The following is a 115,343-nucleotide window of genomic DNA, read 5'->3' on the forward strand; positions in this document are numbered from 1 at the left end:
CCCGCGCCGTTCGGGCCGAGGAAGCCGGTGACTTTGCCCGGCTGCACGGTAAAGGAGATGCCCTGCACGGCGGGTTTCTTGCCGTACACCTTGACCAGGCCGTGTGCCTCGATCATGTCTGCCGTCCTTAAAGTTCGGGGTTGCGGGCGGAGAAGATTCCCGCACCAACCACGCTACGGGCCGGCGGCCTCGGCGTAACCGCACTGCAGGATGATCTTGCCGCGGCCCGCGTAGTCCTTGAGGACTACAGGGTCGTCCGCGGGAGGCCTGCCAACGGGTAGGACAGTACCTTGCCTTACCGCCGGACGGGCTCCTGTTCGCGGGCGGCGGGGGCGGTCAGCAGCGAGGCGACCATGAGCACGGCCACCGCGAGCAGGGCGTTGCGGATGCCCACATGTTCGCCGAGGAAGCCGAGGAACGGCGGTCCGGCCAGGAACGCCACATAGCCCAGGGTGGAGACCACCGAAACGCGTTCGGCGGCGAAGGCCCGGTCATCGGCCGCCGCGGACATACCCATCGGGAAGCCGAGCGCGGCGCCCGCGCCCCAGAGGACCGCGCCGAAGACGGCCAGCGGCACGTCGGGGGCGAGGACGAACACCAGCAGGCCCACCAGCGCCGTGCTCATGCTCACCCGCAGCACCAGGACCCGGCCCCAGCGGTCGATGAACCGTCCGCCGACCAGCCGCAGCAGCGTCATCGAGGCCACGAAGATGCCGAACAGCACGGCCCCGATGGCCTCCGATGCGCCGAGCCCCACCACCGTGGCCTGGGCGATCCAGTCATTGGCCGCGCCCTCGGTCAGTGCCGCGCCGAGGACCAGCACGCCGATCAGCACGGTGCGCGGTTCGCGCCAGGCGGCGAATTTGCCGCGGCGGGGAGCGCCGTCGTCGTCGTTAGGTTGTTCCGGCGCATGCGGCAGAAAGTACTTGGGCACGGTGAGGACGGCGACGGCCACCAGCACGGCCATGAACAGCAGATGCACGGCGAGCTGGACCTGGAGGACTGAGAGCGCCGCGCCGATCATCGCGCCGACGAAGGCGCCCAGGCTGAAGGCGGCATGGAACTGCGGCATGATGGTGCGCAGCAGGCGGCGCTCGACGTCGGCGCCCTCGATGTTCTGGGCCACATCCCACCAGGCGACGCCGATCCCGTAGACGAACAACGCCGCCGCGGCTCCGGGAACGGAGCCCGCGAAGAGCGCCATCGCCAGCCCGACGGCGGCGAGTGCCGCCACGGTGCCGCCCGCGCGCACGGTGTTGGCCGTGCCGATGCGCGCCGAAATCGGGCCAGCCAGCGGCAGCGAGACCACCGAGCCGAGCCCGAGTGCCAGCAGCAGGGCGCCGATCTGCCCGGCGGAAATCTGCAGCGCGGAGGCCGCCGCGGGGATGCGGGCCGCCCAGCTGGCGAAGACCAGTCCGTTCAGCCCAAAGATGATGAAGGTGGCGTACTTGGCGCCGGCAACGGAACCGGGCGGCGTCATCGCTGGCGGACCACGCGCTCTTCGTCCCAGACCGGCGCGTCGCTCTCGTAGACCCTGCCGTCGGAGCCGAAGACTAAAAAGCGGTCGAAGCTGCGGGCGAACCAGCGGTCGTGGGTGACCGCGAGGACCGTGCCCTCGAACGCATCGATGGCGCGCTCCAGTGCCTCGGCCGAGTGCAGGTCCAGGTTGTCGGTGGGCTCGTCGAGCAGCAGCAAGGTGGCGCCGGAGAGTTCCAGCAGCAGGATCTGCAGCCGGGCCTGCTGGCCGCCGGAGAGCGAGTCATATTTTTGCTCCGCCTGCTGCGCCAGTCCGTAGCGGTCCAGCACTGCGGCCGCGGCTTCCCGGCCCAGGCCGGAGCGGTGTTCGTCGCCGCGGTGCAGGATGTCCACCAGGGTGCGGCCGAGCAGATCGGGGCGGACGTGGGTCTGCGCGAAGAAACCCGGGCGGATGCGTGCGCCGAGCTTGACCGTCCCGGTGTGCGGAACCTCGGCAATCTCGACCTCGGAGACCGGCAGGTGCTCCTTCTCCGGATCCGTGCCGCCGCTGGCCAGCAGCCGCAGGAAGTGCGACTTGCCCGAGCCGTTGGAGCCCAGCACGCCCACGCGGTCGCCGAACCAGATCTCGGTGCTGAACGGCTTCATCAGGCCGGTCAGCTCCAGCTTGCTGGCGACGATGGCACGCTTGGCGGTGCGGCCGCCCTTGAGCCGCATGTGCACGTTCTGCTCGATCGGCACGGCCTCTGGGGGCCCGGCCTCGAGGAACTTCGCCAGCCGGGTCTGCGCCGCGTGGTAGCGGTTGGCCATGTCGGAGCGGAAGGCCGCCTTGTTCTTGTACATGTTGACGAGTTCCTTGAGCTTCACGTGCTCCTCGTCCCAGCGCTTGCGCAGCTCCTCGAAGCGGGCGTTGCGGTCCGCGCGTGCCTGCAGGTAGCTTTCGAAACCGCCGCCGTGCACCCAGGCTGTGGCGCCGAGGGCACCCGGTTCCAGCGTGACGATCCGGTTGGCGGCGTTGGCCAGCAGCTCCCGGTCGTGGCTGACGAAAAGCACGGACTTTTTGGAGTCGTTCAGCTTCCCTTCCAGCCAGCGTTTGCCGGGCACGTCCAGGTAGTTGTCCGGCTCGTCGAGCAGCAGCAGCTCGTCCGGGCCGGAGAACAGTGCCTCGAGGACCAGGCGCTTCTGCTCGCCGCCGGAGAGGGTCGACGCCGCACGGTGCTGGGCGCGGTCGAAGGGGATGCCGAGCGCGGCCATGGTGACTTCGTCCCAGACGGTTTCCAGCTCGTAGCCGCCGGCGTCGCCCCAGTCCGCGATCGCTTGGGCGTAGCGCATCTGGGTGGGCTCGTCGTCGTGCTCCATCATGGCCAGTTCGGCCGCATCCACCGCCTTGGCGGCGGCTGCGAGGGCAGGCGGCGCGGCGCTCACCAGCAGGTCCCGCACCGTGGTGTCGTCCCGGACCTGGCCGACGAACTGGCGCATGATGCCCATGTTGCCGGAGCGGCTGACCGCGCCCTCGTCCGGGGTCAGGCCACCGGCGATGATGCGCAGCAGCGTGGTCTTGCCGGTGCCGTTCGGTCCGATCAGAGCGGTTTTGGCGCCGTCGCCGACCTTGAAGCCGACGCCGTTGAGCAGCTGGCGTCCGTCGGAGAGGAAGAAATCAATATTGGTCACGTCAAGATGGGCCACCGTTATAGTGTGTCACTTCCGGCGGTCGAGGCAGACATTGCCCGGGTTCGGCCGAGGTGACCCGCGGCGCGCGGCTGAAACGGCCCCGGACAGACGAAATGGCTCAAAGTCAGGCCTCCCCAAGAGCCAACTCACTTCGAGCCATTTCGTATCTGCAGCCGCGAATATCCGGTGCTAATGCACCACAGCCGGGTCTCCCCAGCCGCCCCCAACGGACTAAGCTGCTGCCGGATCCGGGCCGGTTTCCCGTTCCGCTTCCAACACAATCAATTCTGCTCGGCCATGGAGCGTTTGACCAGCGTTAACCACCCCAGTTAGGAAAAGCTAGGGTGGCTGTGGTTCGGCCCGATACTGCAGTCTGCCGGAAGCGCCGAGGCTTGAAGCGCCACGGCTGCCGACGGCAGGGGCGTGCACGTACACCGCGCGGCAGTTTATCGTTACATATAAGACAGCCGCTTCGCTCCAGCCCAGCGAGCGCCACCCAGTCCAGGAGGAGCCATGGAACCGATCGCCATCGAAGGAGACAAAGCCACCCTGGAGCTCACCGGGGATGGAATCCTGAACCTGCGGTGGACGGAAGGGGTGCGGATCGAAGCCGAGGACGCCCGCGCCGCGATGCGGGAGGTCAACAACCTCTCCGGCACCGATGAGCATCCGATGCTGGTTGACATGGCGACCACGCAGTCCGTGAGCCGGGGTGCCCGCGCGGTCTTCTCGATTCCCTGCGCCGCGAACCGGATAGCGCTGCTGGGCAAATCCGCCGTGGACCGGGTCATCGCCAACTTTTTCCTCGGCGTGCACACCCCGCCGTGCCCCACGCGGTTCTTCAACTCGCGGTCCGAAGCCATGGCGTGGCTGGTGCAGGAGCAGGACGCGAACCACGACGACGGCGGGGCCGGCTGAATCCGCTGCTCCACCGGCTGAACGCGTGCCCCCGTCAGCGCTTAATCGCGGGCGTCGACGAGGCCGGCGAGCGCCTTGCGCGAGGAGATGCCCAGCTTGGAGAAGGACCGGGACAGATGCCACTCCACGGCCTTGATGGTGATGAACAGTTCCGCGGCGATCTGCCGGTTGGTCATGCCCTTGGCCGCCAGCGAGCAGACACGGCTCTCCGCGGCCGTCAACCGGTCCGCCTTGTTCTCCGCGATCAGCGGCAGCCGCGCATCATGGGCGGCCAGCAGCTCGGTCATCCGCCGCGCCACGGAGGCCGCGCCGATGCGATTGCCCAGCACCAAGGCCTTGCGGCCCGCCGCCAAGGCCTCCTGCCGGTGCGCTGACAGCGTGTCCGCGTCCTCCCCCGCGAGGCAGATCTCGGCCAGATCCGCCAAGGCGAGGGCCTGGTCGTAGCGCCCCTCGTTCGCTTCCAGCAGGCCGATGGCCTCGCGCAGCATCAGCACGGCGGTTTCCGGTGGCTGCGCGAGCGCCGCTACCCGCAGCGTCATGCCGGTCAGCCGGGGCGCACCGAAGGCACGGACCTTGTCCAACGCCTCTTCGGCTACCGCCGCTGCGTACTCCTTCTGGCCCAGGCGCACCGCGCTTTCCACCGCGCTCCTGGTCCAGGCGCTCAAGGTCGGCCCGAGCCCCACGGCCAGATCCATCGCGGCCGTGAAGTGTTCCAATGCGGACTTGTGGTCGCCGTGCGCGGCCAGCACGGTCCCGTGCAGCTGCAGCGCCATCGCCTGGACCAGCGGAACCCGTTTTTCCTCCAGCGGGACCTTGGCCAGCAGGGCATCCGCCGCCTCCAGGTCGTCCCGCGCGACGTAAACACTGGCGAGCACAAACGCGGCCACTTCAATGTAGGTGCGCCAGCCCGCATCCGCCGCGCGCATGCTGGCCTCCAGGTCCACCTGTGCCAGCCGCAGCCGGCCCCGGTTCAGGTGGATGGCCCCGCGGCAGTAGGCCAGGGTGGCGTGCGCCATCAGTGACGATTTGGCTCGCGCTTCGGCAATGGCCGCGTCCAGCAGCGCGAGTGCTTCCGCGTCCCGCTCTGCACCGTTGAGGGCGCCGGTCAAGAAGTTGATGATGCTGGACTCGGCCCCGTTTTCAGCCAGGATGAGGCCGCCGGCGTAGCTCCGGACCGCCAGTTTCCCGCTGAGCGCGGCGTCCGCGCCGCTGATGGTCAGTCGCAGCGCCTCCTGCGCCAGCAGCAACCGGTCCCCCGGCCCGTCCTCAGACGGATCCCGGCTCAGGATCCCGGCGAGCTCTGTCGAATACTGCGCGGCGATCTGCAGTTGCTGGAAGCCAGCACCCGATGCCAGCGCAATCACCCGCCGTCGTAAATCGACATGGTCACCCGGGTCGTTTTCCAGCTCCTTCAGCGCCTTGCCGAAGCAGTCCGCGGCTCGTTCCACCTCGTTCATGTCGTAGAGCACTTCCGCGTGGCCGACCAGCAACTCCACCCGGCGGACCGTTCCTTCGGTCAGTTCCAACGCGTCCTCGGCGAGCCGCACTGCGGTTTGCGAATCGCCTGCGCCCTGATGCGCGTAGGTGGCCTCGATCAGGAGCTCCTGCCGCAGGCGGTCCGGGAGGGTGGACTCCTGCAGGGCCCGGTCGGCCAGCTGGGCGGCGAGAGCGTAGGCGCCCTGGCGTCTTGCCTGCGCCGCAGCGGCCAGCAGAATCCGGGCGCCGTCCTCGTCACCGTCCGGCAACGTCTCCAGCAGGTAGTTGGCGATCAGGGCCGGCTGTGCACTTTCGGCCATCAGGACGCCGGCCGCATTCCGGTGCAGGGCCGAAACCTCTTCAACGCCCAGGTCAGCCAGCAACGCCTCCGCCACGAGCGCATGCTGGATGGCCGGCCGCGGCTTCACCGAGGCCAGGAACCGTTCTTCCTCCAGCCTGGCCAGCGACTCGTTCAGTTCCGCGGTACGCAGCTCCAGCATCGCCTTCAGCCGTGCCGCGCTTGCGTCTTCGCCGAGAACGACGACGGCGCCGAGCACGTTTCGGTCCAGCGCGTCCAGCCGGTGCAGCCGGCCGCGCAGCACGGCCGCCTCATTGGGCGAGGCTTCGGCGGGCCGCGCCAGTGGCTGGTCCCGTTCGAGCAATTCGTGGATGAAGAACGGCACTCCGCCGCTGGCGGCCTGGACGCGGGCCGCGTTGACCTGGACGTTGCTTTCCTGCCGCTCCAGAATCCAGTTCTCGATGGCCTTCTGGCTCAGCGGCTCCAGCTGCCAGTGCAAGGGGACACTGGAGGGAACATGAGGCTCGCGGTCCGAAGTCCTGTCCCCCTCCAGCAACGCGCTTGTGTCGATGCCTTCGGGGTGTTCGGCGCCGGGACCGGTCCGAACGCCTCGCAGCAGGAGTACGGGGACGTCGATCAGCAGGCTGCCGATATCCAGAAGCGCGCCCAGGGAAAGTTCGTCGAGCCACTGGGCATCATCGACCACGGCGATCACGGGCCGGTCCTGGCTTCGCGAGCGCAGCACCCACGAGGCCGAATAGCTCAGGGCGTCGCTCTGGGCCGGACCGCCGGTGGTGGTCAGGAACTTGTGCAGCAGCGCGCCCTGGCCGTCAAAGGGCGGCGCATCCGCGGGCAGCCGCTGAGCCAGCGGGGCGAACCACTGCCACAGCATGGCACCGGGCAACTGCCGCCGGGCGTCCCCGCGGGCGCGCAGGACCTTCCAGTCACGGGCCTGGGCATCGCGGCAGATTTCGTCCAGCAGCGAGGTCTTGCCGATGCCCGCCGGGCCGCTGACCGTCAGCTCTGTATTGCGGCCGGACGCGACGGTGTCCGCGAGCGTCTGCCACTGAGCAAGTTCGCGGTCCCGACCGAATAACCGTGTCTGCCCCATCATTCGATCCTACGGCGGCGCTAGGACATTTACGACGGGGCGGCCGAAAGTGACATTCCGGGGTCCGTATTAACCTGCCGCCGGCTCCGCGACGCACTTGTTGCGTAGCTCGCCGATTCCCTCGATCCGGGTGACGAGTTCCGCGCCTACCGGTATCCACTCACGGGGCTTGCGGGCCAGGCCGACGCCCGCCGGAGTGCCGGTGGCGATGATGTCGCCCGGTTCCAAGGTCATGAACTCGCTGATGTAGGAGACCAGCTTGGCGCAGGAGAAGATCAGATCCGACGTCGTGCCGGACTGCTTGACGACGCCGTCCAGCTCGCACTCCACGGCCAGGCCGTCCTCCGGGTCGATTTCGTCAGCCGTCACGACGACGGGGCCCACCGGCGTCATCCGGTCCCAGTTCTTGCCCTGGAACCACTCGGACGTCCGGCCCTGCCAGTCGCGCACGGAGACATCGTTCATCACCGTGTAGCCCAGGATGGCGTCCTTGGCTGCGGCCTCGTCCACTTTGCGGATGGTCTTGCCGATCACGATGGTCAGCTCGGCCTCCCAGTCGATCTTGCGGCTGGCTTCGGGCATCTGCACGTCGTCGCTGGGACCGACCAGCGCGTTGTGCATCTTGGTGAAGATCGTGGGGTGCTTCGGCACGTCCTGGCCGACTTCTTCGGCGTGGGCGTAGTAGTTCAGTCCGGCGCAGAGGATCTTGCCGGGACGCAGGATGGGAGTGTCCAGGTCTGCGGCAGCCGGTTCCTGCCCTGCTTCGCCGGCAAGCGTGCGCCAGTCCTCGCGCAGCAGGAGCTCGCCGACATCCTTGGCCGGCAGGAAGGTGGTTGCACCGTTCTCCTGCCGAAACGCCTGCGTTGTCCCGTTGCGCCGTACCGTGCCGAGTCGCATCCAAACCTCCTGCGGGCAGCTGCACACCGCCGTCGTCCGTTGTTTTCTGCGGTGATGCCCGCTCCTCCGCACAATATATCGCTTTCGCGGGGAGGCCCTGCCGCGAACTGGCCGCGGCCGAACGATAACGGGTCGACACAATTTTGCGCCGGGCGGGTCCAAACCGGGCCGGGAGGGTTCATAATGGTCCAACTCGGTGACAGGAGGGCCGTTATGTTATTCCTTTCGACCTCAGAAGCCCTGCTCTGGCCGCAGCTGAGGAAACTGGAACCGGGACAGCGCATGCGTCTTCGCCGTGGCGTCGTGATCGGGCGGACGAAGGATGGCAGGGCCTACCTCGACGGCGCCTTCCGGATGCTCGTCACCGGCCCGTCCGCCGAGCCCTGCGGTCCCTGGTGCCGGCTCGGCTCGGTGGCCGAAGCCGGCATTCAGGAAGATGATGCGCAGGACGCGAGGGCGTCCTAGGTCGTGGCTCTGAAGCGGCTGATGGTGGTTCATAAATGCGAAATCTAGTCGAGGGAAGATGATCGTTCCGGCTAGAGTTGTTGCCGCTGCCTCAGCGACGAGGCGGGAAGTCAATCAAGGAAAGCAACGACGCATGAACTTTGAATCGCACTCCGTGACGCTTAAGCTCTGGGACCGCTCGACCACGAACGAATCGCTGGATGCCGCAGTCGCCGACGTTGCCCTGAGGGCAAACGTCTCGAAGGATCAGGTCAGAGTCACACGGAGCGGACCCAAAGTCTTTACGATCGGTGTCGCCAGCGACCTGTCGTAGGACGCCTTAACCGGCTGACCCTGTGAGAATCAGGCCGGGCGGATGATGCGGCGCTTGGTGGCTTCGGCGATGGCAGCCGTGCGGTTGTCAACGCCGAGCTTGGCGTAAATGTGCACCAGGTGGGTCTTGACCGTGGCCTCGGAGATGAAGAGCTTGCGGGCGATCTCCTTGTTCGGCATGCCGGTAGCCAGCAGTTCCACCAGCTGGACTTCGCGGGCGCTGAGCGCGGGTTCGGGGTTGCGGATCCGGCCCATCAGGCGAGCCGCGACTTCCGGGGCCAGCGCGGTGCGGCCGGCTGCGGCGGCCAGGACGGCCTCGCGGATCTGCTCCGGCGGGGCGTCCTTGAGCATGTAGCCGGCGGCTCCGGCCTCCACAGCGGCGAGGATGTCCGCATCCGTGTCGTACGTGGTCAGGATGAGCACAGGCGGGGCTGCTTTGCCGGCGTCACTGTTGGCCTTGATCCGCGCCGTCGCGGTCACCCCGTCCATCCCGGCGCCCATCTGCAGGTCCATCAGCACCACATCCGCGGGCTCGCCGAGGGCAGCCAGACGGTCAAGTTCCCTCAACGCGGCAGCCCCGTCCGCGGCTTCGGCTGCCACCGTCATGCCTTCGAAGTCGGAGAGCATGGCGCGAAGCCCGGCGCGCACCACGGGATGGTCGTCGACCAGCAGAATCCTGATCCCGCTCACTCCTGCTCCTCCCCCACACCGGTGCGCAACGGCAGCCGGATGGCCACCACGGTCCCCTCACCTGGCGCGGATTCCAGGTCCAGCCGGCCGTTCAGCGCGGCAACCCGTTCCCGCAGCGACAGCAGGCCGAAGCCACCGCCGTCGTCGTCACGGTCCCTCTCCCCGCGCGTAGCCGCCGCCGGGAGACCAAAGTCCGTGCCGCCGTCGTACTTTGAAGGATCAAACCCTACGCCGTCGTCGTAAATATCCAGTGTCACGTCCTCGTCAAGAAACCCCAGACTAACGACGGCGGTGCGCGCCTTCGCGTGCGCCAGGACGTTCGCGAGGCTCGCCTGCGCCGCGCGGAGCAGCGTGACCTCGTACGGTGCGGGCAGCCGCACGGTGTCGCCGTCGAGGTTGAAACGGCAGCGCAGCTGGTCCCCGCGCGCCGCGGCCTGCCGTTCGGTGGCCGCACACAGCCGGGCCAGACTGTCGGCCAGGGCGCTGGCGCCGTCCTCGCGCGGTTCCAGTTGCGGGGAGGACAAGCCGCGGATGAAGCTGCGCGCCTCGGCCAGGTTCTCCGAGGCCGTGGACTGGGCCAGGCGGATACGCTCGGCCGCCGTCGCGGTGTCGCCGGCGTCCAGTGCTGTGGCGGCACCGCGCGCGACCAACACGATGCTGGACAGGCCCTGGGCGAGGGTGTCGTGGATTTCGCGGGCGAGCCGCCCGCGTTCGGCGAGCACTCCGGCGTCGTGCTGGGATTGGGCCAGTTCGGCGCGGGTGCGGCGCAGTTCGGCGAGCGCGCGGCGCTGGTTTTCGCCGTCGAGATACAGCGCGCGGTACGCCATGGCCATGAACACGGCGAACACCGCCCCCACCATCGGCCCGATCAGCATCGCCGGCTCCAGTCGGCCGTTGTGCCACCACTGCGACAGAATCACGACGCCGGTGAGCATGGCGACGGCGAACACGGCATGGGCGGTTTTGAGCACATGCAGGTGGAGGAAGAACAGCGGGAAGGCCAGCCAGACGAAGTTGCCGCTGACCGCCGCGAGCGCCACCCAGATCACGGTCACCAGCGCCAGCCAGGCTGCTCCGTAGCGGCGCGGATCCGGGCCGGTGCCGGTGGTGCTGTGCCGTTTCTCGACGATCGTGCCGGCGAGGTAGACGCCAGCCAGCAGGATCCCGAGCAGCAGGGCGAGCCAGCTCAGCGGAGCGTGCGGGGCGTTGATCAGCGTCAGAACGACGGCGAAGGCGAGCAGGCCCGCGAAGCCCGTGTGCAGCCCGATGCGCAGCACGCGCAGCACCAATGCACCTGCCGACGGCTGGACGGGCCCGGATGCTGCAGGCTTACGGCCGGGCTGTCCCGCTTCGGCGAGGCCAGGCCCGGACTCGGGCTCAAACCAGGCCCCGGTCTCGGCGGGCTCGGTCGGGACAGACATGCTCCCAGCGTAGCCACCGCCGGAGCAGCGGGCATCAACCATTCGGTTGACTGTGGAATCAACGGTCTGTCCGCTGCGGATCAACCGTTTCCGCGATGTGCCCGCGCGGCTTCCGCGAAAGGCTGGATACAGCGGCCGAACGCGGCCCAGTACTCCACGGAAAGAAGGAAACATCGTGTTTTTGGCACTGCGGGATATCCGGTTCGCGAAGGGCCGTTTCGCCCTGATGGGAACGGTGGTGGCCCTGATTACACTGCTGCTGGTCATGCTTTCCGGCCTCACGGCAGGCCTGGGCAACCAGTCCATTTCCGCCGTTGCCGGGCTGGCGCCGGCGGTCAACACCGTGGCGTTCGGCGCGCCGGCAGGAAACGAGGCGAAGGCTTCCTACACAGAGTCGCAGATCTCGCGCGACCAGCTGGACGCGTGGCAGCAGGCGGACGGGGTGGTGCATGCCGAGGCGTTCGGCATCGCGCAGACCCGTTTCTCCGCCGGCGGCACTACCAACGTGGCGGTCTTCGGCGTCGAGCCCGGCGGCCGGCTGGCCCCCGCTCCCGTCGCGGACGGCACGGTGGTCCTCAGCCAGACCATTGCGGACGACTTGAGCGTGGCAGCCGGTGATCCGGCGGAAGTGGGCGGCCGGCAACTGCTGGTCTCCGCCGTCGTCGATGACCAGTGGTACTCCCACACGCCGGTGGTCTGGACCTCGCTGGCGCAGTGGCAGAAGGTAGCCCATATTAACGACGGCGGGGCCGCCGACGGCCCGATCGCCACCTCCGTTGCGGTGCAACTGGCGGACGGGGATCCTGCCGGAGCGGCCGCCACGGCAGCAAATGCAGCCGCGGAAACGGTGACCACTTCCGTCACCGGTTCCTTCCAGGCACTGGGGTCCTACAAGAGCGAGAACGGCTCGCTGCTGATGATGCAGGGCTTCCTCTACGGGATCTCGGCGCTGGTGATAGTCGCCTTCCTGACCGTCTGGACCATCCAGCGGACGCGGGACATCGCGGTGCTCAAGGCGATGGGCAGCTCGGACGGCTATCTGCTGCGCGACGCGCTGACCCAGGCCGCGATCGTCCTGGTCGCCGGGGCCGCCGTCGGTGGTGGTGTGGGCGTTGTGGGCGGCTACTTCGCCGCCCAGGCCGCACCGTTCCTGCTCACCGCGGCCAGCACTCTGCTGCCGATCGCGGGCATCGTGCTCCTGGGCATGGCCGGCGCCGTCGTCGCGGTCCGCCGCGTGACCAAGGTGGATCCGCTGACCGCCCTCGGCGGCAACTGAGCATCCGCGCCAGCTGAACCCCGCGATCTCCCGACATCTCCACCCTCCAACCAAGGACAACACCGATGACTGCAGTACTGAACCTCGTCAACACCACCCTCGAGTACCCTGACGGCGACGCCACGGTCACCGCCCTGGACAGCGTCAACCTGTCCGCGCGGCCCGGCACCATCACCTCGCTGGCCGGTCCGTCCGGTTCCGGCAAGTCCTCCTTGCTCGCCGTCGCCGCCACCCTGATCCGGCCGACGTCGGGAATCGTCCTCCTCGACGGAATGGATGCGACGGCCCTCTCCGCGCGGGAAACGGCAGTCCTGAGGCGTGAAACCATCGGCATCATCTTCCAACAGCCCAACCTGCTCGCCTCGCTGACCGCCGTCGAGCAGCTGCAGATCGCGGAGCACCTGCGCGGCGGATCGCCGAAGAAGTCGAAGGCCCGGGCCCTCGAACTGCTGGACGTCGTGGGCCTCGCCGGCTCCGCAGGACGGCGGCCGCATCAGCTCTCCGGCGGGCAGCGCCAGCGGGTCAACATTGCCCGCGCGCTGATGGGCGAGCCGAAGCTGCTGCTGGTGGACGAGCCGACGGCGGCGCTGGACCACGAACGCTCCGAGGCGATTGTCCGGCTGCTGGTCCGCGTAACCCGGGAGTTCAAGGTAGCCACGGTGATGGTCACCCACGACACGGAGTACATCCCGCTGACCGACGCCGTCGCCACCATGCGCGACGGCAGGCTGACGGCGCTGGAACAAGTCGCCGTTTAGCATCTGACGCTCTACTGTCGAGGTGAGTCGGTCCTTTCCGATGTGCCGATCCGAAGAACAGTGAGGCCCATGCGCACCGTCATCCATTCCGCCCGCCGCATCTCCGGCGGCGAGATCGTCGCCGACGCCTGGATGCTCCTAGAGAGCGGTCGGATTACCGACGCCGGCACCGGCAGCTGGTCCGGAACCGTTACCGGCCAAGAGATTGCAGACGTTCGGGAGGTCGACGCCGCCGGCGCCTACCTGGTGCCAGGGTTCGTGGACATGCACTGCCATGGCGGCGGCGGCGCTTCGATTGACGACGGCGACACGTCCCTCGGCCCGCTCACTCACCTAGCGCACGGAACTACCAGTCTCCTCGGCTCGCTGGTCACCAATCCGCTCGGAGTCCTGGAGGCCACACTCCGCAGGCTGGCGGCGGAAGCTCCAGCCCACGGGACGGTGAAGGGCTTCCACCTCGAGGGGCCCTTCCTCGCGGCCAGCCACTGCGGTGCCCACAATCCTGGCTTTCTCGTGCCGCCCAAGGTTGAAGCCGTGGACCGGCTCGTCGAAGCCGGCGGCGGCCTTTTGCGCCAGGTAACCATCGCCCCGGAACTGGACCCCGGTTTTGCCGCCGTCCGCAGGCTGGTCGACCACAAGGTGGCGGTCGCCGTCGGACATACGGACGCGGACTATGACACTGCCCGCGCTGCATTCGACGCCGGCGCCAGCATCCTCACCCATGCCTTCAACGCCATGAACGGGCTGCACCACCGCGCGCCCGGACCCATCGCCGCGGCATTCGACTCACCCCACGTCACGCTGGAAGTGATCGCCGATGGGCACCACGTCCATGACTCGATGCTGCGGCTGGCGTTTCAAGCCGCTCCGGGCCGGGTTGCCCTGATCACCGACGCCATGGCGGCGGCAGGCTGCGGGGACGGCACCTACCACCTTGGTTCGCTCCCGGTCGAAGTGCACGACGGCGTTGCCCGGTTGCCCCACGGCGGTCCCATCGCCGGCAGCATGCTCACCATGGACGCAGCGCTGCGGCGTGCCGTTGCGGTCGGCATCCCGTTGCCGGAGGCCGTGGCCGCAGCCACCTCGGTGCCCGCCCGAGCCGCCGGTCTGGACGGCGACGGTGCAGGAAGCCTTGCCGTCGGTTCGCCGGCGGACCTCATCCTGCTGGACCAAGACCTTAGGCCGCACCGGATCTGGCGGGCCGGAGAAGAGCTGCCAGCAGCGCAACGTATGGGCCAGCCGGACTAACCGTTCCGGCCCTGCTGCATTCCGCCGGACAGCTCGGCGCCCGACCTACGCAGTCGCAGCTACGGCCCCAGCGCGGGCATCGGCAGCCCGAAGTCCTCCTTCAACGCCAGGCGGGCGGCGTGGTAACCGGCCATGCCATGCACGCCGGGACCAGGCGGCGTTGCCGCCGAGCACAGGTACACCCCGTCCAGCGGCGTCTTCCACGGCTTGGTGCCGAGCACGGGCCGGGCCAGCAACTGCGCGACGTCCACCGCGCCGGTGCCGAAGTCCCCGCCGACGTAGTTCGGGTTGTACTGCTCATATTCCGCGGCGGACATACTCTTTGAGGCAACAACGACGTCGGAAAACCCGGGCGCGGCCGCCTCCAGCTGCGCGGTGATCACGTCCGTCATGTCGCGGGTGGAGCCCTGCGGCACGTGGCAGTAGGTCCACAGAATATGCCGTCCGGCGGGGGCCCGCGTGGCATCGAAGACGCTCGGCTGGGAGACCAGGACAAAGGGCTTTTCGGAGTGGCGCCCGCGGGCAATGTCCTTCTCCGATGCCGCAACCTGCTCGCGGGTTCCGCCCAGATGGACAGTCCCGGCCCGGGCCAGTTCGGCGTTGGCCCATGGGACGGGTTCGGACAGAATAAAGTCCACCTTGCCGGCGCCGGGGCCGTACCGGTAGGAGATCAATGACTTGGCGTAGCCGCGCGGCAGGCGTCCGCCGGCCAGCCGGACCAGTTCCTGCGGCGAGGTGTCCAGCAGCACGGTGCGGGCGTCGGTCAGTTCAGCCAGCGAGTTCACCTTGTGCCCGGTGACCAGCTTGCCGCCGTGGTTCTTCAGGTCGCGGACCAGCTCGTCGATGATGGCCTGCGAACCGCCCACGGGCAGCGGGTACCCCACGGCGTGCGCCAGCGAGCCGAGCATCAGCCCCGCTCCGGCAGCCACCGGCCGCTGCAGGCCGCCGGGTGTATGGGCCATCACCCCCGAAAGCAGCGCCGGAGCGAGGTATTCCTTGAAGCGCATATTCCAGGCGGCGCTCCCCTGCTCCAGCGAACGCAGTCCGTACCGCAGCGCCGAAACCGGATGGCGGGGTAGCCGCAGCAGCTGGTTCATGGTCAGGTCCAGCACGTCGCGCGAATGCGTAACCAGTGGTTTCATCAGCGACCGGAAAGCCGCCCCGTCGGCACCCAGAGAAGCAGCGGTGCGGTCCAGGTCCCGGTAGGCAAAGGCGGCCTTCGCACCGTCGATAACGTGCGAATAGGAGATGTCCGGCGTGATGAGTTCGATCCGCTCGGCCAGCCCGAAGTCCCGGAAGAACGGGGCCGCCACTGCCATGGGATGGACCGCGGAGCAAACGTCATGCCAGTGCCCCGGTTCCATCAACTCCGACGTGCGGGCTCCGCCGCCCGGCGTGGCACCGATCTCGAACACGGTGACCTTCAGTCCGGCCCGCGCCAGGATGACCGCCGCCGCCAGGCCGTTCGGTCCGGCTCCCACCACGGCCGCATCGGGAAGTGACATGTACGCTCCGCCTTCCTGCCGGACTACCGGCTGCCGATCCGTGAACGCCATCTGTGAACAGCGTAGCTGTCCAGCACCAGCACGTCGTCGGAACGGTCGAAGGGACCGCCCTGCGGATCGTCGGTCTCCAGCCGGCGTACCGGATCGTGCTCGGGGTGCAGGATGGAGCGGACAACCTTGTAGGCGATGTATGCCGTCGCTGCTATATGCGCGAGTACGGCCAGCACGTAGTAGGCGCCGTCGATATTATGCTCCGGCGCGCCGCCGCTGGTGAATTGGCCCAGATACATCCAGACGGCCCACCAGTGCAGCAGTTCGACGAACTGCCAGATGAGGAAGTCCCGCCAGCGCGGGTAGGCGAGCGCCGCCAGCGGAACCAGCCACACCACGAACTGGGGCGAGTACACCTTGTTTGTCAGCACCAGGGCCGCCACGATCAGGAACACGATGGACGCCAGCCGCGGCCGCCGCGGCGCGGACAGCACCAGCAGCGCGATCGCGATACAGGCCAGCAGGAACAACACCAGCGACGCCCGGTTGATGAACTCCGGGCCCAGCTGCGGCAGCCCTTGCCCCTGCACCGTGGTGTTGTAGGCGTACCAGATAGAGGAGTACCCGGCCTCCCGGTCGCGGCTGAACCCCAGGAAATAGGCCCAGCCGGCAAAGTCCGCCAGCATGAAGGGCAGGTTGACGGCCAGCCAGGTTCCTCCCGCGGCGGCAGCAGTGACCGCCAGCGGGCGGTACTTCCCGGCCCGGATGGCCAGCAGTAGCACGGCGCCCAGGATCAACAGCGGATAGATCTTCATGGCGGTGCCCAGCCCGATGAAAACCCCGGCCAGCACCAGCCGCCCGCGCGCGAAGGACAGCATGGCCAGCGCCGCCAGCATGGCCGCCCAGAGATCCCAGTTAATGCTCCCGGCCACCACGATCCCCGGGGCCAGCGCCACCATCGCGGCATCCCAGGGCCTGCGGTGGCTCATCCTCGCCGTCGTAATCACCGTGATGATCCAGACCACGGCGACCAGCGTCGCATTCACATCGAAGTAGGCCAGCGAGCGTTCCGCCGACACTCCGGAACCGGGAACCAGCAGCGCCGTGAATCCGGCCAGCAATCCCATCAGCACGGGGTACTCGAAGACACCGCCCGGGGTCAGGAACGGAAACATGCCCTCCGCCAGTCCGCGGGTTTCGAACAGGACGGGCCAGTCCGAGTAGCAGCCCATGTAGAAGTAGTCCGGCAGCACCCAGCCGGCAACCCGGCACGGCGTCTTGACCAGCACGGAGAGCAGCGCGGCCAGCGTGGTCAGCACAATCAGCACGCGTTCCACCGTGAAGAAGCCCGGCTCCACAATCCCGGGGGCGGTCCGGTGTCCCAGGGGCCCGCCGATCAGCTCGGTGAACCGGCGCAGCAGCGGATCGTTGCGGCTGGGCACCACGATGCGCAGCGGCAATCTGCGGCGCGATGGGCGGAACCGGGGCATGGCACAACAGTACTGGTCGGCCTTGGTTAACAAAACGTTGGCTATCGATAACCTCCGCTTAACCTTAGGCACCCCGTCCGGCCACCCGGGCTCCCTACGGTGGCTTCAATGAGCACCACCGATCCCCAAGAAGTTCTGGTTGTGATCCCTGCCCGCGGCGGTTCAAAAGGGATTCCGTTCAAGAACCTGAAGCCAGTTTCCGGCCGTTCCCTCGTGACCCGCGCCGTGGAAGCCGCCCGCAACACACCCCTGGTCACCGACGTCGTCGTCAGCACGGACTCGGCCGACATCCGGTTCGAGGCCGAGCGGTTCGGCGCCCGCGTTGTTGAACGCCCCGCCGAACTCTCCGGCGACACCGCCACCAGCGAATCCGCCGTCCTGCACGCCCTGGACGCCCTCGATCAGGAGTTCGGCACCCGGCCGGTCGTCACCGTGCTGCTGCAGTGCACCTCCCCCTTCATCGATCCCGCGGACCTCAACGAAGCGGTCCGCAAGGTTCTCGACGGCGAGGCGGACGTGGCGTTTTCGGTCGCCGAGAACCACAACTTCCTCTGGACCAAGAACGACGACGGCGCCGTCACCGCCGTGGGCCACAGCGCGGACTTCCGTCCCCGCCGGCAGGACCGCGAACCGCAGTACCGCGAGACCGGCGCGTTCTACGCCATGCTCACCGGAGGCTTCACCGAGCGCAAACACCGCTTCTTCGGCCGGCTGGACCTGCAGGTAGTGCCCGAAGAGCACGCCATCGAGATCGACTCGCTCGAAGACCTGGCGCTCGTCCAGGCGATGGCCGCCCCCGCCGAAACCACCGCCGTCGACGTCGACGCTTTGGTGATGGATTTCGACGGCGTCCACACCGACGACCACGCCTTCGTCAACTCCGAAGGCGAAGAGTTCGTCCGCGTCAGCCGCGGCGACGGCATGGGCATTGCCCGCCTGCGCAGGGCCGGAGTGCCCCAACTGATCCTCTCCACCGAGACAAACCAGGTGGTGACCGCCCGGGCCAACAAGCTCGGCGTCGACGTCGTCCAGGACGTCAAAGACAAGGCCGAAGCAGTCTCCGAATGGATGGCTGTGCGCGGACTTGATCCGGAACGCGTTGCCTTTGTCGGCAACGACGTCAACGACCTGCCCGCCATGGGCAGGGTCGGTTGGCCCGTGGCCGTGGCGGATGCCCGGTCAGAGGTCAAGGCGGCAGCGCGCATCGTGCTGTCGCACAACGGGGGTGAAGGGGCGGTCCGCGAAATCTGCGAACTCGTCCTCGCCGCCCACACGGCCGCCGCCACCGGTAGCCGGAACGCAATTGCAGAAATGACAGAAAGAGCCTCCTGATGACTACCGAAACAACTCTCCCCACCGGCGCTCCGGCACCCGTCGCTATCGGTGACGTTCAGGTCGGCGCAGGCCAGCCCGTCTACGTGATCGGCGAAATCGGCATCAACCACAACGGCGACATCGAGATCGCCAAGCAGCTGATCGACGTCGCTGCCGCCGCCGGTGCCAACGCCGTGAAGTTCCAGAAGCGCACCCCGGAAATCTCCACCCCGGCCGATATGCGCGACAAGATGCGTTCCACCCCGTGGGGCGAAATGACCTACCTGGACTACCGCTACCGCGTCGAGTTCGACATGCCCATCTACCAGAAGCTGATCCAGCACGCCGCCGACAAGGGCCTGCACTGCTTCGCTTCGCCGTGGGATGTTCCCTCCGTGGCCTTCATGGAAGAGGCCGGCGCGCTGACCCACAAGGTTGCCTCCGCTTCGGTCACCGACCTCGAGCTGCTCACCGCCCTGCGCGAAACCGGCAAGCCGATCATCCTCTCCACCGGCATGTCCACCATCGAGCAGATCGACAAGGCCGTGGAAACCCTCGGGACCGATAACCTGATCCTGATGCACGCCACCTCCACCTACCCGCTGCCGCCCGAAGAGGCCAACCTGCGCATGATCACCACGCTGCAGGAGCGCTACCAGGTGCCGGTGGGCTACTCGGGCCACGAGCGCGGCCTGCAGATCTCCCTGGCCGCCGTCGCCCTCGGCGCGGTCACCGTGGAACGCCACATCACCCTGGACCGCACCATGTGGGGCTCGGATCAGGCATCCTCGCTGGAGCCGAAGGGCCTCGAAGCGCTGGTCCGCGACATCCGCATCCTCGAAGATGCCATGGGCGACGGCGTCAAGAAGGTCTTCCCGGGCGAGCTGGCCCCTCTGTCCCGCCTGCGCCGAGTGGATGCATAAGTACCTATGAACAAGCCATTACTGAGTGTCATCGTTCCTGCGAAAGATCAGGCCCCTTTCATCCGCGATTCGATGACCAGCCTGATGCGCCAGTTCGATGACCCCTCGGTAATGGAGATCATCGTCATCGACGATGGTTCCACCGACGGGACCGGGGAGCTGGCAGCAGCCTTCACCAGCCAGCTCCCCGGCCTGAAGATCCTCCGGAACGAGACCGCCCACGGGGTGGCCACCGCCCGGAACCATGGCCTGGACGAGGCCACCGGCCGCTACATCACCTTCCTGGATCCGGATGACTGGTACGCCCCCGGCCACCTGGCCAAGATCACCGCGGAGATCGAGCAGCTCGGCGTGGACTTCCTCCGCGTGGACCACATCCGCCACACCAACGGGATCCGCACTATCCACAAGGCCCCGCAGGCCCGCCGCGGCGTCCGGCTGAACCCCCGCGACGATATTGCCCCGTACAACCTCTCCACGATGGTCGACTACTGCTTCCCGCCGTTCGGGATTTTCGACGGCGGACTCAAGGACGCGGGCATGCTCCACTTCCTCGACGGCCGGCACACCGCCGAAGACCGCCCCTGGGTCTGGCGGCTGCACCTGAAGGCTCAGTCCTATGCAATAAGCACCCAGCTGGGCGCCTTCTACCGCCGCGGCGTGTCCAGTTCGTTGACCCAGGTCTTCGACCGCCGGCAGCTGGACTTCATTCCGTGCTTCCAGGAGGTCTTCCGCCTGGTCGCCGAAGACCAGGAGCCGGAGCGCTTCTGGCCCAAGGCTGCCCGCCAGTTCCTGGCCATCGCCTGCCACCAGCTCAAACGCGCCGAACAGATGGACAAGCACTATCTGGGCGAGCTGCACGCCGGCATCCGGGCTACGCTGGACACCTTGCCGGAACATGTGTCCGAGGAGAGCTTGGCGCTGCTCGACCACAAGCGCCGCCAGCTGATCAAACCTGCACTTCGGAGCGCCGCATGAAAGAGCTTTTTGTCGTCTCAACGCTGTACCAGTGCATCTCGCTGGCAGCGGCCATCGATAGCGGCCGCATCCCGGAGCGCGGCGCCGAACGTATCCTCGTCCTGACCAACAGCGCCCTGATACCGGAAGCTTCCGTGCCGTTCCACGAGTCCGCCGGTTTTGCCGAAGCGGCCTCCCGCTTCGACCGGACCGTGGATCTGAGCGAGCTGCTCTGGCCCCGCCGGCCCGGCCAGTTCAACCCCCGCGGCGAGGAACTCGATATCTGGGAGCGCCTGCTGCGCGGGAAATGGGAGCTCGACGACGGCCCGCTGCACCTTTATGTCGAGTCCATCCAGGTCAATCCCGCCGTCGCGCTGTGCCGTGTTTTTGCCAGCGCCACGATTTCCGTCCACTCCGACGGCCTGATGAGCTACGGCCCCACCCGGAACCGGCTGCCGCGGGACCTGGCCCAGCGCCTGGACTCGCTGCTGTACGTCGATCTGGTGCCCGGCCTGGTCCCCCAGCTGCTGCGCGAGCACAACCCGCAGCTGGTTCCGATCGACGCCGCCGCCCTGCGCCGCGGGATGGAAGAACTCGCCGCCGCCCTGCCCGAGGAAACCGAGGGGCCGGCCGCACTGGCAGGAACCCCGGAAGCCGGCACGCACGACGGCGAACCAGCCGCTGGCGGCACGGCGCTGATCCTGGGCCAGTACCTCTCCGAGCTCGGCATCCTCTCCACCGAGGAGGAAATCGAGCTGCACCGGGACATGCTGCAGAAGGCAACGGACAGGGGCATCCGGCACTGCATTTTCAAACCCCACCCGAGCGCAGGCCCCGGCGCGGTGACCTCGATCCAAGCCGCCGCCGTCGAACTTGGCCTGGACCTGAAAGTCATGACCTCCACCAGCCCGGCCGAAGTGGTCATGCAACGGCTGCGGCCCGAGCTCGTGGTCAGCTGCTTCTCCACCGCCTTGATGACGGCCAAGTACCTGTTCAAGATCGACGCCGCAGCCGTGGGCACCGAGATCCTGCTGGAGCGGCTCACCCCGTACCAGAACAGCAACCGCATCCCCGTGACGATCATCGACGCGCTCCTCGAGCAGGGCTACACGGCGCCGGCCGAGGAGGCCCCGGGCGAGAGTGCTGCGCCGCTGCAGCAGCTGGTGGAAGCCGTGTCCTACTGCATGCAGGCCGAGACCCTGGAAGTCGCCCGTGACAGCGCCGTTGCCTTCCTGCACCAGGCCCAGCACACGTCCGACATGCGCTACTTCAAGCGTCGCCGATTGACCAAGCTGGACCTGCCCGGCGCCCTGCCCGGACGCCAAGTCCTGCTGCCGCTGGGCCGGGTCCGCCGCGTGGGACGGCGGGCCGCCAAGCGCGTCCTGACCGTACTGGGCAAATGACGCAGGCCATGCTTCCCTCGCAGCAAGTGGCCCGGCCGCGCTTTGGCCGGGCTGCGGTCTGGGCAGAGTCCCCGCTACAGCTGCTCAGTGCAGTCGAAGCCCACGGCGCCGGGCTGCTGGGCCGCGAAACGACCATCCATCCCCGCGGGGACGCTATCGGCATGAACGCCACCCTGTCCTCCCTGATGGAACAGGTTCCGGCCGGCGTGCATTTCGCCGCGCCGACCTCCACCATCCCGCCGCTGCGGGAGCCGGGCCTGGACCGCTGGGTGATCGGCGACGCCTACTCGGGCAAAGTGCAGACCGAACTGCTGCGCGGCGCCGGCGGCAAGGAGGTTGTCATTCTCGACGACGGCCTCGCCACCCTGAAGCTGCTGGCGACGTTGGTGCGGGACCGGCCGACTCCGTTGATCCGGCCGCGTGCCGCAGCCCGGGCCTCGCGGAAGGCCCTGGGCCTGGCAAGCTGGTGGGCACTCCGCCGGCTAGTCGGCCAGGGCAGGCTGCTCGTCTTCACCGCGTTGCCCGTCCCCGCGGCGCTGGACACAAAGTTCCGGGCTCTGGGCGGACACCTGGAGCGGCACAAGTTTGAGTGGCTCGGCACCCAGCCTGTCATCGAGACGATCTACGAACCCACGGTAGTGGTCGGCTCCGCGATGCCGGCGGACGGACTGATCCGGGCCGAGCCCTACATGGACTGGGTCCGGTCCCTGACCGAAGACGGCCCCGTGGGCTACTTCCCGCATCGCCGGGAAACTCCCGAGGTGCTGGACGCCCTCGCCGAACACCCGCTGATAACGGTGAACGAGCACACCATCCCGGTGGAAATGCGCCTGCGCGGACTGCGCTCCAACCAGACCGTGCGCGCCCTGCCATCCACGGTGCTCGCATCGCTGCGGCTCATCCTGGCTCCCAACTCGGTCCCGCTCAAGGGCCAGCCGGTGCCGGCCGACTGGTGGATGCCGGGCACCACGCAGGAACTGCGCCGACACCTGAGCAGCTCCCTCGATGACGGTTTGGGTGCGGCATGAGCGGCATCCAGCGCGGTGCCAAGAGCAGCAACCTGCCCGACGGCATGGCCTACACCGCACCCGGCGCCGTACCCGGGCAGCTACGCGGGGCCCGGCACAAGATCGTGGCCGTGGCGGACAGCGATTCCTACCTGAAATTTGCCTGCGCCACGCTCGATGCCCTCGGCCCGGAATGGGACCGCGAGGTCCTGCTGGTCCGCTCGCCCATCGCCCCGACACGGGAGCAAACCACCGCGGCGGTGGCCGGCACCTTCTGCGCCGGAATGACGACGCCGGTGATTCCCGCCTCAGGCTTGCGCACCGCCTTGGCAGGTGCCGACGTCGTACTTGCTGCTGCCACCGGCCCCGTGGCCGAAGAGGTCTACCTGCACGCCAGCCGGCTCACGCCCCGGCCGGCTCTGGTGTCCGGCCTGCCCGGCGTGGCCTTCCCCGCCACCGAGAAGGCGCTGCAGTTCCGCTCGCTGGGCGATGCGTTCATCACGCACAGCCATGCCGAATGCCGCGCCTTCAGCGACCTGGTTGATCATCTGGGCCTCGAACAGCGCGTCCTCGTGTCCCGGCTCCCCTTCCTGAAATCGCCCGCGCGGCCGGAGCCGGTGGACGCACCGCTGACCCAGGTGGTCTTCGCCCCGCAGGCAAAAGTCCCTGTTCTAAAGGACGAGCGCATCGCCATCCTGCAGTCGCTGGCGGCCTTGTCGCGCCGCAGCGGCTACCGCGTGCGGGTGAAACTGCGCGCCTGGGCCGGCGAACCACAGACGCATCTCGAGCAGTACCCGTTCGATACGTTGTGGGGCGAACTGGTCGCCTCCCGCGCTGTCGCCGGCCACGAACTGGAATTCTGCACCGGCTCCATGGCCGAGCAGCTGGTGCCCGGCACCGCCATGGTCACAGTCAGCTCCACGGCCGCCCTGGAAGCGATCGACGCCGGCCTGCCGGTGCTGATCCTGTCCGATTTCGGCGTCAACGAAGACATGCTGAACCGGGTGTTCGTCGGCTCCGGGCTGCTGGGCACGCTGTCCGATCTGAAGGCCGGACACTTCTTCCACCCGGAGGCCACCTGGCTGCGGGACAACTACTTCCACTCCCAGACCGTTCCGCTGGCGGATCTGCTGGCAACCTACGCCGGGCGGGCCCGCACGGGGAAACTGACCGTGGACGCGGGCCGGCTCGCAGCCGCCAAAAAACGTCGCTGGCGGCTGCGGATCCGCACCGCTCTGCCCATGCCGGCGCTCAAGCTGATCCGCAAACTGCGCAATGTCCAGTCGGAACAGGCTGTGGGAAACTCGGCCCACGCTTCCGGCCAGCAGCCCGCCTGAGACCGGCAAACTCCCGCCGGTGCAGCCGAAGCCGCCCCGGCGGGAGTTCCTCCGAAATTAAGCAGAGACCGGGAAGCGCTCCCAGACCCGGTGCTTCGCGAGCAGTTCGGCAATGCCTTCCAGCACCGCCGGACCATCCCCAATAACGACGCCGGGTGCTTCCTCGGGGATGCCGGCTGCGGCAAGGGCGTGGGCAACGTGGTTCCAGCCGCCGATCACCTTGGCATGGCGGTACGCCTCGGCCAGCATCATGCTGACCCGCGGATCCACTGCCGAATGGCCGGTCGGGTCGCCCGCCTTCGCATCCCGTCCGGCGGCTGCATCCGCACCGGGCGCCGCCGAGCCGGCCACGAGAATAGCGTCGAACTCCACCGAGCGTGCCGTCAGGTAGGTCCGCTGCACGGTCAGTCCACCGGACAGCTTGCCGCCCTTGGGTGCAATGATCAGCGGAACCATGCCGCTGGCGTGGATGGCTTCCCGCGCAGTCGCCACGGCGTCCTGGTCGCTGTTGTCGTCGGCGATGATGCCCACCACCCTGCCGGCAAGCGGCCAGGACTTGCCCAGCTGGGACAGCGCGGGGCTCGGCTGCACGTCGTCTTCCCGCGTGCTGGTAGGCGCGGGCGCCGGCAGTCCCAGGCCCTCGGCCACCTTGGCGCAGAGTTCGCCGTCGATATTTGCCAGTGCCTGCAACTGCCGGATCCGGACGTTCTCCTCGTAGCACTTGCCGAGCTCAAAGGTGTACGCCTGGGCCACGTGCTCCTGCTCCACCGGCGTCAGGGACCTGAAGAACAGCCGCGCCTGGCTGAAGTGGTCATCGAAGGACGCCGGGGATTCACGCAGTTTCATCGACGCCGGGAGTTCCTGCGGCACCTCGATGTAGGCGCTCATGTCCTCGCCGGCCAGGAAGGGACAGCCGCCGTCGAGCGAATTCGGCCGGTAGGGGGCCACTCCCCCGTGCACCGCGCTCTGGTGCATGCCGTCGCGGAACATGTCATTCACCGGAGCATGCGGGCGGTTGATCGGGATCTGCGCGAAGTTCGGCCCGCCAAGCCGGCTGAGCTGCGTGTCCAGGTAGGAGAACAGCCTCGCCTGCAGCAACGGGTCATTGGTGACGTCGATGCCGGGCACCAGGTGGCCCGGGTGGAAGGCGACCTGCTCGGTTTCGGCGAAGAAGTTGGTGGGATTGGCGTTCAGGGTCAGTGTGCCGATGGTCTGCACCGGGGCCAGCTCCTCGGGCACAATCTTGGTCGGATCCAGCAGATCGATGCCCTCGAACATCTCGTCCGGGGTGTCCGGGAAGGTCTGGATGCCCAGCTCCCACTCCGGGAAGGCGCCCGCCTCGATGGCATCGGCCAGGTCGCGCCGGTGGAAGTCCGGGTCCGCACCATTGATCAGCTGCGCTTCTTCCCACACCAGCGAGTGGATGCCCTGCTTCGGCTTCCAGTGGAACTTCACCAGAGTGGTCTCGCCGGCCGCGTTCTGCAGCCGGAAGGTGTGGATGCCGAAGCCTTCCATGGTCCGGAAGGAACGCGGGATGCCCCGGTCCGACATTTGCCACATCACGTGCGCCTGCGCCTCGGTGTGCAGCGAGACGAAGTCCCAGAACGTGTCGTGCGCGCTTTGGGCCTGCGGGATTTCGCGATCCGGATGCGGCTTTGCGGCGTGGACGATGTCCGGGAATTTGATACCGTCCTGGATGAAGAAGACCGGGATGTTGTTGCCCACCAGATCGAAGGTGCCCTCGTCCGTGTAGAACTTGGTGGCGAACCCGCGGGTATCCCGCACTGCGTCGGCGGAACCACGGGAACCGACAACGGTGGAGAAGCGGGTGAAGACCGGGGTTTCGACGCCGGCGGCCAGGAAGCCTGCCTTGGTCACGCCGGCGGCCGCGCCGTTGGCCACGAAGACGCCATGCGCCCCGGCACCTCGGGCGTGGACCACCCGCTCCGGAATCCGCTCGTGGTCGAAGTGCATGATCTTCTCGCGCAGGTGGTGGTCCTGCAGCAGGCTGGGACCCCGCGGTCCGGCCTTCAGCGAATGGTCCGTCTCGTACAGCCGGACACCTTGGGCCGTGGTCAGATAGGCGCCGCTCTGGCTGTTGGCACTCTTCTGCGCCCCCGTGGGCGTTCCCGTCGGCGACACCGTTTCCGGCGCATCCTGGTCCGGCTTCGGCGGCAACGGGCTCTGCGGTTCGGTCCGCTCTTCCACTGCCGGGGGCTCCACCGCGGGGGCTCCGGGAATGGGCACATCGTTGGCGCCCGTAGTGGTTTCGGGGGTGCTCTTCTCAGCCATGCTGGTACTCCAATTCGTTGAAGTTGCAGCCCTGCCGATCCAGGGCTCTTTGGCCCACCCTACTAAAAATAGTAAGCAAGCTGAATAATATGGTGGAGAAGCGGTTTTAGCCCGCACATAGTGCCGACCGGAAAGGAGCCGCAGTGACGCTTCAGCTGGAGAAACCTGCCCGCAAGCCCCGGCTGCGGCGCATCAACTGCAACGGTCCGGGGATCAGCCGCCGCCGTTACGGCAAGGGGTACAGCTACCGGGCAGCGGACGGCAGCAAGATCAAGGATCCGGAAACAGTGGAGCGGATCAACCAGCTGGCCATCCCGCCCGCCTGGCGCGACGTCTGGATCAGCCCGGTCCCCAACGGGCACATCCAGGCAACAGGGATTGACGACGCCGGCCGGCGGCAATACATCTACCATCCCCGCTGGCGGGAGCTGAAGGACCGCGAGAAGTTCGACCGCGCACTGGACTTCGGCGACGCCCTTCCCAAGGCGCGCCCCGGCATCACCCGCATCCTGCGCTCGGAAGGTCCCTCGGAGCAGCGTGCCTACGCCGCGGCCTTCCGCCTGATCGAGGATGCGGGACTGCGTATCGGCAACGAGGAGTATGCGCAGACCAACGGCTCCTTCGGCGTGACCACCATCCAGATCCGGCACTTGCGGGTCCGCGGCTCCGTTATCGAACTGGACTTTCCTGCCAAGAGCGGCCAGCAGTGGACGGGCCACATCGAGGATGCGGACCTCGCGGAGGCCCTGAAGCCCCTGCTCAAAAACCGCGGACCGGACGAGCAGGTCCTGGGGTACTTCAACGACGACGGCGAATTCACGCCCATCAGCAGCGCAGGCCTGAACGACTTCATCCGCGAACAATGCGGCGAGGACTTCACGGCCAAGGACTTCCGCACCTGGCAGGGCACCGTGGCCGCCGCCATCGCGCTGGCCGCCCACCCGCCGGAGCGCAGCAGCCCCACCGCCCGGAAGAAAGCCGTAGCCGCCGCCATGCGCGAGGTCGCCGAGCACCTGGGCAACACCGCCACGATCGCCCGCAAGTCCTACGTGGACCCGCGCGTCATCGACCGGTTCATGAACGGCGAAACGATCGACGCCAACACTTACCGCGCCGCCGAGCGCTCCCTGCGCGACCTGGTGACCTGACGAAGGAGCGAGGATGGAATTCCAGCAGATTATGGAGACCGCAGGCAAGGCGGTGGATGCCGCGGGTGTGGTGGCTATCGTGCTGGGCGCCGCGGTTTCTACGGGCCTGGCGGCGGCCGACTGGCTCCGCGGCCAGCGGCACACGGTCTATGAAACCTACCGGCGCCGGCTCGGACGCTCTATTCTGCTGGGCCTCGAACTGCTGGTGGCCGCGGACATCATCCGCACCGTAGCCGTCACCCCGACATTCCAGTCCGTCGGCGTGCTCGCCATCATCGTCCTGATCCGGACGTTCCTCAGTTTCTCCCTCGAGCTGGAGATCACGGGCCGCTGGCCATGGCAGAAACAGCCCTCCGAAGACATCGACGCCCCGGCGCAGCGGGGGGCTGACCCCCGCAAGCCCTAAGTGTTGGTACGGTGAGCACGGAAACCATAAGGAGGCTTAGGAGATGGTCCCACGCAGATCCTGCACCCGCGCACCCATGGTGGGTGCCGCCGTCGTTCTTGGAGTTTTGGCCCTGACCGGTTGCACGAGCCTGAACCCGGGCACTGAAGAGGCAACGACGACGGCGCAGGAGTTCCATTCGGCCCTTGCCGCCGGTGATGGCACAACGGCCTGCAACCTGCTGGCCCCGTCGGCCGTGGAGGAACTCGAAGACGGCGCGCCGGGCGCCTGCGCGGATGAACTGCTGCAGCTGGTCATTCCCGACGCGTCCGAGGTGACCGAGAGCAAGGCCTACGGCACGAATGCCCAGGTGCTGATGGGCCAGGACACGGTGTTCCTGACCCGCTCCGGCGACACCTGGAAAGTCACCGCGGCCGGCTGCACGCGGCAAGGCGAACGGCCGTACGACTGCGAAGTGGAGGGGAACTGACATGCGTTGGGCATTCTGGCTCTGCCTGGGCGTCATCGCCGCGGGCCTGCTGTACATGTTCGTGATCGGTGTGTTGGCCCGATGAAACACAACCCCTTCATCACCAACGGGCTGAGCATTGGCTTCGGCCTGCTCTTCCTGTTTTCGCTGGTCGGACAGGCGTTCTCAGGGCTGGCCTACTACAACGAGCAGCAAGTGTCCTCCAATCTGGACGAGATCGGGCTCCTGCAGTACGTCACGTCCTCCAGCTTTGTGGCTGATGTGGCGGAGAACTGGCAGTCGGAGTACCTGCAGTTCACGCTGCTCATTGTGCTGGCGGTCTGGCTGGTGCAGAAGGGCTCGCCGGAATCCAAGGAGATTGAAAAGCGCGGGCAGCAGTCGGACAAAGAGCAACTGGTGGGCCAGTTCGCCAAGCCCGACTCGCCCAAATGGGCCAAGGCCGGCGGCTGGCGCACGGCGGTATTCTCCAATTCACTGGGGCTGGTCATGGGTGCAATTTTCGTGGCCTCCTGGCTGGTCCAGTCGGTGGCCGGCTTCAGCGCCTACGCGGAGAACCAGCTGGCCAACCTCCAGGATCCGGGCACCTGGACGGAATATTTGGGCTCGCCAGAATTCTGGAACCGCACTCTGCAGAACTGGCAGTCCGAGTTCCTGGCGGTGTGGTCCATGGTGATCCTCTCGGTCTACCTGCGCCAGCGCGCCTCGCCGGAGTCCAAGGCCGTGGGCATGCCGCATGATAAAACCGGAGCGAGCAACTGACCCCGCGCGGCTGATCCGCCCCGCGCTGAACCCGCGCCAGCCGGGTCCGAACCGAGCCGGTCATCCACCGGCCTAAAACTCGCTGCCCGTCACAGGAATGTTACGTCGCGGCCGATGGTTGAGTAACAAAGTAGAATAGGCAAGTTGCCCGCCCTCGGCGTGGCGGCTAACAGATTTGTATTTTTTGAAGGAGAACCGTGGCAGAGAACCCCATCAGGGTCGCGATCGTTGGCGTTGGTAACTGTGCGGCCTCGCTGGTGCAGGGCGTCCAGTACTACCGGGACGCGGATCCGGATTCGACCATTCCCGGCCTGATGCATGTGCAGTTCGGCAAGTACCACGTGAACGACGTCGAGTTCGTTGCCGCGTTTGATGTGGACAGCAAGAAGGTCGGGCTGGACCTCGCGGACGCCATCGGTGCCAGCGAGAACAACACGATCAAGATCGCCGATGTCCCGGCCACGGGCGTGACGGTCCAGCGCGGCCACACCCTGGACGGCCTGGGCAAGTACTACCGCGAAACCATCGTCGAGGCCCCGGACGAGCCCGTCGACATCGTGGCGGAGCTGCGCGCGGCGAAGGTCGACGTGATGGTCTGCTACCTGCCGGTCGGTTCCGAGGCCGCGGCGAAGTTCTACGCGCAGTGCGCGATCGACGCCGGCGTGGGCTTCGTCAACGCCCTCCCCGTCTTCATCGCGGGCACCAAGGAGTGGGCGGATAAGTTCACCGAAGCCGGTGTCCCGATTGTCGGCGATGACATCAAGAGCCAGATCGGCGCGACCATCACACACCGGGTGATGGCGAAGCTGTTCGAAGACCGCGGCGTGACCCTGGATAGGACGTACCAGCTGAACGTCGGCGGCAACATGGACTTCAAGAACATGCTCGAGCGGGACCGGCTGGAGTCGAAGAAGATCTCCAAGACCCAGGCCGTGACCTCCAACGTCGAGGCCGAGCTGCACGCCGACGACGTGCACATCGGCCCGTCCGACTACGTGGCCTGGCTCGATGACCGCAAGTGGGCGTTCGTCCGCTTGGAGGGCCGCAACTTCGGCGACGCCCCGGTGTCCTTGGAGTACAAGCTGGAGGTCTGGGACTCCCCGAACTCCGCCGGCGTGATCATCGACGCCGTGCGCGCGGCGAAGATCGCCCTGGACCGTGGCGTGGGCGGCCCGATCCTCTCGGCGTCGAGCTACTTCATGAAGTCCCCGCCCGAGCAGTACAACGACGACATCGCCCGCGACAAGGTCGAAGCCTTCATCCGCGGCGACGTCGAACGTTAAGCCCCTGGTATCGGAGGGCACTTCCAGTCCCTCGCTGCCAGCTCTTAGCCATTTCGAAGGTCCGGACCCGCTACGGCGGTCCGGACCTTCGCGTTCTAAGATTTAGCACCCAGGTCAGGAAAATGGCGTTATGGGCCGCTCGAGCCGTTCGCCGTCGACCACCAGATCCACGCGCTCGTTGTAGAAACTGAGCAGCCCGCAGATCTTCGGATTCTCGCGGATCGGTTCGGCGTAGCTCCACACAATGTCCGGCTCCAGCTGGCCGCCCGCACGGACCGACCAGTAACGGGCGCGGCCCTTATACGGGCACGTGGTGGTCTTGGTGCTCGGCTCCAGCAGTTCGGTGCGCACATCCTCAAACGGCAGGTAATACCGCGTGGGCAGATGCGTCTCGAAGAGCAGAAGCGGCCGAACGCTGTTCGCGATCTCTTCGCCGCCGATGAATACCTGCACGCGCCGCGAACTGTGCAAGGTGTCCACCCGCTTGTACGGATCGCGGGCGTGGACGAATACCTGTTCGTCCTCCTCGTACCAGTCCAGCTGGCGCCAGGAAAAAGTAATGTGTCCTGCGAGCGCGGCGAAGTCCCCCATCGGTTCATCGTAGGACCAGGCGGCTCCCTCAGCCCGCTTCCGCCCGGCCCGAACGGTCCAACGGCTTCCGGCGCCGGCGCCCGGCACTTCATCGGTGAGCACACCGGAAACAACGTCTTCACGGGGCAAGTAGTAAGTAGGCAGGCTGCCTGGACTGTACTGCACCAGCAGCTGCGCGCGGGTGCTCTCGGCCACCAGTTCGTTGCCCAGGCGGACTCGGATGCGGCGCCGCGTCGGTTCTACAAACGGCTCTGGAATCTCCATGCTGCATCTTACTGCGAACGTACCCTGTACCGTCGTGCTTGTGTTGTCGTCCGTTTTGGCCCGGACAGCAATCGGCTCAGCAACGAGAGGAATGCGAATGAGATACGTGGAGTACAAGCCGGAACAGCTCCAGTATCGGCGAGATAAAACCCTAATCAGAAGGGGTTATTGAAGGGGCACCTGGATCGGCCTTGAGCTCAGTTCGTCTCCTGACCGGCCGGAGCAGGACCGCGATCAGCGGCGTCCTCACAGAGTTCGAATGCGATACGAGCCGACTTTGAAATAGCTCCCTCGGGCGCCGCCTTGACACCTGTGCTTGCCGCGGCGGCCTCGTACCCAGCCGCGTAGCCCACCAGGAATGTGGTGACAGGTGCGGTCGCATGAATCACTGATTCCGCAGACTTTCTTGCTAGGTCAAGGAGCACTTGCAGGTCCACATTCAGATTCCCAATCTTCAGTTCCTGCGTCAGCCGCTCACTCCATTCGGCTACGATCCGCATCTCTTCATCTTCCACGGCCATGGTTGCTCTCCTCCGTACGTCGCCCGAAGTGGGACGAACTGATTTGCTTAGACAATACAATTCTCTGTCCTTGAATGAGCGTTATAGCCGTTTCTTGTGCTGCGGATCCGGCTCCGACCACGAAGAGGTGCTCCCACCTGTGCCTAGGGCTAAGGAGGGGCCAGTTTTCGAACTCAGTTCCTTGACAGGCGTCACACTATCGGTCAGGCTGTTGCAGTAGACGAAGCCTGTTGTGCAATAAGCATCGAGACCGACTGCCCGATCGCTCATCGGATCCGTCGAGAGGTATCTTTCAGGGTTCTAACATGCGTCTCGGGGCAGCTGTTGATCGCCTTGCAGTCGTCCTCCAGAGTTGACTTCGCGAGAGGCATGGACGCGGCGCCAGGAACTGTTCGATAAGGAAGGACTGTGTTTGTGGTTCACAAGGTCAAGACCGTTGAAATCAGCACGTCCCGCTCTCCATCAAAGCCATTCTGTCGGAACCGGCGGATTGATCCTCCTCGACCGTGTAGCCCGCCGGAGTGCGCCTAGGTACAGCGGCAGCGGCGCGGCCTCGCGGAAAACGTTCAGTACATTCAGATGAAATCCAGGGCAAGCAGGAGAACATGATCAATCCCATCAAGCGGAAAGCCCCCGTCAAGGATATCGACGAGAACGAGCTTGAAGTCCATGATCCAAAAACTGCAGCGGCAGGGGTCAAGGCTGTCATGGTGTCGATGGATCGCGGCATTTCGCAGGCCGGTCTCACGCGAACTGCCCGTTCTATGTTGCGAGTCAACCAACGGGGCGGTTTCGACTGTCCCGGCTGTGCTTGGCCCGAGTCCATATCGGGGGCGCGGAAGCCGGCCGAATTCTGTGAGAATGGCGCGAAAGCCATTGCAGAAGAAAACACGCTCCGGACCGTTACTCCAGAGTTCTGGGCAACGCATTCTGTTGAAGAATTAGCAGGTAAGACCGAATATTGGCTGGGCAACCAGGGCAGGATTACGGAGCCGGTCATCATCCGCGAGGGTGAGACGCACTACTCACCCATCTCCTGGACGGATGCGTTTAACCTCGTTGGTGAACACATTCGTGCAACGACTCCAGACCGTTGCGTCTTCTATACGTCCGGGCGCACAGCAAACGAGACTGCGTTCATGTACCAACTGTTCGCGCGCTCCATTGGGACCAACAACCTGCCGGACTGCTCGAACATGTGCCACGAATCTTCCGGATCCGCGCTCAACCCCACCATTGGCATTGGCAAGGGCACCGTGTCGCTGGATGACATGCACAACGCCGAGCTGATCATGGTCGTCGGCCAGAATCCCGGCACCAACCACCCGCGGATGCTCTCCGCCCTGACCGAATGCCGCCAGAACGGCGGCAAGGTTGTTGCCGTGAACCCATTGCCCGAGGCTGGCCTCCTGAAATTCAAGGACCCACAGAGTCCCGGCAACCTGGTGCGCGGCGGGGACCAGGTCGCTGACGAGTTCCTGCAGATCAAAGTAGGCGGCGACCTAGCCCTGTTCCAAGCCTTGGGCCATCTGCTGCTGGAAGAAGAAAAACGGGCACCCGGAACGATAGTCGACCACGACTTCATCGATGCACAAACGGATGGTTTCCAAGAATACTGCGAAGCTCGGAGCCAGCTCGACTGGATCGAGACCGAAAGAGCCACTGGGCTCTCAAGAATGGAAATAACCGGAATTGCCGACATGCTCGCCAAGTCGAAGGCAACCATCATTTGTTGGGCACTCGGCGTGACCCAGCAGCCGCATTCGGTGAATACACTGCGCGAAATCATCAATATCCTTCTCCTGCAGGGGAACTTCGGAAAACCCGGAGCCGGGGCCTGCCCGGTCCGCGGCCACTCCAATGTGCAGGGCGACCGCACCATGGGCATTTGGGAAAAGCCCAAGGAATGGCTGTTGGCGGCCCTGGACGAAGAGTTCGGCATCGCTTCCCCTCGTGAGCACGGCGTCGATGCGACGGAAACCCTCGAGGCCTTCATGGACGACAAGGTGGATGTCTTTGTGTCCATGGGCGGCAATTTCGCTCTCGCCTGTTCAGATACCGAGGCATTGGAAGCAGGCATGAAGCGGGCGGGTTTAACCGTGCACGTCTCGACCAAACCAAACCGCTCCCACATTGTCCATGGGCGAACGTCGCTGATTCTTCCGACTCTGGGCCGCACAGACAAGGACGATAAGCATCCGAAGGGTGCCCAGTTCCTATCCGTCGAGGATTCGATGTCAGTAGTCCATTCGACACAGGGCCGACTGGCGCCGGTCAGCGAGCATCTGCTGGCCGAGCCTGTCATTATTGCGCGCATGGCTCAAGCCACCCTCGGCGAAGATCACATCGTGGATTGGCGGGCCATGGCCGAGGATTACGATGTGATCCGGGACCACATATCCCGCGTGCTTCCGGGTTTTGAAAACTTCAACCAGCGAATCCGGACCAAAAACGGGTTTGTGCTGCCGAACCCGCCGCGCGACACACGCTCCTTTGCCACCGACATCGGGAAGGCCAGATTCAGCGTTAGCCCGCTGGAGTATCTAGAGGCCCCTGACGGCCACCTGATCCTACAAACCATGCGAAGTCACGACCAATACAACACAACATTCTATGGACTCGATGACAGGTACCGCGGAATCTCCAACGGCCGTCGGGTTATCCTGGTCCATCCCGAAGACCTGAATGAACTCGGCTTCTCCGACCGGGACCTTGTAGATGTGGTCAGCACGTTCAAGGGGACGGAACGCAGGGCGGACAAATTCCGCTTGGTCTCTTATCCGACCGCTCGAGGTTGTGCCGCAGCGTACTTCCCGGAAGCAAACGTTCTCGTGCATCGTGAACTCGTCGCCCGCGAATCCAATACCCCTGGATACAAAGCGATGACGGTGCGCTTCATACCCCACGAGGAACCGCAGCTTAGCTAATTCCAAATGGACGAGTTAGTTAACCGAGTCAGGACGACCACGCCGACATAAATTCGCGGTGCGGGTCTAAGTCGTCGCTACCTGAAACCGAACTGGCTCTGCCCGCGCCGGCGGGAAGTACCGGCAAGCGCACGCTGCTGACGTGGAAACGGCGGGGGAGCGACATCCCGCTCCCCCGCCTGTGACCCGCATTACCTGAAAAGCGGCAGACTGCGCCCCCTTTGACATGTCTCTGCCCGTTACATTCCGCCACCGCCGCCTGTTCACAACCCAGAATTGATAATTGGCTGAAGTAAGCACCACGCCGGCAGCTTTTTTGATCCCTTAGGCATTAGAAATGCCCGGCATGCCCGCTGCCCAAATCCCTGTCCCAGACAGTCCTAATACTGTCGGCCAGCGCTCAAGTTTCGGATCAAAGGGTTGACATCAGGTGTGAGGTGCGACACCCTGAATGTGTTGCACAAGACGAAGCATGTTGCGTACTAAGCACAGAACCGGCTGGCGATTTGGAGTTGGCAATGCATACATTAGCGATCGTGGGCGCGTCCTTGGCAGGTCTTTCGGCTGCCCGGGGCGCCCGTGCACTAGGTTTCGACGGAAGGCTTGTCATTATTGGCGAGGAAGCGGAGCGGCCTTATGATCGCCCTCCTCTGTCCAAGGACTTCCTGCTCGGCCGGATCACAACCGATGACTTGGCGTTGGAAGCCTCCGATGAGGACCTGCAGGCTGAGTGGTTGCTGGGTAGCCGGGCAGTCAAGCTGGACAGCGCCACCAAGACCATTACCCTCGCAAACGGTCACTCGGTGAAAGCTGACGGCATCGTACTTGCCACCGGTGCTTCCGCCCGAAATCTCCCCCAGCTTGCCGGTCTGTCGAACGTTTTTACCCTGCGCACCCTTGCTGACAGCCAGGCACTGGCAGCCGAATTACGGCCGGGCCGCAGGTTGGTCGTTATTGGTGCCGGTTTCATTGGGGCAGAGGTAGCCTCGACGGCCAGCGACCTGGGCCTGGATGTCACAATTATCGAGGCCCAGCCAATTCCGTTGAGCGGACCGCTGGGACCAGAAATGGGTGCCATTGTTTCGCGGCTGCATGAGCAGAACGGCGTCGAGTTGGTCTGCGGTACCGGCGTGGAGTCCTTTTGCGCAGACGCAGGAATCGTCACCGGTGTGAAACTTAACGATGGCCGCGTCGTCCCTGCAGATGTCCTGCTCGTCGGGATCGGCGCGTCTCCGAACGTAGCATGGCTCGAAGGTTCGGGCCTCGAGATCGCCGAGTCGGCCCCAGGTGGCGTTCTGTGTGATGCTCGCGGCCAGACTAATGCGCCGGGTATCGCAGCCGTCGGAGATTGTGCCGCCTGGTTGGATGAGCGTTCCGGCCATCATCATCGTGTAGAGCACTGGACCGGGGCACAGGAACGTCCGGCACTAGCCGTCGCCGGGCTCCTGGATTCAAGCGCTCCCAAGCAGGCGGTAAATCTCCCCTATTTCTGGTCGGACCAGTACGGCGTGAAAATCCAATTTGCTGGCAACGCCCGCGACGCCGACAGAGTCCAATTTGAGGCAGGTACCGCCGAGGAGCACAGTTTCCTGGCCGTATATTACCGAGGAGAGGACCCGGTCGCGGTTCTCGGCACCAACCAGCCCCGACTTTTTACCAGATGGAGGCGCCAGCTGAACGCCGCCAGCGCCGCGCAGGTAAGCGTGCTGACCCCCGCATCGTCCTGAAGCCTTCTCTTTTTCATGGGATACGTGCGCTGATCCCGCGGTCTTCCGTGGCGAGCAGGAGGGAATTGACGAAGCACTTCTGGGGAAGCATCCCGGACACGCATCACTGGAGCAACACGCTCAGCTCTGCCGATAGCCTCCGGCCTCCCCATTTCCGGGCCAGCATGCTTGAAGCTCGCGCAAGCCTACCGGCGCCTGCTCAAGAACTTATATAACCAAAACTTTGCCTTCCCAATGAGGGTGGAAGTTCCGTTCCTCGTCAACACATAGAAAGAGAGGAAGACTGCTTATGTCAGGAAACAGAGCCGTTGCCTATAAAGGACCAGGGAAAGTCGAGGTCATCGACACCGACTACCCCACCTTTGAACTCAGAGACGCCCCGGGGATCAACCCGGCCAACATCGGCCGCAAGGTCCCCCACGGCGTCATCCTGCGAACAGTCACCACCAACATCTGCGGCTCGGACCAGCACATGGTCCGCGGCCGCACCACCGCCCCGACCGACCTGGTCCTCGGACACGAAATCACCGGCGAAGTCATCGAATGCGGACCCGACGTCGAATTCATCAAGACCGGCGACATCGTCTCGGTCCCCTTCAACATTTCCTGCGGCCGCTGCCGCAACTGCAAGGAACGCAAAACCGGCATCTGCCTCAACGTAAACCCCGACCGCCCCGGCAGCGCTTACGGGTACGTGGACATGGGCGGCTGGGTCGGCGGCCAGGCCGAATACGTCATGGTGCCCTACGCGGACTGGAACCTGCTGAAGTTCCCGGACCGCGACCAGGCCCTGGAGAAAATCATGGACCTGACCATGCTCTCGGACATCCTGCCCACCGGCTTCCACGGCGCCGTCACCGCCGGCGTCGGGGTCGGCTCCACCGTGTACGTGGCCGGTGCCGGCCCTGTTGGCCTGGCTGCCGCAGCCGGCGCGCAGTTGCTGGGCGCCGCCGTCGTTATTGTGGGTGACCTCAACGACCAACGGCTCGCGCAGGCGCGCAGCTTCGGCTGCGAAACCGTGGATGTTTCGAAGGGCGATCCGAAGGACCAGATCGAACAGCTCCTGGGCGTGCCCGAAGTGGACTGCGGCATCGACGCCGTGGGTTTCGAAGCGCGCGGCCACGGCAAGGACGCCTCGCACGAGGCGCCGGCCACCGTGCTGAACTCGCTGATGGACATCACCGCCGCCGGCGGCGCGCTGGGCATCCCCGGACTCTACGTCACCGGCGACCCCGGAGCCGCGGACGAAGCCGCGCAGCACGGCTCGCTCTCCATCAGCCTCGGCACCGGCTGGGCCAAATCGCTGTCCTTCACCACCGGCCAATGCCCGGTCATGAAATACAACCGCCAGCTGATGATGGCGATCCTGCACGACAAGGTCCAGATCGCCAAGGCCGTCAACGCCAAGGCCATCCCGCTCGAAGACGCGCCCAAGGGCTACGCCGAGTTCGACGCCGGCGCCGCCACCAAGTACGTCCTGAACCCGAACGGCTACATCAAAAACTAGGAAGGACCGATTTAGGAGTTGCGCTGACGCTGGGGGAACGAACGAGGTACCTCAAGCCCCGGTGGGTACTCAAGTCAGCTCATAAGAGCCTCCTATTCCGTCAACAAACCTCTCGAAAAGGAGGATTAACATGACCTCTGTAACTCTTACGGAAGCCCGTGCAATAATCGACGCCGCCGAAAAACGCGCTGGCGAAATTGGGCAGCCAATGAATATCGCAGTAGTCGACAGTGGCGGCAATCTTGTCTCCCATGCACGCATGGACGGTGCTTGGATCGGCAGCATCGACATCTCCATCAACAAGGCGTTCACCGCTCGTGCATTCGATATCCAAACCAAGGATTTGGGGGACAACTCCCAGCCGAATCAGCAGTTCTACGGCATCCACGCAAGCAACGGGGGGCCGGATCATGATCTTCGCCGGAGGTCTGCCGCTGAGCAAGGGCGGTCAGGTCGTGGGTGCGGTCGGGGTTAGCGGAGGCTCGGGCGAGGAGGATCAGACTGTAGCGGAAGCAGCTGCGGCAGCTCTGTAGATGGGCGCCTAGCCCACGCGTTCAGGTGGCCTGTACATGAATCATAGGTCACGTAGCCCGGGATTGCGGACGAGGGTGGGACTGGTCAACAGTCCCACCCTTTCAGTTGTGATGGCGCATTAGAGCTGCCGGTGCCCGCTTAGGCGGCTCCACAGCGTTCGGATCGCGCCAAGAGCAGCTGTCACGTGGTCAAACGCCCTTTGCCCGGCGATATACACACGCCGTACGAGCCGGTTACAGGTACCGTCGCTACCAAGCGCGTCCGACCGAGCTCGATCAGTCGCGCGAGTAACCCCTTATGGGGTTCGCACTAATTTCCTTCCACGGCACCGTCCGCTTCGGAGAGTGAAAGCTGAAGGGCCGGCAGCTGCCGGTCAAATCGTCCTGCCCATGACGCCGCTTACGACAGCGGCACCGAGAAAGAGAAGAATAGGAATCGTAGGTCCGATAAGAAGATAACGACGGCACTGGTTGCACAAATCATCCGTGGCGGGAAGACGCTCTCACCCGATGGATGCTGAACCGGACAGCATGGGACCGGTGCCGGAAGGATCATCCGTTAGATTACTTGAACCTCGTACACACGGGCGGGCAGTTTAGCCGGCGGTGCATCTACCTGCCCGGTTCGAAGACTGAACTTCGATGCGTACAGGGGGCATTCGACTTCCTCGCCTTCCACCCAGCCATCTGCCAACGAGGCATCCTTTTGCTGGTGACGTCTGATATATCTTGTGTCGGGCCGTATAGCCCCGATAAACCAACGGAGAGGCCTGGAGCTGTGGAGGGAACGATTTCTATCGGTCGGACCCGGGCGGAGCATGCCTATCTGGAGCTCCGCCAGCGCATCATTGACATGCGGTTGCCGCCGGGGGCAGCTCTGGATGAAGAAGCGCTGATGACCGAGCTTGGGGTTGGGCGGACACCCATGCGTGAGGCGGTCAAGCGGCTGGAATCGGATCGGATGCTTACCGTCTATCCGCGTCGAGGCACCATCATCGCCGATGTGAGCATCCGGGATCTGAAGGAGATCTCCGATGCCCGCCGCGTGCTGGAAGCATTCGCGGCGCGCCGGGCTGCGGAGCTAGCCACCGACGAAGATCGGCAGAGGCTGCAGGTGTGTCTGGACTTTCTGGCTGACGCCCCGTCGGAATCCAACAAGGCCTCAATTGGTTTGGACGAGCAGATCCACCGGGCTGTGTACACGACGATGCGCAACAGCTACGTTGAGGCGACGTTGATCCAGTACTTCAGTCTCTCCCAGCGGATGTGGAACTTCGTGCTGTCGGGGATGGCGCCGATTACCCGCAACGTTCAGGAGCACGTTGCTCTGCTGCACGCTGTCATCGATGGGGATGCGGACAAGGCGGCGGCGCTGGCGGAAGAGCATGTGACTCACTTCGAAGAGCTTGTTCGCAGCACCCTGTAGTAAGTCAGGGCGCATTTAGTCATGCGGTCATGAGCCGGTGCCCGGAACCGGCTCAGGTTCCGGGCACCGGCTGCAGATCAGGCGCGGATTTTCTTCATTTCAGGATCAACCAGCGGTTCGGAGGCCACTGTTGCGCTGATCCGTTGACCGAAGTATTCAATCTCCACTTGGTCCCCTTCATCCATGGTCCCGGGTAGCCAGGCGTAGGCGACGGGTTTGTGGACGGTGTGGCCGTAGGCGGCGCTGGTGACATAGCCGGCGCGTTTCCCGTTGGCGAAGACTGGTTCCTTGCCCAGGACCATGGATGTTCCGTCGTCGATTGTCAGGCAGCGCAGCCGGGTGGCCGGAGGCTGGGCGGTGCGCTGCTCCAGGGCGGCTTTGCCGACGTAGCCGTCCTTGTTGCCGCGGACCGCGAAAGCGAGTCCGGCCTGGACCGGGTCGTGTTCGGTGTCCATGTCGGTTCCCCAGGAGCGGTAGCCCTTTTCCAGCCGCAGGCTGTTGAACGCGCTGCGCCCGGCGGCGACAACGTTGAGGGGTTCGCCCGCTGCCCACAATGCGTCCCACAGCCGCAGACCGTATTCGGCGCTGGTGTAGATTTCCCAGCCCAGCTCGCCCACGTAGGACAGGCGCATCAGCCGTACCGGGATGCCGGCGATGGTGGTGCTGGCCGCCCGGAAGTACTTCAGCCCGTCGTTGGACAGATCCTGCGGTGTCAGCGGCTGGACCAGGTCGCGGGCGCGGGGCCCCCAGACGCCGATGCAGCAGGTGCCGCCGGTGGTGTCCTGGACGTGGACCCACCGGTGCGGGTCGGTTTCGGTTTGCGCCGCTGCCTGGCGGGAGATGTAGTCCAGGTCCAGTCCGCCGTTCGCGCCGATCTGGAACAGCGTCTCCTCGATCCGGGCCACGGTCAGGTCGCTCTTGATGCCGCCGGCATCATCGAGCATCAGGGTGTAGGTGACAGAACCGATGCTCTTGTCCAGCTGGCCGGTGGTCAGGCGCTGCAGCAGTGGCAGCGCACCGGGGCCGGAGACTTCCAGCCGTTTGAGCGCGGTCATGTCGTACATGGCAACGTTGGTGCGGGTGGCATGAGCTTCGGCCGCGGCGATCGGGGAATCGAACTTCGCCGACCAGGCGTCCCGAGCAGGAGGCTGCCAGTCCTGCGGCAGAGTGTCCAGCAGGCTGGCGTTCGCTTCGTACCAGTGCGGGCGTTCCCAGCCGCCGGTCTCGAGGAAGAAGGCCCCGAGCTCGGTCTGGCGCTGGTGGAACGGGGAGAGGCGCAGGTCCCGGGGCGACAGGCGGGGCTCGAGCGGGTGGCGGATGTCGTAGATTTCGACGAAGTTCTGCTTCGAGGTCTCCAGCACGTATTCGGGCTGCAGCTGGATTTCCTCGAAGCGGGCCACGTCGAGCTCGCGCAGGTCGGTTTCAGACCGGCCGGTGACCAGCAGCTCGGCCACCGCTTTGGCGATGCCGGCCGAGTGCGTGACCCAGACGGCTTCGGCGATGAAGACACCTTTCAGGTCCCGGGATTCGCCTACCAGCGACCCGCCGTCGGGGGTAAAGGAGAAAATGCCATTGAAAGCGTCCTCGATTCCGGTCTCCTGCAGGCCCGGCAGCAGCTGCCGGCAGGCCTTCCACGGCTGCTCGAAGTCTTCGGCGGTGAACGCCAGCCGGGACGGCATGGCATGCTCGCTGATCGGCCCGCCGGGCAGTTCGTTATAGCCGACCGCGATGGGCCGGTGGGCGTAGGAGCCGATGCCCAGCCGGGCACCCTGCTGGCGGAAATAAAGATCCTCATCCTGGTGGCGTAGCAGCGGCAGCACGGCGTTGTTGCCGCTGCCGATGACCTTGTCCGCTGCCGCGGGCAGCTCGGCCAGCGGGGTCGTCGTCACGTACTGGTGGGCCAGCGGCACCAACGGCACAGGCATGCCGATCAGGTCCCCGACAGCCGGGCCCCAGAACCCTGCGGCGGAGACCACGATGTCTGCCGGGAACACGGTATCGTGGCTGCGCACCCCGGTGACCCGCCCCGCGGCGCGCTCAATACCGGTGACGGGGGTCCCGCCGATGAACCGGGCGCCGCGGGATTCTGCGCGTTCGCGCAGCAGTTCCACGGCCAGCACGGACGAGGCCAGGCCGTCGCCGGGCAGGTAGAGCCCGCCCAGGACGAGGTCTTCGTCGATGAGTGGGTGCAGCGCCTTGGCTTCGGCGGCGTCGACTACCCTGGCTTCCAGTCCCCACGCGGTGGCGAAACCGCAGCGGCGCTTGATCTCCGCGAGACGTTCGGGTGTGGTGGCCACTTCCAGACCGCCGACGCGGTTGAACGCCCGGGCGCCGCCGCGGGCCAGGGACGCAAGTTTCTGCCCGGTGTAGGCGGCGAACTCTGTCATGGCCTTGGACGGGTTGGTCTGAAACACCAGTCCCGGGGCGTGCGAGGTTGAACCGCCGGTGAGCGGGATCGGGCCCTGGTCCAGGACGGTAATGTCGCCCCAGCCGCGTTCGGTCAGTTCGTCGGCCAGGTTGGCGCCGACGATGCCGGCTCCGATGATAACGACGCGAGGTGATGGCATGGTGCGGGCCTTTCATTCGTGGGTAGCTGCCGGCAGGTCTTGGGTAGGCCAGGTAGCCGTTTGTGGGTCAGGTGAAGATGATGGTGCGGTGGCCGTTGAGCAGCACGCGCTTTTCGGCGTGCCAGCGCACGGCCCGGGCCAGTGCCTGGGCTTCGGCGTCCCGGCCGATGGTGGTTAGTCGGTCCGGGCTGAGCCGGTGATCAACGCGGAGGACTTCCTGCTCGATGATCGGGCCCTCGTCGAGATCCGCCGTGACGTAGTGTGCGGTGGCTCCGATCTGCTTCACGCCGCGGGCATAGGCCTGATGGTAGGGCCGTGCCCCTTTGAATCCCGGCAGGAAGGAATGGTGGATATTGATCGCCCGGCCGGCCAACTCGCGGCATAATCCGTCGGAGAGTACCTGCATGTAGCGGGCAAGGACGACCAGATCCACCTGATGCTCGTGGACGAGTTCGAGCAGCCGCGCCTCAGCTGCGGGTTTCGTCTGAGGCGTGACCGGGAGGTGGATGAAGGGCAGTCCTGCAGCGGCGGCCATAGGGGCCAGGTCCTGGTGGTTCGAGACCACCGCGACCAGATCCACGGGCAGACTCCCGGTTTGCCAGCGGAAGATCAGGTCGTGGAGGCAGTGCCCGAATTTCGAGACCATGACCAGGACCTTCGGGCGGGTGTTGTTGTGGAACGTATAGTCCATGGAGAATTCGGTTCCCACGGGGGCGAACTCAGCCGCGAGCGTCTGCGCGTCCAGGCCCTCTCCCCCCGCAGTGAAGGCGGTGCGCAGGAACAGCCGGCCATCCACGGTGTCGTCGAACTGCTGGTGTTCGGTGATGTCGAAGTCCCTGTCAACCAGGAACCGGGAGACAGCATGGACGATGCCGGGACGTTGCGGGCAGGAAAGCGTCAGCACGGCTGGGGTCCGGCCGGCCGATTGCCCAGACCCCAGGGCAGCTGCCTGCGCTTCGCGGGGTAGGTCGAGGAAAGTACTCACGGTGTCTCGTTTCTTATTCCAGGGCCGGAACCGGGGCGTCGGCCAAGGTCTCGGGTCTCAAAGAACCGCGCCCGCGGCTGCGGGCAGCGACGGGGAGCCGGACGGATCCGGCAGACCGTACACGGTGTTGCGGAAAAGCAGGGCGGTGGTGACGGCACCGACGCCGCCCGGTACAGGACTCAGGGCAGCCGCCACCGCACCGACAGAACCGGCCTCGACATCGCCGACGAGAGCGCCGGCGTCGTCGAAGTTTGTGCCGACGTCGATGACCACACTCCCCTGGGCCACATGGGCGGCCCTGATGAGCCCCGCCCTGCCGGCGGCGGCTACAACAACCGCAGCGGTGCCGGTGGCAGCGGCAAGGTCAGCGGTGCGTGAATGGGCCACGGTGACCGTCGCGTCTCGATTAAGCAGCAGGTGCAGCAGCGGCTTGCCGACCACGAGCGACCGGCCGACGACAGAAATGGGCCGACCCGCAAGCCCGACCTCGTAGTGGTCAAGCAGCTCGACCACCGCGGCAGCTGTGGCCGGGGCAAAGCAGGCTTCTCCGGCCAGCAGCCGGGTCAGCGAGGCAGGGTTGGCGCCGTCAACGTCCTTTTCCACGGCAATGGCACTGCCGAGGCCGGAGATGCTGGCGCCGTCCGGGAGCGGGGTCTGCAGGATGATGCCGTGAACGTTTTCGTCTGCGCTGGCCGTTTCCAGGACCGTCCGGATGTCGATTTCGGATGCGTCCGGTCCCAGATCGGCTACGGTGACCGTGACACCTGTCTGCCCGCCGAACCGCTGCAGCGTGCGGACATATGAGGCGCTGGACGGATCATCGGTCGCGGCGACAATCAGCAGCTGCCGCTTCTTGCCCTGGCGCAATAACTCGTCGATATCCGCGGAGAGCTGTGACTGAATGGCCGCGGCCACCGGCCGGCCCGAAAGCACGCGGGCGTTCATGCCGGCACCGGGTTCCGGGCTGCCTCGGTCACCGCATCCAGCCGCTCGAGCAACCGGTCGACGCCATCGACTATTGCCTGCAGGCTCTCGCGTTCGTTCCCGGTGGCCGCCGACGCCAGGTTCGATTCCAGATTCACCCGGGCGATGGAAGCAGCGGCACGGGCCGAGGCGGCGGCAGCCGCTACATCGGCGATGACGCTGCGGTTGCCGACCGGCAGCAGCTCTTCGGCAGCGGCAGCCAGGTCCGCGCAAATGTCGATGACGGCGCGTGGAGCAGTTGTCGCCCCGGCCAGCGCGGAATTGATGGCGGCCTTGCGCTCCGCCTTTGCAACCTCCCCGTCCGACGGCAAGGCGTAGGCCGCGCCTACCGCGGCGAAGGTGCGCGCGTCGTCTTCTGCCGCTGCAAGGGCGCGGTCCGTCAACTCCGAGGCCTGTTCGGCCAGCCTTGTGATAACCGGTTCGACGCCGGCGTACTTTGCGCCGTCGGAGTACCCGGCCACCATCGACAGCAGGCTGCCGGCAAAAGCAGCCTGCAGGCCGGCTACCGTCCCACCGCCCGGCGCTGGTGTGCGGGCCGCGAGCTGCTCGAGCAGGCTACTGACTCTTTCATTTCCCAGATGCTGCAAATCGAGTCCCCTTAGGAGCGGAGTCCACGCACGTGGACATACAACTGATATATGAGAGATCACGTTAGTGTTCGTCGTCACATCTGTCAACGACTGTTTGCAGCGGCCGGACCGCCTTGCCGGCACATTTCTGCAGGTGACTTCCCACTCCTATGGCACCTTTGGGAAGTTGCGAACCATTCATTTGCCACACGGTCCTCATTCGCGGCCGGAACTAATGCGATTCGTTCATGCTTTTTTGAGCCCTACTAGACAGGTGTAGTTAGGTTAGCCTAAACTCTCCCGTGGCCAACTCGGCTATTCGCTTGTCGTCTCCGGACCTTCCTCCGTGGGCGTTGAACTTAGGTGGTTTTATGCGCGCTCTGCTCCCGCTTTCGGCATCCATGGGCTTCGTGGCCCTTCTCACGCTGTCTGGTTGCGGATTCAGTGGCGGAGCAGCGGAAGCAGACCCTTCAGCCAGCCGTGACCAGAAGATGGTCGTGGACAATTTCCGCGCTCCGGTGGCTGGTTGGGCTTTGGAGAGCGATTCCGCCTACATTCTGTCCCTATCCGGATGCCTCGAGACGCTGACTAGGTACGACGAGAAACAGGGGAAGGTTGTGCCCTCGCTAGCCACCGAATGGAAGCAAATTGCTCCTACCGAGTGGGACTTCACGATCCGTGAAGGGGTACAGTTCCAGGACGGGTCCAAGCTGACTGCAGAAACCGTGGTGACATCGCTGAATCATGTCCTTGAAGCGGAAGTTCCGGCTCGAGCCTTTAGCCCGACAGTAGTAAGCGGCGTTAAGGCCATCGACGATCGTACGGTCAGGGTTACCACTCCGAGCGAGAGTCCGCTAGTCCCGTACCGTCTAGCCAGTGTCAACACGGGTATCCTCTCGCCGGCCGCATTCGAAGATGATGCTGTCGATCCCTTCGGTCACTGCACTGGGCCGTTCACTCCCGTCTCTGAAAAACCGAAGCAGTCCCTGACGTTGGAGCGGAATGAGAACTACTGGGGCGGGCAGGTTCAGCTTGCCGGCGCCGAGGTTCGGTTCATCACGGATGGGGCGACCCGTGCGGCTCAGGTTCAGACCGGTGAAGCCGACGTTTCCCTCTCCGTCCCGGTTTCAAGTCTGTCCACGCTGGAGGCAGATTCCGGTGTGAAGATCCTCAAGGCGGATTCGCCGCGGACGGCAACGCTGTACATGAACAACGGCAGGGCCCCGTTCGACGACGTCGACTTCCGCAAGGCCATCCGCTCGGCGCTTGATCTGGATGCCCTCGCCGGCAGCGTGTACGAAGGGGCCGCTATTGCCTCCAGCGGGCCGTTTGCCCCGTCGGAGCCTTGGGCGGTAGAAGATATGAAGCCACATCGGCAGGATCTGGAGGCGGCCAAGGAACTGCTCACTGCCGCCGGATACACCGCAGAGCGGCCGCTGGAAATCATCGCTATCGTGGAACGTGCGGAGTTCGCGGATGTCGCGACGGTAATCCAGGCGAATCTGAAGAGTGTCGGCGTCCCGGTTACCATCCAGACCAAGGAATACGCCGCGGTGGAACCGGATCTGCTGGCGGGTAACTACGACATGGTGCTGAGCCAGCGTAACCGCCTGATCGACATCGCCGACCCGATCGGCTTCCTCACGGCTGACTACACCTGCGAAGGTAGTTACAACCTGAGCCATTTCTGTGACCAGGATTACGACAAGCTCATCGCGCAGGCGGCCGAGACCGCTGACACCGAGGACCGCTACCGGCTGTACTCCGAAGCAGGGCAGATCCTTCAGGAGCAGGCCGTCAACGTCTGGCTCGTGAACGAACAGGCCGTTGACGCAGTCCGTGCCGATCTACAGTCCTACATCCAGGACCCGCTTTCACGCTACGTGCTCCGGGCGGAAACGACGAAGCCCACATCATGAGGATGAGCGGCACATCGGGGATTCAGCGGGAACAAGGTCCCGAATGATGATGTTCCTCGCCCGGAGAACAGCAACCTTAGGCATCACGGTTCTTCTGGCGTCCTTCGTGGTCTTCCTTATTCCCTATGTGACGCCCGGGGATCCGGTACGGAAGATCATCCGCTCCCGTGTGGCCGGAGACGTGATCGATGAATCCGCAGTACAGGCACTGACGGTCGAGCTGGGTCTTCAGGATCCCCTATGGGTGCAGTATCTGCGGTGGCTGGGCCGGCTGGGCAGCGGAGACATGGGCCTGTCCTACACCAGCCGTACCCCTGTGATCGACCAGGTCCTGCCGGCCTTCTGGATCACGCTGAGCCTGGTCGTCGTAACCCTGGGCGCGGCTGGCGCAATCGCTGTCGTGCTAGGAATCGCCGCTGCCTTGCAGGAGGGCCGCCCGGCCGACAGGCTCATCACCACTGTCACCCAGGCCTTCATCGCGCTGCCGGAATACTGGCTGGCGCCGATGCTCGTGCTCGTCTTCGCGCTGAAACTTTCGTTGCTGCCCTCCGCCGGGTGGGAGGGCCCTGCCTCCGTGGTTCTGCCCGTTGCCGTGCTAGCGCTGCGTCCTACCAGCTATTTCACGTCGGCAGTGCGCGAGGGGATGCTGGATGCGCTGGGCGCGGAGCACGTCACCGCTGCCCGAAGCCGCGGACTCAGCTACTCCCAGACAGTGTGGAAGCATGTGATACCCAACAGCTTGCTGCCCCTGACCACCATGGTGGCCGTGTGGTTCGCCGGCCTGCTGGGAGGATCGGTCATCGTGGAGGTCATCTTTGCCATCCCGGGAATGGGACGGCTGTTATACGACGCGGTACTCAACAGCGACATTCCCTTGGCGCAGGGCGGCGTAGTCATCGTCGTCGGACTCGCCGTCGTACTCACCACAACAGCCGACCTGATCCACCGACTCCTCAATCCCCGCCTCAGGATGCATCATGCATAAACGGGCGGCACTCCTACCTGCAGTGGTAATACTTCTGGCCATCGTCGTACTGTCAGTGGCGCTGTCCCCGTGGATTAGCCCCTATCCGCCCGCGGAACAGGACCTGTCCGCCAGGCTGGCCCCGCCCAGTACGGCCCACTGGTTGGGCACCGACCACCTCGGCCGGGACACCTTAAGCCGGCTGCTCGACGGCGGACAGTTCTCGCTGACCATCGCAGCCCTGGCCACAATACTGACCGGAGTTGTCGGCACCGCAATCGGCGTCATCAGTGCGCGCCGCCGGGGCTGGCTCGATGAGTTCTTTACCCGTACCAACGACGTCCTTCTGGCGCTGCCGGAAATGGTGATCGCTTTGTTTCTGGTCGCCGCGCTGGGGACAGGTTATCCCTCCCTACTGCTGGCGCTGACCGTGACCGGCTGGACACCTTTCGCCCGGCTGGCCCGAACGCTTGCCTACGATGTCTCCGCACGCGGATTCACTGAGGCTGCCCGCGTGCTCGGATGCACCCCCTCATTCATCGTCCTTCGCCACATCCTGCCCCACCTCGCAGCTCCCATGTTGGGGCAGGCAACCCTCCGGTTCGGACAGCTGCTGATCAACGTCGGCGCTCTTTCCTACCTCGGTCTGGGGGTGCAGCCGCCGCAGTCGGACTGGGGGTCCATGCTGGCCGCTGCTCAGCCGTACGCGCTCAGGTCGCCGATGACGATCCTCGCCCCCGGGCTGCTGATCTTCATCGTCGCGCTCTGCGTTACCCTCATCGGCCAGCGGCTGTCCCACATGACCAGCAGCCGCCTCTTGTTGGCCACAACCACTTCAAAGGCGGCACCGAATGCCTGAAGGCCTGATCATCGAACAGCTGCACCTCAGCCATCAGGCGCCTCTGGCTGATCGGAATGCCGCGGGCAGACATCCGGACGGCACTGCGTCCCGGCCGATCCTTTCCGGCATCGACCTCTCCGTAGCCCCAGGTGAATTCGTGGCCCTGGTCGGCACTTCGGGCAGCGGCAAGACGATGACCGCAATGTCCGTCCTGAGACTGCTGCCCCCGCAGGTGCGCATCGCCTCAGGCGCAATCCGGTTGAACGGACTGGACCTGACACAATCCCGCGAAGCAGACCTGAACCGCATTCGCGGCGGCAGGATCGGCATGCTCTACCAGCAGCCCAAACGGATGTTGAATCCGCGACGGACCATCGGCAGCCACCTGACGGAACCGCTGAAGCTTCATGAAGGGCTCCGGGGACGGAACGCCAAGGCACGGGCGAAGGACCTGCTGGCAGAAGCTGGCTTCGAAGATCCTGCCTCTTGCTTGTCGGCATATCCGCACCAGCTCTCCGGAGGCATGGCCCAAAGAGCCATGATGGCCATCGCCCTGGCCGGCCGGCCGGAGCTGTTGTTGGCAGACGAGCCGACGTCTGCCCTGGACAAAGTCCTCGAACGGCAAATCCTGCAACTAATTGATCGAGAGCGGCGTGAACGCGGCCTGGGCGTTCTCTACATCACCCACAATCTCGCCACCGTCGCCGCATTAGCCGATCGGGTGGTAGTCATGGAAGGCGGACGGATCCGAGAGTCGGGACGGGCGAGAGCTGTCCTCAGGGATCCTCAGTCCGCCTGCACCAAAAACCTCCTTGAGGCGGCAACCCTCACGCCCCCTCCCGCATCCGTGCCGACGACCCCTAGCCGTACCCTGCTGGCGCTGGACGGTGTCAGCAAACGATTCCCCTCAACCAGGAGCGGCGGCCGGCCCGCCCTCGATGGCGTCTCCATCGACCTTCGGGAAGGCGAGATCCTCGGTGTACTGGGCCAGTCCGGCTCCGGGAAGAGCACCCTGGCCCGGCTGATCGTCGGGCTCGAGACCCCCACCGGCGGAAGCCTCACCCCCACAGCGTCCACAACGAAGGCTGGAAACGGTGCGGCGAAAACAACTGTACAACTAGTCTTCCAAGAGCCGTACGACTCCTTCGACCCCAGAATGAAGCTGCGCACCAGCCTCGAAGCTCCCCTGCTGCGGCACCGCCACATCACAGCCGCGGAACGCAGCGATCGTATCCGCGAGATCGTGCAGGAAGTAGAACTGGATCCCGCGCTGCTCGACAGATACCCCGGCCAATGCTCGGGAGGCCAACTCCAGAGGCTCACCATCGCCAGGGCACTCCTGCTGGAACCAGCAGTACTCATCTGTGACGAAGCGACATCGGCACTGGACGCGGTGACACAACGCGTGATCCTGGACCTGCTGTTGCGCCTGCACCGGGACCAGGCCTTGAGCCTGGTCATGATCTCCCACGATTTGAACGTCGTCCGATACATGAGCCATCGGATCGCAGTGTTTTATCAAGGCGCCCTTGTGGAACTGGCGCCTGCCGATGAGTTCTTCGCTTGTCCACGGCACGAGCACAGCAAACAACTCGTGGCAGCGGCCCTCCCGCTCGATCACGACACAACCTTGGATCACGACCGCAAGACCACCTACCCGCGGCCATCGGCCACGCTGAACCGTGCCGATACTCTGGCTACGACCTGAGTACCCTTCCATCAAGCGCCGCAGGAGGCCTTCGTTTGACGTTCCGCAGCTATCGGGCTGAAACGCGCACCCTGTTAGGTGCCCAACTGGTGTTCAACCTCGGGTTCTACGCCGTTGTGCCCTTCCTCGCCGGCGCCATGAGAACCGAATACGGGCTTGGTGTCACTGCGATCGGACTCGTACTGGGTGCCCGCACCTTCAGCCAGCAAGGAATGTTCCTGATCGGCGGCGTTCTAGCCGATCGGTGGGGCGCACGCAGGGCTATTCTCATCGGATGCCTGGTCCGTATCCTTGGATATGCAACGCTGGCAGCAGCCTCCGACTTCGCCTTATTCCTCCTCGGCGCCGTGCTAACCGGTGCCGGCGGTGCCCTGTTCTCTCCGGCTCTGGAATCCCGGCTGTCCCATGCCGACCAGCCAGTCGAGACCGAAGCGTTGGTTGGAGGGCGGAAGTCCCACCGATCCGTGTTCGTCTGGCTGGCGGTCATCGGGGAGATCGGCGCAGTCATGGGCCCTGTGCTGGGCTCGGTCCTGCTGAATTGGAGTTTCGACGCCGCACTGGCCGCGGGAATCGGGATCTTCTCGGCCATAACGATTCTGCTCTGGTACCGCTTGCCCGCCGAGCCTGCCCGCGAGACGGATATCTCGGAGGCTGACCAAGCGGGCTCGGCCGCAGGGCCACATTTTGCTCTCCGATGTCTGAGTGACAGACGGTTCGTGCTGTTCTGCCTTCTGGCCAGCACCAACATGCTCGCCTACAACCAACTCTACTTCGCGATTCCCATCGAACTGAGCCGACGCGGCCTCGATGGCGCTTGGCTGGGCGCGCTGTTCCTGCTGGCCTCTGCCCTGACTTTGCTCCTGCAGTTGCCGGTTTCCGCGGTCGGTCGACGCTTGGGGTCGGGCCCCGCCCTATCGATTGGTTTCGTGCTGCTATCAGTTGCCTTCACAGTGGCCGCCATAACTTCCATGCACCCAGGTTCTTCCGACGCTTCGCTGGCGCCGGTGGTAGTCACCGTCGCGGTCTTGATCCTGGGCCATATGCTCCTGACACCCACAATCCTGTCCCTGATCCCCACCTTCGCCACGGCTAGTGGACCAGCCGCAGGGAGGGGTGCATACTACGGACTCGCCGCCACCTGCGGCGGAATCTCTGTACTGGCCGGCAACTCTGCGCTAGGACTCCTGCTCGATCTGACCGAACGGCAAACTTGGTGGCCAGGCACACCATGGATCCCGCTGATCTTGCTTCCATTCTTGGCAGCGTGGGCGCTCCCCCGCGTGCTGACCAGTCATCGAGCAAATAGGCTGTCGCCCTCGTCAACCAAAACCGATCTGTCCGGAAAGGCCGGCTGACGAGCTGCTTAGCTTCCGGCTCCACACAAACGCCGATAACAATCGGCGAGGATCCCGTTTATGAACCATCACTGTGGTTTCAAGAGGACTCTCCGTTGGAGTCCCCGCGTGCATCCCACTGCCCAGCGGACCAATCGGCCTTGGTAGATTGGGGTCCATGGCCGAACCTGTCCAACCTGTCGGCCAGCCGGAATTCACCGAACCGGCCCCGGCAGCGCCGCGTATCCGCGCGCGCAACTATGCCCTGGATCTGCTGCGGATCGTCAGCATCGTCGGCGTCGTTGCCATCCACTCCTTCGGTGAGCTGGCCGGCGACGACAGCGCCCGCAACCAGCGCGACTGGATCCCGGCGGCCGTCATCGACATCGCGTTCATCTGGGTGGTCCCGGTCTTCGTGATCATCTCCGGCACACTCACCCTGGCGCCGCGTGCCCACACCACCGGCGCCGGCGATTTCTACCGCAAACGCGCGCTCCGGCTCGTGCCCGCACTGATCTTCTGGCACCTGATCTACATCTTCGTGGGCAACTGGCTGATCCTCGGACGGGAACTGAATCCGGCCGAAACCGTCGCCGACATCTTCAACACCTCGGTCTACCCGCACCTGTATTTCCTCTGGCTCATCCTCGGCCTCTACCTCGCGGCCCCTCCCCTGGCCCGCTACCTCCACAGCATCAGCCTACGGACTGCCGGAATAACGACGGCAGTTGTGCTGGCTTTAATTCTGCTCCTCTTCATTGCCCAGGCCGCCAGCATCGAAGCAGAACTCGGGTGGCAGTACCCCTGGAACATGCTGACCCAGTGGTTCCCCTACCTGGGCTACTTCATGGCCGGCTGGGTCCTCGCCCAGGTGAGCATCAGCAAACGCACCGCGGCGATGCTAGGAGGCGCCGCCGTCGTACTCTCGATCTTCAACATCTGGCACTGGATCAACCAGGACTCGACGCCGGTGCTGAACATCACCACGCCGTCCAGCTATATCGGGCTCGGCGTGACACTGGCGGCGCTGTGCATCTTCACGTCCGTGTTCCATCTGCTCAAGGACTGGCGGCCTGCGCCGCGGCTGGCGCGGTTCATCCTGGCGCTGTCGAATGCGGCGTTCGGCGTCTTCCTGAGCCACTACCTGATCCTGACCTGGCTGACCTTCAAGGTCCTCGGCGAAGACGTCCAGCCGACGCTGGCCACCATGACCTTCAAGTTCACGGTGGCCAGCGTCGGCGCCTTCATCCTCTCCTACACAGCCCTGAGAATCCCCTGGCTGCGCAGGGTGTTCTAAATGGGTGCCTATTTCATCCCGGCCAAGTCCTGGGTGCGGCCTTCCTTGGTCAGCAGGATAGCTACGGCTGCCGCAATGAAGGCGACGATCCACACGGAACCCAGCAACGTGAGACTGCCGCCTCCGAGCACCAGCAGGCCAGCGGCGATTGCGGGTGTGAATCCGGCGCCGAAGGTAGAGGCGCTCTGGTAGGACAGGGAGGCTCCGGTGTAACGGACGCGGGTCGGGAACAGTTCGGCGGTGAAGGCACCAAAGGGTCCGAAGATCAGGCCCTGCAGGGCTTGGCCCAGTACCACTGCGACGGTGAAGCCCACTACTGTACCGCTGTCCACCAGCCAAAGGATCGGGAAGGCACAGACGGCTGCGGCGATAACACCGGTGAGCATGACCGGCTTGCGGCCGAACCGATCGCTGAGGCGGGCGCCGATCATGGTGGTGATGACCATGCCGAAGGCAGCCAAAGCCTTGGCGTTGAGGACACCGGTTTTGTCCGCGCCCGCATCGACGGCGTAGGAGACCGCCCAGACGGTGACCATGCCCGCGATTGTGTAGACGCTGGTTCCCGCAATGATGCCCAAGACCAGGTTTTTCGGGTGCTTGGTCAGGACCTCAGTCAGCGGAATTTTCTTTGAATCCGCTTTGGCCTCCAACTGCTGGAACAGCGGAGTCTCGCTGACCTTCAGCCTGATGACCAGGCCGACTGTTACCAGCACGATGCTGATTAGGAACGGAACGCGCCAGCCCCAGGCCAGGAACTGGCCATCCGGCAGCAGCGTGAAGAGACTGACAGCCAAAGTTGCCAGCAGGGCACCCGCCGGCGCACCCATATTGGCGAAACTCGCTGCGAAGCCGCGCTTCTTGTCAGGCGAGTGCTCCAGTGCCATGAGCATGGCACCGCCCCATTCGCCGCCGACCGCCAGCCCCTGGACCACGCGCAACGTGATGAGCAGGATGGGTGCAATGACGCCGATCTGCTCGGTGGTCGGCAGGAGTCCAATCAACGTCGTTGCCACGCCCATAGTCATCATGGAGACGATCAGCACGGTTTTGCGGCCTACGCGGTCGCCGAAATGGCCGAAGATCGCGCCGCCCAACGGGCGGGCTACGTAGCCGGCGGCCAGCGTTCCGAAGGAGGCAAAGGCTGCCATGCCCGGGCCGAGATCGGTGAAGAAGACCTGTCCGAACACGATGGCTGCGGCAGTGGCGTAGAGCAGGAAGTCATAGTATTCGATGGCGCTGCCGATGAAGCTGGAGGCAAGAATCCTCCGCATGTGCTTCGTATTCAGGCTCTCATTGGCTGGAGCCTGCTCGCGGGTGTCAATACTGGATGTCGTCGTCATCGTCACACCTTTTCTGCAGTAGCAAGGGAAGGAACGGAGTCCCGGGCAAAGGAGATGATCTCCAGATCGTCCGGAACGTAAACCGGGCCGGCAAAGGTTTCTTCGGCCCTGCGCCAGACCGCTGGATCAGCGGTTCCCGGTACAAGATGGTGAAGGGCGAGTGCACGGGCTCCGGCACGGGTGGCTATTTCGCCAGCCTGCCGGGGGCTCGTGTGCGACTTATGGTGATGGTCCACCGAGGCTTGCGCAGTCGTCGGCTCTTCGTGGGCGTACGCTTTCTCGACCCAGCCGAAGTCGATGGCCTCGTGCATCAGGAGGTCCGTGTCCTCCGCCAAACGGACCAGGTTGTTGCACGGTGCGGTATCCCCGGAAATGGTTACTGAGCCGCCGGCAGTGTCGAAGCGGAAGGCATAGGCAGGAGCGATCGGTGGATGCCGGACCAAAGTTGCCGTCACGGTCACGAGATCATCGCGGTAAACTTCGAAGGGTTCCATGTCTGGAGTCGGGTTGGCGTTCGGATGGAAGCCTGAGGACCCCGGCACCACGATGTCTTCCGCCTGAAAATACTTCAGCGGTGAGGGTCGTAGAGAATCGATGACCCGGTCGTTGACATCCGTGGAGTAAGCGCGAAGCAACGTCTCCACCATCTCGCGCGTGCCCAAGGTCGGATTTTCCGAAAACAGCGGCTCGGGCGCGGTGGTGGCACGGGGTGAGGGAAGGGGCAGCATGCCCCGGTTACCCGGTCCTAGAATCCTGATGGGCCGTTGGGCCGGGTTCACAATGTGCAGGAACCCGAAGACGGTCATGCTGGCCAGATCGATGGTGTGGTCCGAATGCAGATGGGTCAGAAACATCCCGCGGATCTGTGGGATCTCGATACCGGCCATCATCAACTGCCGCCCCACGCCATGGCCCATGTCCACCAAGTACGCCGCATCGCCAACCATTACCGCCGTTGCAATACCGGCACGTTCGCCCTGCCCTGCACCCTTCCACCAGCGGGGGCCACCAGCAGTGCCTAAAGCAACCACATGGGGCTTCAACTCAGGTGTCGGCACAGTCTCAGTAGTCATGGGTCCTCCAGCAGGTAGGCAACGTACGTCGCAGGTTCTGGACATTAACTATGGAAAGGATCACAATTTTTGTAAATCACAAATAAATCAAAATTAATTTAAGGAGAGCTAACAATGCAGATAACCCTCCGTCAGCTGGAGTATTTTCTAGCCGTGGCGGAGTTGGGCTCCGTCAGCGCTGCGGCCAGGCGTTGCCACGTCTCTCCGGGAGGTCTGTCCCTGGCTCTGAATGACCTTGAGGCCGGCCTCGGCGTGCAGCTGATGCTGCGGCGAAAGGCCAAAGGTGCAACGCTTACGTCCGCCGGGCGTTGGGTGGCGGAGCGGGCGCGTTCCATCGTGACGGACGCCGGAGAGCTGCAGTTCGTAGCCCAGCGGCTCCAGGGAGAGCTTGTCGGGCCCCTGAAGATCGGCTGTTTCGGAACGCTCTCGCCCTGGCTGCTGCCCCGGATCATCGAATTTTTCGCGACAAACCACCCAGCCGTAGACATTGAACTAATGGAGGGATCCTCGGACCTGCTGCAGCAACTGCTGCTCGACGGCGAGCTGGACGTTGGACTCATGTACTCCCTACACGTCAATACAGAGCTCGAACTGACAACAGTGGCGCCTGTCCGACTGCAGCTGCTGCTCAGTCCCGACCACCCGCTGGCCGGCCAGGACGAAATAGCCCTACGCGATCTCGGAGACTCGCCGGCAGCGCTGCTGGGGCTCCAGCCGGCACGTGATCTGGCTGAAACTCAGTTGCGCAATGCCGGCTTCGAACCGCAGATTAAATGGCGCAGTACCAACGTCGAAACGATCCGCTCCCTCGTTGCCCGCGGACTGGCCTACTCCGTCCTCATGGGTCGCCCCCTCGGAGACCAAACCTACGAAGGGCTGCCCTTGGCATACCGGCGCATCAAAGATGACTTGCCGGACAACGCGGTAGTTGCGGCGTATCCGCGAGGCACTGACCCGTCCGAGAAGGTCCGAGCCTTACTCAGCTACTGTCAGGAAGAATTTTCTCCCGACAAGTCGCCGGTGCAGTAGGAGCAGGACGGTCCGGCCGTCGTCGTACTCTCCTTTGCCTTGTCAGGCTTCGAGGTGCTCCAGGAGTTCTGCCTCCGCCTGATCGAGGTAGCCGCGCAGCGCCTCGGCGGCTTCTTCGCGGCGCCCTTCGGCCAGCAGGTCCACCAGTCCGGTATTAAGTTCCACGTAATGACTGTGGAAGTCGGGCGCATGGCGCATCGAGTGGAAGACCAGGCGCATCCGGGCCAGCACCCGGGTCATCAACTCCTGCAGGTCCGTACTGCCGGTTCCGCGGACCAGTTCCGCATGGAAGCGCTGGTTGGCGTCGGCCATCTCGGGTACCGATCCCCGGGCCAGCGCTGCCCGGGCATCGGCAACGATCGCCTTCAGCGCAGCGACGTCGAGTTCAGGCCCCCAGAGCACGGCGGCAGGCTCCACCATCCGGCGCACGCGATAGATCTCCCGGACGCCCTCAGGTCCCGGGGAGGCAACCAAGACGCCGCGGTTGGGGATGCGGGTGACGACCTGTTCGCCGGCCAGTACGGTGAAGGCTTCGCGCAGCGTGTTCCGGGAGACCCCGAATGCGTCTGCCAGGGCCTGTTCGGACAGCTTGGAGCCGGGCAACAGATGCCCCTCGGCGATCCTTTCGCGCAGCAGCCCGGCCAGCCATGCCCCGGTATGCGCGTGGGCGGCCCGGTCTCGTGCGGACTCTTCCGCCAGCGATGCATTCAACGACATGCCACCAATCTACCGACCGATCTGCGAGCGCATGAACCGGGTCCGGCATTGCGGGACCTAGCCAATGCGGGCCAGCTCCTCGCCTTGCGCGATGGGAGTGCCCGGCTGCGGGGCGCCCCGCGTCAGGGTTCCGTCCCGGTGGGCGAAGATCGTGGTTTCCATTTTCATGGCCTCGACCACGGCGACCGGATCACCGGCGGCCAGTTCGGCGCCGTCGTCGGCCAACCACTTGACCAGGTTGCCGGCCATCGGGGCGACGAGCACCTCGGCGCCCACGGCGTCGTCGTTGTCCTGTTGCACTTGAGCGGCGGAGCCTCCGCCATGCAGCAGCGAGTGCAGCAGTGGCGCGGGCAGGCCGATGCGCATGGCCTTGCCGTCGACGTCGATGGTCAGCTCTTCACGCTCGCCACCCTGCTCCGCCGCCGCGATTTCGGGTGAGGCCGCCAGCGCGGCCGCGAACTCGGTTTCGATCCAGGTGGTGTAGACGCCGAACTTCTCATTGTTGGTGAAGTCGCCGTCGCGGACCACCGCGCGGTGGAAGGGCAGGACCGTGGTCACGCCGGAAATCACCATCTCGTCCAGCGCCACCTTGGCCCGCCGGAGGGCCTGGGCACGGTCCGCGCCGCGCACGATCAGCTTGGCCATCAGCGAGTCGTAGTCGCCTGGAACGGTGGAGCCGGACCGCACTCCCGAGTCCACCCGCACGCCGGATCCCGTGGGCGGCTCGAACGCGGTGATGGTGCCGGGCCCGGGCAGGAAGCCGCGCGCGGGATCCTCGGCGTTGAGGCGGAATTCGAAGGCGTGGCCGGTGGGCTGCGGGTCCTCGGTGAGGCTCAGCGGCTCCCCCGCGGCGATGCGGAACTGCTCGCGCACCAGGTCGACGCCGGTGGTCTCCTCGGTGACCGGGTGCTCCACCTGCAGGCGGGTGTTGACCTCTAGGAAGGACACGATGCCGTCCTGCCCAACCAGGTATTCAACCGTGCCGGCGCCGTGGTAGCCGGCCTCGCGGCAGATCGCCTTGGCCGACTCGTGGATCTGCCGGCGCTGTTCATCGGTCAGGAACGGGGCGGGGGCTTCCTCCACCAGTTTCTGGTTGCGGCGCTGCAGCGAGCAGTCGCGCGTGCCCACGACGACGACGTTGCCGTGCGTGTCGGCGAGCACCTGCGCTTCGACGTGGCGAGGCCGGTCCAGGAACCGTTCGACGAAGCATTCTCCGCGCCCGAAGGCGACGGTGGCCTCGCGGACAGCGGACTCGAAAGCGTCCTCGATGTCCTCCATCCGGCGGGCGATCTTCAGCCCCCGCCCGCCGCCGCCGAAGGCAGCCTTGATGGCTACCGGCAGGCCGTATTGCTCCGCGAAGTCCAGCACCTCCGCCGCGCTGGCCACAGGCCCGTCGCTGCCGGGCACCAGTGGGGCGCCGGCACGCACGGCAATCTCGCGTGCCGTGACCTTGTTTCCCAGCACGCGGATGGACTCCGGTGTCGGGCCGATCCAGGCCAACCCCGCATCCCCGACAGCCTGCGCGAACTCGGCGTTTTCGGAGAGGAAGCCGTAGCCGGGGTGCACCGCGTCGGCACCGGAGCGGCGGGCCACGCCGATGAGCTTCGGGATGTTCAGGTAGGTCTCTGCCCCAGTACGGCCGCCGAGCGAGTACGCCTCGCCGGCCCGGCGCACATGCAGTGCGTCCGCATCCGGGTCCGAATACACCGCCACCGACTCCAGCCCGGCATCGGTGCAGGCGCGGGCAACCCGCACCGCGATCTCGCTGCGGTTGGCAATCAGAACCTTTTTCATGGACGGGGTCCTTCCAGGGAAGTCGTGGCGCCGGCGGTGCCGGTCGCCTGCAGGGTGTCCGGGTCGACCAGGACAAAGCGGATGGTGGTTCCGGGCGGCAGCTGCGCCGCCACTGGCAGGTCCTCAGGTACGACGGCGGCAATCACCGGATACCCGCCCGTCACCGGATGATCGGCGAGAAAGAGAACCGGCAACCCCGAAGGCGGGACCTGCAAGGAGCCGGCGACGACGCCTTCGCTCTTGAGCTCGCCCTCGCGGATGCGTGCCAGGGATGCGGGTGCTGCGGAGCCTTTCGCGCCGTCGGGTAGTTCCAGGCGGAGGCCGATCCGGTCCGAGGCGGAACTGGCCAGCCACTTCTGGCCCGTAAGCCGCTCGAGCCCGGCCGCACCGAACCAGTCATCGCGGGGCCCAGCCGTGATGCGCAGCGTGGCTGCTTCGCCGGGGGCGACGCGGAGCGCGGAGGGCTCCGGGGTACCAACCACATGCCGGTTGGTGGTTTGGCCGATCGGCAGTACTGAACCGGCAGCCAGCGGCGCGGGCCCGAGGCCGGACATCGTGTCCGTGGAGCGGCTGCCGAGCACGGGCTCCACCTCGATCCCGCCGCGCACGGCGACGTACGCCTGCAGGCCGGTGGTGGCGGGGCCGAGCGCCAGGGTTTCGCCGTCGAGCAGCGCGAAGGGTGCGTCCTGGGCAGGCCGGCGGCCGGAGGGGTTGATGGTCAGTTCCACGCGGGCGCCGGTGACGGCCAGTACCTGGTCGCCGCGGGCGCGCAGCACCAGCGAGCCGAACAGGTTCTCGATCACTGCATCCCCGCTGCCATTACCCGCCAGCCGGTTTGCCTGGCGCGCGGCCGATGGGTCCACCGCGCCTGATGCGCTCACACCAAGGTCACCGAGGCCGGGCCGGCCGAGGTCCTGCAACAGCGATCGCAGGCCCGGGGAAACTACTTCGAGGGATGAACCGGCGGTGCCGGATTGCTTGGCGGCTTGAGGCTCGGCTGCTGTCTGGGCGGCTGATTGTGACACGGGCTGTTGCTGCGTAATGCCATGCTCTTGCTGTATGTCCTCGGTGTGGGGCGGTGCGTTCAGCGCTGCGGTTTCGGAGCGCGCGGCAATGGATTCGCGAGCAGGCACAAACCGGACGCGGTCCTGCGGGCGGATCAGTGCGGGATTGGCCCGCTCAAGATCCCACATCACGGTGCTGGTATGCCCGATCAGCTGCCAGCCGCCGGGAGACTTGCGCGGATACACGGCCGAATAGCCGCCGGCGAGCGCCACGGCCCCGGCGGGTACGGCGGTGCGCGGAGTGTCACGGCGCGGTACGTCGAGCACGTGGTCTTCACCCACGAGGTAAGCGAAGCCCGGGGCGAAGCCGCCAAAGGCCGCGGTCCAGAGCTGCCCGATGTGCGCATTGACCACGCCCTCAGGGCTGAGACCGGCGAGCCGCGCGACCTCGGCGAGGTCCTCGCCGTCGTAATTAACCGGGATTTCCACAATCTCCCCCGATGCTGCGGGGGCGGCACCGAGTTCCAGGCGCTCGACGGCGGCGCGCGCCTTGAGCGCGTGGGCCCGGGTGTCGCATTTGATCAGTACGGTGCTCGCCGCGGCAAGCACATCGATCTGGCCGGGCAACGGCGAGCCGAGCAGGTGCGCGTGCAGGGCCAGCACGGAGTCGAGACTCGAGAGCTCCACGAGCAAGGCACGCGTGCCGGCGAAACGGAGCCCGGTGACGCTCACGCGAAGCTCCGGACGCCGACGCCCGCAGCTTCCAGGCCGGTGCGCACGGCTGCTGCCATGGCCACGGAGCCGGGGGTGTCCCCGTGCACGCAAATGCTCTCGGCCTGCACCTTAACAACGGAACCGTCGACGGCGACGATCTCGCCGTCCTGCGCCAGCCGGACCATGTTCGCGACGACGACCTCCGGATCGTGCAGCACGGCGCCGGCTTCGCGGCGGGAAACCAGTGTGCCATCAGGGTTGTACGCGCGGTCCGCGAAGGCCTCCGCGACACCGCGAAGCCCCGCGGCCTCGGCCTTGGCCAGCGCCAGCGAGCCCGGCAACAGCAGCAACGGCAGGTCGGTCCCGAAGGCCCGGACGGCGTCGACCACGGCCTGGGCGTGCCCCTCGTGGTGGACGATCGTGTTGTACAGCGCGCCGTGCGGCTTCATGTAGCGGATTTCCGCGCCGGCCGCGCGCGCCAGTGCCTGCAGAGCGCCCAGCTGGTAGAGCACATCGTCCGCCAGTTCCGCCGGGGTGCAGTCCAGGAACCGGCGGCCGAAACCGGCCAGATCCCGGTAGCCGACGTGGGCGCCGATGGTCACTCCGGCGGCCACCGCATCACGGCAGGTCTGGGCGATGGTGCTCGGATCACCGGCGTGGAAGCCGCAGGCGACATTTGCGCTCGATACGGAACGGAAGATGGCGGCGTCGTCGCCCATCTGCCAGTTGCCGAAGGATTCTCCGACGTCGCTGTTCAAGTCAATAAAAGCCATGATGTGACACCCGTCTCGTTGGTTCTTCCATCAAGAATGCCTCACAAATCAAGATTGTTCAACAATTCTCCGAAAGTTTGTTGAACAATCTCTTGCGTGGATTGTTGAACAACCTGTAGTGTCTTTCCCATCGTTCTGTGACAGCGGTCACCAATCCAGATGGGAATGACAATGGAAAAAACGAAACCGGTCAAGGTGCGGCCGAATCTCCAGCGCACCGCGCTGCTGGGGGCCATGTTCCTGATGGCCACCAGCGCCATCGGCCCGGGCTTCATTACCCAGACCACTGTCTTCACGGTGCAGCTGGGTGCGGCGTTTGCGTTCGCCATCCTGCTCTCGATCCTCGTGGACATCGCCGTCCAGCTGAACGTGTGGCGCGTGGTCGGCATTTCCGGCATGCGCGCGCAGGAACTCGGCAACAAGGTACTGCCCGGGGTCGGCTGGTTCCTCGCCGGACTGGTGTTCCTTGGCGGCCTGGTCTTCAACATCGGCAACATCGCCGGTACCGGCCTGGGGGTGAACGCGATGATGGGCCTGGATCCCAAGATCGGCGGCGCAATCTCCGCTGGTATCGCGATCCTGATCTTCCTCTCCAAATGGGCGGGCTACGCTCTGGACCGGATTGTGGTGCTGCTCGGCGCAGTGATGATCCTGCTGATGCTCTACGTGGCCATCGTCGCGGCGCCTCCGCTGGGCGAGGCGCTGAAGAATACGTTTCTGCCGGAAAAGGTCGACTTCCTGATCATCACCACGCTCATCGGCGGCACGGTGGGCGGCTACATCACGTATGCCGGTGCCCACCGCATGCTGGACTCGGGCGCCACCGGCGTCGAGCACGTCAAGGAAATTACGCGCAGCTCGGTCTTGGGGATCCTGGTCACCGGCGTCATGCGCGTGCTGCTCTTCCTGGCGATCCTCGGCGTGGTCGCCGGCGGCGTAACCCTGACCAGCAACAACATGGCCGCCGAAGCCTTCGGCGCGGCCGCCGGTGAAATCGGCATGCGAATGTTCGGCATCGTGCTGTGGGCTGCCGCCCTGACGTCCGTCATCGGCGCCGCCTACACCTCGGTTTCCTTCGTGACGCACACGGGAACGTCGGACCGCAAGCGCAATCTCATCACCGTCGCCTTTATCGCGTTCTGCGCCGTGGTCTACATGTTCCTGGGCCAGGCACCGCAGCAGCTGCTCATCTTTGCCGGAGCGTTCAACGGCCTGATTCTGCCGGTTGGCTTCGGGGTGCTGCTCTGGGTGGCCTGGCGGCGGCGCGACCTGCTGCACGGCTATTCGTACCCGAAGTGGCTGCTGGCTGTGGGGATCGCGGCCTGGCTGCTGACACTGTTCCTGGGCTGGAATTCCCTGGCCGGCCTCGTGGAAATCATGAGCTAGAGGAAGATGGAGAACATGCAGAACGTAGAGACCTCGCAAACAGTCAATCCGTTCGCGCTGCCCGCGGACCGGGGCGCCCTCACCCCGGCGGAGGCCCGCGCAATGTTCCGTTCGGGCCTGGCCGTTCCAACGGCCGGCTGGTCACGCGGATACGCCCAGGCGAACCTGATGATCGTGCCGCGCGAGCTTGCCTTCGACGTGCTGCTCTTCGCGCAGCGGAACCCCAAGCCGTGTCCGATCCTGGGAGTGCTCGACGCCGGCGAAGTCACCGGGCCGCTGCTGGCGGGCGGAGACATCCGCACCGACGTGCCGCGCTACACCGTCTACCTCGACGGACAGAAGGTGGCCGAACCGACCTACATCAGCGAGTACTGGCGCGATGACCTTGTCACCTTTATCGTGGGCTGCTCGTTCACCTTCGAATCGGCGCTGCGCGAAGGCGGGATCTCGGTGGCGCACATCGACCAGAACGTAAACGTGCCGATGTACAAGACCAACGTGCGCTGCGAACCCGCCGGATCCATCTCGGGCCCGCTGGTGGTTTCGATGCGGCCCATCCCCGCTTCCAGGGTGGCCGATGCCGTACGCATCACGTCCCGCTACCCGGCCGTCCACGGCGCACCCGTCCACGTGGGCAATCCCGCCGAGCTGGGCATCGGCGACCTGGGCAGGCCCGACTTCGGCGATCCGGTGCAGATTCCGGAGGGCCACATTCCGGTGTTTTGGGCCTGCGGTGTCACTCCCCAGGCTGCGGTGATGGAGTCACGGCCTGCCCTTGCGATCGGCCACGCGCCCGGGCACATGCTCATCACCGACGCGCGCGACAGCGACTATCTGGTTCCCTAGGCCCCGGAACGGCCGGTGACCCCGCCGTCGCGTTAGTTGTTCGATCGCCGCCATCCGCCGCGGCGGACCCCGCAGGTCCCCCTTCGGGGAACCGCTGCATCGCCCGCGAGGTCTGGGCCAGGGCGAGCATCCGCAGCAGCAGCTTGCTGTAGAGAAAGGTCCCCACCGCCACCGTCCGGACCATCTGGTCCCGCGTGGACTGTTCCTCCACATGGCCGATATCCAGGGCCGCCACCTGATCCACCGCGGCAGCGTAGGCGGACAGCACCGTGGCGTCCGGGGCCATGCCGAACTCCTCCATCTGGCCGAACAGCTCATTCAGCGAGTTCCGCGCGGGAGAGGGCGCATCCAGCCAGCCTCCCCCGGACATCAGTTCCATAGTCCACCGGTGGTCCGGAACGGCCTCGGCCGGCAGACCCAGCACCGTCGCCTGCGTCAGGCCGAGCAGGTTGAGCATGTCAACCTCGGGATTATCGACGGCGGCGGCCAGGGTTTTGATCTTGTCCAGCCCCAGCCCCACCACCTGCCGGAGCAGCCGGATCAGTTCCAGCCGGTCGAGGTGCTCCTGGGTGTACTCGGCGCGGTTGGCAGTGCCGGGACTCCCCGGCTTGAGCAGGTCTTCACGCAGGTAGAACTTGATGCTGGCCGCCGACACCCCGCTGGCCTGGCTCAACTCTTTCAGCTGCACGAGGGGCTCCCTCCGGATAGCGAATCGGCCGATAACTATCCTGTATACACCATGGGATAGTAGGACTATCTTATAACCATGGAAACCTGGAACTGGCTCATCGCCACCCACGCCATCGCGGCCGGCTATGTTCTGGCGCTCGGCCCGATGAACATCTTCCGCCGCGCCAAGGACAGGGTGCACAAAGCCATCGGATTCACCTGGATCGGCGCCATGTACTACCTGTGCATCAGCAGCTTCTGGATCCAGAGCGACGGCGGCTTCACCTGGCTGCACGGCCTCTCCGCCTTTACCCTTCTGACCGTTACTCTCGGCCTGGTCAGCGCGACCCGTGGGAAGATCCAAACGCACCGGGGCAACATGATCGGCAGCTACCTCGGCACGGTGATCGCCTTCGTGTTCGCCATCTTGGCGCCGGGGCGGCGGATTCCGCTGCTGTTCTCCGAGCAACCGGCCACCCTGGCCTTCGCCTGCCTGCTGGTCCTGGCGACTTCGGCAGCACTGTTCTTGACGTTCAGGAGCCTGTTCCGGAAGGCGCCGGTGGAGGCAGCGGCGGTCGCTTAAGGGCCTGAAGCGGGACGCCAAAACCCGGAAAGAACACCAAAACAGCGACGTCGGCACCCGCCCAGGTGCCGACGTCGCTGTTGTGTTTAAGGTGTTTCAGCCCTGCACGTGGGCGTCCGCGAGGTCGAACACCTCGTCGAGGATGGCCAGGCCTGCCTGGAGGTCCTCGGCGTTGATGTTCAGCGGAGGGACCACGTGGATCCGGTTGAAGTTGGCGAACGGCAGCAGCCCGCGGGACTTGCACGCGCCGATCAGCTCGTTCATCTCCGGGCTGGACGCACCGTACGGCGCCAGCGGTTCGCGGGTGGCGCGGTTCTTGACCAGTTCGATCGCCCAGAACATTCCGGTGCCGCGGACCTCGCCGATGCTGGGATGCCGCTCCGCCATGCGGGCCAGTGCCGGCGCCACCACGCTCTCGCCGAGCGAGGCCGCGTTCTCCACCATCGACTCGTCGCGCATGGCGTTGATCGTGGCGACGGCCGCAGCCGAAGCCAGCGGGTGGCCGGAGTAGGTCAGCCCGCCCGGGTAGGGCCGCTGCGCAAACGTGGAGTAGATCTCCTCGGAGATGGCCACGCCGCCCAGCGGAACGTATCCGGAGGTCACACCCTTGGCGAAGGTGAGCAGGTCCGGCGCCACGTCGAAGTGGTCGATGGCGAACCACTTTCCGGCGCGGCCGAAGCCGGACATGACCTCGTCCGCGATGTAGATGATCCCGTACTTGGTGGCCAGCTCGCGCACGCCCTGCAGGTAGCCCGGCGGCGGCACCATGATGCCGGCGGTGCCCGGGATGGACTCCAGGATGATCGCGGCGATGTTCGACGCGCCCTCCAGCTGGATGGCTGTCTCCAGGTGCTCCAGCGCGCGCTGGGATTCCTCCGCTTCGGTGGCCGCGTGGAACTGGCTGCGGTAGAGGAACGGCGCGTGGAAATGCACCGCGCCCGCGTTGCCGTAGTCATTGGGAATCCGCCGCGGGTCACCGGTGACGTTCACCGCCAGCGCCGTGCCGCCATGGTAGGAGCGGTACGCCGAGAGCACCTTGTACTTGCCGGTATGCAGCCGCGCCATCCGGATGGCGTGTTCCACCGCGTCGGCCCCGCCGTTGGTGAAGAAGATCCGGTTCAGGTCCCCCGGCGTGAGCTCGGCAATCAGTCGGGCGGCCTCCGAGCGCGCGTCGTTGGCGTGCTGCGGCGCAACCGTGCACAGCTTCCCGGCCTGCTCCTGGATCGCCGCCACCACCTTGGGGTGCTGGTGGCCGATGTTGGTGTTGACCAGCTGCGAGGAAAAGTCCAGCAGCTTGTTGCCCTCGCCGTCCCACACGTAACTGCCGTCCGCCCGCGTGATGACCATGGGCTTGAGCTGCTCCTGCGCGGACCAGGAATGGAACACGTGCTTGCGGTCCAGCTCATACGCCCGCTTGGCCGAGGCCAGCTCCGCCTCGGTGAGCGGGGAATCGGTGGTGATGCTCATGCTGCGCTCCTTAACAACGACGCCGGGTCAAGAGTTCTGCGGGAAGCCAAGGTTGATACCGCCGTGGCTGGGATCCAGCCAGCGGGAGGTGACCACCTTGCCGCGGGTGAAGAAGTGCACGCCTTCGGCTCCGTGGGCGTGGCTGTCGCCGAAGAGCGAGTTCTTCCAGCCGCCGAAGGAGTAGTACGCCATGGGCACCGGGATGGGCACGTTGATGCCGACCATGCCGACCTCGATCTCGTTCTCGAAGCGGCGGGCGGCCCCGCCGTCGTTCGTGAAAATCGCGGTGCCGTTGCCGTACGGGTTGGCGTTGATCAGCTGCAGGCCCTCGTCGTAGCTGGGCACGCGGACCACGGAGAGGACCGGGCCGAAAATCTCGTCGGTGTAGATGGACATGTCCGGCGTGACGTTATCGAACAGGGTGGGCGCGAGGAAGAATCCGTCGCCCTCGGCGTCCGGAGTCACGTTGCGGCCGTCGAGGACCATGGTGGCGCCGGCGGCCTCGCCGGCATTGATGTAGCCAGCGACTTTCTCGCGGTGCGCGGCGGTGACCAGCGGGCCCATGTCCGTGCCGCGGGTGCCGTCGCCGATCCGCAGCGTGCGGGTGCGTTCGGCGATCTTGGCGACGAGTTCGTCCGCGATGGACTCGACGGCGACGATGGCGGAGATCGCCATGCAGCGCTCACCGGCGGCACCGTACCCGGCGTTGACCGCGGCGTCAGCCGCCAGGTCCAGATCCGCATCGGGCAGGACCAGCATGTGGTTCTTCGCCCCGCCCAGGGCCTGCACGCGCTTCCCGGTGGCGGTGCCCTGCTGGTAGACGTACTGCGCGATGGGCGTGGAGCCAACAAACGAGACGGACTTGATGTCCTCGTGCTGCAGCAGCGTGTCCACGGCTTCCTTGTCTCCGTGGACCACGTTGAAGACGCCATCGGGCAGGCCGGCTTCCTTCCACAGTTCGGCCATCCAGTTCGCCGCCGTGGGATCCTTTTCGCTGGGCTTGAGGACCACGGTGTTGCCGGATGCGATGGCCACCGGGAAGAACCACATCGGCACCATGGCCGGGAAGTTGAACGGGGAGATGATCGCGGCCGGGCCCACGGGCTGGCGGACGGAGTGGACGTCCACCTTGGTGGAGGCGTTCTCGGTGTAGCCGCCCTTGAGCAGGTGCGGGATGCCGCAGGCGAACTCCACCACCTCCTGGCCGCGGGAAATCTCGCCGAGCGCGTCGTCGAGGACCTTGCCGTGCTCGGCGGTGATGATCGCGGCCAATTCGGGCTTGCGGGCGTTCAGCAGCTCGCGGAAGCGGAAGAGGATCTGCACGCGCTTGGCCAACGAGGTGTCGCGCCAGAGCGGGAACGCCGCCGTCGCCGCTGCCACCGCATCGTTCACCGTGGCGGCGCTGGCCAGAGCCACCTGCGAGGTCACCTTGCCGGTGGCGGGGTTGGTCACGTCGGAAAGGCGCGATCCGGTGGCCGGTGCGGTCTCGGCGCCGTTGATCCAGTGCTGAATGGTCTTCATGGGACTCCTTGGGAAACGTGTTGTGGGCGTGCCCGGGCAAGCGCCGGCGTCGTGGTTTCATCCTGCCCCCACCGGGCACCCCTGTGGAAGGAGCACTGTGTAATCCGTTCTCCTTCGAGCTATACACTGTGTAAATGGTGTTAACCGTTGCCGACGTCCTGCAGTTGCCCGTGGTCAAGGCCGGGGAACCGGAAATCCTTGCCGGCGCGGACAGGCTGGGCGAAGCAGTCCGCTGGGTCCACGTCGCCGAGCTGAAGGAGCTATCCGGCCTGCTCGAAGGCGGGGAGCTAGTGCTGACCACCGGCCTGGCCTTCCAGGACTCCGCCAACGAGGCGGCCGAATTCCTCCGCGGGCTCGAGACCGCGGGAGCCGCCGGCGTCGTCGTCGAAATCACCAGCGTGCGGCAGAAAGCGGCGCAGGCACTGCGCGAAGCCGCCCGCGACATCGGCCTGCCCGTGGTCCTGCTGAGCCGGAAGGTGCGGTTTGTTGAGGTGACCGAGGTGGTGCACCGCAAGCTGGTCGCCACGCAGTTGGAGCAAGTGGAAAAGGCCCGCCGCGTGCACGAGGTCTTCACCCAGCTCAGCCTCGAAAGCGCGGGCGCGGAGGAGATTGTCGCCCGCACCGCGGAGCTGCTCGGCGCGCCGGTGGTGCTCGAGGACGCGTCCCACCTGGTCCTGGCTTTCGACGCCGCCGGCTTGCCCACCATGGACGTGCTGCGCGATTGGGAAGCCCGCTCGCGGCTGGTGCACTACCGGGAGGAGACGGTCCGCTCCGGCAGCGAGCGCTGGCTGCAGACGCCGGCGGGGATCCGGGGGCACCGGTGGGGCCGTCTGGTGGTTCCCGTGCTGCAGGAAACTAACGACGACGACGCCGAATCCGCCATGGTGCTCGAGCGCGCCGGCCAGGCGCTGTCCATCAACCGGATGGCAGAGCGCGACCAGCTGGAACTCGCGCATCAGGCGCGCGCCGGCCTGGTACACGAACTCCGCCGGCCCGGCTCCCTGACGGAGTCCGAGGCACTCGCCCGCAGCGCCGCCATGGGCCTGCAGCCGGCGCCACTCTACGTGCCGGTGGTCTTCCGGCTGGACCGGCTTCCCGGCGAGGAACCCATCGGCACGCAGCGGCGCGAACGGGCCCTGCTGGACCTGCTGCACCGGGTGATGGCAAGCTCGCGCACCACCGCCCTGGCCGCCAGCCTGCAGGCCGGCTCCATCGCGCTGCTGCTGCCGGTTCCCGCGAAACAACTGGCCGATCCGATGCTGGAGCGCATCTCCGGCGAGGCCGCCGAGTCCTCCGGCGAGCTGGGCTGGACCGTCGGCGTGGGCCGCGGCCGCGCCGAACTGCTCGCCGCTGCCGCCGCCGGGCTGGACGAAGCCGCGCAGGTTGCCGAGGCCGCCAGCACGCTGACCAAGGGCGCCAAACGCTTCTACCGCTCCGGCGACGTCCGGCTCCGCGGCCTGCTCTGGCTGCTGCACGAGGACCAGCGCGTGCAGACGTTCGTGGAGTCGGAACTCGGTGAACTTCTGGCGAACGACGACGGCGCCGGGCTCGACCTGCTGGAGCGGTACCTGGAAAGCGGCGGCAACAAGGCGCAGCTCGCGCGGACCGGCTACCTCAGCAGGCCCACCCTCTACGCCCGCCTGGCCAAACTCGAAACCCAGCTCGGCGTCCGGCTGGACGACGCGGAATCACGCACCTCCCTCCATGTGGCCGTGCTGCTGCACAAGCTGCTCAACCGCTGACCATACCTAGCACTGCTATGGTTGATGCATTGCAGTTCTAGGTATGGGAGGCGCCGTGCGCATCGATAAGGACTTGGTCGCCGCTTCGGCCACCCCGCTCGTGCTGGGAATATTGACGGAGGGTGATCTGTACGGCTACGCGATCATCAAGCGCGTGAGCGAGCTGTCCGGCGGCGGCATGCAGTGGACCGACGGGATGCTCTACCCGCTGCTGCACCGGCTCGAGCGGCTCGGCTACGTGTCGTCGTCCTGGGGAACCTCCGAAGCCGGACGACGGCGCAAGCACTACGCCATCACCCCGACGGGCCGGGAAGCCCTCGCGGACCGGCAGGAGCAGTGGACCGTCGTGGCGGATGCGCTGCGGCAGGTGTGGCAGAGTGCGCAGCGGCCGCCCGCCGTGATCGAAGGGTGGGCATGATGGAGCAGCACGTGGAACTCGAGGCCCAGATCGGCCGGTGGCGCGGCTACGTCCAGCGGCGCCAGGCCATCTCCCCCGCCGACATCGACGAACTTGAGGACCACCTCCGCGAGCAGATCGCGGACCGGCAGGCCACCGGGCTCGACGACGAAGAGGCGTTCCTCGTCGCGATCAAGCGGCTGGGCAACCTGGACGCCGTCTTGCGCGAGTTCGCCCGCGAGCACTCCGACCGGCTGTGGAAGCAGCTGGTCCTGGTGCCGGAAGATTCCGACGGCGCCGGCACTCCCCCGTGGCGCGAACTCGCCGTCGTGCTTGCACTTGCCGTGGGGGCAGGCCTGGCGGTCAAGATCGGAACCATCTGGCTGGACGACGAGGCCGTGCTGGCACGCAACCTCGGCCTGCTCGTCTTCCCGTTCCTCGGCGCCTACTTCGCGTGGAAGCGCCGGCTCACCGCGTCCGTGGCGGCGATGCTGCTGATCCCGTTCGCCGCGCTGGCGGTGGTGCTCAATGTCTACCCGTTCGTCCCGGGCGGTTCCACCGAGGTGCTCGCCATCCTGCACGCCCCGGTTATCCTGTGGCTGCTGGCCGGGGTCGCGTACATCGGAGGCAGGTGGCGCTCCGACAACCGCCGCATGGACTTCGTCCGGTTCACCGGTGAGCTCGCCATCTACTTCACGCTCCTGGCCCTCGGCGGCGCCGTCCTGGTCGGGCTCACCTTCGGCGCCCTCAGCGTTGTCGGCATCGACCTCGAACCGGTGATGGAGGACTGGATCATGCCGTTCGCCGTCCCCGGGGCGCTTGTCGTCGCCGCGTGGCTCGTCGAAGCCAAGCAGAACGTCGTCGAGAACATCGCCCCCGTCCTCACCCGCGTCTTCACGCCCTTGACCATCGTCATGCTGCTGACCCTGCTGGCCGTCTTCACTGCCGCCGGCGGCCTTGTCGACGTCGACCGAGAGCTGCTCATCCTGATGAACGCGATCCTCGTGCTGGTCCTGTGCCTGCTGCTCTACGCGATTTCCGCCCGCGACTCGCTGGCACAGCCGGGCCTGTTCGACGCCCTGCAGCTGGTCCTCGTCATCGCGGCCCTAGCCGTCGACGCGGTGATGCTGACCGCCATGCTAACCCGCATCGCCGAATTCGGCTTCAGCCCCAACAAGATCGCCGCGCTCGGCCTCAACCTCCTGTTGCTGGTGCACCTGCTCCGGGCGGCCTGGCTCACCGTCGGGTTCCTCCGCGGGCGCCGTCCGTTCGGCGCGCTCGAGCGCTGGCAGACACGCTACCTGCCCATCTACGGTGCCTGGGCCGCCGTCGTCATCCTGGCCTTCCCGCCCGTCTTCGGCTTCGCCTGATCGGCACAAGCCTCGTTAAGTCCTCGCCTCGGGGTCCGGGATCGGAACCGGACAGTATTCTTGGATCCGGGGCGGGGACAAGGAAGAATCCGCTTGGCCCGTGCACAACGATAAGGAAGCGGAAGCGTCGTGGAACTTAGGTGGATCGAGGCTTTCATCGCCGTTGCCGAGGAACTGCATTTCGGCCGCGCGGCGGAACGTTTGCGGATGGCCCAGTCGCCGTTGAGCCAGACCATCAGGAAGCTGGAAAGGCATCTGGGCGTCGACCTCTTCGAGCGCAATACCCGGACAGTCGCGTTGACCAGTGCAGGGCATTCATTCCTCCCGCATGCACGCCGGATCCTGGAGGAAATGGACTTAGCCCGGAGGTCTGCACAGACGGCCGGCGAGCACGTCTATGGCCGGGTCCACATCGGGTTCTCCGGCGCACTGAATCACAAGACACTGCCCCCGCTGACCCGCGCATTGCGGCAGCGCTATCCGGACGTGGACCTAACGCTGACCGGAGGACTGCTGACACAGGCAGCCCTGAACCAACTTACGGTCGGCGCCCTCGACCTGTGTTTTATCGGCCTGCCCGTAAGCACGGCCAAGGTCGCCACGCGGCTGATCGCCGTAGAACCGCTTGGCGCAACCTTGCCCCTTGACCACCCGCTGGCGCAGCAGGAATCCATCGATTTGGCCGACCTATCCGACGACAGCTGGGTCACCATGCCCGCACGGCACGGATCATCAGTGCGCGAGGCACTCTTCGCTGCCTGCACCACAGCGGGTTTCCGGCCGCGGGTAGCCCAGGAAATCGCCGATCCGTATACAGCCCTCTCGCTGGTGGCCGGCGGCGTCGGCGTGAGCCTCATGCCAGTTGCGGTGGCAGACATCATGCCGGCCGGAACGGTGTACGTTCCACTGTCCCGGCCGTCCCCCACTCCTACGATCGCTTCCGGCATCGCCTGGAATCCGGAGAACGCTTCAGCCGCGCTGGCGGCCGTCCTGCAAACGGCGGACGAAGTGTTGCCCACTCCCGATCGCTGAAATCCTCCTCGTCATGCCAGATTATGCTGATTTCCTACATGGCGCATGACTTTTTTAGTGTTGGACAAGACATAATCGCTGCTGTCAGATTGATCTACATCACATTTGAGGCCGCGGGCGGGTCGAAAGCCCTCCCCGCGGACCACGAGAAAAGGATCAGTCACTCATGGCAACTTTTGCAGTCACCTACACCTACAGCGACGCCACCACCGCAGGCCGGGACGAACACCGTCCCCGCCACGTCGAGTTCCTCAAATCTGTCTTTGAAGAAGGATTGCTGGTCAAGAGCGGCCCCTTCGGTCCGGAGGAAGCGCCCGGCGCCCTGCTGATCATCAAGGGCGAGAACAAGGTCGAGGTCGAGACTCTGATGAACCGGGATCCGTTCCACCAGAACAACCTGATCGACCAGCGCGAGATACGCCAGTGGAACATTTTCTTCGGCGCAGACCAGAACTGAATTCCGCCACACTGGCACCGGCATCCAAAGGACGAGACACCATGCTTACTGCGCGCACCATCGCCAAAGAAACCATTGAGTACCAGGAAACGGCCGAGCCGGTCCTGGCCGAGGGCAACGCCTTGGTCAGGATCCACCATGTCACGCTCTGCGGCACCGACCTGCACATCTGGGAAGACGACTATCCCACGGACCTTCCGCTCATCCAGGGACACGAATTCTCCGGCGTGGTCGAGGCAGTAGGCGAAAACCCTGCCGGGATCCAGCCAGGCGACAAGGTGGCGGTCAGCCCAATGAGCTTCTGCGGCGATTGCCAGCCTTGCAGGCTGGGCCGCTACAACGTCTGCGAGAACATTTCCTGCCTTGGCTGTTACGAGGACGGTGCCTTCGCGGAACTGCTGAGCGTCCCCGTGGAGAAACTGTGTCCGGTTCCCGAGGGTCTGGCGCTGGATCTGGCGGCCATGGGCGAACCTGCTTCCATCGCCATGCAGGCCGTGAACCGCGGCCGTCCGATTGCCGGTGAGACCGCCTTGGTGTTGGGCAGCGGACCGATCGGCCTGCTCGCCACGCTGTACCTGACGGATCTGGGCGTGAAGGTCATCTGCGCCGACATCGAACCGGAAAGACTTCAGTTGGCAACCAGGTTCGGTGCCGTGGATACGTTGCAGGTAGTCCCGGCCGCTGATTTCCCGGATGCCGGACAGGCGCAACGGCTCAATAAGTTGACGCGTGGCTGCGGACCTACCCTCATCATCGAGGCAACCGGAGCGCCGGCCTCACTGGAGAACGCCATCCGGCTGGTTGCCAGCGCCGGCCGCATTGTCCAGGTAGGCATCTCGCCGCGCTCAGCAGCTGTTTCGATGAAAGAGGTTCCGTTCAAGGAACTGGACCTGCTCGGCAGCCGGAACAGCCTGAACCTGATTCCGGACGGACTGAACCTGCTGGCCGCACATCAGGACCAGGCGCGGGAACTCATGACGCACAGGGTGCCCTTCGGCAAACTGGCGGACGCCTTCGAACTGATGCGCAACCGAACCGAAAAGGTCGGCAAGATCATGATTGAAATGCCGGCCAGCCAGCCCCCGTCGCAGAACGCCCAGGTGCTTGCGGGAGCTTCCGCATGATCACCACGCCGGTCCAGGAACTGTCCACTAACTACGACGTCGTTATCATCGGCAGCGGCGCGGCCGGGCTGGTATCTGCGGTCAGGGCTGCGGATGCGGGCTTGACGGTCCTGGTCCTGGAAAAGGCGGCCAAGCTTGGCGGGACCACGGCCGCTGGCGGCGGCGTCCTGTGGGCGCCGAACAACCATTTGGCCAAGGCTGCAGGATTCACGGACTCGCACGAAGCAGGCACAGCCTATCTGTCCGAGGCCGCCGGACATGTCATGTCGGCTGAAGAGATCGACTGGTATGTGGCCACCGCCCCGCGGGCAGTGGAGTACCTGGCCTCGAACACCCGGGTTTCGCTCACCCCGCTGGCCCGCCCGGACTACCATCTGGAGTGGCCCGGCTCGGCAGACGGCGGCCGCGGCCTGGACAACAACGCGTTCGACCCGGCAGGCTACCCGGGAATGGCCGAAGCCATCCGGCCGTCGTCGTACTTTCCGTTGCTGACCATGGCGGAGCGGGACGAGCTCAACGGGCGAGCCCCGGACCAACAGTTGCTGGCCGAACGCGCCGCCACCGGCGTGCGGACCATGGGCGGCGCGCTGGTCGGGAGCCTGCTGGCAAGCGCCTTGGACCGCGGAGTCACCGTGGCAGCGTCGGCTCCCGTCGAAGATCTGGCCCGTTCCGAGGACGGCTGGAAGGTTACGATCAACGACGACGGCGGCAGCCGCACCACTTCGGCCGAGGTCCGGGCCAACGCCGTCGTCATCGCTTCGGGCGGTTTCGAATGGAACGCCCGGCTCCGCAGCGCCTTCCTCGGGTTCCCCGTTACGCCCATCAGCGCACCGTCCAATGAAGGTGACGGACTGCAGCTCGGGTTGAAGGCCGGAGCGGCAGTGGCGGACATGACGGCGATCTGGGGTGTGCCGGTGATTTGCCCGCCCACCCAGATTTACGACGGCGTTCCGTCAGGCCGGATGGGCAATGTGGAAATGACGCTGCCGGGTTCCATCACGGTTAACTCGGCCGGCAAACGCTTCGTCAACGAGGCCCTGAATTACCACGATGCCTCGAGGGTCTTCGCTACCATCGATCCGCGTACCTTGCACCAACAGAACAACCCGGCGTGGCTGGTCTTCGATGCCGCATACCTGGCCAAGTATCCGGTCGCCGGCTCCACCCCTGGCATTCCTGCGGACTGGATGGTCACGGCGCCTAGCCTTGAGAAACTTGCCGCCAAGCTCGGCATCGATCAGGACGGTCTGTCGGCTACCGTTGCGAAGTTCAATGCCGACGCAGAGACCGGAACGGATACTGAGTTCGGGCGCGGCTCGACCCCGCAGGACCGGTTCCTGGGCGACGCAGGCAACTTGCCAAACCCCTGCCTGGCGCCACTGAACACCGGCCCCTTCTACGCGGTTCCCATTAAGGCCGGCGTCCTGGGAACCTCAGGCGGTCTGGAAACCAATCTCCACGGCCAGGTCCTGGACCGCCATGGACATCCGCTGGCCGGCCTGTACGCGGCCGGCAATGTCTCTGCCGGTGTCTTCCGCAACAACTACCCCGGTGGCGGGGCCACGCTCGGCTCCGCCATTACCCGCGCCTTCGCCGCCAGCGAGCACCTCGCGACAACCCTGGCAGTCAAGGCTCCAGAGGCAGAACGTCTCCGCGTTTAGACGCACCCAGTCCCCTACGGACATACCCTAAGAATAAGAGTTGCTGCCGCGGACCTTCCCGACTGCCGCAGCAATTCATAAGGAGAAACCATGTCAACGACGACAAACCGCACGACCGATGCCGCCGCTTCCGCGAGCGGGACCACCCGCAAGCCGAATCAGGGCCGCAGGGCTGCAGTAGCCGCCTATCTGGGCGGCATGCTTGAGTACTACGACTTCTTCATCTACGCCTCCGCCGCAGCACTGGTCTTCGGAGACATCTTCTTTCCCGATGCCGGCGGCGCGTCCAACCTTGCCTCGCTGGCCACCTTCGGCGTCGCTTATATAGCCCGTCCCTTCGGCGCTGTCATTCTGGGACACTTTGGCGACAAAGTGGGACGCCGGAACGTACTGGTCTTCTCCCTCGTACTGATGGGGGCGGCCACCTTCCTGATCGGTTGCCTGCCCGACTACAACTCCATCGGTATCTGGGCCCCCATCCTGCTGGTCTTCCTGCGGTTGCTCCAGGGCCTCTCGGCAGGAGGCGAGACGGCCGGCGCCAGCACGCTGACCATCGAGCAGGCGCCGGCCAACCGCCGCGGATTCTACGGTTCCTGGGCATTGAACGGCATCGTTTCTGGCTTAATCCTGGCCAGCCTGGTCTTCCTGCCGATCGCTGCCATGCCTCGCGAGGACCTGCTCAGCTGGGGCTGGCGCATCCCCTTCTGGTCCAGCATCCTGGTGCTGGTCGTGGCCTATCTGGTCCGACGTACGCTGGACGAACCGGCGGTCTTCGAGGAAACCAAGGAACACAACGAGACCGCCAAACTGCCGCTGGCCGTTGTCATCAAGGACCATGGCTGGGATGTAGTGCGGGTGGCATTCGCCTCGCTCTTTACCGTGGTCAACACGGTGGTAGCAGTCTTCGCTCTGTCCTTCGCTACGAACAACGCCGGGGTGCCGGCAGCCACCATGCTGCTGGTAACCATCTGCACCAATGTGGCGGCACTGTTCACGCAACCGTTCGGTGCCTACGTTTCCGACCGTATCGGCCGGAAGCCCGTTTTCATCACCGGCTGCATCGGCAGCGCCGTCTCCATCTTCTTCTACTTCCAGGCCATTTCCACCGGCGAATTCGCTCTGATCCTGCTGGCAGGCTTCGTCACAACGTCCCTGTTCTACAGCATCTCCAACGGTCTCTACCCGGCATTCTTCTCTGAAATGTTCGACGTCAAGGTCCGCTACACCGGCATGGCCATCGGGCTGCAGCTCGGCCTGCTGATCGCCGGATTCACTCCCTCGATCGGTACCTGGCTGATGGGCGACAGCGAAACAAACTGGCTGCCAGTGGCAATCTTCACCGCCGTTGTGTGCATCCTCGCCGCTATCGCTGCAGCCACGGCCAAAGAAACCTTCCGCACCCCGCTGAAGGAACTCGGCCAGCGCAACCCGGCCCGCAGCAGCAACTAGTCCACTCCAGAACACGAAGTCTGTAGCCAAGCTCGGGCTGACGCTCCAAGCCTGAATTCCGATGAACGGGAACTGTCGGTTCCAGCCTGCGTGCGGTTCATAGAGTTGAACGCACGCAGGCCTCGGCAGCCCCGTCACACTCGTCCTCGTTCGAAAGGCACTTCCGTGATCCAGCAGGTTCCCGGCCACCCGCGCACGTTGCGCGTCGGCATTGCCGGCTGCGGCATGATCAGCCGCAACCATCTCGAGGCCTTCGACGCCCTGGATACGGCAGAGGTAGTCGGTGTCTGCGATGTCGACCCCGAGCGCGCCCACGCCACCGCCACCGCATGGGGAGTAGAAAACGCCGTCGACTCGGTCTCCGCCCTGTTGGCACTGGATCTGGACATCGTTTCGGTCTGCACCCCGCACCCGACCCATGAGGCCGTGGTCCTCGAAGCCGCCACTGCCGGCGTGCATGTGCTGTGCGAGAAGCCGATCGCGATCGACCTCCCCTCTGCTGAACGCATGGTGGCAGCGTGCGATGCAGCCGGCGTCAAACTTGGCGTCCTGTTCCAACGCCGCTTCTGGCCCGCGGCGCAGCGCATCCGTGCCGCGATCGACGATGGCACGCTCGGCATGCCCGTGATCGGACACGCGTCCGTCCTGCTGCACCGCGACCCCAGCTACTACTCCAAGGACGCCTGGCGTGGGACCTGGAATAACGACGGCGGCGGTGTGCTGATGACCCAGGCCATCCATTACATCGACCTGCTGCAGTGGTACATGGGCGATATCGCCGAAGTCTATGGCGCCATCAACACCTTCAAGCACGGTGGGAACATCGAAGTGGAGGATTCCGCCACCGCAGTCCTGAAGTTCACTTCCGGCGGTATTGGCACGCTCTCCGCCTCCACCGCCGCGGCCCCTTCGCTGGGCGTTCAAATCCGCGTGACCGGGTCAACCGGCGCCACAGCCGAGCTCAGCGAGTTCCCCGAGGGCACGGACGGTCGCGTGACCATCATGGCCACCGGAAACACGGTTCGGACGACGCCGGCCCACCCCGGGGATGTTGAACCGAACGTCGACTTGTCCTCCATCAACGGCCAGCTCATCCCGCAACCACACCAGCCAGATCCGCGACTTCGTTGAAGCGTTGACCCACGGCGCGGACCCGGCCATTACAGGACGCGACGCCAATAACGCTCTCCGCATCCTGCTAGCCATCTACGAATCCGCGCGGACCGGTGTCCCGGTCCGCTTCGCGCCCTTCCCGCCAGATGGCCCCGTGGCACCAGAAGGCGTCAGCGCCCAAACCGCCCAGGCCAACAGCTAAACCGCCCCGTATCCCGCAAGGAGAACCACGTGAACACCACCCCCACAGGCGGATCCGCCTACGCTCGGCGGTCCCTCGAACTCGGCCGAAACGGGCGCATCCCGGTGGTCCTGCGCAACCGCCTCGCGTCCTCGCCGATGGAGCGCAACTATGGCACTACCGACGGCCGGATGACCGAGCAGTATCTCGATTACCTTCTCACCCGTGCCCGCGCTGGGCTCGGGCTGGTCACCACCGAGGCAACCTACGTGCGCGCCGACGGCAAGGGCAGGACGCACCAGCTCGGCCTGCACACGGACGACACCATCCCCAGCATGAAGATCTTCACGGACGCGATCCACGCCGAAGGCGCCCTGGCCGCCGTGGAGATCAACCACGGCGGCCGCACAGCGCAGGCCGAGGTCACCGGCTTCAAGAATGTGGCACCCTCGCCGTCTGCCTGCGACGTCGCCGGCGGCGAAATGCCCCGTGAAATGACCACCAACGAGGTCCACGAGCTGGCCGCCGCTTACGGCGAAGCGGCCCGGCGCGCCGTCGAGGCAGGCTTCGACGTCATCAACATCCACGGCGGCCACGGTTACTTGATCCATCAGTTCATGTCCCCGCGCACCAACTGGCGCACCGACGAGTTCGGCGCCGGCGAGGCATTCGTCAACCTGGTCATCGACGAGATCCGTCTTCGCGCGCCCCACGCCGTCGTCGGTATCCGCATTTCGGTCCTCGAAGGCGTCGAAGGCGGACTGGATGCAGCCGGGCAGCTGGCGGTTATGGACAAGGTCGATACCGAGGCGCTGGACTTCATTGACCTCTCCGCCGGCAGCTATGAAGCCGGCGAGTGGATCGTCCAGTCCGGCGAGTGGGCGCCGGGCCTGCTCGGGGAGTACGCCCGGGCCTACCGCAAGTACAACCTGCCGCTCGGCATGGCCGGCCGGCTGAACTCGCCAGAGATTATCGAGGCCGTGCTGGCGGAGGGGCTGTGCGACTTCGTCTCGCTCGGCCGAGCCGTCCACGCCGACCCGAACTTTGTCCGAGGCGTCCTGACCGGGGAGCGCTACCGCCCCTGCATCGCTTGTAACGTGTGCATCGACAACCTCGGCATTGGTCAGGTCACCTGCACGGTCAACCCTGCCGTCGGACGCTCCCGCGTGCCGGTCCCCACACCGACAGTACGGCCGGGATCCCGGGCCCTTGTTGTCGGAGCCGGCCCCGCTGGGCTGACCGCCGCGCGCGAGCTCGCCGAGGCGGGGGCTGCGGTCACGATTCTCGACGCCGGAAACCGGGCCGGCGGCGATTTTGCGCTGGCCGAGAAGATGAAGTCGACGCCGGACTTCCACCGCTTCACCAGCTGGGCGGCCGAAGAGAATCAGCGACTCGGCATCAAGATCCGTTACGGCACGGCAGCAGACACCACGAGCCTCGACCGGCTCGTCGTCGAACACCGGGCTGACGCAGTAGTCCTCGCCACGGGTGGACTCCGCCCTGCTCCGGCGTTCGGCGGTGCGGACAGCGAAGCCGTCTCCGACATCCGCGCCTGGCTGATGGCGCACCCCGGCGTCCTCGCGGGTACCGAAGCTGCGCCGGAGGCCATCACCATCTGGGGCGCCGACTCGGTGGCCATGAGCGTGGCGGACACACTTGCGGGCCGCGGCACGTCGGTGCTGCTCGTCGGACCGCAGGAAACGCTCGCCCCCGAGGCCGGGCGCCGCGCCAAGATTCTTGCCGTCCCGAGGCTGCAGGGCAATCCCAACGTTCGGATATTGCTGGACTCCAGCATCGTCGAATTCTCGGGAGGACGGATCCGGACGGTCGGGCCGAAGGGCGAGGAATGGCTGGACGCACCGGGTGAGCTGTTGGTCTCCCGCTCAGTTGCCCCGCTCAGCCCGGCGATCAGCCACGCGGGCCGCGACTCGGCATTGAGCAAGGGCGCCGGCGTGCCGGTGACTCTGGCCGGCACCGTCGTTGACCAGAAACCGGCCATCGCTTCCAATGCCATCAAGAGCGGATTCGACGCCGCCCAGCGCATCGCCGCCTATCTGGCCGGGGCCGATCCCGACCCTGGAGCCACCCCGGCGCTCGGCGCTCTCGCCGCAGAGCCGGAACTCGCCGTCCTGGGAGCCATCCGATGAGCGCCACAACGGTCCGTCCGCCCCTCGGTATTGCCCAGCTTTCGCTCCTCGGGACTGCCCCGCCGGACCTCGTCCGGCTGGCCGCTGGCGCTGGGTTCGACTTCATCGGCACCCGGGTCCGTCCTGTCACCGGGAACGAACGTGCCTTCGATCTGCAGCCGGGCTCCCCGATGCTGGCCGAAACGTTGGCGCGGATGGCCGACACCGGCGTCGTAATCCGCGACATCGAGTTCCTGCTCCTCGATGGCAGCGACCAACGCGACGCGTGGCTGCGAATGATGGAGGCCGGCCAGGCCCTCGGGGCCACCGGGCTCACCGTTGCCGCGAGCGATCCGGACCGCAGCAGGCTGGCCGACACCCTTGCCCGCATGGCCGAAGATGGACGCGGCCACGGCATCACTCCGACACTGGAGCCGATCTCCTATCAGGCCGTCAACTCGATCCCTGCTGCCGCCGCACTCGCCCGCGCGGCCGGATGCCAGATCGTCGTCGACACCCTGCACTTCCGCCGCTTTGGTGGCACCCTCGAGGATCTGGCCGAGAACGCCGATCTGGTCCCCATGGTCCAGCTCTGCGACGGTCCGGCGCAGCGGCCCACTGACCGCGAAGGCATGGTCCTGGAATCCCGTTCCGAACGCGGAGTTCCCGGCGAGGGCGACTTCCGCCTGCCGGAGATCGTCGCCGCGCTGCCACCGGAACTTCCGGTCAGTGTGGAGACCCCGTCCAATTCCACCGTTTCCCGAATCGGGGAAGCTGCATGGGTGCGCCTGCTCAAAGAGGCCGCTGACCGTGTGCTCGACGAAGCGGCCGCCCTCCGCGTCCCCACCAGCGCCTAACGCCAGAAGGAAAAAATGACTCCCAACAACACTGTCCAACAGACCGCGCTGGAGATCGCCCCCGGCGTCGTCGTGCCGATGATCGGCCTCGGTACCTGGCCGCTGGTCGGCGAGGACGCGACCGACGCCGTAGCGCGTGGTATCGCCCACGGCTACCGCCATGTCGACACGGCGCAGAAGTACGGCAACGAGGACGCTGTGGGCGAAGGCATCCGCCGCGCAGGCATCGAACGCTCCGAACTCTGGGTCACGAGCAAACTGAGTCTGCCCGGCCACTCCCGGACCGCGGTCCGCACCGCCTACGCCGAGGCGCTCGACCGCCTCGGCCTCGAGTACCTGGATCTCTTCCTCATCCACTGGCCCAACCCTCAGCTGGACCGCTACGTCGAGACCTGCGTTGGCCTGCAAGAACTCGTCCACGAGGGAGCGCTGCGTAGCTGGGGCGTCTCCAACTTCAAACCTGCCCACCTGGATAGAGTTGCTGCCGCTGGGCTGAAGCCCGCCGTCAACCAGATTCAGGTAGACCCCCACCACCTGCAGCGGAGCCAGCTCGAACACAACGCCGCTCTCGGAATCGCCACCGCTGCCTACAGCCCTCTCGGCCGGGCAGGGAAGTTCCTGGAGCACCCTGCCGTCACCGGCCCGGCAGCGGCCCACGGTAAAACACCCGCACAGGTCGTGCTGCGCTGGCATCTTGATTCCGGCCGCATTGCCGTCCCCAAGTCTGCGAGCAACGATCGGCAGCTGGAGAACCTCAACGTATTCGACTTCGCCCTTACCGACGGCGAACTCAGCGCGATCGACGCCTTGGACACCGGCGCAGGCCCTCGCCTCGATGCCAACGAATATGGCCATTAGACCGGTGACCGCGCGCCGAATTGATCCACCGAAACGGAGCTCACTTATGAACACCGCCACCAGCCAACCCGCCCTCGACGTTGACGTACTCATCATTGGTTCCGGAGCCGGCGGACTCGCCGCCGCCGTTACCGCTGCCTACCACGGGCTCAAAGTCGTCGTCGTGGAGAAGGCCGCTGTCTGCGGAGGTGCCACCTCCTGGTCCGGCGGCTGGGCCTGGACCCCCGGTAATCCGTTGGCGAAAGCCGGCGGCGTCAACGAGGACCGCGAGGAGTTCCGCACCTACCTACGCCACCGGCTGGGCGATAATTTCGACGCCGACCGTGTCGAAGCATTCCTCGAAGCCGTACCCCACATGGTCGGCTTCTTCCACGCGAAGACCAGCCTGAAATTCACCCCCGGCGCCAAGATCAAGGACATCTACGGCAAGACGCCAGGTGCCGGCACCGGACACCGCTCTGTCGGCCCCGCCCCGTACAACGCGCGCAACATCAGGCCGGAGTTGCGGAACAAAATGCGGCACCAACTGTACGAAACCTCTTTCCTCGGCATGGGGATCATGGCGGGACCGGATCTAACGAAGTTCCTCTCCGCGTCCCAAGGCAGCGTCGCCGGCCTGTTCCACGCCGCGAAGCGCTTCGTGCCGCATGTTTTCGACGTCGTCGTGCACCGCCGCAACATGCAGCTAGTCAACGGCACGGCACTGACCGGGCGGCTGATGAAATCCGCCGACGACCTCGGCGTCGACATCCGTGTCTCGACCCCGGCCCGGAAACTCCTCACGGACGCCTCCGGGTCTGTAGTCGGCGCTGAGGTGGAGGGCCCCGAGAGTCGGTATACGATCAATGCGGCCCGCGGCGTCGTGCTTGCGGCCGGAGGATTTCCGAACGATATCGAGCGGCGCAAGCAGCTTTTCCCCAAAACCCCCACGGGGCACGAGCACTGGACTCTGGCACCCAAGGAGACTATTGGGGACGGAATCACGATGGCGCAGGAAGTGGGTGCGCACTTCAAGACCGACGTCGCTTCGCCCGCCGCATGGTGCCCGGTCTCGCTCGTGCCCTTCGCCAACGGCCGCCAGGGCACCTTCCCGCACATCATGGACCGCGCCAAACCCGGAAGCATCGGCGTACGGCGCAACGGCAAGCGGTTCGTCAACGAGGCCAACGGCTACTACGACTACGTGGCAGCGCTCATCGAGGCCACGCCCGAGGGCGAGCCGGTCGAGTCTTGGCAGATTACGGATGCCCGCTTCGTCCGCAAATACCCGCTCGGCATGGCCAAGCCGCTGCCCGTTCCGCTGTTCCCGTACCTGCGCTCCGGCTACCTCAAGAAGGGCCGCACCGTCGAGGAACTCGCCCGAAACTGCGGCATCGACCCACAGGGGCTCAAAGATACTCTCGCTCGCTTCAACGAGAATGCGCGACGCGGTCTGGACCCCGATTTCGAACGCGGAGAAACAGAGTTCAACCGCTACGGCGGCGACCCGACCACGACGCCCAACCCTACACTGGCCCCAATCGAGAAGGGCCCGTTCTACGCCGTGAAGGTGGTACCGGGAAGCTTCGGCACTTTCGCTGGGATAGACGTTGACCCCCGTGCCCGGGTTCTCGACGGCGAAGGCCAACCGATTGCAGGGCTGTATGCGGTTGGGAATGACCAGTCCAGCGTGATGGGCGGGCATTATCCGGCCGGCGGCATCAACCTCGGACCGGCCCTGACGTTCGGCTACGTCGCGGCCCGGGACATGGCCGGAGCAACTGCGTATGAGGATGACGGCAGCGCAGTCCACGCTTCCGCTGACCGCTGAGTACGACGTTGGCCGCCCGCTGACAAATTTGAGCCCGCCGAAGCGCCCGGTGGCCTAGAAGAGTCCGGTGATCTCGCCGTCGTCGTTCACGTCCATCCGCATCGCGGCAGGCTGCGGGGGCAAGCCGGGCATGGTCATCACCGCGCCGGTCAGCGCGACGATGAAGCCGGCGCCAGTTTTCGGAATCAGATCCCGGACGGTGATGGTGAAGCCGGACGGGGCGCCGAGCCTTGTCGGATCGTCGGTGAACGAGTACTGGGTCTTCGCCATGCAGACGGGCAGCCGGCCCCAGCCGTTGGCCTCGATCTCCGCGAGCCGCCGCTTGGCCGGAATGGCGAATTCCACGTGGTCGGCGCCGTAGATCTGCTGGGCGATGGTCTCGATTTTCTTTTCGACGGCGAGGTCCAGGTCGTAGAGCGGCGAGAAGTTTTGCGGCGCCTCGACCGCACGGGCAACCTTGGCGGCCAGTTCATCGCCGCCGGTCCCGCCGCCGCCTTCGCCCCACACATCGGCGACGGCCGCCTCGACGCCCTTCCGCCGGCACCACTGCAGAATCGCGTCCAGTTCCGCCTGCGAGTCCGTGGTGAATTTGTTGATCGCGACGACCGGCGTCACGCCGAACTTCGCCGCGTTGTCCACGTGGCGCTCCAGGTTCACCAGCCCCTCCTGCAGGGCCGCGGTATCCGGCGTCGACAGGTTCTCCTTGGCCACGCCGCCATGCATTTTGAGCGCGCGGACCGTAGCAACGACGACGATGGCCGACGGCGCAAAACCGGCAGCCCGCGCCTTGATGTCCATAAACTTCTCGGCACCGAGGTCCGAACCGAAACCGGCCTCGGTGACGACGATGTCGGCCAGCCGCCGGGCGGTCTGCGTGGCAATGACGGAGTTGCAGCCGTGGGCAATGTTGGCGAACGGCCCGCCGTGGACCAGCGCGGGCGTGCCGGCAATGGTCTGCACGAGGTTCGGCTTGACGGCATCCTTGAGCAGCATCGCCATGGCGCCCTCGGCACCCAGGTCCCCCACCGTGACGGGCTTTTTATCGTAGGTGTAACCGAAAGTGATACGGGCCAGCCGCCGCTTCAGGTCCTTCAGATCGGTGGACAGGCAGAACACCGCCATCACTTCGGACGCCACCGTGATGTCGAAACCGTCCTCGCGCGGCACACCCTGGCTCGGGCCGCCAAGCCCGACGACGATCTGCCGCAGCGTGCGGTCGTTCATGTCGACAACGCGCTTGAAGGGGATGCGCCGCGGGTCGATGCCGAGGGCGTTGCCTTGATAAATGTGGTTGTCCACGAGAGCCATCAGCGCATTGTTGGCGGACGTGATGGCGTGAAAGTCGCCGGTGAAGTGGAGATTTATGTCGTCCATCGGCAGCACCTGGGAGTAGCCGCCGCCGGTGGCCCCGCCCTTCATCCCGAGAATCGGCCCCAGGGACGGCTCGCGCAATGCAATCATCGTCTTATGCCCGGCCTTGGCCAGTGCATCGCCCAGGCCGACGGTCACCGTAGACTTGCCCTCCCCTGCCGGCGTGGGCGACATGGCACTGACCAGCACCACCCGGCCGCGCGGCTCCGCCTGGTCCTCGGCCAACTTGGCCGGGTCGATCTTGGCCTTGTAGTTGCCGTACAGTTCCACTGCCTCGTGCCGGATGCCGGCCGCCAGCGCGATGTCCATGATGGGCCTCAGCGTGGCCCGGCGGGCAATTTCAAGATCGGTCAAGGGGGAGGCTGCAGACATCTTTGTCCTCTTCCATCATCTCGCGGCATCTATGGAGCCAACGTACCAGTCGAACCCGGTTTTGTGACCGGTAGGCTGCGGCAGAAAGGGCATCCCGGTGCCCGGGGCGTGAGCGAGGTTGGTCGGGTGGGTATGCCATGCTCAGTGCTGCAGCAGCTGGCGCCTTTATCGATGACGCGAGGAAGCGTCTATCAATCCGATGTATTCGCGCTTAATGCGAATACGCAAACTGGTTGACATAAGGCAGGTTATCGGCGAAAAAAGTACGGGAGTAGAAGTAGCTGCGAAAACTCCCGTTCCACGGCTATTTCGGTGTTTCCGCAGGTCAGACGAGCCTTTGCTGCAACGACCGCATCTGGACGCTAGGCCTGAATTTGCTCCTGGATCCCTTGCCACTGTAGGTTTCCTGCATCTAATGCATGTTTCCATGGTTTAGGGGTTGCAGTGAATGGTGCCGTTCCGGGTTTTGTCCCGCGGATGCTGGTGGATCCGGCTGTCGGGCTGTTCAGGGCCGACGAGCGTGTTTTCACCGCCATGCTGGATGGCTGGCGGGCGCAGATGCTGGCCCGTGGGCTCACGACGCAGACCATCAAGCAGCGCTGCCAGCTGCTGGCGCGGTTCCAGGAATTCACCGGTGAGTTTCCGTGGCAATGGCGTGCGGTGGACATAGATGAGTTCCTGGCCGGACTGCGTTCCGGTGAGCAGCCGATCAGCCTCAAGACGCTGCGCTCGTACAGCAATGCCGTGGGGATGTTCTGCGCCTACCTGACGCATCCTGGCTATGGATGGGGTGAGTTCTGCGAACGCACTTTTGGTGATATCCCGAGCCAGATCTGCTTTGAATGGAACACGCCCAGGCACACGACCGATGACGCCGTGCCGGCGCAGCGGCGGGCATTCACCAAGGTTGAGCTGCAACGGCTTTTCGATCACGTTGACGATCTCGTCGACCGTGAGTACGCGGCCGGCAGCAAGCGTTGGCTGCCGCTGTTCCGTGATTCGGTGGCGTTCAAAGTCTGTTATGCCTATGGGCTTCGCCGGCGTGAGATGACGATGCTGGATCTGGAGGACTTCGGCCCCAATCCCCACGTGAATGAGTATGGCCGCTTCGGTGCCGTCCAGGTGAGGTTTGCCAAAGGCACGGCAGGTTCCGGGCCCAGGCGGCGGACTGTTCTGACCGTGCCGGAGTTCGACTGGGTCGTGGATCAGCTGCGTACCTGGACCGGCGGGATGCGGGCGCGGTTCCCAACAGCTGACCGGTCCTCGGCGCTCTGGCCAAGCGAGCGGGGCGCCCGGATGTCACTTGGCAGCTTCGGCGATGCCTTCGCAGCAGCTCGCGACGCCGTTGGGTTGCCCAAGGAACTGGGGCTGCACTGCCTCAGACACTCCTACGTGACCCACCTGATCGAAGCCGGCTACGACCCGGCCTTCGTGCAGACGCAGGTCGGCCACTCGTACGCCTCGACCACCGGCCTCTACACATCGGTATCGTCGGACTTCAAGCAGAAAACCGTGCAACAGATGATCGCACGCCGCATCACCACCTTGGAGGACCCAGATGCCTGAACAGCGCCGGATCGGCTACCGCTGGAACTTACGTGCCCTCATGGCCAAGCACAACCTCTGGAAGACCACCGAACTGATGCCGCTGCTGAAATCCCGCGGAATCAACCTTTCCGAGAGCCAGGTTTACCGGCTGGTCACGGCCACGCCGGAACGCATTCCGGCCAGGACGTTCGCGGCCCTTTGCGACATCCTGGACTGCACCCCCAACGACCTGTTCGAACCCTTCGTCGAGATGCGCGCCGCGGCGACAGCCGACGCACCTCGGCGCAGCGAAGACCTGGGAATCCAACCCGGTAACCCGATCGCCAAACGCATCCGCCTCGTCACCCCCGAGGACGGTGAGTAGGCCCCGCAAGCCGGAGGACCCGACCCGCTGGCCGGTCCCCTGCTCCCGCTGCGGCCAACACCACCAAACCGTTGCACGGTGGCCCGACGGCGGCGTCTGCGGCTACTGCTACCAGCAAGCCAAACGCACCCGCGGCATCTGCGCCTGCGGACACGAAGGCGTCCTGCCCGGCCTCATCGACACCCAACCCGCGTGCCGTCGATGCTCGGGCATCCGACTCAACGTCGACTGCCGGACCTGCGGAGCCGAGGACGAACTTCACAGCGGCGGCCGCTGCTGGACCTGCGTCCTCGGCAATGTCGTAGATGGCCTGCTCACCGACCCGGCCACGGGATCCATCGCCAACGATCTGATCCCGCTGGCGGCGGCGCTGAAGTCGATGAAACGGGCCAACAGCGGCCTGACCTGGATCCGCCAAAAGCACGTAACAGCGTTCCTGCGAAACCTCGCAGTCGCACCCGCGATCACGCACGAAACCTTCGACGGACTGCCCGACTCACGCACCCGCGAATACGTCCGAGGACTCCTCATCGAGCACGGGGTGCTCCCCCGCCGCGACGAACTCCGGATGCGCTACGACAACTGGGCAACGCAAGCCCTCGAGCGCGTGAGTGACCTGCAGAACCGTGAAGTGATCCGCCGCTACATCCGCTGGCACCACCAACGACGGATGAACCACATGGACGAAGTCAGCCGCGGAACCTTCCTGCGCGCCAAACAAGAAGTCACCGTGGCCATCGACCTCCTCAACTGGCTCACCGGCCACGGCATCAAACTGCCCGAGCTGCAACAATCCCACCTCGACGTATGGCAAGCAGAAGGGCCAACAACCCGGCGCATCGCCGAGCGCTTCCTCAAATGGGCCATCAAAACCAAAGCCGCTCCGGCAGGTCTCGCCATCCTCCCGCACCGCCGCGGAACCAGTCCCAAACTCGACAAGACAGGACAGGACGAAGCGCTGAACAAGGTACTTCAACTGGACGGACTCGACGTACGGGACAGGGCCGCCGCCATCCTCATCCTCGTCTTCGGACAACAGGCCGAAAACATCGCTCGGCTGACTTGGGACGACGTGACCATCACCGAAGACCTGGTCACCATCCGGCTCGGGACAATCCAGATCGCACTGCCTGATCCGCTGGACCTGCCGTGGCGGGAACTCGCTGAGAATCCCGGCCACAACCTCACCGCCTCACACCCGAGCACTAATTGGGTATTCCGCGGAATCGCGCCCGGGCGCCACATCGACCCAGGTCACCTGACAGTGCGGCTCAGCAGACTATTCAGCACTCGGGCGGCACGGCTCGGAACTCTCCACGAACTCACCAAACTCGCGCCCGTGGCCATCATTGCCGATGCACTGGGCTACTCCCCGGTTACCATCGAACGCCATGCCACTGACTCGGCCGCCGCCTACGCCCAATACATCGCAGCAGCAAGAACCTCCCGGCGAAACGCGCCACATGTCTAACAGGCGTTCGGCCGACACGGTCCGAACTTTCGAGAGGGCAATCTGTTAAGAGGGCTAATGGCAACGGCGGAAATCGCCTACTCCCGGCCCATGAATACCCGCGCATGCCAGTTCAAAACGCCTAGTCAGGAGGCGTTTTCCTCACTGGAACCGTCCAAGGTTTGGATTCAGTGGGCAACGTTCAGGGCGAACTGCCACCCGACCATCCGGTGAATATCAGTGAACTTAGTGAGCTTGATGGGTCTGAGGCTTTCGCTCGTTCGTCTCAGGACGATCGCTTTCGGCAACGCGAGGCCTGCACCTTGTCAGTTGCCAGTCAATCGAACGCAGGGTGAGCCGCCGTGTCCGGTTGGAACTGCCGATAAGCGGCTGCCAAGGTCGAAACGCTGCGCCAGCCGCCGTACTGTTTGGCCGAGCGACCTTTCGGGACCTTTTCGGCGCGTCCAGACTTATGTCAAGTCGATCCGCTCTGAAGGCCCCCCTTGCGCAGCGTCCTGCTGCGTAAATAGCCGCAGCCCGTACCGGAAAATCAGAAGCTGCAGATCCCGTGCAAATTCGCTCTCTGCCGCTGCCTCTGCACCAGGCTTGGTGATGTCGGCGCGGCCGTTCAGCCTAACGTCGAGTGTGCTACCTGTCCGTCGAGCACGAACCCCCTAAGATCCACCACGTTCTCTAGCTGCTCCCCCTGCTGCCATAGACGAAGGTTGCGCACGAACATCTCGACCGCTGCGCGCTGCCAGCCCACGAAATCGGCCGACTGGTGCGGGGACACAATGACGTTCTCCATCTCCCAGAATGGATGATCCGCCTTGAGAGGTTCGGTTTCGAAGACATCGAGCGTGGCCGCTCCGATGCGTCGTGATTGCAGTGCTGCGAGCAGGGCATCCTCATCGAGCAGCGGTCCGCGACCCACGTTCACCACGTGGGAGTGGGGCCGCATGGCTGCGAGCTCCGGAGCGCCGATGAGGCCGCGCGTCGAGTCGGTGAGCGGTGCCGCGAGGACGAGGTCGTCGATTTCCGGCAGCAGCTGCGGCAGTTCGACGATGCCCCGCACCGGTCCGAGCGCGCGACCGTCCACCGCCCCGCCGTCGATGCGTGGCGTTCGGCCGACGATGTCGACCTCCATACCGACGGCCCTGAGCAGCAGCGCGATGCGTGCCCCTACCCCGCCCACACCGATCACGGCGGCTCTGCGTCCCTGCAGCCGCAGTGTGGAGCACTTATCCCACACCCCCCTTCGCTGGTTCTCGATCGAGCGTCTTATGTCTTTCGCTTGCAGCAGGATGCTTGCGAGCACGAACTCCGCCATGGGTTGCTCGAAGAGCCCACGGGTGTTCGTAACGAGCACTTTTGAAGCGGCAACTTCGGGCGTTGCGACCGCATTTACGCCGATGCTGTTCGTTTGAATCCATTCGAGTCCACCCGGTCCGCAGTCGCGGATCAGCGTCGTAGCGAGGTCCCACACCAGCATCACACGGGCGTCCCGCCGTGCAGCGCGCAGTTCTTCGATGGTGCGCACATACACAGGCACCGCGACCTCCTCGATGAGCGCAAAATCGTCGCGAACCGGGGCATCCTTCGCGAGGACGACAATTATTCGGGGTTTCAACGGAACCTCCATCGGTTGTGACCGTGCAAACGGAATGGTGCTGCTTTCCTCCAACTCGGCTTCGAGTAACGAGTCTGCTCAGCGGTCTCGTGACTTCCCGTCGAATAGCCAGGCAGGGCCCGCGACCTCGCCATAGCTGTCGCCCTTCACGAGGTTCCATACGCGCTTATAAGTAGCAGATTCGAGAAGCGTCTCGGCGCTGCGGGCGCCGGGAAGTGCGCCGAGCACCTGGGTCATAAATGCGTACGTATCGGTGTGCCGGGGCAGCACGAACTGCCCGATGAGGTTGCAGCTGCCCGCCGTCGCGAAGAGGGTCTTGGTCGCGGGGTTCTCAGCCAGACTGCTCGCGGCCTCGGGCAGGCGCGACGGCTCGATGTCGAGGAGCGCCCAGAACATCGCCTGGAAGCCCAGGACCTGTGGCTCGACGAGCAGCCGTAGCGAGACGATCTCCTGTTCAAAGAGGGTCTCGACGATACGACGTACAGTGCTCTCGGATTTGTCGCTCGCGGCTCCCAGCGACGCGAACGACGCGCGCCCGTCATGCAGGAGCATGCCGAGAATATTACGTTCGTCGGCCGAGAGCTCGACCTCCCGGCTGAGTATTTCGACGTCGATGTCACGTTTCGCGGTGTTGGGCAGCCAGTCCTGGCCAGAGGTGTAGGTGTGCGTAACCACAAACTCCTCCGAGGTGACCTCGAAATCCCGGCCGATGTCCGAGAGGATCTCGCGCAGCGACGAGAGCGACTGAGGCACGATTTCAGCGAGGCAGTGTGCAGACCCGACCGTAGCGGAAAGGTAGCGTACATGGGGGTGCCGTTGTAGGTGCGTGAGGAACTCCGGTCGCAGAGCGTCGCGGCCCCGGTACTTCACCATAGCCGGCGGGCCGTAGCCGAGACGAGAGACATCGGTCCGGCCGATCACCCGTACGATCCCGCGGTGCTGCAGCGACTCGTAGCGTCGCCTCACCGTACTTACGGACCTGCCAATGTCCGAGGCGATCTTCGGCCAGGGTGCACGGCCATCCGTGTGGAGTGCAGACAGGAGGGACCTGTCCAATGAATCTAGTTCCATGGTCACATTCTTGCACGACTGACAGTTTACGTGGACGAAACATTCAAAATCGACCCTCTTATTTGCCGTAACCCTCAAAATAACCCTTGACGTGACGCGGCGGGACTGATTTGATGTGGGTCACATGCATTGACGACCTGACCCGAATTGAGGCCCCCATGGCTATCGTCTCCTCCGACCGCAAGCACTCGAAGCTCATCGCATCCGGTGGCGCACTCGCCGCCATCGCGTTGCTCGCCACCGGCTGCTCGAGCGGCAACGGCAATGCAGCCACCGTTGATGAGAACTGCACCCCCGTCGCCCAGGTCGAGACCATGACCGAGGGCAAGCTCAAGGCGCTCGTCGTCGAGCACCCGCCGTTCGTCACCATGCAGGGCGGCACACTCTCCGGCATCGAGGGCGAACTGCTCCAGAAGGTCGCCGCCGACCTCTGCCTCGAGCTCGACGCACAGGTGACCTCGTTCGCTGGCGCCATCGAGGGCCTGCAGAACAACCGCGCCGACCTCTCGTCGAGCAACTGGACTGTCAACGATGAGCGTCGTGAGCTCTTCGAAGTGAGCAACCCGATGTACGAAAGCCGGATGGGCCTTGTCACCAAGGGCCAGGACTGGGATACGCCGGAGGCTCTGGAGGGAAAGAAGATCGGCACCCCGCAGGGATACCTCTGGAACGAGCAGCTGCACGAGCTCTACGGCGACAACATCACCGAGTATCAGTCCGACGTCGCCGTCATCGACGATGTGAAGGCCGGTCGTATCGATGTCGGAATCGTGAACAACCACGCAAATTCGTGGCGCCTTACCCAGGACCAGTACAAGGACCTAACGCTGAAGACCATGCAGACCTCCGACAAGCTGCCCCATACACAGAAGGAGGCCCTGGCGGTCGTGCTCGTGAAGAAGGGCGAAACCGACCTCCGCGACGCGGTCAACGTCGTGCTCGGCGAATACCAGGATTCCGGGGAGATGAAAGCGCAGTTCGAAGAGTACGGTTTGGACCCCCAGTTCATCGTCTCGAGCGGATCCTGACCCTGGCCCCGGCCCTGACCCACGGAGCTGAAACTCATCATGGACAAGACTGAAAACCGGGTCATTCTTAACGCCGGCTCGATCTCGAAATCGTACGGCGCCACCGAGGTGCTCAAGGGTATCTCTCTCGAGGTGCACGCGGGCGAGGTCATCGCCCTGATTGGTCCGAGCGGTGCAGGCAAAAGCACCTTCCTCCGCTGCCTCAACTATCTTGAGCGCCCGACCAGCGGTGGCCTCACCCTCGACGGCGAGCAGGTCTTCAAGAATCCCCTCAATCCTTCGAAACATGAGCTGGTACACCTGCGCCGCCGAGTGGGGATGGTGTTCCAGAGTTTCAACCTTTTCCCGCATCTGAGCGTGCTGCAGAACATCGTGCTCGCCCAGACGCTCAATGGGAAGCGGTCGAAAAAGGAGGCCGAGGAGTACGCGATGAAACTCCTCACGCAGGTGGGTCTGCCCGATAAGGCCTCTGCCAAGCCCTCGCAGTGCTCAGGCGGACAGCAGCAGCGCATCGCGATTGCCCGGGCGCTTGCCCTCGATCCCGAGATAATGCTCTTTGACGAGCCCACGTCGGCGCTCGATCCCGAGATCGCCGACGAAGTGCTCACGGTAATGCGCGATCTTGCTGAGATCGGCATGACGATGATTGTGGTAACACACGAGATGCGGTTCGCGGAGCGGGTGGCGGACCGGGTGTTACTGCTCGACCGTGGATGCATCCTGGAGGAGGGCACACCCCAACACGTGTTCACCAACCCGACCCATGAGCGCACAAAGACGTTCCTGCAGGCGGTGCTGGATAGATGAACGGCATCAGTATCGAGACCCTTTTTTCGGGCATCGGAGCCGGTCTTAGTATTACGGTGATCCTGACAGTGGTCTCCTTCGTCGTGGGAAGCGTCCTCGCGGTGCCGCTGGCGCTGGCGCGCACGTCGCCTCTGTGGGTATTACGCTGGCTCGCCATCGGCATCATCGACATCTGCCGCGGTGTGCCGCCTCTCGTGTGGCTGCTGATTATCTACTACGGCATCAGCCCGGTAATCGCGCTCGAACCGCTACCTGCCGCGCTCATCGGCCTGAGCCTCATCTCTGGCGCGTACCTCGCCGAGAACTTCCGGGCCGGCATCGACAACGTGCATAAGGGCCAAAGTGAAGCCGCCATGGCGCTCGGACTCACGCCGACCCACCAGTTCTGGCGTGTCATCGCGCCCCAGGCGGTCAATATCGCGATGCCGCCCTCGGCCTCGTACGCCGTGAGCCTTCTGAAGGACAGCGCAAAGGCGTCGATCATTGGCGTTGCCGACATCATCTTCATGGCACAGCTCGAGGTCTCCCGCGGCGCCCCCGCAGTGCTCGTCTTCTCGATCGCGGCCGTGCTCTACCTGCTTGTCGGCATCCCGCTGTCGTACTTCTCGCGCTATGTCGACAGCGTGGTCCGCAAAAAGGTGGTGACCGTATGATCTTCGAACGATGGGCCGAATGGCTGCCAGCCCTGCTTGAAGGCCTGGGCGTCTCGCTTGCCCTCACCGGATGCGTCGCCCTGGTCGGACTCCCCTTAGGCCTCGTGTTCAGCCTGCTGAGCACACACCAGAACCGCCTCGTGCGCACGGTCTTCATCGTGGTCATCGAGATTCTCCGTGGCATCCCGCTCCTCGCGGTGATTTACCTGCTCTACTTCGGACTCCCGAGCGGCGGCATCACCTTAACCGCCTTCGTGACGATGGTGGTTGCCCACGGGCTCAACCTCTCGGCCTACTCGAGTGAGGTGTTCCGGGCAGGCATCCTGCACGTCGGACCAGGGCAGCGCGAAGCGTTCGCCAGCCTCGGCATCACCCGGATGAAGGGCTTCTTCCACGTCGTGCTGCCGCAGGCGATGCGGGCGGTAGTCGGCCCCATGATGTCGCTGCTCATCATGGTGTTCCAGTCCAGCTCGCTCGCTTACACCATCGGCGTCGGCGAGCTCACGAGCAAGGCCTTCTCGATCGGCGCGATGACGTTCCAATACCTGGACGTGCTGGTGCTAGCGGGCATCATTTACGCCGTGATCTGCATCGCGTCATCCCGCATCGCCTCCAACGTGGAGGAACGCCTGAAGACGGGACGTTGAGCGCAGCCTGGCAGCAGCGGGGGCAAACCGCGTGCCCCGAAAGGCGCGGGATTGGGTCAAGTCCCGGCCTTGCTCTGCCCTGAGGAAGGAATCACAAGAAATGAGAGAGTCATGAAAATCGGTGTTGTCGGCCTCGGAGCCATCGGTGCACAGGTGCTATGGAGTCTCAGCAAGCGTGCCGGCGTCGAAGTGCACGGATTTGAGAGCGGCTACATCGGCCACCCCCTCGCGGGGGCGGGTGGAGAAGGACGCCTGTTCCGGAACCTCGAACTCACCACGATGGGCTACATGCCGATCGTGAAGCGCTCGAACGAGCTTTGGGAAGAGCTGGAGCTGACGGGCGGCCGACAACTGCGCCGCAAAATCGGCACTCTGCTGCTCGGCGCTCCAACGGATGCGCAGATCGAGCACGCGCTCCAGGCCGCACGGGATTGGGACCTGGAGCACGAGATCTATGGCATGGAGGAAATCCGCGCGCTCTTCCCGCAGTTCTCGGTCGCAGACGGGGACATCGGCATCTGGGATTCCGGTGCCGGCGTCATCTCGCCCGAGCGGAGCATCTGCGTCGCCGTCGAGCAGGCGGTGCGGGCCGGAGCCACGGCGCGCGAGTTTACAACGGTCGCCGCAGTCGACGAACGGGCCGACGGCGTCACCCTCCGTCTCGAATCCGGCGAGAGCCTCGATTTCGACCGGGTGCTCGTGGCCGGCGGCGGTTGGACCACGAAACTCGTGCCCGAGCTGCGCGACTGGATCGTGACACGGCGCCTCACCTCGGCGTGGTTCTCGGGCAAGGACGACGGTAGTCTCCGGGGCCTGCCGCCCTTCATGCGGGTCTCCCCCTCCTACTGCTACGGCATCCCGAACGCGGACGAGAAGCTCGTGAAGCTTGGACTCGGCTTCAATGACCACCTGCCGACGGGCGACCCCGACTCGGTGCCACGGAAGTTCGGCCACAAAGAGGCGCAGGCCGAAATTGAGAAGTTCTCCTGGATCCTGCGCGACCTTCTCCCAAACCTTGACCCGAACCCCGTGCGGCTAGAGACCTACATCGAGAGTTACACCCGCTCGATGCACGAGTTCATGGCAGTCGCGCCCGGCCGCAGCAACACAGTGGTGCTCGGCGGCTTCTCCGGTCACGGCTTCAAACTTGCCCCCGCGCTCGGCGAGATCGGCGCGGATCTCGTGGCCGAAGGGAGCACCAGGTTCGACCTCGACTTCCTCAGCGCAGCGAAACCAGTTTTCTCCATCACCGATGTCAATAGCGGCATCACGACCCACAATGCCGTCGTCGCATCCACCGGCGGCGAGAAGTAACCCTCCCTAAAAATGTCCCACCACCTCGACAGAGTAGGAATAATGAGTAACAACACCCCGATCGCGACTTTCGACTGCTACCGCACGTTGATCGACTTCGACCTCAATCGCCTCGCGCTACCGATCGTGCAGGAGCGCCTCGACGAGGTCGGCATCGATCATGACACTTTCCTCGACAACCTCCGCGTGATGCGCTTCCAGGCCGTTGCCGAGGGCCCCTACCGCAGGTATCAAGACCTCGTGCGTTCGACGCTTGAGAACGCGATGCTGCTGCACGGCGCCCGCTACGAGGACGGGTACGGCGATCAGCTCGTCGAGGAGGCGAAGTCGCTTCCCGTCTTCCCCGAAGTACCCGAGGCGCTGCGCAAGCTCAAGGAGAAGGGCGTGCAGCTGGCGATCATCTCGAATTCGGATCGCGATTTCATCCCCCACCACGTCAAGACGATCGGCGTCGAGTTCGACTACGTGATCACCGCCGAGGACGCCGGCTGGTACAAGCCCCGCCCCGGTGCCTTCGAGCACCTCTTCAAGACGATCGATCGCGACCCAAGCCTCATCACCCACGTCGCGCAGGGATGGGAGTACGACATCATGCCCGCGAAGCAGTACGGCGTGCGCCGCATCTGGGTGAACCGCTACGGGTTCAAGGGCAGCGATTTCTACCAGCCGTATAACGAGATCCAGGATCTTTCCACGCTGCCCGACTTCTGGAACAACTGAGCGACGACGCGAAGTGGCCCTGCACCTCATTCGAGGTGTGGGGGTCATTTCCGTTCCCGACATCAACTGCCGGCACGACCTACCGGGATCGGGCCGCCACCCCGGCGTGAATGTTCAGCCGGAGGGGACGTTCAACTCCTTGGCCGATTTTGCCGCGGGCAGCAGTCCCGCAGGCCGTCGCTTCCCAATAGTCCCGCAACAACTTCCGCGGTCAGCATCCTCAGCCACCACCCATTTCCGGGTCACGAGGGCGCTGGTCGCACTACCATCCGACAAAGGTGAACAATGACTTCACTCAGCCCCGCGCTCAAGCAAGCAACCCCCGTCGTCGTCGACCACGCCCTCGGCTCGTGGATCCACGGCACGGACGGCAAGGACTACCTGGATTTCACTACCGGCATCGGAGTGACCAGCACCGGCCACTGCCACCCGAAGGTTGTGGAAGCGGCGCGCGAACAGGTCGGCAAGATCATCCATGCCCAGTACACCACCGTGATGCACAAGCCGCTGCTGGCGCTGACCGAGAAGCTCGGCGAAGTCCTCCCCGCGGGACTGGACTCCGTGTTCTACGCAAACTCCGGCTCCGAGGCCGTCGAGGCCGCCATCCGCCTGGCCCGCATGGCCACCGGCCGGCCCAACATCGTCGTGTTCCAGGGCGGCTTCCACGGACGCACCGTCGCCGCCGCCTCCCTGACCACGGCCGGCACCAAGTTCTCCGCCGGCTTCGCGCCGCTGATGGCCGGCGTCCACATGTCCGCCTTCCCCTATGCCTACCGCTACGGCTGGGACGAAGCCACCGCCGTCGCCTTCGCGCTGCAGGAGCTGGACTACCTGCTGCAGACCCGCACCGCCCCCAATGACACCGCCGCGTTCCTGATCGAACCGGCACTGGGCGACGGCGGGTACCTGCCCACTCCCCCGGCCTTCATGGAGGGCCTGCGCGAGCGCGCCGACCGGCACGGCATCCAGCTGATCTTCGACGAGGTGCAGGCGGGCGTGGGCCGGATGGGCAAGTTCTGGGGCCACCAGTACTCCACCGCCACCCCGGACATCCTCATTACCGCCAAGGGCATCGCCTCGGGCTTCCCCATCTCCGCCATCGCGGCTTCCACCGAGACCATGTCCAAGGCCTGGCCCGGCTCGCAGGGCGGCACCTACGGCGGCAACGCCGTTTCCGCCGCGGCCGGTGTGGCCACGCTCGAAGTGGTCGAAGAGGAAGGCCTGGTGGAGAACTCCCGCATCCGCGGCGAGCAGCTGCAGGCCGGCCTGAAGGAGATCCAGAACCGCTTCCCGGTGATCGGCAACGTCCGCGGCCTGGGCCTGATGCAGGGCATCGAGTTCACCGCCGAAGACGGCACCCCCGACGCCAAGACCGCCGCCGCGGTCCAGCAGGCCACCACCACGCAGGGCCTGCTGTCCCTGACCTGCGGCCCGGCCGGCAACGTTGTCCGGCTGATCCCCGCCCTGGTGGTCACCGCCGACGAAATCAGCACCGGACTGGAACGTTTCGAGGCCGCCGTTGGCGCCGTCGTCGGTGCCGTTCCCGCCAAAGCGGGAGTCTAAAAACCGCCATGACCCAAGATGTCCTTTCCGCCCCCGAGCGCGCACCGATCCTGGCCCGGCTTGAAGCTGCGGGCGTGCCCGCCGAAATCTCCGGCCACCGGATAGCTGAGTACTCCTACGACGCCTCGAATTACCGCGTTCCTCCGCTGGGTGTGGTGTTCCCGCGCAGTGTCCACGACGTGGTTGCGGTCGTGACGGCATGCCGTGAAACCGGCACGCCGCTGATCGGGCGCGGCGGGGGGACGTCCATGGCCGGCAACGCCATCGGCCCCGGTATCGTGCTGGATTTCTCCCGGCACATGAACCGGATCCTCAGCGTTGACGAGGGCGCCAAGACAGCAGACGTCGAAGCGGGCGTCATCCTCTCCCACCTCACCCGGGAAGCCGAGGATGCCACAGGCGGGGCCCTCACCTTCGCACCAGACCCATCGTCGAAGACCCGCGCCACTATCGGCGGTGCGATCGGCAACGACGCGTGCGGAAACCACTCGGTCCGCTACGGCCGGACCTCGGACCACGTCGTGGAGATCGATGTCGTCACCTCGGACGGCGCCCGGCTCACCGCCACCTCCACCGGTCTGCGGGCCACGGACCCTGCCGATGCCTATTCGGTGTCGCGGGCCTTCGATCTGGGCGAAGATCTCAAGCAGTTGGCCGGGGACAACCTGGCCGCGTTCCGGACCGAGTTGGGCCGGATTCAGCGGCAGGTTTCCGGCTACCATTTGGCCAACCTCCTGCCGGAGAACGGGTTGAACGTGGCCCGTGCGCTGGTGGGCACGGAGGGCACCTGTGCCCTGGTGGTCCGCGCCCGGATGAAGCTGGTCCCCAAGGCCCCGAGCGCGCTGCTGGTCTGCCTGGGCTACGCCGACGTGGTCGATGCCGCGAAGGACATCGAAACCATCCTCGAATTCTCCCCCGCGGCGGTCGAGGGGATCGACGAGGCCATCGTCGACACCATGCGGTTGCGCCGCGGGGCCGACTCCGTTCTCGGTCTTCCCGAGGGGAAGGCGTTCCTGTACGTGGACCTGGACGGGGAGAACCCGGAGAAGGTCGCCCGGGAAGCAGACCGGCTGCTGGAGCGGCTGGCCGCCAACGGCCGCCTGGTCGATGGCCGGGCTGTCCCGGACCTCGTACAACGGGCCACCCTGTGGCGGGTCCGCGAGGACGGCGCCGGCCTGTCCTCCCGGCCCGCCAGCGGCGGGGAATCGCAGGCAGGCTGGGAAGATTCCGCCGTGGCCCCGGAAAACCTTGCCGCCTACCTGGCCGACTTCCGCCGGCTGCTAGAGGTCCACGGGCTGACGGGGATCATGTACGGGCACTTCGGCGCCGGCTGCATGCACATCCGCATCACCTACGACCTCCGATGCGAGGACGGCCGGGCCGTCTACCGCAAGTTCACCCAGGCCGCAGCCGAACTGGTCGTCCGCCACGGCGGCTCCCTCTCCGGCGAGCACGGCGACGGCCGGGCCCGCTCCGAATTCCTTCCCGTCATGTACTCCCCCGCGATGATCGCCGCGTTCGAGACCTACCGCAACCTGTGGGACAAAGCAGGCATCATGAACCCCGGTTCCATCACGGACCCGGACCCCATCGACACCAACCTCGCCCTGGAGGGCGTCCCGGACCGTGAATGGCGCACCCACTTCGAACTCCGCCCCGTTGAGGCCGCAGCCGCAGGTGCCGACAAATGGGTGCACGCCGTCCAGGCGTGCATCGGGGTGGGCCGATGCCGGTCCGATGCCGGCGGGGTGATGTGCCCGAGCTTCAGGGCCACGGGGGACGAAAAGGACTCGACCCGCGGCCGCTCGCGCGTCCTGCAGGACATGGTGCGCGGAGCGGGAAGCATCGACGAGGGCTGGAAGTCCGAGGACGTCCGCGAGGCCCTGGATCTATGCCTGGCCTGCAAGGCCTGCTCGAACGATTGCCCGGCCGGGGTGGACATGGCCACCTACAAGTCCGAGTTCTTTTCGCACTACTACGACGGCAAAATAAGGCCCCTGTCGCATTTTTCCCTGGGTTGGCTGCCGCGCTGGCTCAAACTCACTACCCGCATCAGCCCCATCGTCAACGCCGTTCTGTCCAGCCCGCTCGCCAAGGTGGTGGCAGCTGCCGGTGGGCTCACCACAAAGCGTGCCATGCCCAAGTTCGCGTCCCGCAAGATGCTCCGCGACGCCCTGGCAGGCTTCGGCAACAACAACGGAACCGGTGACACGGTGTTGTTCGTCGACTCGTTCACCAAGGGCTTCCGGCCGGAAGTGGCAGGTGCCGCAGCGCGGGTTATCGAAGGTACCGGACGCCAGGTCTCGTGCGAAAGCGACGCCTGCTGCGGACTCACCTGGATATCTACCGGGCAACTGGACACGGCCAAGAAAATGATGGCTAAAACCGTAGCGAAGCTCGATGACGGCACGGACGCCCCGATCGTCGTCGTCGAACCCAGCTGCGCCGCCGCCCTGCGGAAAGACGCTCCCGAACTCCTCGGCACGGAAGCCGCAGAACGGGTCTCACACCGTATCCAGAGCTTCGCCGAGGCGGTCAAGGGATGGGTTGCCGAGGGGTGGCAACCCCCGGCTGTACCCGAATCGGTCACGGTACAGACCCACTGTCACGAATACTCCACATTCGGCGCGACTGTTCAGCGCAAGGCCCTGGCAGCCTTGGGCGTCGCCGACGTCACCGAAGCCACCGGCTGCTGCGGCGTAGCGGGAAACTTCGGCTTTGAAGCCAACCATTACGACATATCCATGAAAGTCGCCGAACAGGCACTCGCGCCTGCCCTGGCCAGTACACCCGAAAGCACACCGGTACTGGCCGACGGCTTCAGCTGCGCCATGCAGGTCAGGCAGCTGGACCCGGAACGCAAGAGCCTGCACCTGGCCGAACTCCTCGACCCTCAGACCACCACCCACCACACCGAAGGACAATCATGACCACCACCGCCCAGGCCCCTGCAGGGCTGAAGACCGAACTCTTCATCAATGGACGCTGGGAAGACCTTCCCGATCGGCCCCGGATCCAGGTACAGAACCCGGCAACCGGCGAGGTCATCGCCTCCATCCCCGATGCCGGCCCGGAAGACGGACGCCGCGCGGTTGCTGCCGCCAACGCCGCCCAGGCGGCCTTCGCGGCGATGTCCCCACGCGCCCGCGCCGACATCCTGCTCGCCGCGCACAAGCTGCTGCTGGAATCGAAGGAGGAGCTCGCGGCCATCATGACCGCGGAAATGGGCAAGCCCCTCGCCGAAGCACGCGGAGAGATCGAATACTCCGCCGGCTACCTGCAGTGGTACGCGCAGGAAGGGGTGCGCGTACAGGGATCGCACGCAGAATCACCCAGCGGCAGGGGACAAATCGTCCTGTCCCGTGAACCGATCGGCGTGTCGCTGTTGATCACGCCATGGAACTTCCCTCTGGCAATGGGCGCCCGCAAGATCGCCCCCGCGATCGCCACCGGCTGCGCCGTCGTCGTTAAACCTGCCGAGAAGACCCCCTTGACGATGTTGTTCCTCGCGAAGCTTTTCGAGGAAGCCGGGGCGCCCGCGAGCACAATCAATGTGGTCACAACCTCCAGTTCCAGCGCATTGGTGGCTCCCCTGCTCAGCGAAGGATTGGTACGCCACTTGTCGTTCACCGGTTCCACCTTCGTTGGCAGCAAGCTGCACGGCCAGTGTTCTGACCACATGATCCGCACCTCGCTCGAGCTCGGCGGCAACGCACCGTTCATTGTCTTCGATGATGTCGACCTGGACCGTGCCGTCACGGAGGTCACCGCAGCCAAGATGCGTAACATGGGCGAGGCCTGCACTGCAGCCAACCGCATCCTCGTCCACGAAAGCATCGCCGACGAACTCACCACCCGGCTGGCCGAGAAGTTCGCTTCGCTGCGTGTCGGCAACGGCCTGGAAGAGGACACGGAAATCGGCCCAATGATTGACGCCGCCAGCGTTGACCGCATTCAGTCTCTCGTGGATGACGCCGTATCCCGCGGTGCCGACGTCCGCACCGGCGGGGTCGTCCCGGACGGAACCGGATCGTTCTACCCGCCCACCGTGCTTGCAAACGTGCCCCGCGACGCGCGGCTCATGCAGGAAGAGATTTTCGGGCCAGTCGCACCGATCATCCCGTTCAGCGACGAAGACGACGCGATCGCACTCGCCAACGACACCGCCTATGGACTGGCCGGCTACCTGATGACCAATGATCTCGCCCGCGCCCACCGGGTCGCCCGGCGGATGGAAATCGGGATGATCGGCATCAACTCCGGCATCATCTCCGACGTCGCCGCGCCTCTGGGAGGCGTAAAAGCGTCCGGAATCGGACGCGAAGGCGGCATACTCGGCATCGATGAATTCCTCGAGTACAAGTACACCTTCATCCCCCACCAGTGACCAAGTACACCGTGACCCGGTTTCCAGCACCGGGGGCTAACCGCCCTAACTGCTGCGGCGGGCAACTCTCTGCACGGGCCCCGTAACCCCATGCGCTCACGGCTTGGCCGCCGCCACGAAACTGGGTGGAATCCCACAGGCCGGATCCGACCACGGCTTCCGGTCAAACACGGCCAGAGCGATCATCCCGAGTACATCGGGCATTTTTTCAGGCAGGAAAGCTTGAGGTTCCGAACATTCTTGCCAATGCCATGAAGTGGTCCACTTCGAGTGCGTCCAAGGGTCAAACGCCTACCGGTGGAGCCCGAAGGAAGTCGACGATTGCCTGGAACAACGCATGCTCCAGACCTGGAACGGCGTCGTTGAAACAGCAAACCAGCGCGGGCTCGGCCTGCGTGAGGCAGCCACAGTCACCGCGATGCGAAAGGTGTCCGAAACCCACCAGATGCGAGGCCTCTACCCCTAAGTGACAGGGACAACGGCGGCACGTTCCCAGCCCTCGCCGTCGTTGTCCCAGACCCCTGTTTTACCGAAAGCCGCTACTAGTCGGCTGGCAGCCCGTCCAGCGCCGCCGTGAGCTGGTCTTCGCCGGGCAGGAGGGCTTTGTCCTCGGCAGGCAGCTGCTCGTACGTATACGCGGAAACGGCCATCGGCGAGGTCGACCGGCCCAGGCTGTAGCGGACCGTGTGGTCGTTTTTGCTGCCGCAGATTAGGATCCCAACTGTCTCGTTGTGGAACTCGCGCTTCATCACGTCGTCGACGACGGCGACGTAGAAGTTCAGCTTGCCGGCGTACTCGGGCTGAAACCGGCCCGTCTTCAGCTCGAAGACGTAGTACCGCAGCTGCTCGACGTGGAAGAACAGCAGGTCGATATAGAAGTCATCACCGCTGACCTCCAGATGCACTTGCCGTCCGACAAACGCGAATCCCGGTCCAAGCTCACGCAGGGTCTCCACGATCCGGTCGGTCAGCCGCTGCTCGAGGTCCCGCTCGGCGACTTCACCGGTCAGGCCCAGGAACTCAAAGTTGTACGGGTCCTTTGCTGCCTGCTGCGCCAGCTCGGACCCCGGTGCCGGCAGCACCTGCGCGAAATTCGAGGGCGCGGATCCAGTGCGTTCCATGGCCTCGCCCATGATCATGTTTAGCAGTATGTTCCGCGACCACCCGTACTCCACGGCCGCTGCGGCGTACCAGTTTCTCGATTCGGCCGTCTCGAGCTTGTCCAGCAGCACGGTGATGTGGCCCCACGGCAATTGTCCAACAGGCTGTTGGACAATTGGCTCCGGCCAGCCGGCAGCAAAGCCCCGCATATAGAAGAGATTGCTTCGGGACAGGCCCTTCATTTCCGGAAACTCGGCTCGAAGGTCCTCGGCGAGACGGGCGATGATGCCACTCCCCCAGCCTTCAACATCCTGACGCTGCAGAATGTCCCGGCCGATCGACCAGTACAGCGCGATCAGCTGCGTATTCACTGTGCGCAAGGCCTGCGCCCGCGAATTGCGCACCCTGTCCTTCAGAACCTTCAACAGATCCTGATAATCGTCGGGAAGGGCAATCTCACGGCCAGCCATGACCACTACCCTATCCAACAGCTAGGGCCGGTCCCCCCCACGTATACAGGGATGTCCGGCAACCAGGATAAACACAAATCCATCAGCAGTTGCATTTGTTGCCGACGGTTGAGAGATGAAGTGCAAAGACAAAGGCTCTCACACGTGTCTAAGCGGACCGCAGGTTAGCTGACGAAAGGTACCTTTATCGGCGAAACAAAACGCCTAGTCAGGAGGCGTTTCCTCGCGCGAATGCTTGGATTCAGCGGGCAATGTTCCAAGCGACTGCATATGGATCATCCGGTGAGTACGGGAAGATTGCGTACGGGTACATGTCTATTCCATTCGGTGGCAGTCTCGTAAGCGTTGGCGATCGAGAACAAGGTGTATTCGGAGAAGATGGGGCCCATCAGGTGCATGCCTACCGGTTGCCCTTGGGCGAAGCCACAAGGAAGGCTCAATGCCGGCATGCCTGTTAGATTCGCGGTTGTTAGCATCTGCAGCGCCGAGGACAGCGAGTTGTTTCCTGCTTCGCCCGTTAGGGCATGGTCCATATTCGATTCCACCGGTGCGACGGCAGGCAGGGTGGGAGAAATAAGTGCGCCAACTCCGGCCTCTTCCATCGTCCCGGAGATCAGGGATCGAAGGTATTCCTGCACCTCTCGCGCCAGTTGGACATCCGCTGATGGGATCAACGAGCCGGTCTCTAGCATGATTCGAGTGCCCGGCAGATAATGCGCCGATGCTTTTTCCAGCCGTGTGCGATGGTGCTCGGCCGCCTCGGAGAGGGATATTGCCAAGCTTGCCGGCAATGCCATGGAAAGCTGCGGCAGTGGTAGGTCGATGACGTCGATGCCAAGTTCTTGAAGGTCATCGATAGCGCGTTCCAGAACGGTCTTGACCTGTTGGGTGACTGCCCAGTCATCCCAGATTCTCCGGTCGATACCGAGTCGAATGGCAGGCCCTGCGGAATGTGGGAATTTTTTCCGGAGCCGGGATACTTTTTCTGGTCCGGCCATGCATTCGAAGAGGTTGGCAGCGTCGGTTACGGTGCGGGCGATCGGGCCGATCTGATCCAGCGTGTGGCTGACATTGAGCAGGCCTGATCCTGAAATCAGACCGGAGGAAGGCTTGATCCCGACCAGACCGTTTATGGAGGCGGGGTTCCGTACCGATCCGCCCGTGTCCGTACCGACTGCGCCCGGAGTGCTGCCTACCGCCACGGCGACACCGGAGCCGATGCTGGAGCCACCGGCGTATCTTTCGGGATCCCGTGGATTACGGGAGGGAGGCGTGCCCTGCCCGAACGCGAACTCGTGTGTCCTGGTTTTTCCCAGGATGACGGCACCGCTGTGACGGAGTTGGCGTACGGCTCCGGCGTCGGATCGTGCGATATTCCCGAGCAGCGCCCCGGAACCTGCCTCTGTTGGCATGTTGCGAACGTCGATGACGTCCTTGATGCCCAGAGGAATGCCGTGCAGAGGCCCCAAGGACCCGCCTGCGAGGCTTAGTCTGTCTGCTGCGCCGGCTGCCTCGCGGGCACCGCTGTCGTCCACATAGGCCCACGCCTGTGCATAGCTCTCCGTTTTATCCAGCCGCTGAAGAACGGAATCCAGGAGCTCGACTGCGCCCAGTTTACGGCTGCTGATCAGGACCGCGGCGTCCGTTATGGTTAGTTCCCACGGTTCATTCATGGCGAGGCTCCCTTGCGGCTGCGGTACGTTGGGCTCGCTCAAACCGGTCCCTGAGCTGGTCCATGGCGCTGCGGTAGTCCTGGTAGGAGCGTTCCAGCGCGGCGCGGTCCTCAGCCGCCACTGATGCCCCTACCAACTGCTGGATTTTTTCGTACTGGCCCGGGTCCAATCGTTTACTCAACGGTGGGCCTCCTCTGTCAGCTCGCCGTTGCGCACCACACATTGTCCGTCGACAAATACAAACTTCACGTCCCTGAAGTCAGCGGCACTGGCGACGACGATGTCGGCTGCCCCGCCGGCGCGTAGTTTACTGCAGTCCGGAGCGATTCCCGGGATCAGTCTGGCGACTTCGGTTGTTGCCATGGCTACTGCTCCGGCGAGTGACCGGTGACCTTGGTTAAAGACGTCCTGAACAGCAGAGATCAGCTCGTCATGCTCTCCGTCCTTTCCGTAGTCGGTGGCCAGGACGGAGACCAGATCAGGTTCGGAAAGCAGCCGGTCCCAGTGTTCACGTGTCTGGACAGTGTGCCGACGGTGCAAGAGGTCGAAGACGCAGGCTTCAGCGGCCCAGCCTTTGTCCTTGCCTCGCATTGCGAGCTCGTAGGCCTCCTGCGGTGTATGCGATGGGTGGTTGGCATGGGCCGCGATCAGTTGCGCCCCCTTCGACGGGGTTTCATCCATTAGCTCACGCATGACGTTGGCCGTTGCGGAAGCGCTGTGGACGATAGCAGGAACGCCGAGCTTCAAGGCTGTTCGAACCCCGTCCCGGATCGCGCCCAGGGCAGGTTCCATAGAGGGCAAGACCGTGTCGGCTATGAGTGCAGCCAGCTCCCCGAGAGGCAGTGCGCCGGCCAGTCCGGTCTCCCCTGCCAGGTCGGAAAGACGTCTTTCATCAAGTGCTCCCGTCTGGATGAAACGTCCGAGGACGGCTTCCTTAAGCCGTCGGGCCTGTGAACTGGATACACGTATGCCCGTGCGTTTCGCGATTGCTTCCGGGATGTATATCAGGTCCTGTCCGCCGCCGCCCAAGGTCTGCCCCCCGCCGAGTTCCCCGATAGCGACAGCACCGTCTTCAAGCATGCGCTCCACGCTGAGTTCCCGGGCAGCCCGGGTCAGGCCGTGCCCGTCGGAGGCCTGCGCTGCCTGAAGTGCCAGTGGCAGATGGGTCGTGGCGCCGCGCACGTGCACCGCATGGTGGCGATCGGCCTCCCGCACATCAGCCATGGCACCCAGGCCGCACAAGCTGAGGACTGTCGTTGTCCCGGCCAGCAGATGCCGGTCAAGGTGTCCCATCCAGCGGTCCCTGCTCAGGGAATGTGCTGCGCTCGGGAACAGCGCGCCGGGGGTTACTCCATGGGTATGGCCGTTTATGAGGCCGGGCATCACCACGCAGCCGCGGGCGTCAATTGCCTCTCCGGGGAAGGCCTCGCCGGGCTGCTCCCAGCGGTCCAGCAGGGCTTCTATCCGGCCGCCGCGCAGCAGGACGGCGCCCGGTTCCATGATCGTGTCGCCGGCAACGACGGTGGCGCCATAAATTAACGTGGACAAGGCTCTCTCCTTTGCACTACGTTCATAATATCGAAGTTACTTCAACATAGCCATGCTTCGTTGTAGGCGGGAAGTTGAGAGGGAGTCATCATGGAGGATCAAGCGGCCAGCCGGGATTTTGTGGGCTACGGCGAAATCCCGCCTGATTTCCTGTGGCCCGGGGATGCCAGGGTGGCCGTGTCTCTGGTTATCAACGTTGAAGAGGGTGCCGAGCGGAGCGTTGCTCACGGAGACGCTGTTGATGACCTTGGGGCGCATTGGGTACCTGCCGGTCCTTCCGGCGGGATCCGGAACCTGACCTTGGAGTCGGCTTTCGAGTACGGTTCACGGGCGGGCATCTGGCGGCTGCTGCGGATACTTGAACGGCACCAGGTGCCGGCCACGGCGTTCTGCTGCGCGGCCGCACTCGAGGCGAACCCCTCGCTCGGTCCCGCTTTAGTGCGGTCCGGCCACGAAATTGCCGATCACGGGTACAAGTGGGACTGCCATCTGGGACTCGATCCCGGGGAGGAGCGCCGGCTCATCACCACCTCCAGGGAAGCGATCCGCGCGAATACCGGCCAGGAGCCCACTACCTGGTACTCCCGGGACGGGCTCAATCCCTGGACCCGCCAAACCCTTGCAGAAGAAGGATTTGCCTATGAATCAAACAGCTTCAACGACGACCTGCCGCATTGGGGGACGGGACCGGGAAACCCGAGACTGCCGGTCCTTCCCTATTCCGGCGACACGAACGATTCCGGACTCCTGGGTCACTTCCCTACAGCCTCGGCCTTTGCCGGTCATCTGACCGGAAGCCTTGACATGCTGCTTTCGGAAGCAAGGCCCGGCCCGTCCGTTCTGAGCGTAGGGCTCCACCCCCGGCTGATCGGCAGGCCGGCCTATGCTTCGGCTGTAGACCGCTTTCTTTCGTACGCCTTGGAGCAGGACACCTGGGTTGCCACGCGGAGTAGCATCGTGGCGGCATGGCTTTCTGCGACGGGCGGCTCTGCCTCCTAGGGAACCGAGAAAAGCTTCCCCCAGCCGGATATGGAGTGCTGGACTCCGGCGGTCCTCAGCAGGTTCCACAGGGTTGCGGCAGCGCTGTCGATCACGGGAATCTCGAATTCAGCCTCGAGCTCTGCCGCAAGGTAGCCGGCGCGCAGGTTCGTTCCGATGCATACGACGGCTTCCACATCGGCGGCGAAGGCCGGCCTCATCAGAGTTTCGATCTCCTGGCGGCTGAGCCGGGAAATCTCTTGGTTGCCCATGGACCGCTCGGGATATGACGCACGGGGCATGTCGATGCCGTGCCCGGCATACTCGGCCTGGATGAGTGAAACGATTGGGGCCGGCCCCGGGAACACCACGGCTACGCGCGTTAGCGACATGGCTTCCAGCGCTGCGAGTACTGCCAGTGAAGCCGTGGTCGCAGGAGCGCCGGTCGCCGCGGTCAGGGTTTCGCACAGCTCCTGATCGCCGGCCAGGCCCTTCCACGACCCGGAGGTCCCGTGGAAAGCCATGGCCGTCACCTCGGCCTCGCGCAGCAATGCCGGTGCTTCGCCCAGGACACTTGCGTCGATGCTGTGGTCAAGGTCCGGCGGCAATCGGAACCGGCTGTAGTGGACGCCGATATCTGTTTGATCGCGCAGCATTGCCGCCGTCATGGATTCGGCATTCGAATTCGAGGATGGAACCAAAATACCGACTCTGGCAGAAGGACCCGGGACGTCCGCCATCAGTGGGCCCTCCCCATGGACGGCGGGGTGGAGATAGCTACCATCACGGCCGCGGAATCGGTTTCGTTGCTCCACCAGTGCGGAAGCGCCGAATCGTAGGTCAGGCTGTCGCCTGGCTCGAGCCTGAACTCCTGGTGGCTGACAGTGGCGACCAGTGAACCGGATTGGACGACGACGCATTCTTCCCCTTCATGTGAGTGGGGAACATGCGAGCCATCGAAGTGGGCCGGAATAGTCATGTTGACCACCCCCAGCTTCCGGCCCCCGTTTGGCACGAGGGATTCCATGATGATCCCCTGTGAAGGGATCTCGATCCGCCGCCGGTCCGCCCGGCGCACGAGCATCTGGTCTTTGGCCGCCTGCGGATTGTTGAACAGGCTGGCCAAGGGCAGGTCGAGGGAGTTCGCCAGGCGATGCAGCGTCACGAAGGATGGGTTTCCGATACCGCGCTCGATCTGGCTTATCAGGCCCGCGCTGACTCCGGCCCGTTCGGCCAGCTCTTCGACCGTGAACCGGCCGGCACGATGGCTCTTGATCATGGAACCGAGATGGACGATCCAGTAGTCCCGTGACGAAACGTCGCCCTGTTCGGAGCTCTTTACGGCAGTTTCTTCCACGAGGGCTCCTTCAATCATTTTCCACCGACACTTATTATATCGAAGATGTCGTCAGGACGGCCGGTCGACGTGCAACAAATTCGGTTAGCATAGCAGCCAATTCCCGCTCCCAGTAGATTGCGCACCTGTCGGCCCCTCCGGCAAGCACGTCCGGTACGGCCGAGAACCCCGGTGCAGGCAATCCGACGCTGTGGCCGGCTTGGGTCAGAGCGCTAACCAGCTTGTACACGGCGTCGTTGAGTGCGTCCGGAGCGGTCCTGCCGTGGCGCCTGAGCTCATCCTGCAAGTCCGTGGGGCCCACCCAACCGCCGTCGAAAATGTCCAGTGCAGCAAATTCCTGCACCTTGTCAAGGGCCTCGACCGTTTCGAAAAGTACCGTAAGCCGGGGCGGGCAGGAAAAATCGGTGCCGAACGCCGAGGCCGGAGACACCTGCCTCGGCCGCCTTCCTTCCGGCGCGTACCGTGTTGCTTCGTAGGCCTGCTGCAGTTGGGCAACGCTTCGCACCTGTGGGAGCACCATCTCGCTGACTCCGGTGTTGGCGAAGGCAACGAGTGTCTCCGGGGCCAGGTTCGGAACACGCACGCCCACCTGGACGCGGGATCCGGCCAGGCCCTGCACGACCGCAGCGCAGTCCCGGACGGACAGTCCGGTTTGCTCCGCGTCGAGGATGAGGAAGTCCACGTCCGTCTGCGCGAGCAGGGCGAGCAGTGTCGGCCCGGGATCAGAGGTAATGAGTCCCACCTGGCCTGCACGGGTCCCTTCGGGGCCGCCATGACCGGCGCTGGAGGTTTTGTACGACATGGCACTCTCCTGTAAACACTGAAAACATCGGACGGAAAAGCAACTTCGGCGAACCGCCTTCTACTCGTCCGGAACGAATTGCCAGTCGGCGGGTTTGCTGACGCCCACGATCATGTCGACATCGGATTCGGTGTCGTTGGTGATGCCGTGGGTCGTTCCGCGGGGGATGTAGATGCCGTCCCCGGGGCTGGCCCGGTATTCTTTGTCGCCCAGGTGGATCAGGGGCGTGCCGGCGAGGACGACGTAAAACTCGGAGGCATCCGGGTGATGGTGGCACAGGTGGTGTTGCCCGGACAATATGCGGCCCCAACTGACATTGAGGTCGTCGGATCCGCTGAGATCCCGCGAAATCAGATTGCACACCAGACCCTGGTCTGGTTGGCCTTTGAGGCCCACCTTGTCCAGTTCCTTGAACCCTTCCCGGTGTACGTTGTGCACCAGACGGGAGAGGTCCGTTGCCACGCCTGCTTCCGGCCGTGTCACAGCGCCCCCTCATAGGCGGCTTCAGCCGGCATGGCCGGCGAATGCTCGAGCCACCAGCGGGCGATCTCTTCCCGGGTGGCGAACCAGACGTTGCCCTGGTTCAGGGCGTATTCAATGAAGCGGCGTACTCCCAGGGCTACGCCGGGACGGCCTCCGATGCGCAGATGCACCCCGACCGACATCATTTTTGGCACTGTCTCGCCCTCCAGCAGGAGACAATCCAGACTGTCTTTCAAGACACTGTAGAAGTCGTCCCCGGTGCCTAGGCTGCCGGTTCCCCAGAAACGCCCGTCATTCGTGTCGCCGGCATACGGCACGACCAGATGTGAGGCCTCGCCGGCCTGCACCAGGTAAGGAAGGTCATCCGAATAGGAATTTGAGTCGTAGAGGAATCCCTCCCGGGCGAGGATCTCACGTGTATTCTCGGTGATCCCTTCCCGCACGTACCAGCCGACGGGGGTGACTCCTGCAGTGGCCTGGATGGCGGCAACGGATGCCCGGATCTCGGCTTCCTCTTCTGCCGGCGTCATGCCGACCGTCCCACGCCATTTGTAGCCATGGGCGCAAATTTCGTGTCCGTCACGGACTATTGCCCGCGCGGCCTCGGGATTCTTCTCCAGCGCGGCCCCGCAGGCCATGAACGTAGCCGGAAGAGCGTATTCGCGCAGCATTGCGAGGTAGCGCCATATTCCGACCCTGCTGCCGTATTCGAAGAACGACTCCTTCATCAGGCTCCTGCGGCTTGGATCCGCGGACCACCCTCCGAACACGGATACATCTTCATCCCGTGCGTCGCCGGCGGCAATGGAACTTTCCGCCCCCTCTTCATAATTGATCACCAAAGAGACAGCCACCTTGGCGCCGTCCGGCCATCTGATAACGGGCGGGTTCTCTCCGTACCCGGTGAAATCTCGCATCGACCTACTCCTCGCTGGTTGCACATATCTCAAGCGCCGCGCTGACGCGCGGCTATCTTTACGGACGCGAAGAGCACCTGTTCGCGCTGAATTCCAATCTTCATTATATTGACGCTCCTTCACTATCTCAACTTCGCTCCTCGAACACTTTCCGATGGGCTGCCAGGGATGTTTTCAGCATTCCTTCGACGTCGTCTATGACGTTTCCGTGTGCCGGGCAAATCCACCGGGTGGGGTGTTCCGCCAGCAGTCGCTCGATGTTTCCAAAGGCCGTGCTGACTTCGACGAACTTCGTCCAATAGAGGGCGCGTCCGGTGCCGTATGCGGCCTGTTCGACAGTCGGGGGGTGCGGCATCTCGCTCGAGAGCGACCTGCACTGGCCGGGCAAATGTGCCGGCTCGTCCTCCCCGTCCGGTTGGGGAATGTCGTGGATAAAGGAGAAGCCGTCGGAGACGAAGAGCATGCCCGAGCCGCTGTCGTAGCCCCAAAGGGTGTTGGAGAGATCGCGGATGTGGGCCGGGAAGAACATGAACTCGCGTCCGCCCAGGTCGATTCGGTCACCGGCACCACGGGGGGAGAATCGATCCGCATGTTCGGGGTAGTGCATGAAGTAATCGCGCACATCTCCGACAACGGTGGCTTCGGGGTAGCGCTCGAGCAGTGCCGGAAGGTTCCCTGCATGGGGTATTTCCGGGTGCGTGGGAAAAATGTAGTCCAGCCGGCGCCCTCCCAGCGCCTCGTCCAATTGCGCAAGCACCGTGGCCAGATGGGCCGGATCCCCGGTATCGACCAGGATCGCCGCCTTGACCCCCACCACCAGGTACGTCGAGACGTGGTAGTGGACTTCGTGTCCCTGCGCGTTGGCCGAAAGGCATCCGCCCAGCCAGTGGGCTCCGTCGGCAACTGCTCTGGGGTGTTCCATGTCGTTGGCGGTCACCGGACCCCTACTTCCCGAAGCACTCGTGCCAGCTCTCCGGCCTGGTCTGCGCACTCCTGGATCCCGCTGAACGGTGTCCCGTAGCCCGGGCCGATCGCGGTGACGGTTCTTTCACGAACAACCTGGAGAACGTGGTCCGCAATCTGGTGTGTGTCGGCTTCCGTGAACCACTCGAACTTGCGGAGGCCGTCCCGCGGGTCGGCCTCCGGCTCACTGCCATGTGTAAAAGCGTCGGAAGTCAGCAGTACCCCGGATGCAGGGTCATGGACCCAAAGCGTCGGAAGGAGCCGGAGCAACGGGGAAATGAGTTCAAGGACAATGCCGTAGCCAACATCCAGCTCAAGGGCGGTTCCGGGATCGACGGCAATACGGTTTGCTTTAGCAGCAGACCGGGGAACCGTAATTCCTCCGGTGTACCACACTGCCTCCACCGAACAGCGTGCCTCGATTGCCGGGATGTTGAGGCAGCATTCCATTTCGGTGCGGGTCAGCACGATGGACAGCGGTTCGCCAGGCTGAAGCAGCTCATCCAGCTGGGCGAGTATGTTCTCCTGATGAAGCCGCACGCCGGTGTCCACGAGCACCGAACCGTCCTGCCCTTTAATGAGGTAGCAGTTGATGTCCTGGTTCTTCCGGATTCCGTCAGGGCACCAGCTGACGTTCGCGTCGAGTTCAATGGTGCCGCCAAGGCGGTGGACCCGCCCGTCGGCCAGGGCGCCGGGGGTGAAGCTGCCTGACCGGGATACCGTCGCGGGGCCAGTCATCCCAGCGTCACGCTTTCAGTTTCCAGTCTGGCTTCAGCCCGGCGGGCCTGCGCCCAGACGGACACAGCCTGGTCCACGGTGCATACGTCGTGGCGGGCCCGCATTACGGTCAGCGCGGCGTCGTGAACGGCGGTGTCATAGGCTCCAACGGCATCTTCCAGAAGCACGGCGTAGAAGTCGTTGTGCACAGCGTCGCGCAGTGTTGCTTCGACGCACCCGCCGGTGGAAATACCCACGATTGCGACCGATTCGATTCCCTGGCTCCGCAGCAGCAGCGCCAGCTCCGTTCCCACGAACGCGCTTGGGCGGCGTTTTGTGATGACTGTCTCGCCTTCGGCCGGCAGGCAGGGTTCGCAGAATTCAGTTGCTGGATCGCCCTTAATGCTCAGCTTGCCAAGATCAATGGGGCGTCCGTTTGCCGTTTTATACAGGGCCCGGAGCCAGGCCGGGGGTGAACTTGCACCGTCGGGCAGGTTTTCGACACGGATGTGGAAGATGGGCACCGCGTTCTCCCGTGCTGCCGCGATGCTCTGGCTGCACCGTTCGACGACTCCGGGCATCATGCTCAGGTCGTGGCCCGAGTCGCCGATGGCGGCGCCGGCGGAGAGCGCCCCCTGCTGCATGTCGATGACGACAAGGGCACAGGTCGCCGGGTCGAGCAACTCGTCAAGGGTGTCGCGCACTTGCTTTCCGCAGATTTCAATCATGGTTATCTCTGTCCTGTCTGGGTCCGTGCGGCGGGTCACCGCGCAGAACGGGTCGGTTGCGTCTACTTGCCCAGTTCGCCGAAGTAGACCTGGCTGTTGGGCATCGGCATTCCACCGGGCAGGTCTTCCTGTTTGGCCAGCATGTTGCGCACTTCCACCAGGGACAGGATCGCGGCACCTTCGTCCACCAGTGCCGTCATGTCCTCGAGCAGGGCCGTTCGGGTTTCCTTTTCCTCGTCCGGTGTGGCCGCCAGCTTCAGACGCAGCTCATCGAATTCCGGGCTGGACCAGCCGGTGCTGTTGCTTGGGGCGTTCGTCCCGTAGAACGCGTAGGTGTAGAACGCCGGATCGAGAATGACGAGCGGTTCGGCGTACAGCGCCGCCTGGTACCGGCCGTCGATCAGTGCCGTGGAGAAATCGGTCGTGCTCGCCATATTCTGCAATTCGACGTCGATGCCCACTTCACCGAGCATGGACTGGATCAGTACCGCACTCTTGGCGGCCACAGGCCCCGGCCGGGTTTCGCTGTAGATGATCGTCAGCGGGAACCCGTCGGCGTAGCCGGCCTCGCTCAAGAGCTGCTTGGCTCCTTCCGGGTCGTGCTGGTAGATCTTCGAGTCCTCGAT

At 65.0% G+C, this 115,343-nt stretch carries 100 protein-coding genes and 2 pseudogenes (2 of these 102 cut by a window edge); 60 read left to right on the forward strand and 42 right to left on the reverse strand.

Annotated elements, in window-relative coordinates; all coding sequences use genetic code 11:
- From AC20117_RS06280 to AC20117_RS06290, 3 genes are all read right to left on the reverse strand, one after another.
- On the reverse strand, positions 1 to 116 hold the beginning of the coding sequence (locus AC20117_RS06280) for an ABC transporter ATP-binding protein (RefSeq protein WP_074700456.1). 880 nt of this gene lie to the left of the window's left edge; the window shows 116 of its 996 coding nt (coding positions 1–116); the start codon lies at positions 114 to 116; the stop codon falls past the left edge of the window.
- Positions 117 to 295: 179 nt separating this feature from the next.
- Entirely contained in the window at positions 296 to 1,480 is a 1,185-nt protein-coding gene (locus tag AC20117_RS06285) for an MFS transporter (protein ID WP_074700455.1), read from the reverse strand.
- On the reverse strand, positions 1,477 to 3,159 hold the full coding sequence (locus AC20117_RS06290; RefSeq protein WP_074700454.1) for an ABC-F family ATP-binding cassette domain-containing protein: 1,683 nt from the start codon (positions 3,157 to 3,159) through the stop codon (positions 1,477 to 1,479). Before AC20117_RS06290 ends, AC20117_RS06285 begins: the two co-directional genes overlap by 4 nt.
- 498 nt (positions 3,160 to 3,657) lie before the next feature.
- Between AC20117_RS06290 and AC20117_RS06295 the strand changes: the two genes are divergently transcribed.
- On the forward strand, positions 3,658 to 4,062 hold the full coding sequence (locus AC20117_RS06295; protein WP_074700453.1) for a DUF7793 family protein: 405 nt from the start codon (positions 3,658 to 3,660) through the stop codon (positions 4,060 to 4,062).
- Between the two features lie 41 nt (positions 4,063 to 4,103).
- On the opposite strand, the gene AC20117_RS06300 is transcribed toward AC20117_RS06295, so the two are convergent.
- Complete coding sequence (locus tag AC20117_RS06300; protein ID WP_083339704.1) at positions 4,104 to 6,950, reverse strand: helix-turn-helix transcriptional regulator; 2,847 nt, start codon at positions 6,948 to 6,950, stop codon at positions 4,104 to 4,106.
- A 66-nt stretch (positions 6,951 to 7,016) separates the two neighbouring features.
- Positions 7,017 to 7,844: a fumarylacetoacetate hydrolase family protein gene (locus AC20117_RS06305; RefSeq protein WP_074700451.1), complete on the reverse strand. Its 828-nt coding sequence runs from the start codon at positions 7,842 to 7,844 to the stop codon at positions 7,017 to 7,019.
- A 213-nt stretch (positions 7,845 to 8,057) separates the two neighbouring features.
- On the opposite strand from AC20117_RS06305, the gene AC20117_RS06310 reads away from it, so the two are divergent.
- Positions 8,058 to 8,309 (forward strand): hypothetical protein, encoded by a 252-nt coding sequence (locus AC20117_RS06310; protein ID WP_074700450.1) that lies wholly within the window; start codon positions 8,058 to 8,060, stop codon positions 8,307 to 8,309.
- A gap of 133 nt (positions 8,310 to 8,442) precedes the next feature.
- Positions 8,443 to 8,622, forward strand: a complete 180-nt coding sequence (locus AC20117_RS06315; RefSeq protein ID WP_074700449.1) for a hypothetical protein — start codon at positions 8,443 to 8,445, stop codon at positions 8,620 to 8,622.
- 29 nt (positions 8,623 to 8,651) lie between these two features.
- Here AC20117_RS06315 and AC20117_RS06320 read toward each other — a convergent pair whose 3' ends face one another.
- Positions 8,652 to 9,311 carry a response regulator gene (locus tag AC20117_RS06320; RefSeq protein WP_074700448.1) on the reverse strand — a complete coding sequence of 220 codons (660 nt, stop codon included), beginning with the start codon at positions 9,309 to 9,311 and terminating at the stop codon, positions 8,652 to 8,654.
- Positions 9,308 to 10,732 (reverse strand): sensor histidine kinase, encoded by a 1,425-nt coding sequence (locus AC20117_RS06325; protein ID WP_083339953.1) that lies wholly within the window; start codon positions 10,730 to 10,732, stop codon positions 9,308 to 9,310. The genes AC20117_RS06320 and AC20117_RS06325 overlap by 4 nt, the downstream gene beginning before the upstream one ends.
- 175 nt (positions 10,733 to 10,907) lie before the next feature.
- On the opposite strand from AC20117_RS06325, the gene AC20117_RS06330 reads away from it, so the two are divergent.
- The 3 genes from AC20117_RS06330 to nagA all read left to right on the forward strand — a co-directional run bounded on the left by AC20117_RS06330 (position 10,908) and on the right by nagA (position 14,014).
- Positions 10,908 to 12,008, forward strand: a complete 1,101-nt coding sequence (locus AC20117_RS06330) for an ABC transporter permease (protein ID WP_074700447.1) — start codon at positions 10,908 to 10,910, stop codon at positions 12,006 to 12,008.
- 65 nt (positions 12,009 to 12,073) lie between these two features.
- Entirely contained in the window at positions 12,074 to 12,766 is a 693-nt protein-coding gene (locus tag AC20117_RS06335; protein ID WP_074700446.1) for an ABC transporter ATP-binding protein, read from the forward strand.
- Positions 12,767 to 12,835: 69 nt separating this feature from the next.
- A complete protein-coding gene (gene nagA, locus AC20117_RS06340; protein ID WP_074700445.1) occupies positions 12,836 to 14,014 on the forward strand; it encodes an N-acetylglucosamine-6-phosphate deacetylase in 1,179 nt (392 codons plus the stop codon).
- 59 nt (positions 14,015 to 14,073) lie between these two features.
- Here nagA and AC20117_RS06345 read toward each other — a convergent pair whose 3' ends face one another.
- Both AC20117_RS06345 and AC20117_RS06350 read right to left on the reverse strand, forming a co-directional pair.
- A complete protein-coding gene (locus AC20117_RS06345; protein ID WP_074703178.1) occupies positions 14,074 to 15,519 on the reverse strand; it encodes a phytoene desaturase family protein in 1,446 nt (481 codons plus the stop codon).
- Positions 15,520 to 15,542: 23 nt separating this feature from the next.
- Entirely contained in the window at positions 15,543 to 17,000 is a 1,458-nt protein-coding gene (locus AC20117_RS06350; protein WP_074700444.1) for a glycosyltransferase family 87 protein, read from the reverse strand.
- Between the two features lie 108 nt (positions 17,001 to 17,108).
- Between AC20117_RS06350 and AC20117_RS06355 the strand changes: the two genes are divergently transcribed.
- The 6 genes from AC20117_RS06355 to AC20117_RS06380 are packed head-to-tail and all read left to right on the forward strand — an operon-like array spanning position 17,109 to position 23,941.
- Positions 17,109 to 18,332, forward strand: a complete 1,224-nt coding sequence (locus tag AC20117_RS06355; RefSeq protein WP_074700443.1) for an acylneuraminate cytidylyltransferase — start codon at positions 17,109 to 17,111, stop codon at positions 18,330 to 18,332.
- A complete protein-coding gene (locus tag AC20117_RS06360; protein WP_074700442.1) occupies positions 18,332 to 19,237 on the forward strand; it encodes an N-acetylneuraminate synthase family protein in 906 nt (301 codons plus the stop codon). The genes AC20117_RS06355 and AC20117_RS06360 overlap by 1 nt, the downstream gene beginning before the upstream one ends.
- A 6-nt stretch (positions 19,238 to 19,243) precedes the next feature.
- Positions 19,244 to 20,215: a glycosyltransferase family 2 protein gene (locus AC20117_RS06365; RefSeq protein ID WP_074700441.1), complete on the forward strand. Its 972-nt coding sequence runs from the start codon at positions 19,244 to 19,246 to the stop codon at positions 20,213 to 20,215.
- Positions 20,212 to 21,597 (forward strand): polysialyltransferase family glycosyltransferase, encoded by a 1,386-nt coding sequence (locus tag AC20117_RS06370; RefSeq protein WP_074700440.1) that lies wholly within the window; start codon positions 20,212 to 20,214, stop codon positions 21,595 to 21,597. The genes AC20117_RS06365 and AC20117_RS06370 overlap by 4 nt, the downstream gene beginning before the upstream one ends.
- Positions 21,594 to 22,625, forward strand: coding sequence for a hypothetical protein (locus tag AC20117_RS06375; protein WP_074700439.1), 1,032 nt, complete (start codon positions 21,594 to 21,596; stop codon positions 22,623 to 22,625). Before AC20117_RS06370 ends, AC20117_RS06375 begins: the two co-directional genes overlap by 4 nt.
- Complete coding sequence (locus AC20117_RS06380; RefSeq protein WP_179951893.1) at positions 22,622 to 23,941, forward strand: DUF6716 putative glycosyltransferase; 1,320 nt, start codon at positions 22,622 to 22,624, stop codon at positions 23,939 to 23,941. The genes AC20117_RS06375 and AC20117_RS06380 overlap by 4 nt, the downstream gene beginning before the upstream one ends.
- Before the next feature lie 57 nt (positions 23,942 to 23,998).
- On the opposite strand, the gene AC20117_RS06385 is transcribed toward AC20117_RS06380, so the two are convergent.
- Complete coding sequence (locus tag AC20117_RS06385; protein ID WP_074700438.1) at positions 23,999 to 26,233, reverse strand: catalase; 2,235 nt, start codon at positions 26,231 to 26,233, stop codon at positions 23,999 to 24,001.
- A gap of 143 nt (positions 26,234 to 26,376) precedes the next feature.
- Here AC20117_RS06385 and AC20117_RS06390 point away from each other — a divergent pair, with 143 nt between their 5' ends.
- From AC20117_RS06390 to AC20117_RS06410, 5 genes are all read left to right on the forward strand, one after another.
- Complete coding sequence (locus tag AC20117_RS06390) at positions 26,377 to 27,381, forward strand: DNA topoisomerase IB (protein WP_211482299.1); 1,005 nt, start codon at positions 26,377 to 26,379, stop codon at positions 27,379 to 27,381.
- A gap of 13 nt (positions 27,382 to 27,394) precedes the next feature.
- Entirely contained in the window at positions 27,395 to 27,787 is a 393-nt protein-coding gene (locus AC20117_RS06395) for a DUF1622 domain-containing protein (protein WP_074700437.1), read from the forward strand.
- 43 nt (positions 27,788 to 27,830) lie between these two features.
- Positions 27,831 to 28,256, forward strand: a complete 426-nt coding sequence (locus AC20117_RS06400; protein WP_139186773.1) for a hypothetical protein — start codon at positions 27,831 to 27,833, stop codon at positions 28,254 to 28,256.
- A gap of 81 nt (positions 28,257 to 28,337) precedes the next feature.
- Entirely contained in the window at positions 28,338 to 29,015 is a 678-nt protein-coding gene (locus tag AC20117_RS06405) for a DUF6766 family protein (protein WP_074700435.1), read from the forward strand.
- A 197-nt stretch (positions 29,016 to 29,212) separates the two neighbouring features.
- Positions 29,213 to 30,298 (forward strand): inositol-3-phosphate synthase, encoded by a 1,086-nt coding sequence (locus AC20117_RS06410; RefSeq protein ID WP_074700434.1) that lies wholly within the window; start codon positions 29,213 to 29,215, stop codon positions 30,296 to 30,298.
- Between the two features lie 114 nt (positions 30,299 to 30,412).
- Here the strand turns inward: AC20117_RS06410 and AC20117_RS06415 are convergent, their stop codons facing one another.
- Both AC20117_RS06415 and AC20117_RS06420 read right to left on the reverse strand, forming a co-directional pair.
- Complete coding sequence (locus AC20117_RS06415; RefSeq protein WP_074700433.1) at positions 30,413 to 31,153, reverse strand: DUF427 domain-containing protein; 741 nt, start codon at positions 31,151 to 31,153, stop codon at positions 30,413 to 30,415.
- 197 nt (positions 31,154 to 31,350) lie between these two features.
- Positions 31,351 to 31,674, reverse strand: coding sequence for a DUF6457 domain-containing protein (locus tag AC20117_RS06420; protein ID WP_074700432.1), 324 nt, complete (start codon positions 31,672 to 31,674; stop codon positions 31,351 to 31,353).
- 605 nt (positions 31,675 to 32,279) lie between these two features.
- On the opposite strand from AC20117_RS06420, the gene AC20117_RS06425 reads away from it, so the two are divergent.
- From AC20117_RS06425 to AC20117_RS06450, 5 genes and pseudogenes are all read left to right on the forward strand, one after another.
- Positions 32,280 to 34,601: an FdhF/YdeP family oxidoreductase gene (locus AC20117_RS06425; RefSeq protein WP_074700431.1), complete on the forward strand. Its 2,322-nt coding sequence runs from the start codon at positions 32,280 to 32,282 to the stop codon at positions 34,599 to 34,601.
- Positions 34,602 to 35,119: 518 nt separating this feature from the next.
- Positions 35,120 to 36,328 (forward strand): NAD(P)/FAD-dependent oxidoreductase, encoded by a 1,209-nt coding sequence (locus tag AC20117_RS06430; protein ID WP_074700430.1) that lies wholly within the window; start codon positions 35,120 to 35,122, stop codon positions 36,326 to 36,328.
- A gap of 289 nt (positions 36,329 to 36,617) precedes the next feature.
- Positions 36,618 to 37,835, forward strand: a complete 1,218-nt coding sequence (fdhA, locus tag AC20117_RS06435; protein WP_074700429.1) for a formaldehyde dehydrogenase, glutathione-independent — start codon at positions 36,618 to 36,620, stop codon at positions 37,833 to 37,835.
- Between the two features lie 130 nt (positions 37,836 to 37,965).
- A pseudogene (locus AC20117_RS06440) lies at positions 37,966 to 38,368 on the forward strand (heme-binding protein).
- 778 nt (positions 38,369 to 39,146) lie between these two features.
- On the forward strand, positions 39,147 to 39,794 hold the full coding sequence (locus AC20117_RS06450) for a GntR family transcriptional regulator (RefSeq protein ID WP_101632550.1): 648 nt from the start codon (positions 39,147 to 39,149) through the stop codon (positions 39,792 to 39,794).
- Between the two features lie 77 nt (positions 39,795 to 39,871).
- On the opposite strand, the gene AC20117_RS06455 is transcribed toward AC20117_RS06450, so the two are convergent.
- The 4 genes from AC20117_RS06455 to AC20117_RS06470 all read right to left on the reverse strand — a co-directional run bounded on the left by AC20117_RS06455 (position 39,872) and on the right by AC20117_RS06470 (position 44,917).
- On the reverse strand, positions 39,872 to 42,361 hold the full coding sequence (locus tag AC20117_RS06455; RefSeq protein ID WP_074700428.1) for a GcvT family protein: 2,490 nt from the start codon (positions 42,359 to 42,361) through the stop codon (positions 39,872 to 39,874).
- A gap of 67 nt (positions 42,362 to 42,428) precedes the next feature.
- Positions 42,429 to 43,346 (reverse strand): formyltetrahydrofolate deformylase, encoded by a 918-nt coding sequence (gene purU / locus AC20117_RS06460; protein WP_083339702.1) that lies wholly within the window; start codon positions 43,344 to 43,346, stop codon positions 42,429 to 42,431.
- A gap of 57 nt (positions 43,347 to 43,403) precedes the next feature.
- Positions 43,404 to 44,291 carry a tetrahydrofolate dehydrogenase/cyclohydrolase catalytic domain-containing protein gene (locus tag AC20117_RS06465; protein ID WP_074700427.1) on the reverse strand — a complete coding sequence of 296 codons (888 nt, stop codon included), beginning with the start codon at positions 44,289 to 44,291 and terminating at the stop codon, positions 43,404 to 43,406.
- Positions 44,288 to 44,917, reverse strand: coding sequence for a cyclodeaminase/cyclohydrolase family protein (locus tag AC20117_RS06470; RefSeq protein WP_158300435.1), 630 nt, complete (start codon positions 44,915 to 44,917; stop codon positions 44,288 to 44,290). The genes AC20117_RS06465 and AC20117_RS06470 overlap by 4 nt, the downstream gene beginning before the upstream one ends.
- 353 nt (positions 44,918 to 45,270) lie before the next feature.
- Between AC20117_RS06470 and AC20117_RS06475 the strand changes: the two genes are divergently transcribed.
- The 6 genes from AC20117_RS06475 to AC20117_RS06500 all read left to right on the forward strand — a co-directional run bounded on the left by AC20117_RS06475 (position 45,271) and on the right by AC20117_RS06500 (position 52,962).
- Complete coding sequence (locus tag AC20117_RS06475) at positions 45,271 to 46,818, forward strand: ABC transporter substrate-binding protein (RefSeq protein ID WP_101632551.1); 1,548 nt, start codon at positions 45,271 to 45,273, stop codon at positions 46,816 to 46,818.
- A 43-nt stretch (positions 46,819 to 46,861) separates the two neighbouring features.
- A complete protein-coding gene (locus AC20117_RS06480) occupies positions 46,862 to 47,803 on the forward strand; it encodes an ABC transporter permease (protein WP_074700426.1) in 942 nt (313 codons plus the stop codon).
- Positions 47,796 to 48,641 (forward strand): ABC transporter permease, encoded by an 846-nt coding sequence (locus tag AC20117_RS06485; RefSeq protein ID WP_074700425.1) that lies wholly within the window; start codon positions 47,796 to 47,798, stop codon positions 48,639 to 48,641. The genes AC20117_RS06480 and AC20117_RS06485 overlap by 8 nt, the downstream gene beginning before the upstream one ends.
- Complete coding sequence (locus tag AC20117_RS06490) at positions 48,634 to 50,331, forward strand: ATP-binding cassette domain-containing protein (protein ID WP_083339700.1); 1,698 nt, start codon at positions 48,634 to 48,636, stop codon at positions 50,329 to 50,331. The genes AC20117_RS06485 and AC20117_RS06490 overlap by 8 nt, the downstream gene beginning before the upstream one ends.
- A 35-nt stretch (positions 50,332 to 50,366) precedes the next feature.
- Positions 50,367 to 51,686 (forward strand): MFS transporter, encoded by a 1,320-nt coding sequence (locus tag AC20117_RS06495; RefSeq protein ID WP_074700424.1) that lies wholly within the window; start codon positions 50,367 to 50,369, stop codon positions 51,684 to 51,686.
- 157 nt (positions 51,687 to 51,843) lie between these two features.
- Positions 51,844 to 52,962, forward strand: coding sequence for an acyltransferase (locus AC20117_RS06500; protein WP_074700423.1), 1,119 nt, complete (start codon positions 51,844 to 51,846; stop codon positions 52,960 to 52,962).
- An 8-nt stretch (positions 52,963 to 52,970) separates the two neighbouring features.
- On the opposite strand, the gene AC20117_RS06505 is transcribed toward AC20117_RS06500, so the two are convergent.
- Both AC20117_RS06505 and AC20117_RS06510 read right to left on the reverse strand, forming a co-directional pair.
- Positions 52,971 to 54,302, reverse strand: coding sequence for an MFS transporter (locus AC20117_RS06505; protein ID WP_074700422.1), 1,332 nt, complete (start codon positions 54,300 to 54,302; stop codon positions 52,971 to 52,973).
- Between the two features lie 2 nt (positions 54,303 to 54,304).
- Positions 54,305 to 55,375 (reverse strand): MBL fold metallo-hydrolase, encoded by a 1,071-nt coding sequence (locus AC20117_RS06510; protein ID WP_074700421.1) that lies wholly within the window; start codon positions 55,373 to 55,375, stop codon positions 54,305 to 54,307.
- Between the two features lie 114 nt (positions 55,376 to 55,489).
- Between AC20117_RS06510 and AC20117_RS06515 the strand changes: the two genes are divergently transcribed.
- Positions 55,490 to 56,404, forward strand: coding sequence for a LysR family transcriptional regulator (locus tag AC20117_RS06515; RefSeq protein ID WP_074700420.1), 915 nt, complete (start codon positions 55,490 to 55,492; stop codon positions 56,402 to 56,404).
- A 42-nt stretch (positions 56,405 to 56,446) separates the two neighbouring features.
- Here AC20117_RS06515 and AC20117_RS06520 read toward each other — a convergent pair whose 3' ends face one another.
- The 4 genes from AC20117_RS06520 to AC20117_RS06535 are packed head-to-tail and all read right to left on the reverse strand — an operon-like array spanning position 56,447 to position 61,406.
- A complete protein-coding gene (locus AC20117_RS06520) occupies positions 56,447 to 57,121 on the reverse strand; it encodes a GntR family transcriptional regulator (protein ID WP_074700419.1) in 675 nt (224 codons plus the stop codon).
- A gap of 57 nt (positions 57,122 to 57,178) precedes the next feature.
- Positions 57,179 to 58,915, reverse strand: a complete 1,737-nt coding sequence (locus tag AC20117_RS06525; RefSeq protein WP_074700418.1) for an acetyl/propionyl/methylcrotonyl-CoA carboxylase subunit alpha — start codon at positions 58,913 to 58,915, stop codon at positions 57,179 to 57,181.
- Entirely contained in the window at positions 58,912 to 60,651 is a 1,740-nt protein-coding gene (locus AC20117_RS06530) for a 5-oxoprolinase subunit B/C family protein (protein WP_074700417.1), read from the reverse strand. Before AC20117_RS06530 ends, AC20117_RS06525 begins: the two co-directional genes overlap by 4 nt.
- Entirely contained in the window at positions 60,648 to 61,406 is a 759-nt protein-coding gene (locus tag AC20117_RS06535) for a LamB/YcsF family protein (RefSeq protein WP_074700416.1), read from the reverse strand. Before AC20117_RS06535 ends, AC20117_RS06530 begins: the two co-directional genes overlap by 4 nt.
- 171 nt (positions 61,407 to 61,577) lie before the next feature.
- Between AC20117_RS06535 and AC20117_RS06540 the strand changes: the two genes are divergently transcribed.
- Together AC20117_RS06540 and AC20117_RS06545 are read left to right on the forward strand one after the other, a co-directional pair.
- Positions 61,578 to 62,792, forward strand: a complete 1,215-nt coding sequence (locus tag AC20117_RS06540) for an NRAMP family divalent metal transporter (protein ID WP_074700415.1) — start codon at positions 61,578 to 61,580, stop codon at positions 62,790 to 62,792.
- Positions 62,793 to 62,807: 15 nt separating this feature from the next.
- The gene (locus AC20117_RS06545) at positions 62,808 to 63,638 is read left to right on the forward strand and encodes a putative hydro-lyase (RefSeq protein WP_101632702.1); all 831 of its coding nucleotides are present in this window, start codon (positions 62,808 to 62,810) and stop codon (positions 63,636 to 63,638) included.
- Here AC20117_RS06545 and AC20117_RS06550 read toward each other — a convergent pair.
- Positions 63,601 to 64,326: a MerR family transcriptional regulator gene (locus AC20117_RS06550; RefSeq protein ID WP_074700413.1), complete on the reverse strand. Its 726-nt coding sequence runs from the start codon at positions 64,324 to 64,326 to the stop codon at positions 63,601 to 63,603. The two genes, AC20117_RS06545 and AC20117_RS06550, sit on opposite strands and share 38 nt — an antisense overlap.
- Before the next feature lie 78 nt (positions 64,327 to 64,404).
- Between AC20117_RS06550 and AC20117_RS06555 the strand changes: the two genes are divergently transcribed.
- Complete coding sequence (locus AC20117_RS06555) at positions 64,405 to 64,890, forward strand: DUF2306 domain-containing protein (RefSeq protein WP_074700412.1); 486 nt, start codon at positions 64,405 to 64,407, stop codon at positions 64,888 to 64,890.
- A gap of 96 nt (positions 64,891 to 64,986) precedes the next feature.
- Here AC20117_RS06555 and AC20117_RS06560 read toward each other — a convergent pair whose 3' ends face one another.
- The gene (locus AC20117_RS06560) at positions 64,987 to 66,357 is read right to left on the reverse strand and encodes an aspartate aminotransferase family protein (protein ID WP_074700411.1); all 1,371 of its coding nucleotides are present in this window, start codon (positions 66,355 to 66,357) and stop codon (positions 64,987 to 64,989) included.
- A 27-nt stretch (positions 66,358 to 66,384) separates the two neighbouring features.
- Positions 66,385 to 67,878 (reverse strand): CoA-acylating methylmalonate-semialdehyde dehydrogenase, encoded by a 1,494-nt coding sequence (locus AC20117_RS06565; RefSeq protein ID WP_074700410.1) that lies wholly within the window; start codon positions 67,876 to 67,878, stop codon positions 66,385 to 66,387.
- Positions 67,879 to 68,012: 134 nt separating this feature from the next.
- Here AC20117_RS06565 and AC20117_RS06570 point away from each other — a divergent pair, with 134 nt between their 5' ends.
- The 14 genes from AC20117_RS06570 (at position 68,013) to AC20117_RS06630 (ending at position 84,055) form a co-directional block, all read left to right on the forward strand.
- Complete coding sequence (locus AC20117_RS06570) at positions 68,013 to 69,620, forward strand: PucR family transcriptional regulator (RefSeq protein ID WP_074700409.1); 1,608 nt, start codon at positions 68,013 to 68,015, stop codon at positions 69,618 to 69,620.
- A 55-nt stretch (positions 69,621 to 69,675) separates the two neighbouring features.
- A complete protein-coding gene (locus AC20117_RS06575) occupies positions 69,676 to 70,038 on the forward strand; it encodes a PadR family transcriptional regulator (protein WP_074703172.1) in 363 nt (120 codons plus the stop codon).
- Positions 70,035 to 71,387, forward strand: coding sequence for a permease prefix domain 1-containing protein (locus AC20117_RS06580; protein ID WP_074700408.1), 1,353 nt, complete (start codon positions 70,035 to 70,037; stop codon positions 71,385 to 71,387). The genes AC20117_RS06575 and AC20117_RS06580 overlap by 4 nt, the downstream gene beginning before the upstream one ends.
- Positions 71,388 to 71,516: 129 nt before the next feature.
- On the forward strand, positions 71,517 to 72,419 hold the full coding sequence (locus AC20117_RS06585) for a LysR family transcriptional regulator (RefSeq protein WP_074700407.1): 903 nt from the start codon (positions 71,517 to 71,519) through the stop codon (positions 72,417 to 72,419).
- Positions 72,420 to 72,585: 166 nt separating this feature from the next.
- Positions 72,586 to 72,876: a YciI family protein gene (locus AC20117_RS06590; RefSeq protein WP_074700406.1), complete on the forward strand. Its 291-nt coding sequence runs from the start codon at positions 72,586 to 72,588 to the stop codon at positions 72,874 to 72,876.
- Between the two features lie 41 nt (positions 72,877 to 72,917).
- Positions 72,918 to 74,000, forward strand: coding sequence for an alcohol dehydrogenase catalytic domain-containing protein (locus AC20117_RS06595; protein ID WP_074700405.1), 1,083 nt, complete (start codon positions 72,918 to 72,920; stop codon positions 73,998 to 74,000).
- Complete coding sequence (locus AC20117_RS06600; protein WP_074700404.1) at positions 73,997 to 75,661, forward strand: FAD-dependent oxidoreductase; 1,665 nt, start codon at positions 73,997 to 73,999, stop codon at positions 75,659 to 75,661. Before AC20117_RS06595 ends, AC20117_RS06600 begins: the two co-directional genes overlap by 4 nt.
- A 90-nt stretch (positions 75,662 to 75,751) precedes the next feature.
- Positions 75,752 to 77,110, forward strand: coding sequence for an MFS transporter (locus AC20117_RS06605; protein ID WP_074700403.1), 1,359 nt, complete (start codon positions 75,752 to 75,754; stop codon positions 77,108 to 77,110).
- Positions 77,111 to 77,275: 165 nt separating this feature from the next.
- Entirely contained in the window at positions 77,276 to 78,241 is a 966-nt protein-coding gene (locus tag AC20117_RS06610) for a Gfo/Idh/MocA family protein (RefSeq protein ID WP_236777456.1), read from the forward strand.
- Positions 78,159 to 78,425, forward strand: coding sequence for a Gfo/Idh/MocA family oxidoreductase (locus tag AC20117_RS24200; protein ID WP_335644988.1), 267 nt, complete (start codon positions 78,159 to 78,161; stop codon positions 78,423 to 78,425). The genes AC20117_RS06610 and AC20117_RS24200 overlap by 83 nt, the downstream gene beginning before the upstream one ends.
- A gap of 29 nt (positions 78,426 to 78,454) precedes the next feature.
- Complete coding sequence (locus AC20117_RS06615) at positions 78,455 to 80,551, forward strand: oxidoreductase (RefSeq protein ID WP_074700402.1); 2,097 nt, start codon at positions 78,455 to 78,457, stop codon at positions 80,549 to 80,551.
- Positions 80,548 to 81,387, forward strand: a complete 840-nt coding sequence (locus tag AC20117_RS06620) for a sugar phosphate isomerase/epimerase family protein (protein WP_074700401.1) — start codon at positions 80,548 to 80,550, stop codon at positions 81,385 to 81,387. Before AC20117_RS06615 ends, AC20117_RS06620 begins: the two co-directional genes overlap by 4 nt.
- A gap of 15 nt (positions 81,388 to 81,402) precedes the next feature.
- Positions 81,403 to 82,245: an aldo/keto reductase gene (locus AC20117_RS06625; protein WP_074700400.1), complete on the forward strand. Its 843-nt coding sequence runs from the start codon at positions 81,403 to 81,405 to the stop codon at positions 82,243 to 82,245.
- A gap of 46 nt (positions 82,246 to 82,291) precedes the next feature.
- On the forward strand, positions 82,292 to 84,055 hold the full coding sequence (locus AC20117_RS06630; protein ID WP_074700399.1) for an FAD-dependent oxidoreductase: 1,764 nt from the start codon (positions 82,292 to 82,294) through the stop codon (positions 84,053 to 84,055).
- A gap of 54 nt (positions 84,056 to 84,109) precedes the next feature.
- Here AC20117_RS06630 and AC20117_RS06635 read toward each other — a convergent pair whose 3' ends face one another.
- Positions 84,110 to 85,798 carry a formate--tetrahydrofolate ligase gene (locus AC20117_RS06635; RefSeq protein ID WP_074700398.1) on the reverse strand — a complete coding sequence of 563 codons (1,689 nt, stop codon included), beginning with the start codon at positions 85,796 to 85,798 and terminating at the stop codon, positions 84,110 to 84,112.
- Positions 85,799 to 86,242: 444 nt separating this feature from the next.
- On the opposite strand from AC20117_RS06635, the gene AC20117_RS06640 reads away from it, so the two are divergent.
- From AC20117_RS06640 to AC20117_RS06650, 3 genes are read left to right on the forward strand one after another with little or no spacing between them, the layout of a single operon-like run.
- Positions 86,243 to 87,364, forward strand: a complete 1,122-nt coding sequence (locus AC20117_RS06640) for a tyrosine-type recombinase/integrase (RefSeq protein WP_236777368.1) — start codon at positions 86,243 to 86,245, stop codon at positions 87,362 to 87,364.
- Positions 87,357 to 87,710, forward strand: a complete 354-nt coding sequence (locus tag AC20117_RS06645; RefSeq protein WP_074698507.1) for a helix-turn-helix domain-containing protein — start codon at positions 87,357 to 87,359, stop codon at positions 87,708 to 87,710. Before AC20117_RS06640 ends, AC20117_RS06645 begins: the two co-directional genes overlap by 8 nt.
- Positions 87,703 to 89,181 (forward strand): site-specific integrase, encoded by a 1,479-nt coding sequence (locus AC20117_RS06650; RefSeq protein WP_074698505.1) that lies wholly within the window; start codon positions 87,703 to 87,705, stop codon positions 89,179 to 89,181. Before AC20117_RS06645 ends, AC20117_RS06650 begins: the two co-directional genes overlap by 8 nt.
- Before the next feature lie 607 nt (positions 89,182 to 89,788).
- Here the strand turns inward: AC20117_RS06650 and AC20117_RS06655 are convergent.
- From AC20117_RS06655 to AC20117_RS24285, 3 genes and pseudogenes are all read right to left on the reverse strand, one after another.
- Positions 89,789 to 90,802, reverse strand: coding sequence for a D-2-hydroxyacid dehydrogenase (locus AC20117_RS06655; RefSeq protein ID WP_074700397.1), 1,014 nt, complete (start codon positions 90,800 to 90,802; stop codon positions 89,789 to 89,791).
- 66 nt (positions 90,803 to 90,868) lie between these two features.
- On the reverse strand, positions 90,869 to 91,543 hold the full coding sequence (locus AC20117_RS06660; protein WP_236777457.1) for an Lrp/AsnC family transcriptional regulator: 675 nt from the start codon (positions 91,541 to 91,543) through the stop codon (positions 90,869 to 90,871).
- Between the two features lie 228 nt (positions 91,544 to 91,771).
- A pseudogene (locus AC20117_RS24285) lies at positions 91,772 to 91,861 on the reverse strand (AsnC family transcriptional regulator); the annotation flags it as partial.
- Positions 91,862 to 92,019: 158 nt separating this feature from the next.
- Here AC20117_RS24285 and AC20117_RS06665 point away from each other — a divergent pair.
- The 10 genes from AC20117_RS06665 (at position 92,020) to AC20117_RS06710 (ending at position 103,446) form a co-directional block, all read left to right on the forward strand.
- A complete protein-coding gene (locus tag AC20117_RS06665) occupies positions 92,020 to 92,889 on the forward strand; it encodes a substrate-binding periplasmic protein (RefSeq protein ID WP_074700395.1) in 870 nt (289 codons plus the stop codon).
- A 39-nt stretch (positions 92,890 to 92,928) separates the two neighbouring features.
- The gene (locus AC20117_RS06670) at positions 92,929 to 93,696 is read left to right on the forward strand and encodes an amino acid ABC transporter ATP-binding protein (protein ID WP_074700394.1); all 768 of its coding nucleotides are present in this window, start codon (positions 92,929 to 92,931) and stop codon (positions 93,694 to 93,696) included.
- The gene (locus AC20117_RS06675; protein WP_074700393.1) at positions 93,693 to 94,349 is read left to right on the forward strand and encodes an amino acid ABC transporter permease; all 657 of its coding nucleotides are present in this window, start codon (positions 93,693 to 93,695) and stop codon (positions 94,347 to 94,349) included. The genes AC20117_RS06670 and AC20117_RS06675 overlap by 4 nt, the downstream gene beginning before the upstream one ends.
- Positions 94,346 to 94,996 carry an amino acid ABC transporter permease gene (locus AC20117_RS06680; RefSeq protein WP_074700392.1) on the forward strand — a complete coding sequence of 217 codons (651 nt, stop codon included), beginning with the start codon at positions 94,346 to 94,348 and terminating at the stop codon, positions 94,994 to 94,996. The genes AC20117_RS06675 and AC20117_RS06680 overlap by 4 nt, the downstream gene beginning before the upstream one ends.
- A 111-nt stretch (positions 94,997 to 95,107) precedes the next feature.
- Entirely contained in the window at positions 95,108 to 96,310 is a 1,203-nt protein-coding gene (locus AC20117_RS06685; protein WP_074700391.1) for an FAD-dependent oxidoreductase, read from the forward strand.
- Positions 96,311 to 96,352: 42 nt separating this feature from the next.
- On the forward strand, positions 96,353 to 97,030 hold the full coding sequence (locus AC20117_RS06690) for an HAD-IA family hydrolase (RefSeq protein ID WP_074700390.1): 678 nt from the start codon (positions 96,353 to 96,355) through the stop codon (positions 97,028 to 97,030).
- A gap of 285 nt (positions 97,031 to 97,315) precedes the next feature.
- Positions 97,316 to 98,593 (forward strand): aspartate aminotransferase family protein, encoded by a 1,278-nt coding sequence (locus tag AC20117_RS06695; RefSeq protein ID WP_074700389.1) that lies wholly within the window; start codon positions 97,316 to 97,318, stop codon positions 98,591 to 98,593.
- A gap of 8 nt (positions 98,594 to 98,601) precedes the next feature.
- Complete coding sequence (locus AC20117_RS06700) at positions 98,602 to 101,523, forward strand: FAD-binding and (Fe-S)-binding domain-containing protein (RefSeq protein ID WP_074700388.1); 2,922 nt, start codon at positions 98,602 to 98,604, stop codon at positions 101,521 to 101,523.
- On the forward strand, positions 101,520 to 102,980 hold the full coding sequence (locus AC20117_RS06705) for an NAD-dependent succinate-semialdehyde dehydrogenase (RefSeq protein WP_074700387.1): 1,461 nt from the start codon (positions 101,520 to 101,522) through the stop codon (positions 102,978 to 102,980). The genes AC20117_RS06700 and AC20117_RS06705 overlap by 4 nt, the downstream gene beginning before the upstream one ends.
- Before the next feature lie 256 nt (positions 102,981 to 103,236).
- On the forward strand, positions 103,237 to 103,446 hold the full coding sequence (locus tag AC20117_RS06710) for a hypothetical protein (protein ID WP_074700386.1): 210 nt from the start codon (positions 103,237 to 103,239) through the stop codon (positions 103,444 to 103,446).
- A 76-nt stretch (positions 103,447 to 103,522) separates the two neighbouring features.
- Here the strand turns inward: AC20117_RS06710 and AC20117_RS06715 are convergent, their stop codons facing one another.
- From AC20117_RS06715 to AC20117_RS06730, 4 genes are all read right to left on the reverse strand, one after another.
- Positions 103,523 to 104,551: a PDDEXK nuclease domain-containing protein gene (locus AC20117_RS06715; protein WP_101632704.1), complete on the reverse strand. Its 1,029-nt coding sequence runs from the start codon at positions 104,549 to 104,551 to the stop codon at positions 103,523 to 103,525.
- Positions 104,552 to 104,826: 275 nt separating this feature from the next.
- Positions 104,827 to 106,224 carry an amidase gene (locus AC20117_RS06720; protein ID WP_074700385.1) on the reverse strand — a complete coding sequence of 466 codons (1,398 nt, stop codon included), beginning with the start codon at positions 106,222 to 106,224 and terminating at the stop codon, positions 104,827 to 104,829.
- Positions 106,217 to 106,405 carry a hypothetical protein gene (locus tag AC20117_RS06725; RefSeq protein ID WP_101632552.1) on the reverse strand — a complete coding sequence of 63 codons (189 nt, stop codon included), beginning with the start codon at positions 106,403 to 106,405 and terminating at the stop codon, positions 106,217 to 106,219. Before AC20117_RS06725 ends, AC20117_RS06720 begins: the two co-directional genes overlap by 8 nt.
- Positions 106,402 to 107,772 (reverse strand): amidohydrolase family protein, encoded by a 1,371-nt coding sequence (locus AC20117_RS06730; RefSeq protein ID WP_074700384.1) that lies wholly within the window; start codon positions 107,770 to 107,772, stop codon positions 106,402 to 106,404. The genes AC20117_RS06725 and AC20117_RS06730 overlap by 4 nt, the downstream gene beginning before the upstream one ends.
- A 90-nt stretch (positions 107,773 to 107,862) precedes the next feature.
- Between AC20117_RS06730 and AC20117_RS06735 the strand changes: the two genes are divergently transcribed.
- Positions 107,863 to 108,771: a polysaccharide deacetylase family protein gene (locus tag AC20117_RS06735; RefSeq protein ID WP_074700383.1), complete on the forward strand. Its 909-nt coding sequence runs from the start codon at positions 107,863 to 107,865 to the stop codon at positions 108,769 to 108,771.
- Here AC20117_RS06735 and AC20117_RS06740 read toward each other — a convergent pair.
- The 9 genes from AC20117_RS06740 to AC20117_RS06780 all read right to left on the reverse strand — a co-directional run.
- The gene (locus AC20117_RS06740) at positions 108,768 to 109,418 is read right to left on the reverse strand and encodes a maleate cis-trans isomerase family protein (protein ID WP_139186772.1); all 651 of its coding nucleotides are present in this window, start codon (positions 109,416 to 109,418) and stop codon (positions 108,768 to 108,770) included. The two genes, AC20117_RS06735 and AC20117_RS06740, sit on opposite strands and share 4 nt — an antisense overlap.
- A 71-nt stretch (positions 109,419 to 109,489) precedes the next feature.
- A complete protein-coding gene (locus AC20117_RS06745; RefSeq protein WP_158300436.1) occupies positions 109,490 to 110,107 on the reverse strand; it encodes a helix-turn-helix domain-containing protein in 618 nt (205 codons plus the stop codon).
- 34 nt (positions 110,108 to 110,141) lie between these two features.
- Entirely contained in the window at positions 110,142 to 110,909 is a 768-nt protein-coding gene (locus AC20117_RS06750; protein ID WP_074700381.1) for an aldolase/citrate lyase family protein, read from the reverse strand.
- Between the two features lie 60 nt (positions 110,910 to 110,969).
- Complete coding sequence (locus tag AC20117_RS06755) at positions 110,970 to 111,392, reverse strand: cupin domain-containing protein (protein ID WP_074700380.1); 423 nt, start codon at positions 111,390 to 111,392, stop codon at positions 110,970 to 110,972.
- The gene (locus AC20117_RS06760) at positions 111,389 to 112,309 is read right to left on the reverse strand and encodes a polysaccharide deacetylase family protein (RefSeq protein ID WP_074700379.1); all 921 of its coding nucleotides are present in this window, start codon (positions 112,307 to 112,309) and stop codon (positions 111,389 to 111,391) included. Before AC20117_RS06760 ends, AC20117_RS06755 begins: the two co-directional genes overlap by 4 nt.
- Before the next feature lie 127 nt (positions 112,310 to 112,436).
- Positions 112,437 to 113,246 (reverse strand): MBL fold metallo-hydrolase, encoded by an 810-nt coding sequence (locus AC20117_RS06765; RefSeq protein ID WP_074700378.1) that lies wholly within the window; start codon positions 113,244 to 113,246, stop codon positions 112,437 to 112,439.
- A complete protein-coding gene (locus tag AC20117_RS06770) occupies positions 113,243 to 114,010 on the reverse strand; it encodes an MBL fold metallo-hydrolase (protein ID WP_074700377.1) in 768 nt (255 codons plus the stop codon). The genes AC20117_RS06765 and AC20117_RS06770 overlap by 4 nt, the downstream gene beginning before the upstream one ends.
- Positions 114,007 to 114,717, reverse strand: coding sequence for a cysteine hydrolase family protein (locus AC20117_RS06775; protein WP_074700376.1), 711 nt, complete (start codon positions 114,715 to 114,717; stop codon positions 114,007 to 114,009). The genes AC20117_RS06770 and AC20117_RS06775 overlap by 4 nt, the downstream gene beginning before the upstream one ends.
- Before the next feature lie 62 nt (positions 114,718 to 114,779).
- Positions 114,780 to 115,343 carry the 3' portion of an ABC transporter substrate-binding protein gene (locus AC20117_RS06780; protein ID WP_083339696.1) on the reverse strand. 1,038 nt of this gene lie beyond the right edge of the window, so the window shows 564 of its 1,602 coding nt (coding positions 1,039–1,602); its start codon lies beyond the right edge, outside the window; it ends in the stop codon at positions 114,780 to 114,782.

This window comes from Arthrobacter crystallopoietes, from assembly GCF_002849715.1.
Lineage (GTDB): Bacteria > Actinomycetota > Actinomycetes > Actinomycetales > Micrococcaceae > Crystallibacter > Crystallibacter crystallopoietes.

Bases quoted from the DNA above. Each gene is read 5' to 3' on its own strand.
- AC20117_RS06285 (WP_074700455.1), bottom strand. From the start codon at position 1,480: ATGACGCCGCCCGGTTCCGTTGCCGGCGCCAAGTACGCCACCTTCATC.
- AC20117_RS06295 (WP_074700453.1), top strand. From the start codon at position 3,658: ATGGAACCGATCGCCATCGAAGGAGACAAAGCCACCCTGGAGCTCACC.
- AC20117_RS06300 (WP_083339704.1), bottom strand. From the start codon at position 6,950: ATGATGGGGCAGACACGGTTATTCGGTCGGGACCGCGAACTTGCTCAG.
- AC20117_RS06305 (WP_074700451.1), bottom strand. From the start codon at position 7,844: ATGCGACTCGGCACGGTACGGCGCAACGGGACAACGCAGGCGTTTCGG.
- AC20117_RS06310 (WP_074700450.1), top strand. From the start codon at position 8,058: ATGTTATTCCTTTCGACCTCAGAAGCCCTGCTCTGGCCGCAGCTGAGG.
- AC20117_RS06315 (WP_074700449.1), top strand. From the start codon at position 8,443: ATGAACTTTGAATCGCACTCCGTGACGCTTAAGCTCTGGGACCGCTCG.
- AC20117_RS06325 (WP_083339953.1), bottom strand. From the start codon at position 10,732: ATGTCTGTCCCGACCGAGCCCGCCGAGACCGGGGCCTGGTTTGAGCCC.
- AC20117_RS06335 (WP_074700446.1), top strand. From the start codon at position 12,074: ATGACTGCAGTACTGAACCTCGTCAACACCACCCTCGAGTACCCTGAC.
- nagA (WP_074700445.1), top strand. From the start codon at position 12,836: ATGCGCACCGTCATCCATTCCGCCCGCCGCATCTCCGGCGGCGAGATC.
- AC20117_RS06345 (WP_074703178.1), bottom strand. From the start codon at position 15,519: ATGTCACTTCCCGATGCGGCCGTGGTGGGAGCCGGACCGAACGGCCTG.
- AC20117_RS06350 (WP_074700444.1), bottom strand. From the start codon at position 17,000: ATGCCCCGGTTCCGCCCATCGCGCCGCAGATTGCCGCTGCGCATCGTG.
- AC20117_RS06355 (WP_074700443.1), top strand. From the start codon at position 17,109: ATGAGCACCACCGATCCCCAAGAAGTTCTGGTTGTGATCCCTGCCCGC.
- AC20117_RS06360 (WP_074700442.1), top strand. From the start codon at position 18,332: ATGACTACCGAAACAACTCTCCCCACCGGCGCTCCGGCACCCGTCGCT.
- AC20117_RS06365 (WP_074700441.1), top strand. From the start codon at position 19,244: ATGAACAAGCCATTACTGAGTGTCATCGTTCCTGCGAAAGATCAGGCC.
- AC20117_RS06370 (WP_074700440.1), top strand. From the start codon at position 20,212: ATGAAAGAGCTTTTTGTCGTCTCAACGCTGTACCAGTGCATCTCGCTG.
- AC20117_RS06375 (WP_074700439.1), top strand. From the start codon at position 21,594: ATGACGCAGGCCATGCTTCCCTCGCAGCAAGTGGCCCGGCCGCGCTTT.
- AC20117_RS06380 (WP_179951893.1), top strand. From the start codon at position 22,622: ATGAGCGGCATCCAGCGCGGTGCCAAGAGCAGCAACCTGCCCGACGGC.
- AC20117_RS06385 (WP_074700438.1), bottom strand. From the start codon at position 26,233: ATGGCTGAGAAGAGCACCCCCGAAACCACTACGGGCGCCAACGATGTG.
- AC20117_RS06395 (WP_074700437.1), top strand. From the start codon at position 27,395: ATGGAATTCCAGCAGATTATGGAGACCGCAGGCAAGGCGGTGGATGCC.
- AC20117_RS06400 (WP_139186773.1), top strand. From the start codon at position 27,831: ATGGTCCCACGCAGATCCTGCACCCGCGCACCCATGGTGGGTGCCGCC.
- AC20117_RS06405 (WP_074700435.1), top strand. From the start codon at position 28,338: ATGAAACACAACCCCTTCATCACCAACGGGCTGAGCATTGGCTTCGGC.
- AC20117_RS06415 (WP_074700433.1), bottom strand. From the start codon at position 31,153: ATGGAGATTCCAGAGCCGTTTGTAGAACCGACGCGGCGCCGCATCCGA.
- AC20117_RS06420 (WP_074700432.1), bottom strand. From the start codon at position 31,674: ATGGCCGTGGAAGATGAAGAGATGCGGATCGTAGCCGAATGGAGTGAG.
- AC20117_RS06425 (WP_074700431.1), top strand. From the start codon at position 32,280: ATGATCAATCCCATCAAGCGGAAAGCCCCCGTCAAGGATATCGACGAG.
- AC20117_RS06430 (WP_074700430.1), top strand. From the start codon at position 35,120: ATGCATACATTAGCGATCGTGGGCGCGTCCTTGGCAGGTCTTTCGGCT.
- fdhA (WP_074700429.1), top strand. From the start codon at position 36,618: ATGTCAGGAAACAGAGCCGTTGCCTATAAAGGACCAGGGAAAGTCGAG.
- AC20117_RS06455 (WP_074700428.1), bottom strand. From the start codon at position 42,361: ATGCCATCACCTCGCGTCGTTATCATCGGAGCCGGCATCGTCGGCGCC.
- AC20117_RS06465 (WP_074700427.1), bottom strand. From the start codon at position 44,291: ATGAACGCCCGCGTGCTTTCGGGCCGGCCGGTGGCCGCGGCCATTCAG.
- AC20117_RS06475 (WP_101632551.1), top strand. From the start codon at position 45,271: ATGCGCGCTCTGCTCCCGCTTTCGGCATCCATGGGCTTCGTGGCCCTT.
- AC20117_RS06480 (WP_074700426.1), top strand. From the start codon at position 46,862: ATGATGATGTTCCTCGCCCGGAGAACAGCAACCTTAGGCATCACGGTT.
- AC20117_RS06485 (WP_074700425.1), top strand. From the start codon at position 47,796: ATGCATAAACGGGCGGCACTCCTACCTGCAGTGGTAATACTTCTGGCC.
- AC20117_RS06490 (WP_083339700.1), top strand. From the start codon at position 48,634: ATGCCTGAAGGCCTGATCATCGAACAGCTGCACCTCAGCCATCAGGCG.
- AC20117_RS06500 (WP_074700423.1), top strand. From the start codon at position 51,844: ATGGCCGAACCTGTCCAACCTGTCGGCCAGCCGGAATTCACCGAACCG.
- AC20117_RS06505 (WP_074700422.1), bottom strand. From the start codon at position 54,302: ATGACGACGACATCCAGTATTGACACCCGCGAGCAGGCTCCAGCCAAT.
- AC20117_RS06510 (WP_074700421.1), bottom strand. From the start codon at position 55,375: ATGACTACTGAGACTGTGCCGACACCTGAGTTGAAGCCCCATGTGGTT.
- AC20117_RS06515 (WP_074700420.1), top strand. From the start codon at position 55,490: ATGCAGATAACCCTCCGTCAGCTGGAGTATTTTCTAGCCGTGGCGGAG.
- AC20117_RS06520 (WP_074700419.1), bottom strand. From the start codon at position 57,121: ATGTCGTTGAATGCATCGCTGGCGGAAGAGTCCGCACGAGACCGGGCC.
- AC20117_RS06525 (WP_074700418.1), bottom strand. From the start codon at position 58,915: ATGAAAAAGGTTCTGATTGCCAACCGCAGCGAGATCGCGGTGCGGGTT.
- AC20117_RS06535 (WP_074700416.1), bottom strand. From the start codon at position 61,406: ATGGCTTTTATTGACTTGAACAGCGACGTCGGAGAATCCTTCGGCAAC.
- AC20117_RS06540 (WP_074700415.1), top strand. From the start codon at position 61,578: ATGGAAAAAACGAAACCGGTCAAGGTGCGGCCGAATCTCCAGCGCACC.
- AC20117_RS06545 (WP_101632702.1), top strand. From the start codon at position 62,808: ATGCAGAACGTAGAGACCTCGCAAACAGTCAATCCGTTCGCGCTGCCC.
- AC20117_RS06555 (WP_074700412.1), top strand. From the start codon at position 64,405: ATGGAAACCTGGAACTGGCTCATCGCCACCCACGCCATCGCGGCCGGC.
- AC20117_RS06560 (WP_074700411.1), bottom strand. From the start codon at position 66,357: ATGAGCATCACCACCGATTCCCCGCTCACCGAGGCGGAGCTGGCCTCG.
- AC20117_RS06565 (WP_074700410.1), bottom strand. From the start codon at position 67,878: ATGAAGACCATTCAGCACTGGATCAACGGCGCCGAGACCGCACCGGCC.
- AC20117_RS06570 (WP_074700409.1), top strand. From the start codon at position 68,013: ATGGTGTTAACCGTTGCCGACGTCCTGCAGTTGCCCGTGGTCAAGGCC.
- AC20117_RS06580 (WP_074700408.1), top strand. From the start codon at position 70,035: ATGATGGAGCAGCACGTGGAACTCGAGGCCCAGATCGGCCGGTGGCGC.
- AC20117_RS06590 (WP_074700406.1), top strand. From the start codon at position 72,586: ATGGCAACTTTTGCAGTCACCTACACCTACAGCGACGCCACCACCGCA.
- AC20117_RS06595 (WP_074700405.1), top strand. From the start codon at position 72,918: ATGCTTACTGCGCGCACCATCGCCAAAGAAACCATTGAGTACCAGGAA.
- AC20117_RS06600 (WP_074700404.1), top strand. From the start codon at position 73,997: ATGATCACCACGCCGGTCCAGGAACTGTCCACTAACTACGACGTCGTT.
- AC20117_RS06605 (WP_074700403.1), top strand. From the start codon at position 75,752: ATGTCAACGACGACAAACCGCACGACCGATGCCGCCGCTTCCGCGAGC.
- AC20117_RS24200 (WP_335644988.1), top strand. From the start codon at position 78,159: ATGTTGAACCGAACGTCGACTTGTCCTCCATCAACGGCCAGCTCATCC.
- AC20117_RS06620 (WP_074700401.1), top strand. From the start codon at position 80,548: ATGAGCGCCACAACGGTCCGTCCGCCCCTCGGTATTGCCCAGCTTTCG.
- AC20117_RS06625 (WP_074700400.1), top strand. From the start codon at position 81,403: ATGACTCCCAACAACACTGTCCAACAGACCGCGCTGGAGATCGCCCCC.
- AC20117_RS06630 (WP_074700399.1), top strand. From the start codon at position 82,292: ATGAACACCGCCACCAGCCAACCCGCCCTCGACGTTGACGTACTCATC.
- AC20117_RS06635 (WP_074700398.1), bottom strand. From the start codon at position 85,798: ATGTCTGCAGCCTCCCCCTTGACCGATCTTGAAATTGCCCGCCGGGCC.
- AC20117_RS06645 (WP_074698507.1), top strand. From the start codon at position 87,357: ATGCCTGAACAGCGCCGGATCGGCTACCGCTGGAACTTACGTGCCCTC.
- AC20117_RS06655 (WP_074700397.1), bottom strand. From the start codon at position 90,802: ATGGAGGTTCCGTTGAAACCCCGAATAATTGTCGTCCTCGCGAAGGAT.
- AC20117_RS06665 (WP_074700395.1), top strand. From the start codon at position 92,020: ATGGCTATCGTCTCCTCCGACCGCAAGCACTCGAAGCTCATCGCATCC.
- AC20117_RS06670 (WP_074700394.1), top strand. From the start codon at position 92,929: ATGGACAAGACTGAAAACCGGGTCATTCTTAACGCCGGCTCGATCTCG.
- AC20117_RS06675 (WP_074700393.1), top strand. From the start codon at position 93,693: ATGAACGGCATCAGTATCGAGACCCTTTTTTCGGGCATCGGAGCCGGT.
- AC20117_RS06680 (WP_074700392.1), top strand. From the start codon at position 94,346: ATGATCTTCGAACGATGGGCCGAATGGCTGCCAGCCCTGCTTGAAGGC.
- AC20117_RS06685 (WP_074700391.1), top strand. From the start codon at position 95,108: ATGAAAATCGGTGTTGTCGGCCTCGGAGCCATCGGTGCACAGGTGCTA.
- AC20117_RS06690 (WP_074700390.1), top strand. From the start codon at position 96,353: ATGAGTAACAACACCCCGATCGCGACTTTCGACTGCTACCGCACGTTG.
- AC20117_RS06695 (WP_074700389.1), top strand. From the start codon at position 97,316: ATGACTTCACTCAGCCCCGCGCTCAAGCAAGCAACCCCCGTCGTCGTC.
- AC20117_RS06700 (WP_074700388.1), top strand. From the start codon at position 98,602: ATGACCCAAGATGTCCTTTCCGCCCCCGAGCGCGCACCGATCCTGGCC.
- AC20117_RS06705 (WP_074700387.1), top strand. From the start codon at position 101,520: ATGACCACCACCGCCCAGGCCCCTGCAGGGCTGAAGACCGAACTCTTC.
- AC20117_RS06715 (WP_101632704.1), bottom strand. From the start codon at position 104,551: ATGGCTGGCCGTGAGATTGCCCTTCCCGACGATTATCAGGATCTGTTG.
- AC20117_RS06720 (WP_074700385.1), bottom strand. From the start codon at position 106,224: ATGAATGAACCGTGGGAACTAACCATAACGGACGCCGCGGTCCTGATC.
- AC20117_RS06735 (WP_074700383.1), top strand. From the start codon at position 107,863: ATGGAGGATCAAGCGGCCAGCCGGGATTTTGTGGGCTACGGCGAAATC.
- AC20117_RS06740 (WP_139186772.1), bottom strand. From the start codon at position 109,418: ATGACGGCGGCAATGCTGCGCGATCAAACAGATATCGGCGTCCACTAC.
- AC20117_RS06750 (WP_074700381.1), bottom strand. From the start codon at position 110,909: ATGTCGTACAAAACCTCCAGCGCCGGTCATGGCGGCCCCGAAGGGACC.
- AC20117_RS06760 (WP_074700379.1), bottom strand. From the start codon at position 112,309: ATGCGAGATTTCACCGGGTACGGAGAGAACCCGCCCGTTATCAGATGG.
- AC20117_RS06770 (WP_074700377.1), bottom strand. From the start codon at position 114,010: ATGACTGGCCCCGCGACGGTATCCCGGTCAGGCAGCTTCACCCCCGGC.
- AC20117_RS06775 (WP_074700376.1), bottom strand. From the start codon at position 114,717: ATGATTGAAATCTGCGGAAAGCAAGTGCGCGACACCCTTGACGAGTTG.